The organism is Pseudomonas sp. CFII68 (genome assembly GCF_000416195.1).
GTDB classification, from domain to species: Bacteria; Pseudomonadota; Gammaproteobacteria; order Pseudomonadales; family Pseudomonadaceae; genus Aquipseudomonas; species Aquipseudomonas kilonensis.
The window spans coordinates 169,453-284,056 of record NZ_ATLN01000125.1 but is presented as its reverse complement, the minus strand read 5'-3'; the positions used below and the strand labels follow the sequence as shown (position 1 = coordinate 284,056).

General features: G+C 60.1%; 110 protein-coding genes and 1 tRNA gene (2 of these 111 running past the window's edge). 31 read left to right on the top strand and 80 right to left on the bottom strand.

The window, feature by feature from the left end; translation table 11 throughout:
• A protein-coding gene (zigA, locus tag CFII68_RS01325) for a zinc metallochaperone GTPase ZigA (protein ID WP_018613903.1) crosses the window boundary here: on the bottom strand, positions 1-544 show its beginning. It extends 665 nt beyond the left edge of the window; only the first 544 of its 1,209 coding nucleotides appear in the window; it begins with the start codon at positions 542-544; its stop codon lies off the left edge, out of view.
• Between the two features lie 144 nt (positions 545-688).
• Between zigA and CFII68_RS27290 the strand changes: the two genes are divergently transcribed.
• From CFII68_RS27290 to CFII68_RS01345, 5 genes are all read left to right on the top strand, one after another.
• Positions 689-1,081, top strand: a complete 393-nt coding sequence (locus tag CFII68_RS27290; protein ID WP_018613900.1) for a hypothetical protein — start codon at positions 689-691, stop codon at positions 1,079-1,081.
• A gap of 116 nt (positions 1,082-1,197) precedes the next feature.
• Complete coding sequence (gene folE2 / locus CFII68_RS01330) at positions 1,198-2,094, top strand: GTP cyclohydrolase FolE2 (RefSeq protein WP_018613899.1); 897 nt, start codon at positions 1,198-1,200, stop codon at positions 2,092-2,094.
• Entirely contained in the window at positions 2,091-2,759 is a 669-nt protein-coding gene (locus CFII68_RS01335) for a metal ABC transporter ATP-binding protein (RefSeq protein WP_018613897.1), read from the top strand. The genes folE2 and CFII68_RS01335 overlap by 4 nt, the downstream gene beginning before the upstream one ends.
• Positions 2,759-3,625 (top strand): metal ABC transporter permease, encoded by an 867-nt coding sequence (locus CFII68_RS01340; RefSeq protein WP_033062949.1) that lies wholly within the window; start codon positions 2,759-2,761, stop codon positions 3,623-3,625. The genes CFII68_RS01335 and CFII68_RS01340 overlap by 1 nt, the downstream gene beginning before the upstream one ends.
• Before the next feature lie 11 nt (positions 3,626-3,636).
• The gene (locus tag CFII68_RS01345) at positions 3,637-4,512 is read left to right on the top strand and encodes a metal ABC transporter substrate-binding protein (protein WP_018613893.1); all 876 of its coding nucleotides are present in this window, start codon (positions 3,637-3,639) and stop codon (positions 4,510-4,512) included.
• 88 nt (positions 4,513-4,600) lie between these two features.
• On the opposite strand, the gene CFII68_RS01350 is transcribed toward CFII68_RS01345, so the two are convergent.
• Positions 4,601-5,122: a DUF3617 domain-containing protein gene (locus CFII68_RS01350; RefSeq protein WP_018613891.1), complete on the bottom strand. Its 522-nt coding sequence runs from the start codon at positions 5,120-5,122 to the stop codon at positions 4,601-4,603.
• A 141-nt stretch (positions 5,123-5,263) separates the two neighbouring features.
• Here CFII68_RS01350 and cls point away from each other — a divergent pair, with 141 nt between their 5' ends.
• Entirely contained in the window at positions 5,264-6,703 is a 1,440-nt protein-coding gene (cls, locus tag CFII68_RS01355) for a cardiolipin synthase (protein ID WP_018613888.1), read from the top strand.
• Here cls and cfaB read toward each other — a convergent pair.
• From cfaB to CFII68_RS01380, 5 genes are all read right to left on the bottom strand, one after another.
• On the bottom strand, positions 6,700-7,887 hold the full coding sequence (gene cfaB, locus CFII68_RS01360; protein ID WP_018613886.1) for a C17 cyclopropane fatty acid synthase CfaB: 1,188 nt from the start codon (positions 7,885-7,887) through the stop codon (positions 6,700-6,702). The two genes, cls and cfaB, sit on opposite strands and share 4 nt — an antisense overlap.
• A 182-nt stretch (positions 7,888-8,069) precedes the next feature.
• A complete protein-coding gene (locus tag CFII68_RS01365; RefSeq protein WP_018613884.1) occupies positions 8,070-9,989 on the bottom strand; it encodes a heavy metal translocating P-type ATPase in 1,920 nt (639 codons plus the stop codon).
• A complete protein-coding gene (hflK, locus tag CFII68_RS01370) occupies positions 9,986-11,038 on the bottom strand; it encodes a protease modulator HflK (protein WP_018613882.1) in 1,053 nt (350 codons plus the stop codon). The genes CFII68_RS01365 and hflK overlap by 4 nt, the downstream gene beginning before the upstream one ends.
• Positions 11,035-12,075, bottom strand: a complete 1,041-nt coding sequence (gene hflC, locus CFII68_RS01375; protein WP_033062937.1) for a protease modulator HflC — start codon at positions 12,073-12,075, stop codon at positions 11,035-11,037. Before hflC ends, hflK begins: the two co-directional genes overlap by 4 nt.
• Positions 12,072-14,033: a protease modulator HflK gene (locus tag CFII68_RS01380; RefSeq protein WP_018613877.1), complete on the bottom strand. Its 1,962-nt coding sequence runs from the start codon at positions 14,031-14,033 to the stop codon at positions 12,072-12,074. Before CFII68_RS01380 ends, hflC begins: the two co-directional genes overlap by 4 nt.
• A gap of 221 nt (positions 14,034-14,254) precedes the next feature.
• Here CFII68_RS01380 and lpdA point away from each other — a divergent pair, with 221 nt between their 5' ends.
• Positions 14,255-15,655 carry a dihydrolipoyl dehydrogenase gene (lpdA, locus tag CFII68_RS01385; RefSeq protein WP_018613873.1) on the top strand — a complete coding sequence of 467 codons (1,401 nt, stop codon included), beginning with the start codon at positions 14,255-14,257 and terminating at the stop codon, positions 15,653-15,655.
• Positions 15,656-15,892: 237 nt separating this feature from the next.
• Here lpdA and CFII68_RS01390 read toward each other — a convergent pair whose 3' ends face one another.
• From CFII68_RS01390 to CFII68_RS01405, 4 genes are all read right to left on the bottom strand, one after another.
• Positions 15,893-18,043, bottom strand: a complete 2,151-nt coding sequence (locus CFII68_RS01390; protein WP_018613870.1) for a hypothetical protein — start codon at positions 18,041-18,043, stop codon at positions 15,893-15,895.
• Positions 18,030-19,223 (bottom strand): DUF3142 domain-containing protein, encoded by a 1,194-nt coding sequence (locus CFII68_RS01395; RefSeq protein WP_018613867.1) that lies wholly within the window; start codon positions 19,221-19,223, stop codon positions 18,030-18,032. The genes CFII68_RS01390 and CFII68_RS01395 overlap by 14 nt, the downstream gene beginning before the upstream one ends.
• 204 nt (positions 19,224-19,427) lie before the next feature.
• Positions 19,428-20,054 (bottom strand): glutathione S-transferase family protein, encoded by a 627-nt coding sequence (locus tag CFII68_RS01400; RefSeq protein WP_033062948.1) that lies wholly within the window; start codon positions 20,052-20,054, stop codon positions 19,428-19,430.
• Positions 20,055-20,179: 125 nt separating this feature from the next.
• Entirely contained in the window at positions 20,180-21,082 is a 903-nt protein-coding gene (locus CFII68_RS01405; protein ID WP_018613863.1) for a LysR family transcriptional regulator, read from the bottom strand.
• A 325-nt stretch (positions 21,083-21,407) separates the two neighbouring features.
• Here CFII68_RS01405 and CFII68_RS01410 point away from each other — a divergent pair, with 325 nt between their 5' ends.
• Positions 21,408-23,621: an LTA synthase family protein gene (locus CFII68_RS01410; RefSeq protein WP_018613862.1), complete on the top strand. Its 2,214-nt coding sequence runs from the start codon at positions 21,408-21,410 to the stop codon at positions 23,619-23,621.
• Positions 23,622-23,682: 61 nt separating this feature from the next.
• On the opposite strand, the gene CFII68_RS01415 is transcribed toward CFII68_RS01410, so the two are convergent.
• Positions 23,683-24,672 carry an aspartate-semialdehyde dehydrogenase gene (locus tag CFII68_RS01415; RefSeq protein ID WP_018613861.1) on the bottom strand — a complete coding sequence of 330 codons (990 nt, stop codon included), beginning with the start codon at positions 24,670-24,672 and terminating at the stop codon, positions 23,683-23,685.
• Positions 24,673-24,803: 131 nt separating this feature from the next.
• On the opposite strand from CFII68_RS01415, the gene ftrA reads away from it, so the two are divergent.
• Positions 24,804-25,790, top strand: a complete 987-nt coding sequence (gene ftrA / locus CFII68_RS01420) for a transcriptional regulator FtrA (RefSeq protein WP_033062936.1) — start codon at positions 24,804-24,806, stop codon at positions 25,788-25,790.
• Here the strand turns inward: ftrA and nudK are convergent.
• The 22 genes from nudK to rpmH form a co-directional block, all read right to left on the bottom strand.
• Entirely contained in the window at positions 25,787-26,383 is a 597-nt protein-coding gene (gene nudK / locus CFII68_RS01425) for a GDP-mannose pyrophosphatase NudK (protein WP_018613855.1), read from the bottom strand. The genes ftrA and nudK overlap by 4 nt on opposite strands.
• A gap of 93 nt (positions 26,384-26,476) precedes the next feature.
• Positions 26,477-28,309, bottom strand: a complete 1,833-nt coding sequence (gene glmS, locus CFII68_RS01430) for a glutamine--fructose-6-phosphate transaminase (isomerizing) (RefSeq protein WP_018613853.1) — start codon at positions 28,307-28,309, stop codon at positions 26,477-26,479.
• Between the two features lies 1 nt (position 28,310).
• The gene (locus CFII68_RS01435) at positions 28,311-29,087 is read right to left on the bottom strand and encodes a DeoR/GlpR family DNA-binding transcription regulator (RefSeq protein ID WP_018613851.1); all 777 of its coding nucleotides are present in this window, start codon (positions 29,085-29,087) and stop codon (positions 28,311-28,313) included.
• A 211-nt stretch (positions 29,088-29,298) separates the two neighbouring features.
• Positions 29,299-30,666 carry a bifunctional UDP-N-acetylglucosamine diphosphorylase/glucosamine-1-phosphate N-acetyltransferase GlmU gene (gene glmU / locus CFII68_RS01440; protein WP_018613849.1) on the bottom strand — a complete coding sequence of 456 codons (1,368 nt, stop codon included), beginning with the start codon at positions 30,664-30,666 and terminating at the stop codon, positions 29,299-29,301.
• A gap of 115 nt (positions 30,667-30,781) precedes the next feature.
• Positions 30,782-31,207, bottom strand: a complete 426-nt coding sequence (locus CFII68_RS01445; RefSeq protein WP_003207087.1) for a F0F1 ATP synthase subunit epsilon — start codon at positions 31,205-31,207, stop codon at positions 30,782-30,784.
• A gap of 45 nt (positions 31,208-31,252) precedes the next feature.
• Positions 31,253-32,629, bottom strand: coding sequence for a F0F1 ATP synthase subunit beta (atpD, locus tag CFII68_RS01450; RefSeq protein WP_003207089.1), 1,377 nt, complete (start codon positions 32,627-32,629; stop codon positions 31,253-31,255).
• Positions 32,630-32,656: 27 nt separating this feature from the next.
• Entirely contained in the window at positions 32,657-33,517 is an 861-nt protein-coding gene (gene atpG, locus CFII68_RS01455; protein WP_003207090.1) for a F0F1 ATP synthase subunit gamma, read from the bottom strand.
• Positions 33,518-33,567: 50 nt separating this feature from the next.
• A complete protein-coding gene (gene atpA / locus CFII68_RS01460; RefSeq protein ID WP_003207093.1) occupies positions 33,568-35,112 on the bottom strand; it encodes a F0F1 ATP synthase subunit alpha in 1,545 nt (514 codons plus the stop codon).
• A 21-nt stretch (positions 35,113-35,133) separates the two neighbouring features.
• Positions 35,134-35,670 carry a F0F1 ATP synthase subunit delta gene (locus CFII68_RS01465; RefSeq protein ID WP_003207094.1) on the bottom strand — a complete coding sequence of 179 codons (537 nt, stop codon included), beginning with the start codon at positions 35,668-35,670 and terminating at the stop codon, positions 35,134-35,136.
• 12 nt (positions 35,671-35,682) lie between these two features.
• On the bottom strand, positions 35,683-36,153 hold the full coding sequence (locus CFII68_RS01470; RefSeq protein WP_003187193.1) for a F0F1 ATP synthase subunit B: 471 nt from the start codon (positions 36,151-36,153) through the stop codon (positions 35,683-35,685).
• Between the two features lie 58 nt (positions 36,154-36,211).
• A complete protein-coding gene (gene atpE, locus CFII68_RS01475; protein ID WP_003097235.1) occupies positions 36,212-36,469 on the bottom strand; it encodes a F0F1 ATP synthase subunit C in 258 nt (85 codons plus the stop codon).
• A gap of 131 nt (positions 36,470-36,600) precedes the next feature.
• Positions 36,601-37,470: a F0F1 ATP synthase subunit A gene (gene atpB / locus CFII68_RS01480; protein ID WP_018613768.1), complete on the bottom strand. Its 870-nt coding sequence runs from the start codon at positions 37,468-37,470 to the stop codon at positions 36,601-36,603.
• Between the two features lie 16 nt (positions 37,471-37,486).
• Complete coding sequence (locus tag CFII68_RS01485; protein WP_014340990.1) at positions 37,487-37,894, bottom strand: F0F1 ATP synthase subunit I; 408 nt, start codon at positions 37,892-37,894, stop codon at positions 37,487-37,489.
• A gap of 148 nt (positions 37,895-38,042) precedes the next feature.
• Positions 38,043-38,915, bottom strand: coding sequence for a ParB/RepB/Spo0J family partition protein (locus CFII68_RS01490; RefSeq protein ID WP_003187197.1), 873 nt, complete (start codon positions 38,913-38,915; stop codon positions 38,043-38,045).
• 9 nt (positions 38,916-38,924) lie between these two features.
• Positions 38,925-39,722 carry a ParA family protein gene (locus tag CFII68_RS01495; protein WP_018613761.1) on the bottom strand — a complete coding sequence of 266 codons (798 nt, stop codon included), beginning with the start codon at positions 39,720-39,722 and terminating at the stop codon, positions 38,925-38,927.
• A gap of 18 nt (positions 39,723-39,740) precedes the next feature.
• Positions 39,741-40,376 carry a 16S rRNA (guanine(527)-N(7))-methyltransferase RsmG gene (gene rsmG, locus CFII68_RS01500; RefSeq protein ID WP_174599585.1) on the bottom strand — a complete coding sequence of 212 codons (636 nt, stop codon included), beginning with the start codon at positions 40,374-40,376 and terminating at the stop codon, positions 39,741-39,743.
• 5 nt (positions 40,377-40,381) lie between these two features.
• The gene (gene mnmG / locus CFII68_RS01505) at positions 40,382-42,280 is read right to left on the bottom strand and encodes a tRNA uridine-5-carboxymethylaminomethyl(34) synthesis enzyme MnmG (protein WP_018613756.1); all 1,899 of its coding nucleotides are present in this window, start codon (positions 42,278-42,280) and stop codon (positions 40,382-40,384) included.
• Between the two features lie 563 nt (positions 42,281-42,843).
• Positions 42,844-44,214 carry a tRNA uridine-5-carboxymethylaminomethyl(34) synthesis GTPase MnmE gene (gene mnmE / locus CFII68_RS01510; RefSeq protein WP_018613754.1) on the bottom strand — a complete coding sequence of 457 codons (1,371 nt, stop codon included), beginning with the start codon at positions 44,212-44,214 and terminating at the stop codon, positions 42,844-42,846.
• 79 nt (positions 44,215-44,293) lie between these two features.
• Positions 44,294-45,976, bottom strand: a complete 1,683-nt coding sequence (gene yidC, locus CFII68_RS01515; protein WP_018613752.1) for a membrane protein insertase YidC — start codon at positions 45,974-45,976, stop codon at positions 44,294-44,296.
• A gap of 2 nt (positions 45,977-45,978) precedes the next feature.
• The gene (gene yidD / locus CFII68_RS27285) at positions 45,979-46,224 is read right to left on the bottom strand and encodes a membrane protein insertion efficiency factor YidD (protein WP_010465488.1); all 246 of its coding nucleotides are present in this window, start codon (positions 46,222-46,224) and stop codon (positions 45,979-45,981) included.
• Complete coding sequence (rnpA, locus tag CFII68_RS01520; RefSeq protein WP_003207107.1) at positions 46,217-46,618, bottom strand: ribonuclease P protein component; 402 nt, start codon at positions 46,616-46,618, stop codon at positions 46,217-46,219. The genes yidD and rnpA overlap by 8 nt, the downstream gene beginning before the upstream one ends.
• A gap of 16 nt (positions 46,619-46,634) precedes the next feature.
• Complete coding sequence (gene rpmH, locus CFII68_RS27280; RefSeq protein ID WP_003213577.1) at positions 46,635-46,769, bottom strand: 50S ribosomal protein L34; 135 nt, start codon at positions 46,767-46,769, stop codon at positions 46,635-46,637.
• Positions 46,770-47,335: 566 nt separating this feature from the next.
• Between rpmH and dnaA the strand changes: the two genes are divergently transcribed.
• The 5 genes from dnaA to gabP all read left to right on the top strand — a co-directional run bounded on the left by dnaA (position 47,336) and on the right by gabP (position 55,260).
• On the top strand, positions 47,336-48,862 hold the full coding sequence (gene dnaA / locus CFII68_RS01525) for a chromosomal replication initiator protein DnaA (protein WP_018613727.1): 1,527 nt from the start codon (positions 47,336-47,338) through the stop codon (positions 48,860-48,862).
• A gap of 39 nt (positions 48,863-48,901) precedes the next feature.
• Positions 48,902-50,005, top strand: a complete 1,104-nt coding sequence (gene dnaN, locus CFII68_RS01530) for a DNA polymerase III subunit beta (protein WP_003196145.1) — start codon at positions 48,902-48,904, stop codon at positions 50,003-50,005.
• A gap of 32 nt (positions 50,006-50,037) precedes the next feature.
• Complete coding sequence (gene recF / locus CFII68_RS01535; protein WP_003196148.1) at positions 50,038-51,141, top strand: DNA replication/repair protein RecF; 1,104 nt, start codon at positions 50,038-50,040, stop codon at positions 51,139-51,141.
• Between the two features lie 5 nt (positions 51,142-51,146).
• Positions 51,147-53,564 carry a DNA topoisomerase (ATP-hydrolyzing) subunit B gene (gene gyrB, locus CFII68_RS01540; RefSeq protein ID WP_018613723.1) on the top strand — a complete coding sequence of 806 codons (2,418 nt, stop codon included), beginning with the start codon at positions 51,147-51,149 and terminating at the stop codon, positions 53,562-53,564.
• Between the two features lie 301 nt (positions 53,565-53,865).
• Positions 53,866-55,260, top strand: a complete 1,395-nt coding sequence (gene gabP / locus CFII68_RS01545) for a GABA permease (RefSeq protein ID WP_018613721.1) — start codon at positions 53,866-53,868, stop codon at positions 55,258-55,260.
• 52 nt (positions 55,261-55,312) lie between these two features.
• Here gabP and CFII68_RS01550 read toward each other — a convergent pair whose 3' ends face one another.
• Positions 55,313-56,047, bottom strand: a complete 735-nt coding sequence (locus CFII68_RS01550) for a response regulator transcription factor (RefSeq protein ID WP_018613718.1) — start codon at positions 56,045-56,047, stop codon at positions 55,313-55,315.
• A 223-nt stretch (positions 56,048-56,270) separates the two neighbouring features.
• Here CFII68_RS01550 and CFII68_RS01555 point away from each other — a divergent pair, with 223 nt between their 5' ends.
• Complete coding sequence (locus tag CFII68_RS01555; protein ID WP_018613716.1) at positions 56,271-57,788, top strand: PAS domain-containing sensor histidine kinase; 1,518 nt, start codon at positions 56,271-56,273, stop codon at positions 57,786-57,788.
• A 165-nt stretch (positions 57,789-57,953) separates the two neighbouring features.
• Here the strand turns inward: CFII68_RS01555 and CFII68_RS01560 are convergent, their stop codons facing one another.
• Together CFII68_RS01560 and CFII68_RS01565 are read right to left on the bottom strand one after the other, a co-directional pair.
• Entirely contained in the window at positions 57,954-58,205 is a 252-nt protein-coding gene (locus CFII68_RS01560) for a hypothetical protein (protein WP_233903657.1), read from the bottom strand.
• A gap of 90 nt (positions 58,206-58,295) precedes the next feature.
• Entirely contained in the window at positions 58,296-60,485 is a 2,190-nt protein-coding gene (locus tag CFII68_RS01565; RefSeq protein ID WP_018613711.1) for a response regulator, read from the bottom strand.
• A 296-nt stretch (positions 60,486-60,781) separates the two neighbouring features.
• On the opposite strand from CFII68_RS01565, the gene CFII68_RS01570 reads away from it, so the two are divergent.
• The 4 genes from CFII68_RS01570 (at position 60,782) to CFII68_RS01585 (ending at position 63,824) form a co-directional block, all read left to right on the top strand.
• Positions 60,782-61,060: a hypothetical protein gene (locus CFII68_RS01570; protein WP_018613708.1), complete on the top strand. Its 279-nt coding sequence runs from the start codon at positions 60,782-60,784 to the stop codon at positions 61,058-61,060.
• Positions 61,061-61,347: 287 nt separating this feature from the next.
• Positions 61,348-62,025 carry a phytanoyl-CoA dioxygenase family protein gene (locus CFII68_RS01575; protein ID WP_018613706.1) on the top strand — a complete coding sequence of 226 codons (678 nt, stop codon included), beginning with the start codon at positions 61,348-61,350 and terminating at the stop codon, positions 62,023-62,025.
• Between the two features lie 98 nt (positions 62,026-62,123).
• A complete protein-coding gene (locus tag CFII68_RS01580; protein ID WP_018613704.1) occupies positions 62,124-63,179 on the top strand; it encodes an alpha/beta fold hydrolase in 1,056 nt (351 codons plus the stop codon).
• Positions 63,180-63,254: 75 nt separating this feature from the next.
• Positions 63,255-63,824, top strand: coding sequence for a DJ-1/PfpI family protein (locus tag CFII68_RS01585; protein WP_018613702.1), 570 nt, complete (start codon positions 63,255-63,257; stop codon positions 63,822-63,824).
• 59 nt (positions 63,825-63,883) lie between these two features.
• Here CFII68_RS01585 and CFII68_RS01590 read toward each other — a convergent pair whose 3' ends face one another.
• Positions 63,884-64,411, bottom strand: a complete 528-nt coding sequence (locus CFII68_RS01590) for an Lrp/AsnC family transcriptional regulator (protein ID WP_018613700.1) — start codon at positions 64,409-64,411, stop codon at positions 63,884-63,886.
• Between the two features lie 131 nt (positions 64,412-64,542).
• Between CFII68_RS01590 and CFII68_RS01595 the strand changes: the two genes are divergently transcribed.
• The gene (locus tag CFII68_RS01595; RefSeq protein WP_018613699.1) at positions 64,543-66,003 is read left to right on the top strand and encodes a transporter-like membrane protein; all 1,461 of its coding nucleotides are present in this window, start codon (positions 64,543-64,545) and stop codon (positions 66,001-66,003) included.
• 119 nt (positions 66,004-66,122) lie between these two features.
• Positions 66,123-66,809 (top strand): hypothetical protein, encoded by a 687-nt coding sequence (locus CFII68_RS01600; protein ID WP_018613698.1) that lies wholly within the window; start codon positions 66,123-66,125, stop codon positions 66,807-66,809.
• Positions 66,810-66,930: 121 nt separating this feature from the next.
• Here CFII68_RS01600 and CFII68_RS01605 read toward each other — a convergent pair whose 3' ends face one another.
• Positions 66,931-67,791, bottom strand: coding sequence for a LysR family transcriptional regulator (locus CFII68_RS01605; RefSeq protein ID WP_018613697.1), 861 nt, complete (start codon positions 67,789-67,791; stop codon positions 66,931-66,933).
• A 184-nt stretch (positions 67,792-67,975) separates the two neighbouring features.
• Between CFII68_RS01605 and CFII68_RS01610 the strand changes: the two genes are divergently transcribed.
• Positions 67,976-69,502, top strand: coding sequence for an MFS transporter (locus CFII68_RS01610; protein ID WP_018613695.1), 1,527 nt, complete (start codon positions 67,976-67,978; stop codon positions 69,500-69,502).
• A gap of 8 nt (positions 69,503-69,510) precedes the next feature.
• Here the strand turns inward: CFII68_RS01610 and CFII68_RS01615 are convergent, their stop codons facing one another.
• On the bottom strand, positions 69,511-70,311 hold the full coding sequence (locus tag CFII68_RS01615) for a DeoR/GlpR family DNA-binding transcription regulator (RefSeq protein ID WP_256211759.1): 801 nt from the start codon (positions 70,309-70,311) through the stop codon (positions 69,511-69,513).
• 222 nt (positions 70,312-70,533) lie between these two features.
• Here CFII68_RS01615 and CFII68_RS01620 point away from each other — a divergent pair, with 222 nt between their 5' ends.
• Positions 70,534-71,814, top strand: coding sequence for a haloacid dehalogenase-like hydrolase (locus CFII68_RS01620; protein ID WP_018613692.1), 1,281 nt, complete (start codon positions 70,534-70,536; stop codon positions 71,812-71,814).
• Between the two features lie 132 nt (positions 71,815-71,946).
• On the opposite strand, the gene CFII68_RS01625 is transcribed toward CFII68_RS01620, so the two are convergent.
• From CFII68_RS01625 to CFII68_RS0126255, 9 genes are all read right to left on the bottom strand, one after another.
• On the bottom strand, positions 71,947-72,510 hold the full coding sequence (locus CFII68_RS01625; RefSeq protein ID WP_018613690.1) for an NADAR family protein: 564 nt from the start codon (positions 72,508-72,510) through the stop codon (positions 71,947-71,949).
• A 178-nt stretch (positions 72,511-72,688) separates the two neighbouring features.
• Positions 72,689-73,312, bottom strand: coding sequence for an SMI1/KNR4 family protein (locus tag CFII68_RS01630; RefSeq protein WP_018613688.1), 624 nt, complete (start codon positions 73,310-73,312; stop codon positions 72,689-72,691).
• An 89-nt stretch (positions 73,313-73,401) separates the two neighbouring features.
• The gene (locus tag CFII68_RS01635) at positions 73,402-74,016 is read right to left on the bottom strand and encodes an alpha/beta fold hydrolase (RefSeq protein ID WP_018613685.1); all 615 of its coding nucleotides are present in this window, start codon (positions 74,014-74,016) and stop codon (positions 73,402-73,404) included.
• 70 nt (positions 74,017-74,086) lie between these two features.
• Positions 74,087-74,902: a suppressor of fused domain protein gene (locus CFII68_RS01640; protein ID WP_018613684.1), complete on the bottom strand. Its 816-nt coding sequence runs from the start codon at positions 74,900-74,902 to the stop codon at positions 74,087-74,089.
• Entirely contained in the window at positions 74,899-75,996 is a 1,098-nt protein-coding gene (locus CFII68_RS01645; RefSeq protein ID WP_018613682.1) for a sterol desaturase family protein, read from the bottom strand. Before CFII68_RS01645 ends, CFII68_RS01640 begins: the two co-directional genes overlap by 4 nt.
• Positions 75,997-76,095: 99 nt before the next feature.
• The gene (locus CFII68_RS01650; RefSeq protein ID WP_018613680.1) at positions 76,096-76,587 is read right to left on the bottom strand and encodes a GNAT family N-acetyltransferase; all 492 of its coding nucleotides are present in this window, start codon (positions 76,585-76,587) and stop codon (positions 76,096-76,098) included.
• A 354-nt stretch (positions 76,588-76,941) separates the two neighbouring features.
• Positions 76,942-77,745 carry a diaminopimelate epimerase gene (gene dapF, locus CFII68_RS01655; RefSeq protein WP_018613679.1) on the bottom strand — a complete coding sequence of 268 codons (804 nt, stop codon included), beginning with the start codon at positions 77,743-77,745 and terminating at the stop codon, positions 76,942-76,944.
• Complete coding sequence (locus CFII68_RS01660; RefSeq protein WP_018613677.1) at positions 77,736-78,101, bottom strand: VOC family protein; 366 nt, start codon at positions 78,099-78,101, stop codon at positions 77,736-77,738. The genes dapF and CFII68_RS01660 overlap by 10 nt, the downstream gene beginning before the upstream one ends.
• Positions 78,102-78,118: 17 nt before the next feature.
• On the bottom strand, positions 78,119-78,928 hold the full coding sequence (locus CFII68_RS0126255) for a helix-turn-helix domain-containing protein (protein ID WP_033062947.1): 810 nt from the start codon (positions 78,926-78,928) through the stop codon (positions 78,119-78,121).
• A gap of 117 nt (positions 78,929-79,045) precedes the next feature.
• Here CFII68_RS0126255 and CFII68_RS01665 point away from each other — a divergent pair, with 117 nt between their 5' ends.
• Positions 79,046-79,387, top strand: coding sequence for a hypothetical protein (locus tag CFII68_RS01665; RefSeq protein WP_018613673.1), 342 nt, complete (start codon positions 79,046-79,048; stop codon positions 79,385-79,387).
• A 94-nt stretch (positions 79,388-79,481) separates the two neighbouring features.
• Here the strand turns inward: CFII68_RS01665 and CFII68_RS01670 are convergent, their stop codons facing one another.
• The 8 genes from CFII68_RS01670 to CFII68_RS01705 form a co-directional block, all read right to left on the bottom strand.
• Entirely contained in the window at positions 79,482-79,883 is a 402-nt protein-coding gene (locus CFII68_RS01670) for a PaaI family thioesterase (RefSeq protein WP_018613671.1), read from the bottom strand.
• Between the two features lie 94 nt (positions 79,884-79,977).
• Complete coding sequence (locus CFII68_RS01675) at positions 79,978-80,541, bottom strand: GNAT family N-acetyltransferase (RefSeq protein ID WP_018613669.1); 564 nt, start codon at positions 80,539-80,541, stop codon at positions 79,978-79,980.
• A 49-nt stretch (positions 80,542-80,590) separates the two neighbouring features.
• Complete coding sequence (locus CFII68_RS01680; RefSeq protein WP_018613667.1) at positions 80,591-81,172, bottom strand: hypothetical protein; 582 nt, start codon at positions 81,170-81,172, stop codon at positions 80,591-80,593.
• 244 nt (positions 81,173-81,416) lie between these two features.
• A complete protein-coding gene (locus CFII68_RS01685) occupies positions 81,417-81,905 on the bottom strand; it encodes a type II toxin-antitoxin system HigA family antitoxin (RefSeq protein WP_018613666.1) in 489 nt (162 codons plus the stop codon).
• A complete protein-coding gene (locus CFII68_RS01690; RefSeq protein WP_014339452.1) occupies positions 81,902-82,231 on the bottom strand; it encodes a type II toxin-antitoxin system HigB family toxin in 330 nt (109 codons plus the stop codon). Before CFII68_RS01690 ends, CFII68_RS01685 begins: the two co-directional genes overlap by 4 nt.
• 149 nt (positions 82,232-82,380) lie before the next feature.
• Positions 82,381-82,608 carry an integrase gene (locus CFII68_RS01695; protein ID WP_003204158.1) on the bottom strand — a complete coding sequence of 76 codons (228 nt, stop codon included), beginning with the start codon at positions 82,606-82,608 and terminating at the stop codon, positions 82,381-82,383.
• Positions 82,609-82,749: 141 nt separating this feature from the next.
• The gene (locus CFII68_RS01700) at positions 82,750-83,232 is read right to left on the bottom strand and encodes a nuclear transport factor 2 family protein (RefSeq protein WP_018613661.1); all 483 of its coding nucleotides are present in this window, start codon (positions 83,230-83,232) and stop codon (positions 82,750-82,752) included.
• A gap of 336 nt (positions 83,233-83,568) precedes the next feature.
• Positions 83,569-83,658: transfer RNA gene (locus tag CFII68_RS01705), tRNA-Ser, on the bottom strand.
• A gap of 308 nt (positions 83,659-83,966) precedes the next feature.
• Between CFII68_RS01705 and CFII68_RS01710 the strand changes: the two genes are divergently transcribed.
• The 3 genes from CFII68_RS01710 to CFII68_RS01720 all read left to right on the top strand — a co-directional run bounded on the left by CFII68_RS01710 (position 83,967) and on the right by CFII68_RS01720 (position 86,804).
• Complete coding sequence (locus CFII68_RS01710) at positions 83,967-84,656, top strand: crotonase/enoyl-CoA hydratase family protein (protein WP_018613658.1); 690 nt, start codon at positions 83,967-83,969, stop codon at positions 84,654-84,656.
• A 317-nt stretch (positions 84,657-84,973) separates the two neighbouring features.
• Entirely contained in the window at positions 84,974-85,696 is a 723-nt protein-coding gene (locus CFII68_RS01715; protein ID WP_018613656.1) for a 1-acylglycerol-3-phosphate O-acyltransferase, read from the top strand.
• 136 nt (positions 85,697-85,832) lie between these two features.
• Positions 85,833-86,804, top strand: coding sequence for a magnesium and cobalt transport protein CorA (locus tag CFII68_RS01720; RefSeq protein WP_018613654.1), 972 nt, complete (start codon positions 85,833-85,835; stop codon positions 86,802-86,804).
• A 200-nt stretch (positions 86,805-87,004) separates the two neighbouring features.
• Here the strand turns inward: CFII68_RS01720 and CFII68_RS01725 are convergent, their stop codons facing one another.
• The 3 genes from CFII68_RS01725 to CFII68_RS01735 form a co-directional block, all read right to left on the bottom strand.
• Positions 87,005-87,739, bottom strand: a complete 735-nt coding sequence (locus CFII68_RS01725; protein WP_018613652.1) for an amidotransferase — start codon at positions 87,737-87,739, stop codon at positions 87,005-87,007.
• Positions 87,740-87,828: 89 nt separating this feature from the next.
• Positions 87,829-89,973, bottom strand: coding sequence for a 3-hydroxyacyl-CoA dehydrogenase NAD-binding domain-containing protein (locus CFII68_RS01730; RefSeq protein WP_018613650.1), 2,145 nt, complete (start codon positions 89,971-89,973; stop codon positions 87,829-87,831).
• 26 nt (positions 89,974-89,999) lie between these two features.
• Positions 90,000-91,205 carry an acetyl-CoA C-acetyltransferase gene (locus tag CFII68_RS01735; RefSeq protein ID WP_018613648.1) on the bottom strand — a complete coding sequence of 402 codons (1,206 nt, stop codon included), beginning with the start codon at positions 91,203-91,205 and terminating at the stop codon, positions 90,000-90,002.
• 607 nt (positions 91,206-91,812) lie between these two features.
• Here CFII68_RS01735 and CFII68_RS01740 point away from each other — a divergent pair.
• Positions 91,813-92,625, top strand: a complete 813-nt coding sequence (locus CFII68_RS01740) for a cytochrome c (RefSeq protein WP_018613644.1) — start codon at positions 91,813-91,815, stop codon at positions 92,623-92,625.
• 130 nt (positions 92,626-92,755) lie between these two features.
• Here CFII68_RS01740 and CFII68_RS01745 read toward each other — a convergent pair whose 3' ends face one another.
• The 14 genes from CFII68_RS01745 to CFII68_RS01810 form a co-directional block, all read right to left on the bottom strand.
• Positions 92,756-93,559, bottom strand: coding sequence for a transglutaminase family protein (locus CFII68_RS01745; RefSeq protein WP_018613642.1), 804 nt, complete (start codon positions 93,557-93,559; stop codon positions 92,756-92,758).
• Complete coding sequence (locus tag CFII68_RS01750) at positions 93,556-94,506, bottom strand: alpha-E domain-containing protein (protein WP_003204175.1); 951 nt, start codon at positions 94,504-94,506, stop codon at positions 93,556-93,558. The genes CFII68_RS01745 and CFII68_RS01750 overlap by 4 nt, the downstream gene beginning before the upstream one ends.
• 9 nt (positions 94,507-94,515) lie before the next feature.
• Positions 94,516-95,925, bottom strand: a complete 1,410-nt coding sequence (locus CFII68_RS01755; RefSeq protein ID WP_018613640.1) for a circularly permuted type 2 ATP-grasp protein — start codon at positions 95,923-95,925, stop codon at positions 94,516-94,518.
• Between the two features lie 380 nt (positions 95,926-96,305).
• A complete protein-coding gene (locus CFII68_RS01760; RefSeq protein ID WP_003179463.1) occupies positions 96,306-96,647 on the bottom strand; it encodes a ribonuclease E inhibitor RraB in 342 nt (113 codons plus the stop codon).
• A gap of 201 nt (positions 96,648-96,848) precedes the next feature.
• Entirely contained in the window at positions 96,849-97,085 is a 237-nt protein-coding gene (locus tag CFII68_RS01765) for a hypothetical protein (RefSeq protein WP_018613636.1), read from the bottom strand.
• A gap of 141 nt (positions 97,086-97,226) precedes the next feature.
• Positions 97,227-97,835: an START domain-containing protein gene (locus tag CFII68_RS01770; RefSeq protein ID WP_018613634.1), complete on the bottom strand. Its 609-nt coding sequence runs from the start codon at positions 97,833-97,835 to the stop codon at positions 97,227-97,229.
• 54 nt (positions 97,836-97,889) lie between these two features.
• Positions 97,890-98,144: a zinc/iron-chelating domain-containing protein gene (locus tag CFII68_RS01775; protein ID WP_018613632.1), complete on the bottom strand. Its 255-nt coding sequence runs from the start codon at positions 98,142-98,144 to the stop codon at positions 97,890-97,892.
• 147 nt (positions 98,145-98,291) lie between these two features.
• The gene (locus CFII68_RS01780) at positions 98,292-98,768 is read right to left on the bottom strand and encodes a hypothetical protein (RefSeq protein ID WP_018613631.1); all 477 of its coding nucleotides are present in this window, start codon (positions 98,766-98,768) and stop codon (positions 98,292-98,294) included.
• Between the two features lie 85 nt (positions 98,769-98,853).
• The gene (locus tag CFII68_RS01785; protein WP_018613628.1) at positions 98,854-100,296 is read right to left on the bottom strand and encodes a PLP-dependent aminotransferase family protein; all 1,443 of its coding nucleotides are present in this window, start codon (positions 100,294-100,296) and stop codon (positions 98,854-98,856) included.
• 200 nt (positions 100,297-100,496) lie between these two features.
• Positions 100,497-101,306 carry an OmpA family protein gene (locus CFII68_RS01790; RefSeq protein WP_018613626.1) on the bottom strand — a complete coding sequence of 270 codons (810 nt, stop codon included), beginning with the start codon at positions 101,304-101,306 and terminating at the stop codon, positions 100,497-100,499.
• Complete coding sequence (locus CFII68_RS01795; protein WP_018613625.1) at positions 101,303-101,662, bottom strand: DUF4398 domain-containing protein; 360 nt, start codon at positions 101,660-101,662, stop codon at positions 101,303-101,305. The genes CFII68_RS01790 and CFII68_RS01795 overlap by 4 nt, the downstream gene beginning before the upstream one ends.
• A gap of 9 nt (positions 101,663-101,671) precedes the next feature.
• Complete coding sequence (locus CFII68_RS01800) at positions 101,672-102,496, bottom strand: ABC transporter substrate-binding protein (RefSeq protein WP_018613623.1); 825 nt, start codon at positions 102,494-102,496, stop codon at positions 101,672-101,674.
• 75 nt (positions 102,497-102,571) lie between these two features.
• Positions 102,572-103,501 carry an electron transfer flavoprotein subunit alpha/FixB family protein gene (locus CFII68_RS01805; RefSeq protein WP_014339476.1) on the bottom strand — a complete coding sequence of 310 codons (930 nt, stop codon included), beginning with the start codon at positions 103,499-103,501 and terminating at the stop codon, positions 102,572-102,574.
• A 2-nt stretch (positions 103,502-103,503) separates the two neighbouring features.
• Entirely contained in the window at positions 103,504-104,253 is a 750-nt protein-coding gene (locus tag CFII68_RS01810) for an electron transfer flavoprotein subunit beta/FixA family protein (RefSeq protein WP_014339477.1), read from the bottom strand.
• A 546-nt stretch (positions 104,254-104,799) separates the two neighbouring features.
• On the opposite strand from CFII68_RS01810, the gene CFII68_RS01815 reads away from it, so the two are divergent.
• The gene (locus tag CFII68_RS01815) at positions 104,800-106,464 is read left to right on the top strand and encodes an electron transfer flavoprotein-ubiquinone oxidoreductase (RefSeq protein WP_018613620.1); all 1,665 of its coding nucleotides are present in this window, start codon (positions 104,800-104,802) and stop codon (positions 106,462-106,464) included.
• 184 nt (positions 106,465-106,648) lie between these two features.
• Here the strand turns inward: CFII68_RS01815 and CFII68_RS01820 are convergent, their stop codons facing one another.
• Positions 106,649-107,539: an AraC family transcriptional regulator gene (locus CFII68_RS01820; protein WP_018613618.1), complete on the bottom strand. Its 891-nt coding sequence runs from the start codon at positions 107,537-107,539 to the stop codon at positions 106,649-106,651.
• 180 nt (positions 107,540-107,719) lie between these two features.
• On the opposite strand from CFII68_RS01820, the gene CFII68_RS01825 reads away from it, so the two are divergent.
• A complete protein-coding gene (locus CFII68_RS01825; protein ID WP_018613613.1) occupies positions 107,720-108,772 on the top strand; it encodes an NAD(P)-dependent alcohol dehydrogenase in 1,053 nt (350 codons plus the stop codon).
• Positions 108,773-108,778: 6 nt separating this feature from the next.
• Here the strand turns inward: CFII68_RS01825 and CFII68_RS01830 are convergent, their stop codons facing one another.
• The 5 genes from CFII68_RS01830 to CFII68_RS01850 form a co-directional block, all read right to left on the bottom strand.
• A complete protein-coding gene (locus tag CFII68_RS01830) occupies positions 108,779-109,582 on the bottom strand; it encodes an IclR family transcriptional regulator (protein ID WP_013693986.1) in 804 nt (267 codons plus the stop codon).
• A gap of 59 nt (positions 109,583-109,641) precedes the next feature.
• Complete coding sequence (locus tag CFII68_RS01835) at positions 109,642-110,952, bottom strand: MFS transporter (RefSeq protein ID WP_018613611.1); 1,311 nt, start codon at positions 110,950-110,952, stop codon at positions 109,642-109,644.
• A 227-nt stretch (positions 110,953-111,179) separates the two neighbouring features.
• A complete protein-coding gene (dgoD, locus tag CFII68_RS01840) occupies positions 111,180-112,328 on the bottom strand; it encodes a galactonate dehydratase (protein ID WP_018613609.1) in 1,149 nt (382 codons plus the stop codon).
• Between the two features lie 49 nt (positions 112,329-112,377).
• Complete coding sequence (locus CFII68_RS01845; protein ID WP_003204208.1) at positions 112,378-112,998, bottom strand: 2-dehydro-3-deoxy-6-phosphogalactonate aldolase; 621 nt, start codon at positions 112,996-112,998, stop codon at positions 112,378-112,380.
• A 19-nt stretch (positions 112,999-113,017) separates the two neighbouring features.
• Positions 113,018-113,998, bottom strand: coding sequence for a 2-dehydro-3-deoxygalactonokinase (locus CFII68_RS01850; protein ID WP_018613602.1), 981 nt, complete (start codon positions 113,996-113,998; stop codon positions 113,018-113,020).
• Positions 113,999-114,186: 188 nt separating this feature from the next.
• Here CFII68_RS01850 and CFII68_RS01855 point away from each other — a divergent pair, with 188 nt between their 5' ends.
• A protein-coding gene (locus tag CFII68_RS01855) for a glutathione S-transferase family protein (RefSeq protein WP_018613600.1) crosses the window boundary here: on the top strand, positions 114,187-114,604 show its 5' portion. 215 nt of this gene lie beyond the right edge of the window; only the first 418 of its 633 coding nucleotides appear in the window; the start codon lies at positions 114,187-114,189; its stop codon lies off the right edge, out of view.

Here is a 114,604-nt window from a genome sequence, read left to right as displayed (position 1 = left end):
TCAGAATCACGTCGGCAAACTCGATCTGTTCGATCAGCAGGTCGGTGATCGAGCGTTCATCGTCCTCACCCAGGGTTTCACCGCGGGACGCAAGGCTTTCAGCGGCCTGGTAATCCAACAGGAAATTCACCCCATCGACCACCGTCACCATAGTGTCGAGTCGCGCCACATCGGCCAGGCTTCGGCCTTCTTCATCACGAAACGTGAAGGTTTCTGCCACTGGCAGCGGTTCGGAAATACCCGTGGACTCGATCAGCAGGTAATCGAAACGCCCTTCCCTGGCGAGTTGCCCGACTTCTTCGAGCAGGTCCTCGCGCAACGTGCAGCAGATGCAGCCGTTGCTCATTTCCACCAGTTTCTCTTCGGAACGACTCAGGGTGACATCTCGCTGGACTTCGCTGCCATCGAGGTTGATTTCGCTCATATCGTTGACGATCACCGCAACCCGTAGATTGTCGCGATTACGCAAAACGTGGTTGAGCAGTGTGCTTTTACCGGCACCGAGGAATCCGGAAAGCACGGTTACGGGAAGACGATTGGGCATCAGGTATATCCTCATCGGGCGGCCGCTTCGACTACGGCTCGTTTCCAGGGTTTGGCTAGATTCAGGGGGCAAGGCGTTTATGTTATAGTATAACAACGCAATTCAACCAGCCCCCGCCATCCCGCATTGGCCTGAGATCACTCCATGCGCAATCATCTGAAATTCGTATTGGCGAGCCCGTTGTTGCTGTGGGTGTTAAGCGTTTCGGCCCAAACCTCACTCCTGGCGAACTGCACCCGCAGTGCAAATCTGCTGGCGTGCGTGGACATCCAGGGCAACGCCTACAGCGTCGCAACGGCGGGAAACACCATTTATTTACGAGGTTTTGAAGCGGCCAGTCGTCGTTATTGGGCGCAAACAAACAGCCGTTACGGTCAGCTCACCTTCTTTACCGGCTTGGCATCGGATGGAGAAAGTTGGGTCGGATACAGCCGGCGAGTGGGCTGGACGACCCTTAATCGTTTCTCGAGCTCCGGTGGTAGTGGGGGCGCATTTGTATGCGGGCGCATGAACGGCTGCCAGGATTCATCGCGCTGATGTTTCACGTGGAACGTGAACGTTTGGGGAGATGAAACTCCTTTCATGGAAAAGGTTTCTTTAAATCAGTTGTTATACTATAACATCTAATTTTGAACCTTCGATGGACCTTGACCATGAACGCGTTAACCCTGCCCGACATCGCTGCGCAGGCTTCACGTCAAACCCTGCCCCTCGATTGGGTGGGCATGTGTGGCATCGCAACACCGGTGTTGATCGACGGCCAGCGTCTCAGTGCAATGGCCGACGCAGGTGTCAGCCTTGATGACGGTGAGGCGCGCGGCATTCACATGTCACGCTTGTACCTGGCGCTGGAGTTGCTCGAAGAGACGACGCTCTCACCAGCGTTATTGCGCCGAATCCTCCAGCAATTTCTCGACAGCCACGAAGGCTTGTCCCACGCGGCATCGCTCAGTGTGCATACCGATCTGCTGCTCAAGCGTCCGGCACTCATCAGCCCGCTGATGGGTTGGAAACGCTACCCGGTGAGCATCGAAGCCCACTTGAAAAACGCAATGTTCCACGTGGAACTGAACATCCAGATTCCCTATTCATCCACCTGCCCTTGTTCGGCCGCACTTGCCCGGCAGTTGATCCAACAGCAATTTGTCGACGACTTCGCTAACCAGAAACTTGAGCACGCCGAGATCCTGGTCTGGCTAGGTTCATCGAACGGCATTGTTGCCACCCCTCATAGCCAGCGCAGTACGGCAACACTGACCCTACGCCTGAACCCCGATACCGACGATTTGCCACTGCAATCTTTCATCAACGAAGCCGAAGCGGCCCTCGGCACCGCTGTGCAGACCGCCGTCAAACGCGCCGATGAACAAGCATTTTCCCTGGCCAACGGACAAAACCTGATGTTCTGCGAAGACGCAGCACGGCGATTAAGCACGGCCCTGAGGCGGTTACCCGACATCGCTGCCCTGAATGTCCGCGTCGTCCACGCCGAAAGCCTGCACGCCCATGACGCCGTGGCGCAAAGCCGCTGGACCCGGGAGGCATCATGATCAACTGCCAAGCGCTGCGCTGGGGCGCCCCCGGACAACCCCTCACGCCGCCGCTCGCCATGCAGCGACCGACCGGCAGTCTCACCGCCATCATCGGTGCCAACGGCTCGGGCAAAAGCAGCCTGTTGAAAGTGCTCGCGGGGCTGCAACAACCGCTCTCCGGCAAAGTCACCTTGGATGTTCCACGCCGTGGCGGGGTTTCGTTCATGCCGCAGCAGCAACATCTGGATCGGCAGTTCCCCATCAGCTTGCAGGAGTTGGTGGCCGCCGGTTCCTGGGGCAATCGACACACGCCAGCCATGCGAAGACAGTTGCTGCAAACCGTACTGGACGATTGGGCGCTGAACGGCCTTGAGCATCGCCCGCTGATGGCGCTGTCGGGAGGCGAGTTGCAACGCGCCCTGCTCGCTCGCCTGAGTCTGGCCGAAGCGCCCTTGTTGTTACTCGACGAGCCCCACGCCGCCCTCGACGAACAAGGCCAGGCGCTACTATGGAAGCACATTCATCGTTGGCACGCGGCAGGCAGGACCCTCGTGGTGGTCTGTCATGATCTGGCAGCGGTCCGCCAACATGTCCCCCATACGCTGCTGATAAAAAATACCGGCTGCGTGCTGGGCCGCAGTATCGATTTGATCGCCCAACAACCCCATACGTGGGTGGCCTGATGCTTGCGGCCACTCATCTCTGGCAACCGTTTCAAGAGTTTGTCTTCATGCGTCGGGCCTTGCTTGGCGGCCTGGTGCTGGCGTGCAGCACGGCGCCGTTGGGCGTGTTCCTGATTCTTCGCCGCATGAGCCTGATTGGTGACGCCGTAGCGCACGGCATTCTGCCTGGCGCCGCCCTCGGCTTCTGGTTTGCCGGGCTGAGCCTGCCGGCCTTGACCGTTGGCGGCCTGGGCGCGGGCCTGAGCATGGCCGGGCTCGCCGCCTGGATTACCCGGCGTACCGGTCTAAGGGAAGACGCCAGCCTCGCGGCGATTTATCCCATTTCCCTGGCGGCCGGCGTATTGATCCTCGGCATGGCCGGTAAACGCCTGGACTTGCTACACCTGCTCTTCGGCTCAGCCTTGGCGGTGGACGGCCCGACGCTCAGCGGCATGCTCTGGGTGTCCGGTGCCAGCTTGTTGGCGATGGCATTGATTTACCGACCGTTGCTGCTCGATACCCTGGACCCACTGTTCCTGCAAACCGTCAGTCGTCTCGGCCCGTTGGCCCACGGCGTATTTCTGACCCTGGTGGTGTTGAACCTGGTGATCGGCTTCCAGGCCATCGGTGCGCTGATGGTGGTCGGCCTGATGATGTTGCCAGCCGCCGCGTCGCGATTCTGGAGCCGTCGCCTGCCGCTGCTGATGTTGATCGCGGCGCTGCTCGGCTGCCTCTCGGTCTGGCTTGGCCTGTTGTTGTCCTTCTATTACTCACTGCCCAGCGGGCCGTCCATCGTGCTGGTGGCAGGCGGGTTTTATCTGCTGTCGGTGGTATTCGGTCCGGTGCACGGCTTGCTGCGCCGCCCGCCTTTGCTCACATCCCAATGAGGTGTTTCCCGATGCGCGTTCTGCTCGTGCTAATCAGTCTGATGCTGTCCATGTCCCTGTCCGCCGCTGAAAAACTCCAGGTGGTGACCAGCTTCAGCATCCTCGCCGACATGACCCGACAGGTCGGCGGTGAGCATATCCACATCACCAACATGGTCGGGCCGGACGCCGATGCACACACCTACGAACCCACACCAGACGACGCCAAGGCATTGCTCAAGGCAAAACTGATCATCAAGAACGGACTGGGCTTCGAGCCATGGTTGGATCGTCTGGTGACCAGCACTGAAACCACTGCCCCGGTGATCAGCGCCAGCCGCGGCGTCATTCCGCGTTCACTGGATGAGGATGGCGAGACCATCCCCGACCCGCACGCCTGGCACAACCTGGCGAACGCCGAGCTGTATGTCAGCAACATCACCAAGGCATTGGAAGCGGCCGACCCGGCCAACAAGGCCGACTACGAACGCAACAGCCAGGCGTACTTGAAGAAAATCTATGCCCTGCTCGCCGAAGCCAAGGCCAAGCTCGGTGCATTGCCTGCCGGCAATCGCAAGATCGTGACCTCCCACGATGCATTCGGTTACCTGGGCCAGGCCTATGGCATCGAGTTCATGGCGCCCCAGGGTTTATCCACAGAGCGTGAACCGTCGGCGGCAGAAGTCGCGGCGCTGATTACCCAGATCCGTCAGGCGAAGGTCAAAGCGGTGTTCATGGAAAACATCAAGGACGCACGCCTGCTCAAGCAGATCGCCGACGAGAGCGGCGCGCACATCGGCGGCACGCTGTACTCCGATGCACTCGCGGCCAGCGGACCGGCCAGCACCTTCACGGGTCTTTTCGAATACAACCTCAATACGTTGTATGAGGCGCTGAGTCGGCCTTGATCAAGCACGGCAAGGCTTGCCCTGATCGAGCCGCATCGCGAGCAAGCTTTGCTCCCACAGGTTCACCAAGAAATTACCTAATTCCGATTCAAGCCCTCGGCTTGACCGTCCCGCACTCCTGCCCCAGCCACACCGCGCGCGTGTCGAGGCTGCCGTTCTGCTGGATGCCGGTGGCATTGAACGTGCCGTTGACCTTGGTGGTGAATTCACGATCGCTCTGGAACGTCGCGACGCCATTACCCTGGGCTTTCGGGCAACTGAAGCGAAACTTCCACTGATTGCCGGTACGCTCGGTGATCTGCTGCTTGCAACCCGATTGCGGATCTTGCAGCGGAATGTCATTGGTTTGCACCTGCGCCGGGGTCAGACAGACGCGAATGCCTTTACCGCCCATGGTGATGCCCTGCTTTTCCAGCATCGCCCGTTGCTCCGGGGTCATCTGGGTTTGCAACTGGCCGAGGATCAATTGCAGGTCCGGCAAGTTCTGGTTATCGACCTTCATGTTGCTGGTGGTCAGTTCCCACAAACCCGGCTGGAGCATCTGCGCCTGAGCCGCCATCGGAACCGCCAAGCCAATTGCCAAGGCCACACCCAGCAGACGAACATTCATTGCATAAACTCCAGAGGACAAGTGGCCGTTAGACGCCGCCCACAGGCTTCGGTTCAAGCCCGGGACGAGTGAATTAAATAGCGACATTCGCCATGGAACATGGTCTGTTAAGCATAGAAACTTCCGGAGCAAGGCTGCCCCATGGATTATTTCGGCCCGCATGTTTTCGGTTACCTGATCGCGCTGCTCCACACCCTGGGTTCCGTCGCCGCTGTCCACGCTGTATTGACGGTGCGCACGGCCCAAGGCTCGATTGCCTGGGCCCTGTCGCTGCTGTTCATTCCCTACCTGACGTTGATTCCTTACCTGGTTTTCGGGCGCAGCACCTTTGATGGCTACATCAAGGCGCGCCGACAAGCCAACGAAGAGATGCGCAAGGCGATCTCCGAGCTGAACTGGCGGCCGTGGGTTGAAGAGGCTTTGACCGCCCGTGCCTCCCAGGCCTACGACTCGCTACGGGCCATGCCCAAGCTGGGGCGCACACCGTGCCTGGCGAACAATCAGGTGCGTTTGCTCGTCAATGGGCAGGCCACGTTCGAGGCAATCTTCCAGGCCATCGATAACGCACGGCAGGCCGTGCTGATTCAATTTTTCATCATCCACGACGACCGCCTCGGCCTACGCCTGCAGACACTGCTTCTGAAAAAAGCCGCCGAAGGCGTGGCGGTGTATCTGCTTTACGACCGCATTGGCAGCCACTCCCTGCCCCACCGCTACGTCCAGGCGCTGCGCGACGGTGGTGTCCACGTGAAAGCCTTCGCCACCCGCAGCGGCTGGCTCAATCGGTTCCAGGTCAACTTTCGCAACCACCGCAAGATCGTGGCGGTGGATGGCGTTCTAGGCTTCGTTGGCGGGCACAACGTGGGCGATGAATACATGGGCGAAAAGCCGCCCCTGGCGCCGTGGCGCGACACCCATGTCGAAGTCTGCGGCCCGGTGGTGGGAAGTATGCAAGAGTCGTTTGCCGAGGACTGGTTCTGGGCGGCCCGTTCGCTGCCACCGCTGATCCTGCCAGACACCTACCCGGACGACGGTGTGCTCTGCCAGTTGCTGACCAGCGGCCCGGCCGATGCCTACGAAACCTGTTCGCTGTTTTTCGTCGAAGCTATCCATGCGGCCAGCGAGCGAGTCTGGATCACAACGCCTTACTTCATCCCTGACGAAGCGGTGTTCGCGGCCTTGCGCCTGGCGGTGCTGCGCGGGGTGGATGTGCGCATCCTGCTGCCCTCGCGGCCGGACCACAAGATCGTCTACGCCGCATCCAGCCTGTATGCGTTTGAAGCGGTGCGGGCCGGTGTGCGGATGTTCCGTTACGCGCCAGGCTTCCTGCATCAGAAAGTGGTGCTGATCGACCGGGAAATCAGCGCCATCGGCAGTGCGAACCTGGACAACCGTTCGTTCCGCCTGAATTTCGAAGTCATGCTGCTCACGGTGGATATCCCGTTCGCCACCGAGGTCGAGCAGATGCTTGAGCAGGACTTCGCCCGAGCCGTGGAAATCGACAAACAGGAAAGCCGGGAGACCCACCGCCTGCAGAAGATCGGCATGCGGATCGCCCGGCTTATTTCCCCGATTCTCTAAGGGGTGTAGATGTCGTCGCGGGTCCAGGGCAACTCATGGCTACCGTCGGCGTGGGCCTTCACCGCCAGGATCTGGTGCAGATTGATCCAGCCCTTGGCGAACGCGTAGGCACAGCCGGCCAGGTACAGACGCCAGATCCGCAACGCCTGTTCCGGCACTTCCTTCGCGGCGGCCTCGAGATTGTCCTCCAGGCGTTCACTCCAGTGATCGAGCGTGCGCGCGTAATGCAGGCGCAGGCTTTCCACGTCGACGATCTCCAGCCCAGCTTCGCTGATTTCGGCAGAGATCATCGACAGGTGCGGCAGCTCGCCGTTGGGGAATACATACTTCTCGATGAATTCACCGGCGCCACGACCGACCGGACGACCGTCGGTGTGCTTGGCGGTGATGCCATGGTTCATCACCAACCCGCCCTCACGCACCGCGCCGAACAGCGTCTTGCAGTACTGCTCGAGGTTGGCGTGGCCAACATGCTCGAACATGCCGACGCTGACCACTTTGTCGAAGCGACCGTCCTGGGGCAGGTCGCGGTAGTCCAGCAATTGCAAATCGACCAGATCCTCCAGGCCTTCTGCCTTGACCCGTTCCCGAGCCAGTGTCAGCTGCGCCTTGCTCAGGGTAATCCCGAAGACTTTGGCACCAAACTCGCGTGCAGCGTAACGGGCCAGGCCGCCCCACCCACATCCGACATCCAGCAGGTAGTCACCCGGCTGTAATCGCAGCTTGCGGCACAAGTGGCGGAATTTGGCTTGCTGGGCCTGTTCGAGGGTTTCACTGCCCGTCTCGAAATAGGCACAGGAATAGGCCATGTCACTGTCGAGCCACAGCTGATAGAACGCGTTGGAAAGATCGTAGTGATAGGAGATCGCCTGGGCGTCGGTTTCCTTGTCGTGGAGCGATCGCACCGGCAGGTTGTCGGCGTCGTCCTCAATCAATGCCTGGCTCCATTCATCGCAGACACGAATGACTTCGTGGATCGATCCTTCGAGTTCCAGCTTGCCTTCGACGAAGGCCGCTCCTAGCGCATTCAGGCTGGGATGGGTGAATTGCGCGACCATTTGTGGGTCCTTGACCACGATCGTGACACTGGGGTCGTCACCCAGTGAAAATTCATGGCCATCCCAGAGCCGCAGCCGAAGCGGTAGATGCAGATTCTGTAAGGCCGGTGGAAGTTGCGCGAGCATGAAGAATCCCCCATGTTTCAGACGTCTGAAAATGAGGGTAGACCATCATAGAAAAATAGCAGGCTATCGAATTTATAGCCTTTCTCTATCACCGTCCCAAATTCACTCCTTGTGCCGGGTAATGCCAGTATGGGTGCCCTCTCCAACAGAGACTGCAAGGGTGACGCACAGTTCGCCAAGGGTTATCCAACGGCTCCCTTCGCTTGGATTTTCAGGAGTGGCTCCTGGAACCGCAGCAATCGCCCTGCATTACCTAACACTAGCAGGGTACTGAGATTGTGCAGCAGCGCAGCGATCATCGCCCCCGCCGCGCCGAGCCAACCGAAGGCGGCAAAGGCGACGATGGCCAGCGTCCAGCCCAGGCCAATGATCACGTTGACCTGCAACGTGCGCCTGCATTGGCGGCTCAATCGGACGCAGGTGCCGAGGCGTCGCAGGTCGCTGCCGATCAGCACGATGTCTGCCGACGCCAGGGCGATATCTGCGCCGCCGGCGCCCATTGCAACGCCGACCACCCCGGCCTTGAGCGCCAGGGAGTCGTTGATGCCATCGCCCACCACCATGGGGCGGAACCCATGGTCGATTTCGGCCATGACCCGTTTGAGTTTGTCTTCAGGGAGGGCCTGGGCTTGCAGGTCGCCGATGCCGACATCCCGGGCCAGGGTCGTGGCCACGCTCTGGCGGTCGCCGGTCAACAGCAACTGACGTCCCAGGCCCAGCTCGCGCAGCTCGGCCATGGCAACCCGTGCCTCCGGCTTGACGCTGTCGGCCAGCAACAGCCAGGCGAGGAACTGCCCATCCAGGGCCAGACCGGCAATCGGGCCATCGTGCTCCGGGACCGCTGACGTTTGAATGCCCAGCTGTGCAAACAACTCCGGCCGCCCAAGCGCCGCTTCGCCCTGGGCGGTCATCGCGACCACCCCTAAGCCCTGGCGCTCATGGATGTCCGTCAGCGCCAGGCAGTCTTCCTGGTCCACCAACCCTGCCAACGCACGACTGACCGGATGACTGCTGGCCGAACCGAGGCTGGCCGCCAAAGGCAGTAGCAACGATGAGGGAGCATCCTGGGCATGTTCGATGGATTGCAGGCGCAGGACGCCGTAGGTCAGAGTACCGGTCTTATCGACAACCAACGACGTCAGGTCCGCCAGTTCTTCCAGGAAGGCCGAGCTGCGGATCAGGATCCCGTGGCGCGCCGCCACCGCGATCCCGGCAATGGCGGTGGCCGGCGCCGACAGCACCAACGCACAAGGGCAGGCGGCGACCAATACCGCCAGCATCGCCTGGGCATCGTTGGTCACGAACCAGGTCACCGCCGCCAGCAACAACACCAGTACCAGGTAACTGCCGGCGTAGCGTTCCAGCAAGCGAGTGATGGGTGGCTTGGAGCGTTCAGCGTTTTGCATCAGGGCGATGACCTTGCCCAAGGTGGACTCTTCGCCGGTACGGGTCACTTCCAGGCGCAACAGGCCATCCAGGTTGATCGCTCCACCAAAGACTTCAGTGCCGACCACAGCCTCCAACGGCACCGACTCACCCGTGATGGGCGCAGTGTCGAGGCTGGCTTGGCCGGACAACACCCGACCATCGGCCGGCACCCGGTCACCGGCGCGCACCTCAACGACATCGCCGGGCTGGAGCGTTGCATTGTCGACATCGATGATCGAACCGTCGGCCTGCACCTTGCGACCTTGGCTGCGGGTCAGTTGGCCAAGTGCATGGATCGCCTCCTGGGAACCGATGACGCTGCGCTCTTCCAGCACATGCCCGAAGATCATGATGATTGGCAACAACGCCGCCGTCAGCAGATCGCCGGTGGCCCAGGCACCGAGCATCGCCAGGGCGATGAGTTGGTCGGTAATCCCGTGCAGGCTTGGGTAACGCAAGCTGTACCAGGCCGACCGCATCACCGGCACTGCCACCAACAGCGAGGCGAACCCCAACAGCAGTTGGCTGACACCGCTCTGCTCCGGCGACCAACCGCGCCATACCAGGCCCAATGCGAGCAAGCCGAGGGCGAGCATCGCCAAGGTCAGTTGCCGGGCGGCGATGCGTTGTTCCGTCGAGGACAACATCGGTGCAACGCTGGTTTGGGCGGTCATTGTCCGGCTCCCTGGATGATCAGACGGGAATCGTCTTTCGGATCGACCGTGGTCACTGAACCGGCCTGGCGAAGGATGGCAGGCATGCGTTCGCGATACAGACGCAGCAGCATTTGCGGATCGCTGCCTTGGGTCTTCGCCAAGCCGAGCACCGTGGCCGTGTCGGCCGAAGCCTTGGCGAGTCGTTCGCTGGCCTGGGCATGGGCGACTTGCACGGCGCGGTCGGCATCTTGGCGAGCGGCCTGGGTGAGTTTTTCCGCTTCAGTCCGGGCGTTGGCCACGGCTTTATCGGCCTGCTGGCTGGCCGTCAGCACCGCGTTGAAGGCACTCACCGCCGGCCCCGGTAAACTCGATTGCACATCGACCCGCACCACTTCGATCCCCAACCCCTGCCCCGTCGCCGCCAAGTCAGCCAGGCGTCGGTTAAGCCCCTGGACCAGATCGCCACGCAAGCGTTCGCGACGCTCGGCCGCCTGGTTGTCGCTGCCCATCAGTTCGGGGCGAGCCACCAGAATGGTGTCCAGATCCCGGGCTGCGGTCAGGGCCACGGCACTGCGGGTCGCCAACCGGTCCAGGGCCGGTAGGACATGTTCACCTTGCAAGACGAAGGAATAAGGGTCGGTGACTTTGTAGAACACCCGCACATCCAGTTGCACCACGCCGGCATCACCGGTCAATAAATAACCAGAGCCGGCCAACGCATCGCTGACCGGGGTGGCGAAGCTGGCGACACGATCAGCCTGCAAGGCCGCATCCGAGCGCAGCAGATTTTCCACCCGCCGCTCAAGCACCCGATCCGCAGCGGGCAGCAAGACCACTTGTTCCACAGGACGAGGCCACGCCAACAAAAGGCCGGCATTCTGGATGCGATCCAAGGCGCCAAAGTGCAGCACCACCGCACGATTCTGCGGATCGATCTGCCGCACGTTGGAAAAGACCCAGGCCAACGCCGCCAACACCGTGACGGCGTAAAGCGCCAGAAACGCCAGGCGCCCGGCCTGGATCCACGGGCTGGATAACTCGTTTGTTCCACGTGGAACCAAACTCATGGTTGTGTTCCACCTTTGCCTTCCACGGAACCAGGGCCGTCCACCAGGACACGGAATGGCGCCGCATCGGTGCGCAAAATCAGCTTCGTGCCTGGGCTGACGATCGTGCCCAAGGTGTCCAGCGAACGGAGCAGGTTGTAGAGCTGCGGAGAGCCAGCGTATGCCCGGCCGTAGATCTCGGCTGCTTCTACCCGCGACTGCGCTTCGATATCCGCAGCTTTCACCGTGGCATCGGCTTGCAGGACTCGCGCATCACGTTCTGCGGCGGAGCGAATCTGCGCCGCTTCGCGCTTGCCGATGGCGGTGCGTTCGGTGGCGATGGTCTCACGCTCGGCGCGCATGCGATCCACCGTCGCCGTCAGCGTCACCGAGGGCAAGGTCAGGCGCTCAACGCCAACTTGCAACACGCGCACGCCATAAGTGGTGAGCAACTGTTGATCGATCTGCTGACGCAGCTGAGCTTCGAAATCGGCGATGCGCACTTGGCTGGCGTCGGTGTTGACCAGGTTCGCCAGGTCAAAACTGGCGGCCGTGGTTTCCAGCGCCGAGCCGACAAAGGTGCGGATCTGCCGTGCGGCTTCGTCCGGTTGGTTCTGCACCGCGCGCATGAAACGCTGCACGTTTTCCGGGTCACCCTGCACCTGCCAAGCCACGTAGGCCTGGACGATGATCCGCAGCCCATCACGGGTGCCGACATCCTGCAGACCGCTGGAGGTGGTGCGCAACCGCAGGTCCACCGGAATCGCCGCCTCGAACGGTGCCGGCCAGCGCCAACCCAAGCCAGGTTGCAGCAGCACCCGCGCCGGATTGCCGAAACGGGTGATGACCGTGGCCTCCCCCGAGCGCACTTGCACCAGGCTTGCGGCCGCAACGGCAAACGCCACCAGCAACACCGCCCAACCCATCCGCCGCCACGGGAACGGACCGGCTTGCTGCGGATCGCCATGATGGTGGTGATGATGCCCATGGTGATGACCGGCATGACCGTGATCGTGACCAGCGTGGTCGTGGTGATCGTGTGTAGAGGACTGGCTCAATGGGCAGCTCCTGGCGGGACAGGGTTACGCGGCGACGCAGGGTCTGCCGGCAGCGTGAAGGTACGCAAGTCGATGGTCGGCGCGTTGCCGCTGCCGCCCAGGCGATGGTCGAGAATCAGCAACCGGGCATTGGTGAGGCCCTGGCTGAGTTGGCCCAGGTAATGCTCCAGCACAAAAGCGTGCCCCGCCGTGGCGTAGGCTTTGCGGTCGGCATTGAAGCGCAGGTCGGCGGCCTGGGCGGTCGCGTTGATTTCCCGGGCGGTGGCCGTAGCCTGGTCATGGGCGACGCTGGCTTGCAATTGCGCCTGGTTGGTCTGTTCCGCCGCCGCGCCGCGCTCTCGAGCGATCAATGCCTGCGCGCCAATCTGCGCCGCCTGCACGCCGTGGTAGGCATTGGCCGCACCGGCCGGTGGATGAATCGCCTCCACAACCGTCGCCAGGATTTCCACACCGCTGTCGAGCGATTGCAAATCAGCCTGGACGGCGCGACCGATTTCGTCGGCGAGGCTGACACGGTCCGCGCCCAGCAAACCGTCCAGCGTGCGGGACGCAAACTCATGCACCAGGATGCGGCTGGCGGTGCTGCGGATCAGCGTCGGCACATCCGCGCTGTTGTAGGTCGCCGCCAACGCCGCAGCGTCGGTCAGGCCGATACGGTAGACAAAGCGCACGTCCATGTTGACGATCTGGAAGCTCTGCTGGTCGGCACGACGACTGGCAATGACCTGGGACTTGTCGTTCACATGGCTGGCGTCCCACAACCGATTGGCGATTGCCGGCGCCGGTCCCTCCGCCGGTTCAGCCTCGACCACGGCCCGACTCTCCGCGACGCTGGTCGCCAGTTCATGCACAACACCATTCTCGACGTTGAGCACCCTGCCCCACGGCCAAGGCAACGCGACATGCAAGCCCGGGCCGAACACCTCCACCGGTTTGCCAAAGCGCTCATAGATGCCACGTCCCTGCAGCGGCACTTCGTGCACGCCCGTCAACAACCAGCCCACCAGCACCACCAGCGCCAACACCGGCAAAAAAGCCCGGCGCATGTAGCTGAAGGCCCAGATCTGGCGCAGGTCGATACCAAAACGGTTGTGCAGTTCATGCTGCAGGGCCAGCAACGGTTGCGGCGGCCAGCGCAGCAGATCGGCGATGACACTGCGGCCCAGCAGCGTCGGTTCCAGGGCGTCCCGGCGCGGGATGAATAACGACAGCACCGCGCGCAGCAAAAACTCGGCCGCCACCACGCCCGGCAACAGCCCCATCAGCACGGCCAGGCGCATCGGCCAGATGGACGTTTCTGCGGCGAACAACAAGCACAAAGCGCCGAGCACCAGCACGATGATTGCCACCCGCGTCAGTTGCGCCAGCGGCGGCGCTTCCGGCCATTCCACCGGAGATTGCTGGGCCAATTGCCGCTCGAACACCAATAGCCCGAACGCCAACAACAACGACACCACCGCCCCCACACTGGCCGAGACACCGAGGGCGGCAGCCGGCAGTTGCAAATTCCAGGCTTGCTCCAGGCCCAGCAATACCAGCACTGACCACCCGACCAACCACAACGCAGGCGCACCGATCTGTTTCAGCAGGCCGACCCCGCGAGCGCCCATTCGCTCCAGCAGCCGCTCATACCAACCCAGGTTATCAACAGGCTCGTTTTCCGCAGGCAGGTTATCCACAGCTGGCAGCAGCGCCCTGCTACGCCATTGCGTGACCCACCAGGCCGATTGCAAACCCACCACCAGCACCAAGAGTCCCGCGCCTTGGCTGACCAGCAAAACCGGCCATAGCGACTGTGGCGAAAACACCCCGATAAAAAACGCCAGCACCAGGCCCAAACCCGCCACGCTTCCCAGGGCGAAAGCAATCTGCTTCAAACGGCGCCGCTGAAACGACGCGCGCTGAAAACGCGGCCATTCGGCCACCTGTGCCCCCTCGACATCAAGATCGACTTGCATACCACCCCAGCACTCGTGGCGATCAAAATCCGGGGCCGTGGCCAGGCGCCACCGACGCTCCGTTATATGCCGTTACCTTATAACGATTCCTGTGAAATTTCCGTTTTGAATTCTTCATGCCAAGGCCCACGCTGGCCGCTTGACTTAAGCCTTGACCGAAATCTCTGGAAACGCTCATATTACGAGCATAATTTTTTATCAGGCCAAGCGGGAGAACAGCAATGAGCAACTACGACGTGATCATTCTGGGCGGCGGCCCCGGCGGGTATAACGCGGCGATTCGGGCCGGGCAGTTGGGGTTGAAAGCCGCCTGTGTCGAAGGCCGAGCCACCCTGGGCGGCACCTGCCTGAATGTCGGCTGTATGCCCTCCAAGGCCTTGCTGCATGCCTCGGAGCTGTACGAAGCCGCCACGGGAACGGAATTCGCCAACCTGGGCATTGAAGTCAGCCCCACCCTCAACCTTGCGCAAATGATGAAGCAGAAGGACGAAAGCGTGGCTGGCCTGACCAAGGGCATCGAGTTTCTGTTTCGCAAGAACAAGGTCGACTGGATCAAAGGCTGGGGCCACATCGACGGGCCCGGCAAGGTGACCGTTACCGGCGACGATGGCGCCAGGACCGAACTCAGCGCCAAGGACATCGTCATCGCCACCGGCTCGGAACCCATGCCCCTGCCAGGCGTGACCATCGATAACCAACGCATCCTCGACTCCACCGGCGCCTTGTCCCTGAGTGAGGTGCCCCGGCATCTGGTGGTGATCGGCGCCGGCGTCATCGGCCTCGAACTGGGTTCGGTCTGGCGGCGCCTGGGGGCCCAGGTGACCGTGGTGGAATACCTCGATCGCATCTGCCCGGGGGTAGATGGCGAGGCCGGCAAGACCCTGCAACGGGCCCTGAGTAAACAGGGCATCCAGTTCAAGTTGAGTTCGAAGGTCACCGGAGCCATTCCCTCGGCCAACGGCGTGCAATTGCAGATCGAACCGGCGGCGGGCGGCGAGGCACAGACCCTGGACGCCGATTACGTGCTGGTCGCCATCGGTCGTCGGCCTTACACGCAAGGGTTGGGGCTGGAAAACGTCGGGCTGAGCACCGACAAACGCGGCATGCTCGCCAACCAGCATCACCGCACCGAAGCACCTGGCGTCTGGGTCATCGGTGATGTGACGTCCGGACCGATGCTGGCCCACAAGGCCGAAGACGAAGCCATGGTCTGCATCGAACAGATCGCCGGCAAGGCCGCCGAGGTCAACTATGCGCTGATTCCCAGCGTCATCTACACCCGTCCGGAACTGGCCAGCGTCGGCAAGACCGAGGAACAACTCAAGGCCGAAGGCCGTGCCTACAAGGTCGGCAAGTTCCCCTTCACCGCCAACAGCCGAGCCAAGATCAACCACGAGACCGAAGGGTTCGCCAAGGTCCTGGCCGATGAACGCACCGATGAGATCCTTGGTGTGCACCTGGTAGGCCCGAGCGTCAGTGAGATGATCGGTGAATACTGCGTGGCCATGGAGTTCAGCGCCTCAGCCGAGGACATCGCCCTGACCTGCCACCCACACCCTACCCGCTCGGAGGCGTTACGCCAGGCGGCGATGAATGTGGAGGGGATGGCGACGCAGATGTAGGAACAACGCAAAGCTGGAAGGAACACTGTTTGGTCCGGGGGCATGGTTAACCTGTGGCGAGGGGATTTATCCCCGTTGGGCTGCGCAGCAGCCCCCCAAAACCAGGCAACTCGGTATGCCAGGAAGATTGAGTTAACTGCTTTTGGGGCTGCTGCGCAGCCCAGCGGGGATAAATCCCCTCGCCACAAAGGCCACCATGACCTCGGTCCAAACAACTGTGTTCGGCTGGCCGTTAGCTTAGCTGGTCGACATCCGCGCCTTGCGCCGGCGCCGGCTGATCAGCCCCAACGCCACCGCTACCAGCAGCACGGCCCCGCTCACCTCCAGCCAAACCTTGTAAGGTCGCAACGTCGAACGAATCGGGTCCAAGGCCTGCGTCACATAGCGTTTGTTCGCCTTGCTGAAGTCGGGTTCCTGGCATTGATGACCGAAATCGCCGGCCCAATCCACATACGGACCGTCCTTCACATAGCGTTGATACAGCGCGCTTTGTTCCTCAAGGCTGGAGTTGTACCCCACCCCTTTGCACAGCACCGCCGCAAAGGCCTGGCTGGTATGCGGCAAATGATCCGCCGCCTGGCTCGCCAGCGCCGTGGCGACAAACCGATAGTGATAACGCACCTCAGGCTGCGCCGCGCTGGCCTGCTGGCGTTGCACTTCGCCTTCGGCCACCAGCGGCCCAACCTTCAGTTCAACCGGTTCCAGGCTGTAGTTGCCGCCCAGGCTGGCGTAATCCGGCGCCATCTCATAGCCGAGCAACTCCATGCCCCATTTGCGCGCCATCCAGGACGCATTGAAATAGGCCTCGGCCCGTCGGGTTGGCCACCATTTGGACTCCGCGTCCTGGCGCAATTGCCCATAGGCGCGAGCCTTGTTCTGCAGGTCCGCGTTATCGAAATAAGCCGGTGCCTCATCAAAGCGCCCTTCCCTCAGCAAGCGACGACCCAGCAGATTGCGCAGGCTCGCAGCCACCGGCAGCGGCACGTAGTTGTCCCGATCCTCCTGGCTCAACGCCGGTGGCGCCGGGACCTGGGCGTCGACGTACTGCTTGAGCTCATCCACCGTGAGCACACGCTCGGCGACGGCGGCAGCGTCGTACCAATAGTTGCTCTGGCCGCGATAGAGCTGATCGAAAGCTTGCAGGTAATCGCCGCGCTGCAGGGCCAGGATCGCGCTTTCACCTTCGACACGGCACTTGGGTTGCACCGACTCGTAGTTCCAATCCGGTGTGCGCCGGTTGCCCCAGGATTCATCGTTCGGAAAGGCCTGGGCGGCCTTGGCATAAGCCGCCGCCGCGGTCACTTTGTCGCCGTCGCGCAAGGCCAGCTTGGCACGCACCCACCAGGCCAGGCCGGTGTCGGCAGCCTTTTGCACAAAAGCCTGGGCGCTGGCGTAATCGCCGTGCTGGTAACTCACCGCCGCCAAACGGTCGGCGTCGTCCAGGTTGTCCCGGGCGCTGGCCTGCAACAGTTCGAACAGCCTTTTCTCGCCAGAGGGTTCTTCACCGTCCCACCAGCCGACGCGGCTGAGCAGGTAGGCGGTGACCAATCGCTGCACTGCCTTAGTCTTGAGCAGTTCGCTCAAGCGCGCATCCGGCTGGACGCTCAAATCACCGGCCAGTTGCAACAACGAGCTGTAGCCCACCGGGGAGCCTTGCAGGTTCTGGATCGCATACAGGCCGATGGCACTGTCCCAGTCGTCAGCGGTGTAGGCCACCCGGGCTTCTTCGCCAAGGCTGGCGATGCCCAGTTCCAGCGGATCGCTGAAGCCGGCAATGCTCAACTCGCGGGCCTGGCGAAACGCTGCTCGCGCCTGGTCCTGCAAAACCACAGGGTCGCCGCTGCCGGCCTCGGTGCTCACGGCGAACAAGGCCCGCCCCAGGGAGTACGCGGCCCAGGTGCTGCGCAACCGACGTTGGTCGGCCGGTAACGCCAGCAACTGCTGGAACGCGTCCACGGCACGCTGATGCTCGCCGACGTTAAAAGCCGCCGCGCCAATCGCATACAGGCGCAGTTCATCAGGCAGATTGGCCGCTTCGGTTGCCACCTGGTCGACATCGGTCAGGGCCCGCAGGCGCTCCACCACCGCTTGCTGCGGCGGGGTCAGGCCGATCTGCTCAGCCTTGTTGCGTTGTTCAACGTAGGAAGGCAGGTCGTCATAGCTGTAGTCCGGGTTACGCGTTGCCTCGGTGGCCGGCTTGAGCCCGGCAATCGCCTGGCCGAGGCGGCTGACCTCAAAGCGAAAGCTGCCTTCGGGCAATTCGGCCAGCGACTGGGCGCGGTTATCCAGCAGACGCATCGGGAAATCCGGCCCGCAGGCCAGCGCCGGGCCCAGCGGCAGGCAAAGGCTCAGGCACAGTAGGTGACGAGGCCACTTACGGGTAAACATTGAAACCTCCTTGGTCAATTTTCGTACAGCGCGCCCAGCCGATTGCCCGTTGGCTGCCAGCAGCCAAGCGGCCTTCCTGAATGCGGGTGAAGGTAAGCAGTCCGGGGGTTTGTTGCAACGTATAACCGGCCAGGGCATCGACGCCGTCACACGCGCCAACAGCCAGCGTCAGTCGCTGGGGCCAGGGGCTGTCGAGATTGCCCTGGTTAACCAGGCGGATATCGTACAAACCACCCTGCTCTCCCCACTGCAACGCCAGGCGACTGGCCAGGTTATCGCCCCGGGCGACGGCGCCGAGCGTGGTCAGGCTCCACGCCCTTCGGTCGCCGGCCAGCGGCAGGCGAAACCAGATCAGCCCCGCGAGATGTTGCGGCGGATCGGCACGCAAATCTGCCGCAAGCCCGGCCACTTGTTGCGGATCGGCCAGCAACTCCCGCCGCTCGCCACCGCGATCGATCGGCACTTCGCTTTCCACCACCGGAACGCCACTCTCCTGGGTCAGCAGCGCCACGCCGTACGCCGGCAGGGCCAGATAAAACGGCCGTGTGGTGACATCGCTCCAACGTTGCGCCCAGTGCCGGGCCTGTTTCGGATCGAACAAGCCCTGCCTGGGGTCGCTCACCGCGTGGACCTGCAGCACGCTGCTGTCCACCGTTTCCAACAAGCCAGGCAAGGCGGGGCTGTCGAGCCAGGCCGGTAGCGCGGTAATACTCAGCCGCACATTGGCCGGCAGGGCTTGCCGCAGTTGGCCGAGGAACTTTTCATAAGCCGGCAACCGTGCGTTGCCCGCATCGTGGTCGATTTCTACCCCCACCGGGGTCAGGCCTTGGGCTTGCCAATCGCCCAGCACCTGCTGGATCTGCGCGATCACCTCGTCCTGGTCCAAAGCCTTGAGCTGACCGTCCAGGCGAATCACAGCGATCAGCGGACGGCCGTCAGCCTTGAGCAAGAGCGGATTGATCCGCGCACGGCTCCAGCCCGCCCCGGGAAAAGCCTGCAACGCCAGCACCCGCAGCGTGGAAAAATCGCCCTGGCTTTCGCGCAGCGCCAGCGCGTGGGCCGGGGTCCATTGGCGTTGCCAGATATAGAGCTGCTGATCGAGGGCCGGGGCCGGGGATTGTTCGCAGCCCCCCAAAAACAACACGGCGAGGGCCAGGGAGAGCCGGAAAAGAAAAGTCATGGAGCCTCACCACCCATCAAAGCCCGGCAGATTACCGCCACTCGAGTCGAAGCGGAAATGGTGCAGAGTAGATTTGATCCTACTGTGGGAGCAAAGCTTGCTCGCGAAACAGACGCCTCGATCTCTGAAAGACCGCAGTGCCTTCATCGCGGGCAAGCCTTGCTCCCACAGTGAAGATAAATCCCCTCGCCACCGGGCTCCGTGTCAGGCGTGCTTTTGCAACCCGACAACCGTACGCGGCATGCCCACGAACCCGGGCAAGGCTTCGATCCGCGCCAGCCAGGCCCGTACATTGGCATAGTCGTCCAACGACACATTGCCTTCCGGTGCGTGGGCGATGTAGCTGTAGCCGGCGATGTCCGCAACGGTTGCAGCGTCACCCGCCAGATAAGCACGGCTGCTCAATTCCTGATCAATGACTTTCAGCACGTTGTGAGAACGGGCAATCACGTCCTCGGCGTTGTAGGCCGCACCAAACACCGTGATCAGCCGCGCCGTGGCCGGCCCCGCATGGATCGGCCCGGCCGCCGCCGACAGCCAGCGCTGCACCCGGGCGGCACCGATCGGATCGGTCGGCAGCCAGCGGCCCTTGCCGTATTTGTGCGCCAGGTACACCAGGATCGCGTTGGAGTCCGCCAGCACGACGCCGTCATCGTCAATGACCGGCACCTGGCCAAACGCATTGAGCGCCAGGAAGTCCGCCTGTTTGTGCGCGCCCTTGGCCAAGTCGACGAAGACTTCTTCGACAGGCAGCCCGAGCAACGAAAGCATCAGTTGAACGCGATGGGAATGGCCGGAAAGCGGGAAGTGATAGTGCTTGATAGGGTTCATGGTCGACTCCGCTGCAAGTGACGCCATCAGCACAACGGCGTCGATGGGGTCATCTTCCGCCCCAGGCAAAAACAAGAGAATCACCCAGAAATGCAATCCATTGTTTCAGCCAGAGAAACAATGCTTCAGCCGCTCAAGGCCGGATGTTCGCGCAATGCACTGACGATGAAATCGACAAAACTGCGGACCCGCGCCGGCGCATTGCGCCCGCCCTGATACACCACATGGATCGGCAGAGGCGGCAATTCGAAATCGGCCAGGACGATTTCCAATTCCCCGGCCGCCACGTTGCCTGCCACTTGGTAAGACAGGACACGCGTCATCCCCAGCCCCTGGCAGGCCGCCGTGATCGCGGCCTGGTTGGCCGTCACCACCAGCCGAGGCACGGGCCGGACGGCCAACGGTTGGCCTGAATCGATGAAGGTCCAGCTTTTGACCTGGCCAATGGCCGACGACGCCACCACAGGCATTCGCTCCAAGTCCTCCGGATGCCGGGGCCGCCCGTGGCGCGCGAAGAAATCCGGGGCGCCGCACACCACCCGCCGCACTTCACCGACACGCACAGCGTGCAGGTTGCTGTCCGGCAGCTCGCCAATGCGCAAGGCAACATCGATGCCCTCCTCCACCAGGCTGACCGTACGATCCAACAACAAGGCGTTGATGCTGACCTCGGGGAACCGGTGCAAGTAATCCACCAGCAGCGGCGTGACGAATAACTGACCGAACAGCACCGGTGCGGTAATCGTCAATTGCCCACGGGGCTGGACGTGGCTGCCGGCCGCCGAATCCTCGGCTTCCTGCAAATCGCTCAGGATCCGGCGACAGTCCTCGAGAAAGCGCTGGCCGGCTTCGCTCAGGTACACATTGCGGGTGGAGCGCACCAACAACGGCGTGCCGATGCGTTGCTCCAACGCTGCCACCGCCCGCGTGACGCTGGCCGCCGACAGCCCCAGGCGCCGCGCTGCTGCCGAAAACCCCGACTCCTGGGCCACGGCGAGGAAAACCTGCATTTCCTGGAACCTGTCCATCCATCCCCCGATGAGAAATCCTGATACAAGTTTTCTGCGCGTCTCAAAGCAGCGCTACGCGGCCATTGTAGAGGCCTGGGCCAGTGAACCACAGCGTAGCGCAGACAGACACCGGGACATTGGCTCGGCCAGGGGCGATTGCCCTTGGTACCATCCCTCTTCATGACAGTTTCATGACTTGAGAATGACCTGGACCTGGTGGGAGCGGGCTTGCTCGCGAAGGCGGTATTTCAGTTGACGAGGATGCTGACTGGCACAACGCCTTCGCGAGCAAGCCCGCTCCCACAGGGTTGCCTGGCTCGCACCCATCGAAAGGCCTGCTTTTGTGAACGTTCTTTATCGCGCTTCAACCCATCCGCGCGCCGCCCTCATCGCCCTGATTGGCTGCGTACTACTCGTCCCCATGGGCCTGCGTCTCGCCCTGGGCTGGTCCGACCCGCTGGGCTATCTCTCGGACCTGGGTATCGGCGGGTTGCTGATCGTGCTGCTCCATCACCGTTCCGGGTGGCTGGCGTTCCCGGTATTGCTGGCCTGGAGCACGTTGACGCTGGCCAGCATCGAGCTGGTCAGCGCGGTCGGGCGGATGCCCAATCCTTCGGACATTCTTTATCTGACCGACCCGCAGTTCGTTGAAAACTCCACCCGCGGCGGCTTTTCCCATCCATGGCTGGCGGCGATCCAGTTGGCCGCGCTGGCGTTCTGGCTGATGACCCAATGGACCAACCGCCCACGCCAAGCGCCACGCTTGCCTCGCCACGCCTGGGCCGTGCCCGTGTTGCTCCTGCTGAGCCACGGCGCGCTGCAAGCCTGGCGCCCCAGCGAGGCGGACCAATGGAACGTGTTCAACCTGCCTCACCAACTCGTCACGGCGGGTATCGCTGCCGGGCGGGACCAGGCCCGACAATGGCTCGACGGCGATGCCGTGGACCCCGCCCCGCCCATGACAGGGCTGACCCGCCTGGACCTCGATGGCAACAGACTGCTGGCCGAACCCGGGCGTGCGCGCAACGTCCTGGTCATCGCCCTGGAGGGCATTCCCGGCGCCTATGTGGGCGCCAACCGTCAGGCCTTGAAAAGCAGCTATCAGGAGAACCTGATGCCGCACCTCAGCGCCTGGGCCGAGCGCGGCATGAACACCCCCGATTACGTCCTGCACAGCCACCAGACCATCCGGGGCTTGTACGCGATGCTGTGTGGCGACTACGACAAGCTCGACAACGGCACGCCCAAAGGCGTCGAAATGCTCAACCAGAGCCAGCGTAACCAGGCCTGCCTGCCGGCCCAGTTGCGCCAGAACGGCTTTTCCACCCACTTCCTGCAGGGCGCGGGCCTGCGGTTCATGGCCAAGGACCGGATCATGCCGCACATCGGTTTCGACACAACCTTGGGCATGGAATGGTTCACTCGCTCCGCCTACCTGGAATTCCCTTGGGGCAAGGACGACAAGACCTTCTTCGAAGGCGCGCTGGACTACGTCGGGCAACTGCAAAAAGCGGACAAACCCTGGATGCTGACCCTGTTGACCGTGGGCACGCACCAGCCCTACTCGGCCCCAGATGACTACCTGCAACGCTACGACACCGCCAAGCAGGCGGCGGTGGGTTACCTGGACGACGCCCTGGAGAACTTCCTGGCGGGCCTGGAACGCCAGGGCATCCTGGACAACACCCTGGTGGTCATCACCTCGGACGAATCCCATGGCATCGACGACGTGCGGCTGGCCTCGTCCTGGGGGTTCAACCTGACGCTGGCGCCGGAACCGTTGCCCCGGATCAAGTCAGGCACCTACGGCCATGTCGACCTGACCGCCTCGATCCTCGATTACTTCGGCTTTACGGTGCCCACGTCGTTGTCTGGCCGCTCGATGTTCAGGGACTACCCGACGGGCCGGGAAATCATGTCGTTCACCAACGGCAAGCTGCGCTATCACGACGGCAAAGGCACGTTTACCGAGTGCGACTTCCTCCAGCATTGCCGTGACTACACCAGCGCAGGCTTCATCGCCGACCGTGCCACCTATGGCGGGCAATACAGCGGCCAGCGCGCCAGGCTGATCGGCGCCCGGGCCACGGCCCTGGACCAGACCCTGTTGCGCACGCCCTTGAACCAGCATTATCAGTTCGGCGGCGCGGATAAAATCCCGCTGCCGGCCCAGGTCATCGACGACTGGGCCGACAACCTGATCGGTGCCCAGTACCTGGAAATGCCCAAGGGTTCACAGACCCGCGTCAGCCTGACCATCCGCGCCGTCGAGGCAGACCATGCCGCCTACATTTCCCTCAAGGCCAAGGAATTAGAGCAGGATGTGCCGATGGACCTGCCGACAGACGTGGTGGTGACCCCCGACCAGCCGCTGGTGATGAACCTCCGTTTCGACAACCCACAGCAACGCAAGATGTTTTCCTTCCATCTGCTCGGTCATGGGGTCGGCGCCATCGAGATCAGCGACTTCAGCGTCGTGACCGAGCTGCCGGACCAGACCGACCAGCCGCAATACCTGGACGACATGCAGGAAGACAGCGAGGCCCAATCCAGCTAAACAAAAAACGCGCAGCCTTGAACACGGCGGCGCGTTTTTTATTGTTCGGGGCCGGGCTTGATCAATGCTTGATCAATTGCATGATTTCGAATGCGTTCAGTGCCGCCCCCCGCAGTAACTGGTCACCGCTGATGAACAGGTCCAACCCGTGCTTCCCATAGATCAGGTTGTAGCGAATCCGCCCGACTTCCACCGCATGCTTGTAGGTGGAGGTCATGGGCATCGGATAGGCGCCGTACTCGGGCTCATCCACCACTTCAACCCCCGGCGCCGCGCGCAACAACTCACGCACCTGCGCCAATGACTGGATGGTTTTTTTGAACCGCAGGCTCAGGCTCTCGGCATGGGAGCGCAGGGTCGGCACCCGCACCGCCGTGGTGCTGATAGCCAACGCCGGCTCATCCAAGACCTTGCGCAGCTCCCAGACCACTTTCATTTCTTCACGGGTGTAACCATTGGCTTCGAACGAATCGACCTGGGGAATCACGTTGAAAGCCAGGTTATGGGCGAAGTGCTCGCTGTCATCGCGGTCGCCATAATCACTGAAGGACTTGGCCTTCTCCCGCAGCTCCAGCATCGCTGGCTGCCCTGCACCACTGGCGGCCTGGTAAGTGGAAATGATCGCGCTCTCCAACCCGAAGGCCTGATGCAGCGGCCCCAGCACCATCAGCGCAATGGCCGAGGAGCAATTGGGGTTGGCGATCAGTTTTTCGCCCTTGTAACGCTGACCGTTGATGGGCGGCACCAGGAGCGGAATCGCCGGGTGATAACGGAAGGCCGAGGAGTTATCGATGACGTAGGCATTTTCAGCCAGACGCTCGCCGTACTCCAAGGCGAAGGCCCCGGAGACACACAGGAAGACGATATCGCACGCGGCGCATCCCTCGACCGAAAAGGCTTCGATCAGGTGCTCGACCTGCCCCACCTTCAAGCGCTTGCCCGCCGAACGGCCAGAGGCCATGCACACCACTTCATAATCGGTATTTTCAAGCAATTGCAGCATGGTCATGCCCACTGCACCGGTGCAGCCCACCACGGCGACTTTCTTCATTTCGCGTCCCTTTTCCACCTTTGCAAAGGCTCAACCGTCTTGGTTTTCCTGATTGCCTGCGATCGATTGTAGGGAGACAGGCCCGTCCGCTACAGTGCAGCGCAAGACAATAAACGGTGGATTTACGCCAAATGCATACGCATCCCGGAACCGTGGCAATCCTCGTTTATGAAGGCCTGTGTGTGTTCGAGTTTGGTATAGCCCTGGAGATCTTCGGCCTGCCCCGCCCTGAGCTGGATGTAGCGTGGTATGGCCATCAAATCGTTGCCGTCGATCCAGGACCGATGCATGCACTGGGAGGCCTTCGGATAGCCGTCGACGCGGGTCTCGAAGCACTGGATACCGCGCAAACCATCATCATCCCCGGCTGGCGCAGCCACCACGAACCGCCTCCCGAAGCGCTGTTACAAGCACTGCGCCGCGCCCACGCCCGCGGCGCTCGCTTACTGTCCATCTGCTCAGGCGTGTTTGCCCTGGCCGCCACCGGACTGCTCGACGGCAAGACCGCCACCACCCATTGGCAATTCTGCGCAGAACTGGCCGAGCGCTTCCCGCTGATCACGGTTGACCCAAATGTGCTGTATGTCGATTCCGGGCAATTGATCACCTCAGCCGGCAGCGCCGCCGGCATCGATGCCTGCCTGCACCTGATTGCCCGGGACTTCGGCACGCACATCGCCAACTCGGTGGCCCGTCGCCTGGTCATGGCGCCGCAACGGACCGGTGGCCAGGCCCAGTTCATCATCGCCCCCGTGAGCAAGTCACCACGCAACGAACTGACCCGCGTCCTGCAGTGGATGCGTGAAAACCTCGACCAGCCCCTAAGTGTCGGCGACATGGCTGCCCGCGTCGCCATGAGCGAGCGCACCTTCCTGCGCCGCTTCGTCGAAACCACCGGCCTGCCGCCCAAGACCTGGCTGCAACAGGAACGCTTGAACCGGGCACGGGCGCTGCTGGAAAGCACCGACCAGAGCACGGCCGGCATCGCCCAGGCCTGCGGCTATCGGTCGGTGGAGAGTTTCCGGGCCGCGTTCAGGAACGCTATCGGTTTGCCGCCCTCCGCCTATCGCGAAAGATTCGGCGGCGGTGAGGGTCGCCCAGAGGAGGCCTGGGGCTAATCCAGCAACCGATGCAGCTTGGCGTACTGCAACAGCATGATGGTCTTGCCGTCGCAAATCTCCCCGGCCTCGATCATGCCCAAGGCCTGGTCGAGGGACAGCTCCAGCACTTCGATCTCTTCGCCCTCGGCTTCCAGGCCGCCGCCTGCGTGCTGCTTGTCTTCATCGAAGTACTCGCCGACGAAAAAATGCACCCGTTCAGTCACCGAACCCGGGCTCATGAAGGCTTCGAACACCTTGCGCACGTCCTGGATGATATAGCCGGTTTCCTCCTGGGTTTCCTTGCGAATGCAGGTGTGCGGGTCGTCGTTGTCCAACAGGCCGGCGCAGGTTTCGATCAACAGGTCATCGTGCCCGTTGACGAAGGCCGGGAAGCGGAATTGTCGGGTCAACACCACGGTCTGCTTGGCTTTGCTGTACAGCAGGATGGTGGCGCCGTTGCCACGGTCGTAGGTCTCGCGCGTCAGCTCGCGCCATTGGCCATTGCGGCCGAGGTAGTCATAGGTGGTCTTGCGCAGCACGTACCAATCATCCGAGAGGACTTCGACGTGCTTGATGCGTACCCGATCCTTGATGCTGATTGCCTGTGTCATTTGCCCACTCCGTTAGGGACCAGTGGCCACAGGCACAACCATGGCCTGCCAGCCTGTCGAATTGAATCGGCAGGCTAGCAGAAGCGCCATGAATCACTCCACCGTCACAGACTTCGCCAAATTGCGCGGCTGGTCCACATCGGTACCCTTGAGCACAGCGACGTAGTACGACAGCAGCTGCAACGGGATGGTGTAGAGGATCGGCGACAGGATGTCGTGGATGTGCGGCATGTGCACCACGTGGGTGCCTTCGCCATTGGTCATGCCGGCCTTCTCGTCAGCAAAGACAATCAACTGGCCGCCACGGGCGCGCACTTCCTGCAGGTTGGACTTGAGCTTTTCCAGCAGCTCGTTGTTCGGCGCGACGGTGACCACCGGCATGTCGTTATCCACAAGCGCCAGCGGGCCGTGCTTGAGCTCGCCGGCCGGGTAGGCCTCGGCGTGGATGTAGGAGATTTCCTTGAGCTTCAAGGCCCCTTCCATCGCCACCGGGAATTGCGCGCCACGGCCCAGGAACAGGGTGTGGTTCTTCTCGGCGAACAGCTCGGCGATTTTTTCCACGGTGCCGTCCATGGCCAAGGCTTCGCCCAGGCGGGCCGGCAGGCGACGCAGTTCTTCCACCAGCTTGGCCTCGACGCCTTCACCCAGGGTGCCGCGCACCTGGCCCAGGGACAGCGTCAGCAACAGCAGCCCCACCAGCTGCGTGGTGAACGCCTTGGTCGACGCCACACCGATCTCGCGACCGGCCTGGGTCAGCAGGGTCAGGTCGGACTCGCGCACCAGCGAGCTGATGCCCACGTTGCAGATCGCCAGGCTGGCGAGGAAACCCAGTTCCTTGGCATTGCGCAGGGCGGCCAGGGTGTCGGCAGTTTCGCCGGACTGGGAAATGGTGACGAACAGTGAATCGGGTTGCACCACGACTTTGCGATAGCGGAACTCGCTGGCCACTTCGACCTGGCACGGAATACCCGCCAGCTCTTCCAGCCAGTAACGGGCGACCATGCCGGCGTGATAACTGGTGCCGCAGGCCACGATCTGCACGTTGCGGACCTTGGCGAACAATTCGGCCGCTTGTGGACCGAAGGCCTGGACCAGCACCTGTTCCTGACTCATGCGTCCTTCCAGGGTGCGCTGCACAACGGCCGGTTGCTCGTGGATTTCCTTGAGCATGTAATGGCGGAACTCGCCCTTGTCGGCGGCTTCGGCACCGTCGCGGTACTGAACGGTCTCGCGCTCCACGCTTTTGCCATTGAGGTCCCAGATCTGCACGCTGTCGCGACGAATCTCGGCGATATCGCCTTCTTCCAGGTACATGAAGCGATCAGTGACCTGACGCAGCGCCAGTTGATCGGACGCCAGGAAATTTTCCCCCAGGCCCAGGCCGATCACCAGCGGGCTGCCACTGCGGGCTGCTACCAGGCGATCCGGTTGTTTCGCGCTGATCACCGCCAAGCCGTAGGCCCCGTGCAGTTCCTTGACCGTTGCCTTGAGGGCCACGGTCAGGTCCGCCAGATCCTTGAGCTTGTGGGTGAGCAAATGGGCAATGACTTCGGTGTCGGTGTCGGAAGTGAACACATAGCCGAGCGCCTTCAGCTGTTCGCGCAACGCTTCATAGTTCTCGATGATGCCGTTGTGCACCACCGCCAGGTCGCCGGAGAAATGCGGATGGGCGTTACGCTCGCACGGCGCGCCATGGGTGGCCCAACGGGTATGGGCAATGCCCAGGCGACCGACCAGCGGTTCGGCGTCCAGCGCTCGTTCCAGTTCGCTGACCTTGCCTGGACGACGCATGCGCTCAAGCTTTTCGTCGTTGGTGAAAACCGCCACGCCAGCGCTGTCATAGCCGCGATATTCAAGACGCTTGAGGCCCTCAAGCAAGATGGCAGTGATGTTGCGTTCAGCTACGGCGCCGACAATTCCACACATGCTATTTCTCCTGGCTGACAGGCGCGCAGATCACGGTGATGCCGCGGGCCTGAATCTGATCGCGGGCCTCTACGGGCAGGCGATCATCGGTAATGAGGGTATGGACGCTGCTCCACGGCAGTTCCAGATTGGGGATCTTGCGGCCGATCTTGTCGGCCTCCACCATCACGATCACTTCCCGGGCAACCTCAGCCATCACACGGCTCAGGCCCAGCAGTTCGTTGAAGGTGGTGGTACCTCGAACCAGATCGAGGCCGTCGGCACCGATGAACAGCTGGTCGAAATCGTAGGAACGCAGAACCTGCTCGGCCACCTGGCCCTGGAACGACTCGGAATGAGGGTCCCAAGTGCCGCCGGTCATCAACAGCACCGGCTCGTGCTCCAGTTCACTCAAGGCATTGGCAACGTGCAGGGAATTGGTCATGACCACCAGGCCCGGCTGTTGGCCGAGTTGCGGAATCATGGCCGCCGTGGTGCTGCCGCTGTCGATGATGATGCGCGCGTGCTCGCGGATCCGCTTCACGGCGGCCCGGGCAATGGCCAGTTTGTACTTGGAGACGGCTTGCCCGTTATCGGCCACCAACTCCTGCGGCATCGGTACCGCGCCACCGTAGCGACGCAGCAGCAGGCCGTTGGTTTCCAGGGCGGCGAGGTCCTTGCGAATCGTAACTTCCGAGGTTTCGAAGCGCTTGGCCAGCTCATCCACACTGACCTCACCCTGCTCCTGGAGCAGGGCAAGGATGTTGTGACGGCGCTGTGGCGTGTTGCGTTTCGACATGGCGGCTTAAGTTTCGATTCGAAAGATAACGTAAGCAATCAAAACCTATTGAAGCGATATCGTCAAGGCGCCAGAAGAAAAATTCAGAAATCACGCAAATCGAATGTGGGAGCGGGCTTGCTCGCGAATGCGTTGAGTCAGCAACGAATTAATTGGCTGAACCACCGCTTTCGCGAGCAAGCCCGCTCCCACAAGGGGGATGTGGATAACTTCAGGATTTCTTGATTTTCTCCGGCCGCTTCCAGCCGTCGATGTTGCGTTGGCGGGCGCGTCCGACTGCCAATTGGCCTTTATCCACATTCTGGGTAAGGGTCGAACCGGCTGCCGTGGTCGCACCGCTGGAGATATCCACAGGTGCTACCAAGGAGTTGTTAGAGCCGATGAACACATCTTCGCCCAACACGGTTTTCCACTTGTTGGCGCCATCGTAGTTGCAGGTAATGGTCCCGGCGCCGATGTTGGTGCGGGCGCCGACTTCAGCGTCACCGAGGTAGGTCAGGTGCCCGGCCTTGGCGCCCTCGCCCAGATGAGCGTTTTTCAGTTCAACGAAGTTACCCACATGGGCACGGGCTTCCAGCACCGAACCCGGGCGCAGGCGGGCAAACGGGCCGGCGTCGCTGCCCTCCCCCATGATTGCACCGTCGAGATGGCTGTTGGCTTTGATCACCACGCCTTTGCGCAGGGTGCTGTCCTTGATCACGCAGTTCGGGCCGATGACCACGTCGTCTTCGATGACAACCTTGCCTTCGAGGATGACGTTGATGTCGATGACCACGTCGCGACCCACGCTGACGTCACCGCGCACGTCGAAACGGGCCGGATCGCGCAGGGTCACGCCTTGGGCCATCAGGCGGCGAGCGGCGCGCAATTGATAGTGGCGCTCCAGCTCGGCCAGTTGCCGGCGATCGTTGGCGCCCTGCACTTCCATGGCGTCCAGCGGCTGCTCGGTGGCGACCACCAACCCGTCGCTGACCGCCATGGCAATCACGTCGGTCAGGTAGTACTCGCCCTGGGCGTTGTTGTTCGACAGACGACTCATCCAGTCACCCAGGCGCTCGGCCGGCACGGCCAGAATCCCGGTGTTGCCTTCAGTGATCGCGCGCTGGGCTTCGTTGGCGTCCTTCTGCTCGACAATCGCCATCACCTGGCCGTCGGCGTTGCGCACAATGCGGCCGTAACCGGTGGGGTCATCCAGCTCGACGGTCAGCAAGCCCAACTGCTGTGGGGCAACGTGCTTGAGCAGGCGCTGCAAGGTCTCGACTTCGATCAGCGGCACATCGCCGTAAAGAATCAGCACCGTATCCGCCGTGATGAACGGCACGGCCTGGGCCACCGCATGGCCTGTGCCCAGTTGTTTGTCCTGCAGGACGAAATTCAGGTCATCGGCGGCCAGGCGTTCGCGCACCGCATCGGCACCGTGGCCGATCACCACGTGAATGCGCTGTGGATCAAGTTGCCGGGCGCTGTGGATAACATGGCCGAGCATGGAATTGCCGGCTACCGGGTGCAAGACCTTGGGCAGCGCCGAACGCATGCGGGTGCCTTGACCGGCCGCGAGGATAACGATTTCGAGAGACATGACTGGCTACCAATCCTGGGTGGTCAGCGGCTGCGACCAGATGATGAGTATCGGGAAAAGAAAAAAGGGTAGCCGAGGCTACCCTTTTTAATCAATCGCACAGAAAGCAGACGGCTTAGCCGCCGAACTTCTTGCGGATCTGCTGGACGGTGCGCAGCTGGGCTGCGGCCTCGGCCAGACGTGCAGCAGCAGAACCGTAATCGAACTCCGCGCCACGCTCGTGCAGGGCCTTCTCGGCAGCCTTGACGGCTTCCTGAGCGGAGGCTTCGTCCAGGTCGGCAGCACGTTGCACAGTGTCGGCAAGGACCTTGACCATGTTCGGCTGAACCTCGAGGAAACCACCGGAGATGTAATACACCTCGGCTTCCCCGCCCTGCTTGATCAAGCGGATCGGACCCGGTTTCAGATTAGTGATCAGCGGTGCGTGACCCAGAGCGATACCAAGATCACCCAGCTCACCATGCGCAATCACCATCTCGACCAGACCGGAGAAGATTTCCCCTTCCGCACTGACGATATCGCAATGGACTGTCATAGCCATCTGATTGCCTCAACCTAAATTAGCGCCCGTTGCCGGGCGCCGGGATTACAGTTTCTTGGCTTTCTCGATCGCTTCTTCGATGCCGCCGACCATGTAGAACGCTTGTTCTGGCAGGTGGTCGTAGTCACCGTTGAGGATGCCTTTGAAGCCAGCAATGGTGTCTTTCAGGGAAACGTATTTACCCGAGGCACCGGTGAAGACTTCAGCCACGAAGAACGGCTGCGACAAGAAGCGCTGGATCTTACGAGCGCGGGATACCAACTGCTTGTCGGCTTCCGACAGCTCGTCCATACCCAGGATCGCGATGATGTCCTTCAGCTCTTTGTAGCGCTGCAGCACGTACTGGACGCCGCGAGCGGTGTCGTAGTGCTCCTGGCCGATCACGTTCGGATCCAGCTGGCGCGAAGTCGAGTCCAGTGGGTCAACCGCTGGGTAGATACCCAGGGAAGCGATGTCACGGGACAGAACGACGGTGGCGTCCAAGTGGGCGAAGGTGGTCGCTGGCGACGGGTCGGTCAAGTCATCCGCAGGTACGTATACCGCTTGGATCGAAGTGATCGAACCTTCCTTGGTCGAAGTGATACGTTCTTGCAGAACGCCCATCTCTTCAGCCAGGGTCGGCTGGTAACCTACTGCCGAAGGCATACGGCCCAGCAGTGCGGATACTTCGGTACCGGCCAGGGTGTAACGGTAGATGTTGTCGACGAACAGCAGAACGTCGTTACCTTCGTCACGGAACTTCTCGGCCATGGTCAGGCCGGTCAGGGCTACGCGCAGACGGTTGCCCGGCGGCTCGTTCATCTGGCCATAGACCAGTGCCACTTTGTCCAGAACGTTGGAATCCTTCATCTCGTGGTAGAAGTCGTTACCCTCACGAGTACGCTCACCCACACCGGCGAACACGGAATAACCGCTGTGCTCGATGGCGATGTTACGGATCAGTTCCATCATGTTTACGGTCTTGCCTACACCGGCACCACCGAACAGACCGACTTTACCGCCCTTGGCGAACGGGCAAACCAGGTCGATAACCTTGATGCCGGTTTCCAGCAGGTCGTTGCCGCCTGCCTGTTCAGCGAAGGATGGCGCAGGACGGTGAATGCCCCAGCGCTCTTCGGTGTCGATCGGACCCGCTTCGTCGATCGGGTTACCCAGTACGTCCATGATCCGGCCCAGGGTCGCTTTACCGACCGGTACGGAGATGGCTGCGCCAGAGTCGATAACGTCCAGACCGCGCTTCAAGCCTTCGGTAGAACCCATCGCAATGGTACGAACGATGCCGTCGCCCAGCTGCTGCTGAACTTCCAGGGTAGTTTCCGCGCCTTGTACTTTCAGCGCGTTGTAGATGCTCGGTACGCTGTCGCGTGGAAATTCCACGTCGATAACGGCGCCGATGATTTGAACGATACGTCCGCTACTCATAGCTGGATCCTCTGAATATTTGAACCGTTAAACCGCGGCAGCGCCGCCGACGATTTCCGAGATCTCTTGGGTGATCGCAGCCTGACGCGCCTTGTTGTAGATCAGCTGCAAATCGCTGATCAAATCACCGGCGTTGTCGGTAGCGTTCTTCATCGCGATCATCCGCGCTGCTTGTTCAGCTGCGTTGTTCTCGACCACCGCCTGGTAGACCTGCGACTCCACGTAGCGGACCATCAAGCCGTCAAGCAGCTCCTTGGCATCCGGTTCGTAGAGATAGTCCCAGTGGTGCTTGAGTTCCTGTTCCGGGGTCGCCACCAGTGGGATCAATTGCTCCACGGTTGGCTGTTGCGTCATGGTGTTGATGAACTTGTTGGATACCACGGACAGGCGGTCAATCCGGCCTTCCAGGTAAGCATCCAGCATCACCTTGACGCTGCCGATCAGGTCATTGATCGACGGTTCTTCACCCAGGTGGCTGATAGCAGCGACGACGTTGCCGCCGAAGTTGCGGAAGAAAGCCGCACCCTTGCTACCAATCACGCACAGATCGATCTCGACGCCTTGTTCGCGGTTTACAGCCATGTCCTTGACCAGGGCCTTGAACAGGTTGGTGTTCAAGCCACCACACAGACCACGGTCACTGCTCACCACGACGTAACCGACGCGCTTGATAGCACGGTCGATCATGAACGGGTGGCGATATTCCGGGTTGGCGTTGGCCAGATGACCAATAACCTGGCGGATGCGCTCCGCATAAGGGCGGCTAGCAGCCATGCGCATTTGTGCCTTGCGCATTTTGCTGACCGCCACTTTTTCCATGGCGCTGGTAATTTTTTGCGTGCTTTTGATGCTCGCAATCTTACTGCGAATCTCTTTTGCGCCTGCCATGTAACACCTATCAGGTTAGCAAGCGGGAGCCTTGCGACTCCCGCTGCGGCTTACCAGGTTTGGGTGGCCTTGAACTTCTCGATACCGGCTTTCATGCCAGCGTCGATTTCGTCATTGAAGTCACCCTTCACGTTGATCTTGGCCAACAAATCGGCGTGATCGCGGTTGAAGTAAGCAATCAGCGCTTGTTCAAAGCTGCCGACCTTGGCGATTTCAACGTCAGTCAGGAACCCACGCTCAGCGGCATACAGCGACAGCGCCATGTCAGCGATCGACATTGGTGCGTATTGCTTCTGCTTCATCAGCTCGGTAACGCGCTGACCATGCTCAAGTTGCTTACGGGTCGCTTCGTCCAGGTCAGAAGCGAACTGGGCGAATGCCGCCAGTTCACGGTACTGGGCCAGGGCGGTACGGATACCACCGGACAGCTTCTTGATGATCTTGGTCTGAGCGGCACCACCCACACGGGATACCGAAACACCGGCGTTCACAGCAGGACGGATCCCGGAGTTGAACATGGCCGATTCCAGGAAGATCTGACCGTCGGTGATGGAAATCACGTTGGTCGGAACGAACGCGGAAACGTCGCCAGCCTGGGTTTCGATGATCGGCAGAGCGGTCAGGGAGCCGGTCTTGCCGGTCACTGCGCCGTTGGTGAACTTCTCTACGTACTCTTCCGAAACGCGGGATGCGCGCTCCAGCAGACGGGAGTGGAGATAGAACACGTCGCCTGGGTAGGCTTCACGGCCTGGTGGACGGCGCAGCAGCAGGGAGATCTGGCGGTAAGCCACTGCCTGCTTGGACAGATCGTCATAAACGATCAGCGCGTCTTCACCGCGGTCGCGGAAGTATTCGCCCATGGTGCAACCGGAGTACGGTGCCAGGAACTGCAGCGCAGGAGATTCCGATGCGCTGGCCGCCACGATGATCGTGTTGGCCAGGGCGCCGTTTTCTTCCAGCTTGCGAACCACGTTGGCGATGGTCGATTGCTTCTGACCGATGGCTACGTAGACGCAGAAAATGCCGCTGTTCTTCTGGTTGATGATCGCGTCGATCGCCAGAGCGGTCTTACCGATCTGACGGTCACCGATGATCAGCTCACGCTGGCCACGGCCGACAGGGATCATGGCATCGACAGCCTTGTAGCCAGTCTGTACAGGCTGGTCTACCGACTTACGCCAGATCACGCCAGGAGCAACTTTCTCGACCGCGTCGGTCTCGGTGTTGTTCAGCGGACCTTTGCCGTCAACAGGGTTACCCAGTGCGTCGACGACGCGACCCAGCAGTTCCTTACCAACCGGAACTTCGAGGATGCGGCCGGTGCACTTGGCGCTCATGCCTTCGGCCAGCGACTGGTAGGAACCCAGTACAACGGCACCTACGGAGTCTTGCTCCAGGTTGAGGGCCATACCGTAGACGCCGCCCGGAAACTCGATCATCTCGCCGTACATGACGTCGGCCAGACCGTGAATCCGCACGATACCGTCAGATACGCTGACGACAGTGCCTTCGTTACGGGCTTGGGAGGTCACATCGAGCTTGTCGATGCGGCCCTTGATAATTTCACTTATTTCGGAAGGATTGAGTTGCTGCATTGCTCTGCTGCCCCTTCAAACTCAAGATTTCAATGCTTCGGCAAGTTTCGCGATTTTGCCGCGAATCGAGCCATCGATAACCAGGTCGCCGGCGCGGATTACAACGCCCCCTATCAGGGACTTGTCTTCCTCGACTTGCAGGCGCACTTCCCGGTTGAGTCGTGCACTGAGAACCTTGGCGAGTTTGTCTTGCTGTTCTTGGTTCAATGCGAAAGCACTGGTCACTTCCACGTCTACCGACTTCTCTTGCTCGGCCTTGTACAGGTCGAAAAGAGTGGCGATCTCCGGCAAAAGCAGGAGACGGTCGTTTTCGGCAACGACGTGAATGAAATTCTGTGCCTTGGCATCGAACTTGTCGCCGCACACGTCAATGAACGTGGCGGCCTTTTCTGCGCTCGTCAGTCGCGGGGCCTTGAGCACGCGCTGCATGGTGTCGTCTTGCGACACCGCTGCAGCCAGGCCGAGCATGGCTGACCAATTGGCCAGTTGCTGGTGGGCCTGAGCGTGCTCGAAGGCCGCCTTAGCGTAAGGTCGGGCCAACGTGGTCAGTTCTGCCATGATCGCCCTCGCTTAGATTTCAGCAGCCAGTTGGTTAACCAGCTCTGCGTGCGCGTTTTGATCGATTGTGGCACCCAGGATCTTCGAAGCACCGCCAACGGCCAGGGCACCCACTTGGGCACGCAGCGCGTCTTTGACACTGTTGAGTTCCTGTTCGATCTCGGCTTGAGCCTGAGCCTTCACACGGTCAGCTTCGACGCGAGCCTGTTCACGGGCTTCGTCGACAATCTGGGTACCGCGTTTCTTGGCTTGCTCGATGATTTCAGCTGCCTGAGCTTTCGCTTCGCGCAGTTGCTGACCCACTTTCTCATGGGCCAACTCCAGGTCGCGAGCTGCACGGCTGGCAGCGTCCAGACCATCAGCGATCTTCTTTTGACGTTCGTGCAATGCCGCAATGACCGGAGGCCATACGAACTTCATGCAGAACAGTACAAAAATCAGGAACGCAACGGACTGGCCAATCAGGGTCGCATTAATGTTCACGCCAACACCTCGCAGTTACGTTGTCCATCACACCAATCTACTCGAGACATCCGAGTAATTAGCCAGCGATTTGACCAACGAACGGGTTCGCAAAGGTGAAGAACAGCGCGATACCAACACCGATCATGGTCACGGCGTCGAGCAGACCGGCCACGATGAACATTTTGACTTGCAGCATTGGAACCATTTCTGGCTGACGCGCTGCGCCTTCCAGGAACTTGCCGCCCAACAGGCCGAAACCAATTGCGGTACCCAGTGCGCCCAGGCCGATCAACAGTGCAACAGCGATAGCGGTTAGACCAACTACAGTTTCCATCTTTCCTCCCGACTTTTACGTCGTATGGTTTAGGTTTTTTAGATTAAAGCGGTAAAACAAATCGTTTCTCAGCCCGGTTCGGGCTCCTTCCCGTTTGACCGGGAAGGACATCAGACTAGTCGAGACTGGTCTTAATGGTTTTCTTCGTGCGCCATCGACAGGTAGACGATGGTCAGCATCATGAAGATGAACGCCTGCAGGGTGATGATCAGGATGTGGAACACAGCCCACGCCCATTGCAGGACTACACCCAGGCCGCTGAGCCACAGCAGGCCGCTGCCGAACATCACAGCGATCAGGATGAACACCAGTTCGCCGGCATACATGTTGCCGAACAGACGCAGTGCCAGAGAAATCGGCTTGGCGATCAGGGTCACGAATTCCAGCAGGAAGTTCACCGGGATCAGCAGGGCCTGAACGAGGATGTTCTTGCTGCCGAACGGGTGCAGGGTCAGTTCGCCGATGAAGCCGCCGATGCCCTTGACCTTGATGCTATAGAAAATGATCAGTGCGAAAACCGAGAGCGCCATGCCCAGGGTCGCGTTCGGGTCGGTGGTCGACACAGCGCGGAATGGGATGTGTGCATCACCGGAGATCAGGATGGCCAGCTGAGGAATCCAGTCGACCGGTACCAGGTCGACGGCGTTCATCAGGAACACCCAGACGAAGATGGTCAGTGCCAGCGGTGCGATCACCGGGCTACGGCCATGGAAGCTGTCTTTCACGCTGCCATCGACGAATTCGACCAGTACTTCAACGAAGTTCTGCAGTGCACCAGGCTGACCGGAGGTCGCCTTCTTCGCCGCCATGCGGAAAAGAAGAACGAAGATCAGGCCCAGTGCGACCGACCAGCCGAGGGTATCGACGTGGAAAGCCCAGAAGCCCATTTCCTTGGCTTCTGCTGCGGTGTGGGCAAAGCCCCAGCCGCCGTTGGGTAGCTGACCGAAGGTCAGGTTCTGCAAGTGGTGCTGGATATAGCCCGAAGCGGTTGTCTCTGCCATGGTTGCCTCAAACGCCCTAAGGTCTCGAAAGTCTTGTTCTCATTAGCAGGGGAGCGAACCAGCTAACCAGTTGGGTCAGCACGAAGACGCTGAATACAGCCAGCGGCGCCAGTGGCTTCACACCTGCGAACGTCAATGCAAACAGCACTGCCGTCAAAATCAGTTTCCCCGCCTCGCCGGCATAAAAAGACCGGACGATAGCCTGGGCTGCTCGGGCGCCGGAAAACCGAAAGGCCCTGTGAGCAAAGTAAATATTGGGAAGCAAGGCTATCAGGCCTCCGCAAAGCCCTGAGTATCCGGCGACGACTCCTTTCCATTGCCAGAGCGCCAATGTGGCGATCAGTACGACGGTGAATTGAGCCATCAAAACCGGGAAAACTGCCAGACGATGGAACGGCAAGCGGTTTGGCGTGCGGGTTTCCATCGCTTTTGCTCTCCAATAGTCGGCCGCCATAATTCAATAACTTGGCATAATTTGTGCCGACAAAATGCGCGCAGAGTATAGGGGCGGTTCTGCCCCTATTCAACTGCCAGGTAGTGATTTCCGACTGCGCGCTACAAGAGCAATTGTTTCAGCGAATGTGTGCAAGGACACCTTGCAGCTCATCAAGGGAGTTGTAACCAATCACCAATTGCCCCTTGCCCTTCTTTCCGTGGCGAATCTGCACCGCAGAGCCCAGGCGCTCGGCCAGGCGTTGTTCCAGGCGAGCGATATCCGGATCGGTTTTTGGGGCCTCGACGGGGGCCGGTTTGCCACTGAGCCACTGGCGAACCAGTGCCTCGGTTTGGCGCACGGTGAGGCCGCGTGCGACAACATGTCGCGCCCCTTCAACTTGTTGATTTTCCGGCAACCCGAGCAATGCCCGGGCATGACCCATTTCCAGGTCGCCGTGGGACAGCATGGTCTTGATGACTTCCGGCAACGCAATCAGGCGCAGCAGGTTGGCCACGGTCACGCGGGACTTGCCCACCGCCTCGGCAACTTGTTGCTGGGTCAGCTGGAATTCCTGCTGCAAGCGCTGCAGGGCCACCGCTTCCTCGATCGGGTTGAGGTCTTCACGCTGGATGTTTTCGATCAACGCCATGGCGATAGCCGTTTCATCCGGCACATCGCGAACCATTGCCGGGATGGTTTCCTGGCCGGCCTGCTGGCTGGCGCGCCAGCGACGTTCGCCGGCGATGATCTCGAAGCGTCCGTTGGCAATCGGCCGGACCACGATCGGCTGCATCACACCCTGGCTCTTGATCGACTGGGCCAGTTCTTCCAGCGCCTGCGGGTCCATGTCCCGGCGTGGCTGGTATTTGCCGCGCTGGATCAGGTCCAGGGGCAGATGCTGCAGCTCGCGCTGATCGGCCTGTACGGCCTGTTCTTCCAGCGAGCTGACCGTCGGACCGCTGAGCAGTGCATCCAGTCCACGTCCGAGACCTCGTTTCTTGACGGCCATGGGGTTTCCTTAAGTTGGCTGGGCTGCAGCGGTGCGTGGATTGCGACGCTGACGGCGAACCATCTCGCCCGCCAGGGCCAGGTAAGCCAGCGCACCACGGGATTGTTTGTCGTAGGCCAAGGCCGGCATGCCGTAGCTCGGCGCTTCGGCCAGACGGATGTTACGTGGGATGACCGTGTCGTAGAGCTGCTCGCCGAAATGCTCCTTGAGCTGGGCCGAGACATCGTTCATCAGGCTCAAGCGCGGGTCGTACATGGTCCGCAACAGGCCTTCGACCTTCAGGTTCGGGTTCAGCAGTTCGGCGATGCGCTTGATGTTATCCACAAGGTCGCTCAAGCCTTCCAATGCGAAGTATTCGCACTGCATGGGGATAATGACCCCATCGGCCGCCACCAGGGCGTTGAGGGTCAGCATCGACAGCGACGGCGGGCAGTCGATCAGGATGTAATCGTAGTTTTCCCGGATCGGCGCCAAGGCGCTGCGCAGGCGGCTTTCCTTCATCTGCATTTCCAGCAGCACCACTTCGGCCGCCGTCAGGTCACGGTTGGCCGGCAGCAGTTGATAACCGCCGTGTTCGGAAAAGTGCATGGCCTGGCCCAGATCGCATTCGCCGATCAGGACGTCGTAGATGGAGTTTTCCAGGCCATGCTTATCCACACCGCTACCCATGGTGGCGTTGCCCTGTGGATCGAGATCGATCAACAGCACCCGGCGCTTGGTCGCGACCAGGGATGCTGCGAGGTTGATACAGGTGGTGGTCTTGCCCACGCCACCCTTCTGGTTCGCTATCGCGAATACCTTAGCCATTCTTGCTTGTGTTCCCAATCATGCCGTGCGGCGCAGTATCAGCAGATGGCGTTGGCCTTGGCAACCGGGTACGGCCAAGGCGTGTTCGCTATCGAGGTGGAAGTCTGCCGGCAATGCTACCAGCTCATCGGCCGGATGAACGCCCTTCATTGCCAGCCAGCGCGTATCGGCGTCGCCCAGGTGGCGAGTCCAGTTGCTGAAGTTCTCCATGCTGCTGAACGCCCGGGAGATGATCCCGTTGAACGGCTCGGCAGGCTGGAACGCTTCGACGCGACTGTGGATAACTTGCAGGTTATCCAGTTTGAGTTCGAGTTTGACCTGGGTCAGGAAGCGGGTTTTCTTGCCGTTGCTGTCCAGACAGGTCACTTGCGAGTCGGGAAACAGGATCGCCAGCGGGATTCCTGGCATGCCGCCGCCGCTGCCGACATCCAGCCAACGACCGTTTTCGATGAAGGACATGACGCTGAGGCTGTCGAGCAAATGGCGCGAGACCATTTCATCCGGATCGCGCACGGCGGTCAGGTTGTAGGCCTTGTTCCATTTGATCAACAACGCCAGATAACCCAGCAATTGCGCGTGCTGGGCTTCGGTCAGGCTGACGCCGAGCTGACGGGCACCTGTGGATAACTCTTCAGCGTGTTGCGAGGTGACCATCGAACTCAAGCGCTTTGCTCCAACTGGCGGCCCGCGCCGCGTTTTTTCAAATGAATCATCAACAGCGAAATCGCTGCCGGCGTGACTCCGGGAATGCGCGAGGCCTGGCCCAGGGTTTCTGGACGGGTCGCACCGAGCTTGCTCTGGATTTCTTTCGACAACCCGGAAATACCGGTGTAATCGATATCCACAGGCAGCTTGGTGTCTTCGCTGGCACGCAGGCGGGCGATTTCATCCTGCTGACGGTCGATGTAACCGGCGTACTTGGTCTTGATCTCGACCTGTTCGGCCACTTGCGGATCTTCCGCGCCCTGGCCGGTCACTTCCACCAGCCCGACATAGTCGATTTCCGGACGGCTCAAGAGGTTCAGCAGATTGTATTCGTGGGTCAGCGGTGTGCCGAATTTCGCCGCAATGGCATCGCCTTGCTCGGTACCGGGACGAACCCAGGTGCTTTTCAGGCGCTGCTCTTCCAGCTCGATGCTCTCGCGCTTCTTGCAGAACGCGGCCCAACGCAGGTCGTCCACCAACCCGAGTTCGCGACCTTTCTCGGTCAAGCGCAGGTCGGCGTTGTCTTCACGCAGGATCAGGCGGTATTCGGCGCGGGAGGTGAACATCCGATACGGTTCCTGGGTACCCAGGGTAATCAGGTCATCCACCAGCACACCGATGTACGCCTCATCGCGACGCGGGCACCAGGCTTCTTTGCCCTTGGCGAGCAGTGCGGCGTTGGCTCCGGCGAGCAAACCCTGGGCACCCGCTTCTTCGTAGCCGGTGGTGCCGTTGATCTGCCCGGCGAAGAACAGACCGCCGATAGCTTTGGTTTCCAGGCTGTACTTCAAATCGCGCGGATCGAAGTAGTCGTACTCGATCGCATAACCCGGACGCACGATGTGCGCGTTCTCCATGCCACGGATCGATTGCACGATCTGCAATTGCACGTCGAACGGCAGACTTGTGGATATCCCGTTCGGATACAACTCATGAGTGGTCAAACCTTCGGGTTCGATGAACACCTGATGGCTTTCCTTGTCGGCAAAGCGATGGATCTTGTCTTCGATCGACGGGCAATAGCGCGGGCCGACACCTTCGATTTCACCGGCCGCGGAATACATCGGCGAACGATCGAGGTTCGCCGCGATGATTTCGTGGGTGCGGGCGTTGGTGTGGGTGATCCAGCAACTGACTTGCCGTGGATGCTGTTCCTTGTTGCCCATGAACGACATCACCGGGATCGGCGTATCGCCAGGCTGCTCGGTCATCACCGAGAAATCCACGGACTTGCCGTCGATGCGAGGTGGCGTACCGGTTTTCAGGCGCCCGACACGCAATGGCAACTCACGCAGACGGTGAGCCAGCGCAATCGACGGCGGATCACCGGCGCGGCCGCCGGAAAAATTCTGCAAACCGATGTGGATAAGTCCGCCGAGGAAGGTCCCGGTGGTCAACACCACGGAATCGGCGAAGAACCGCAGGCCCATTTGCGTGACGACACCGCGCACCTGGTCCTGCTCGACGATCAGGTCATCGGCCGCTTGTTGAAATATCCACAGGTTCGGCTGGTTTTCCAGGATTTCACGGACAGCGGCCTTGTACAGGACGCGGTCGGCCTGGGCGCGAGTAGCGCGTACGGCCGGGCCTTTGCGGCTGTTCAACACGCGAAACTGGATACCACCCTTGTCGGTGGCCATGGCCATCGCGCCGCCTAGGGCATCGATTTCCTTGACCAGGTGGCTTTTGCCGATGCCACCGATGGCAGGGTTGCAGCTCATGGCTCCGAGGGTTTCCACGTTATGCGTCAGCAACAGGGTTTTTGCCCCCATACGTGCTGATGCAAGTGCTGCCTCGGTACCGGCATGACCGCCGCCGATGACGATCACTTCAAAACGGGAAGGGAAATCCACCACGCACCTCGTGCCTGCTTTATTCAGGTAATTCGGAAATAGGTTTGAGTCTGGCCTGGGCGTTTTTCGAGCCAGGTCGGCAAGTATAGGGACTTCGCCCTTTCTAAAGAACCCTTTGCACAAAATTTAACCAGCTGTGGAGAACTCGCGGTTAAAAAAATAAAAAAGAAAGAAATTTATAAAATCTTTGTTTTTATGTTTATTCTTACTGAGCCATCCATCTGTGGATAACGTTCTATAGGCCTTTATTTTCAATGTGTACAGAGATTCAAAACCCTGTGGTCAGGTGGCAATGAGGGGCTTGGATAACCGGTGTAAGCCTGTGGATGAATGGGCCTGTTATCCACAGAGGCGGTTATCTTCAGTTTTGAAGGGGGTTTATCAACCGACCTCAATGGCAGTTATTCACAGGGCTTAATCCACAGAAAACCGCCGCGATGGACCGCCGCAGCGTCCACAGGCAAGCCGCCATGAAGGGCAATCAGTTTAAAAAAGAGAGGAAAAACCGGGTTTGCGTTGGACTCGAGAAGCTTCGAGGGCAAACCCGGCTAGAAAGGTGGGGGTTATTTACCGATGCAGAAGCTGGAAAAGATCCGCCCCAGCAAGTCATCGGAGCTGAAGGCGCCGGTAATTTCCCCTAGGGAATGTTGGGCCTGGCGCAGGTCTTCGGCCAACAACTCACCCGCCCCCGCCAAGGTCAGCTGCGCGCGACCGTGTTCCAGGGCGGCACTGGCATGGCGCAGGGCTTCAAGATGCCGCCGGCGGGCGCTGAAGCTGCTTTCCGACGTCTGCTCGTAGCCCATGCAGGCCTTGAGGTGCTCGCGCAGCAGTTCCAAGCCCTCACCCGCTGACTTCGCGCTCAGGCTGATGGTCACATGGCCGTCGTTGCTGACCTCAAGGACAATCGCTTCCCCGGTCAGGTCGGCCTTGTTGCGAATCAGCGTGACTTTCGCGGGATCCGGGCGGACCTCGAGGAATTCAGGCCACAAGGCAAATGGATCGTCCGCTTCCGGCGCGGTGGCATCGACCACCAGCAATACCCGGTCGGCTTCACCAATGGCCTTCAGAGCCCGTTCCACGCCGATTTTTTCCACCTGGTCATCGGTGTCGCGCAAACCTGCGGTGTCCACTACGTGCAGCGGCATGCCGTCGATGTGGATATGTTCACGCAGGATGTCCCGGGTGGTGCCGGCGATCTCGGTGACGATCGCCGCTTCGCGACCGGCCAGGGCATTCAACAAGCTGGACTTGCCGGCATTCGGCCGTCCGGCGATCACCACGGTCATCCCATCGCGCAGCAAGGCACCCTGCCCGGCTTCGCGCAGTACTGTGGATAACTCATCGCGCACTTTATCCAGCAGGCTCAGCACGTGGCCATCGGCAAGAAAATCGATTTCCTCTTCCGGGAAATCAATCGCGGCCTCGACATAAATCCGCAGGCCGATCAATTGCTCGGTGAGGTTATGCACACGTTGGGAAAACGCACCCTGCAAGGAACGCAATGCGTTGCGTGCCGCTTGTGCCGAACTGGCTTCGATCAAATCGGCAATCGCCTCGGCCTGGGCCAGGTCGAGCTTGTCGTTGAGGAAGGCCCGTTCACTGAACTCACCCGGCCTGGCCAGGCGACAGCCCAGTTCCAGGCAACGCTTGAGCAGTATGTCCAGCACGATGGGGCCGCCGTGTCCTTGCAGTTCCAGTACGTCTTCGCCGGTGAACGAATTCGGCCCCGGGAAATACAAGGCCAGCCCCTCGTCGAGCACCTGCTGGTCAGCACTGAAAAACGGGCCGTAATGAGCAAACCGCGGCTTGAGTTCGCGACCGCTGATAGCCTTGGCCGCAACACTGGCCAACGGGCCCGAAATACGGACGATGCCGACACCGCCGCGACCTTGGGCGGTGGCAATGGCGGCGATGGTTTCACGCGGAGCGCTCATAAACCGGTATCCAGACAAAAGTGGCAGATAGCAAAACGCCCCACTAGGGGGCGTTTTGTGTGGTTATCCACAGAGCAAGTTACGCCTCGGCTTTTTTCGCAGCCGCTTCGATCTTACGCGTGATGTACCACTGCTGAGTGATGGACAGCACGTTGTTCACAACCCAGTACAGCACAAGGCCAGCCGGGAACCACAGGAAGAAGAAGGTGAAGATGATTGGCATCATTTTCATGACCTTCGCCTGCATCGGATCCGGAGGCGTTGGGTTCAGCTGCTGCTGGATGAACATGGTCGCGCCCATGATGATCGGCAGGATGAAGAACGGATCCTTGATCGACAGGTCGGTAATCCACAGCATGAACGGTGCCTGACGCATCTCCACGCTTTCCAGCAGAACCCAGTACAGCGCCAGGAACACAGGCATCTGCACAAGAATCGGCAAGCATCCACCCAGCGGGTTGATCTTCTCTTTCTTGTACAGCTCCATCATGGCTTGGGACATTTTCTGCCGGTCATCGCCATGTTGTTCTTTCAGGGCAGCCAGTTTCGGCGCCACTGCGCGCATGCGCGCCATGGACTTGTAGCTGGCGGCCGACAACGGGAAGAAAATCCCCTTGATCAGCATGGTCAGGAAAATGATCGACCAGCCCCAGTTACCGACGATGCTGTGGATATGTTGCAGCAGCCAGAAGATCGGCTGGGCAATGAACCACAGGAAACCGTAGTCCACGGTCAGTTCCAGACCTGGGGACAACTCTTTCAAGACAGCCTGGCTTTTTGGACCGGCATACAGAATGGCGCTGGTCTCGACTTTTGCACCTGGCGCAGCGGTCAATGCCGGACCGGTGTAACCGACGATGTAGTTGCCTTTGCTGTCTTTACGCGTCTGGACGAGGTTGCTTTCGCCCTTCTGCGGGATCCAGGCTGTTACAAAATAGTGCTGCAGCCAGGCAACCCAGCCACCTTGGACGGTTTCCTTGACCTGGCCCTTGTCCATGTCCTTCATGGACACTTTCTTGTACGGCTCCGAACTTGTCCACAGGGCAGCGCCCAGGTAAGTCGCGGTGCCGGTGGCCGTGCTGGAAGAAGGATCGTCGCTGGCGTCACGCTTGAGTTGCGCGAACATCGCGCCGGACCAAGGCTGGGCGCTCTGGTTGTCGACCAGGTAGGAGACGGTTACGTCATACAGGCCACGTTTCAAGGTGAAACGCTTGATGTAGTTGACGCCATCCTTGCTGAACTTCAAGTCAACGACCAGTTGGTCCTGACCGTCAGCCAGTTGATAAGTCTTCTTCTCGGCGGAATAGACCGGGCGACCGGCCGGGCTCGAATCCGGGCCGTTGGTACCGATCAGGCCACTTTGGGCCAGATAGGTGCGCTCGTTACCGTTGTCGAACAACTGGAACGGGATTTCCGGATGATCCTGGCGACGCGGGTACAGCGGCAGCTTCAGCTGGGCGACGTCACCACCCTGTGGATCGATTGCCAGCTCGAGCACGTCTGTCTTGATCTGGATGAGATCTTTGCTTACGACCACGGGGGCTTCGGCGGGAGCGCTGGTATCGCTTGCCGCGCGTGGGATGTCGTCATTGCTGGCAGCGTTGTTGCCAACTGGGACATCCGGCAGGCTCGGTGCGGTATTGCTGGCTGCAACATTCTGAGTCGGCAGGGCAGCCTGGCCATAGTCCTGGTTCCATTTAAGGACCATGACGTAGGACACGATTGCCAGGGCGACGATCAGGATCGTGCGTTTGATATCCATGATTACTCGGCCATCGAAGAAGAACGGGAGGTAGGGATAGGCGGAACCGGGTCATAGCCGCCGGGATTCCACGGATGACAGCGACCTAAACGACGAAAGGTCAGCCAGCCACCGCGCAGTAGGCCATGATTTTCTATGGCTTCGTACGCGTAGCAGGAACAACTGGGGTAGAAACGACAGTGACTGGCCATCAAAGGACTAATGGCATAGCGGTAAAACTGGATCGGAACGAGTGCCAGTTTACGCATCGGGACTGTCTACCCCTACAGTTTCGGTGTTGACTGCTGGTACTGGCTTGTTGCGGGCCAGACGCTTCCAGAGCTTGCCGAAATGCTGAATCAATTCGGGGTTTTCTACGTCACCCAAACCTTTGCGCGCGACGATAACAATGTCCCATCCAACCAGTGAATCCTGGTTAAGGCGAAACGATTCGCGCATCAGACGTTTGAGGCGATTGCGCTGAACGGAGAGCTTGACGCTCTTTTTCCCGATGACCAGCCCTAGTCGGGGGTGATCGAGATCGTTGCTGCGCGCAAGGAGCAGGAGATTTTTCCCCGGAACCTTGCCGGTAGGGGAGTCAAAGACTGCCTTGAAATGCCGGGGGGTAAGCAGACGCTTTTCCCGACTGAAGTCCTGACTCACCTCCAGTGCCGGATTATCAAACTGCCAGACGCGCACGACCTTTGGCGCGACGACGCGACAGGACGGCACGACCGTTCTTGGTAGCCATGCGAGCACGGAAACCGTGGGTACGAGCGCGTTTGATAGTGCTTGGTTGGAAAGTACGTTTCATGTCGTGTTACCTGGTTCGTCCACAACGGGCCGGAATGGCCCCCGTTTTAAGAGACCGGGGATTCTAGAGAAAGCAAGCCTCTAGGTCAATTTCCAACCAGCGTTTCCTTTAAATAGATATCCGGGCGCTTCGGCGGATTCATCACCCAGCCCTAGATATAGAAATAAAGAAGGGAATTATTTAAAGCTTTTCTGTAAAGCTTATAAAAGCAAGGCAGCCACCTTGCTGTGGATAACCATGCTAAGGCCTTGTAATCCGCCATGTACAGAGAATGACAACTACACGGGAAAGCAGTGGTCAGCCTGTGCTGCGCTGTCGGATAAGCTGTGCGTGGAATGCCCTGTTATCCACAGGGCGGTTACCCACAGACTTTCGCCCCCACTTGTGCAACGACCTCAGGCCCGGTTATCCACAGAGCTTATCCACTGACCGCCTGTCGTCTTTCTCGCGGTTAACGCATTGATAAATCATGGGCGATCAGCAAGCTGCATGTGGATAAGTGGCCGTCTGCTCGCTACAATGGCCGCTTGTTTTTGCCTCACCGGCTTTCAACTTAGGGGATATCCGTGTCAGTGGAACTTTGGCAGCAGTGCGTAGAGCTTTTGCGCGATGAGCTGCCTGCCCAACAATTCAACACTTGGATCCGTCCACTACAGGTCGAAGCCGAAGGCGACGAGTTGCGTGTCTATGCACCGAACCGTTTCGTTCTCGACTGGGTCAACGAAAAGTACCTGGGCCGGGTCATGGAACTGCTCGACGAGCATGGCAATGGCATGGCGCCTGCGTTGTCCTTATTAATAGGCAGCAAGCGCAGCTCGGCACCGCGCGCCGCACCCAACGCGCCGCTGGCCGCCGCAGCGTCACAGGCCCAGCAGACTGCAACGGCACCGGTTAACAACCATGCTGCCCCGGCACCCGCGCCTGCCCCGAGCAAACGCAACGCACAAAAGGTCGCCGAGGTCAGCGAAGAGCCCTCCCGGGACAGCTTCGACCCGATGGCCGGTGCCAGCTCCCAGCAGGCGCCGGTGCGTGCCGAACAGCGCACCATCCAGGTCGAAGGTGCGCTCAAGCACACCAGCTACCTGAACCGGACCTTCACCTTCGAGAATTTCGTCGAAGGTAAATCCAACCAACTGGCCCGCGCGGCGGCCTGGCAGGTTGCGGATAACCCCAAGCATGGCTACAACCCACTCTTCCTTTATGGCGGCGTCGGCTTGGGTAAGACCCACTTGATGCATGCGGTGGGCAACCATCTATTAAAGAAGAACCCGAATGCCAAGGTCGTGTACCTGCATTCCGAGCGTTTCGTGGCCGACATGGTCAAGGCGCTGCAACTGAACGCGATCAACGAGTTCAAGCGTTTCTACCGTTCGGTGGACGCCTTGCTGATCGACGACATTCAGTTCTTCGCCCGTAAGGAACGATCCCAGGAAGAGTTTTTCCACACCTTCAACGCATTGCTTGAAGGCGGGCAGCAGGTCATTCTCACCAGTGACCGCTACCCGAAAGAAATCGAAGGCCTTGAAGAACGCCTCAAATCGCGTTTCGGCTGGGGCCTGACGGTGGCCGTCGAGCCGCCGGAGCTGGAAACCCGCGTCGCGATCCTGATGAAGAAAGCCGACCAGGCCAAGGTCGAGCTGCCTCACGACGCCGCGTTCTTCATCGCCCAGCGCATCCGCTCCAACGTGCGTGAGCTCGAAGGTGCCCTCAAGCGGGTGATCGCTCACTCGCACTTCATGGGCCGCGACATCACCATCGAGTTGATTCGCGAATCCTTGAAGGACCTACTGGCGCTCCAGGACAAATTGGTTTCTGTGGATAACATTCAGCGAACGGTTGCGGAATACTACAAAATCAAGATTTCCGACCTGCTGTCCAAACGCCGTTCGCGTTCGGTAGCACGTCCGCGTCAGGTGGCCATGGCCCTGTCCAAGGAACTGACCAACCACAGCCTGCCGGAAATCGGCGATGTGTTTGGCGGACGCGACCACACCACGGTGTTGCACGCCTGCCGCAAGATCAACGAACTTAAGGAATCCGACGCGGACATCCGCGAGGACTACAAGAACCTGCTGCGTACACTGACCACTTGATGACCACCAGCGCAGCTTATTAAGGCAAGGGACTAGACCATGCATTTCACCATTCAACGCGAAGCCCTGTTGAAACCCCTGCAACTGGTCGCAGGCGTCGTCGAACGCCGCCAGACCTTGCCGGTACTTTCCAACGTGCTGCTGGTTGTCGAAGGCCAGCAACTGTCGCTGACCGGTACCGACCTGGAAGTCGAGCTGGTCGGTCGTGTGCAACTTGAAGAACCGGCCGATCCGGGTTCCATCACCGTGCCGGCGCGCAAGCTGATGGACATCTGCAAGAGCCTGCCCAACGACGCGCTGATCGACATCAAGGTCGATGAGCAGAAGCTCGTGGTCAAGGCCGGTCGCAGCCGTTTCACCTTGTCCACGCTGCCAGCCAACGATTTCCCGACCGTTGAAGAAGGCCCGGGTTCGCTGACCTGCAGCCTGGACCAGAGCAAATTGCGTCGCCTGATCGAACGCACCAGCTTCGCCATGGCCCAGCAGGACGTGCGGTATTACCTCAACGGCATGCTCCTGGAAGTGTCTGCCGGCGTCATCCGCGCCGTCGCCACCGACGGGCATCGCCTGGCTATGTGCTCGATGCAGGCGGATATCGGTCAGCCGGATCGCCATCAGGTGATCGTGCCGCGCAAAGGTATCCTGGAACTGGCCCGCCTGCTGACCGAGCCGGACGGCAACGTCAGCATCGTACTGGGCCAGCATCACATCCGCGCCACCACCGGCGAGTTCACCTTCACGTCGAAGCTGGTGGACGGCAAGTTCCCTGACTACGAACGCGTGCTGCCAAAAGGTGGCGACAAGCTGGTCCTGGGCGATCGCCAGGCGCTGCGCGAAGCTTTCAGCCGTACCGCGATCCTGTCCAACGAGAAGTACCGTGGCATCCGCCTGCAACTGGCCAATGGTCAGCTGAAGATCCAGGCGAACAACCCGGAGCAAGAAGAAGCGGAAGAAGAAGTAGGCGTTGAGTACAACGGCGGCTCCCTGGAAATCGGCTTCAACGTCAGCTACCTGCTCGACGTGCTGGGCGTGATGACCACCGAGCAAGTACGTCTGATCCTGTCTGACTCCAACAGCAGTGCGCTGGTGCAAGAGTCCGACAACGACGATTCGGCTTACGTTGTCATGCCGATGCGTCTGTAATCATGCCCATGCCCATGCCCAGCAGAAGCTAGATGTCCTTAAGTCGCGTCTCGGTCACCGCGGTGCGCAATCTGCACCCGGTGACCTTCTCCCCTTCCCCCCGCATCAATATCCTTTACGGCGCCAACGGCAGCGGCAAAACCAGCGTCCTGGAAGCCGTGCACCTGCTCGGGCTTGCCCGTTCGTTTCGCAGCACCCGCCTGTTACCGGTCATCCAGTACGATCAACTGGCGTGCACGGTGTTCGGCCAGGTGGAACTGGCTGAAGGCGGCCATAGCGCCCTGGGGATCTCGCGGGACCGGCAAGGCGAGTTCCAGATCCGCATCGATGGGCAGAACGCCCGCAGCGCGGCACAGCTGGCGGAGATCCTGCCGTTGCAGTTGATCAACCCGGACAGCTTCCGTCTGCTGGAGGGCGCACCGAAGATTCGCCGGCAATTTCTCGACTGGGGCGTGTTCCACGTGGAACCGCGCTTCATGACGACTTGGCAACGCCTGCAGAAGGCGCTGCGCCAGCGAAACTCTTGGCTGCGACATGGTACACTTGACGCCGTTTCGCAAGCGGTTTGGGACAGGGAACTGTGCCAGGCCAGCGCTGAAATCGATGAATACCGCCGCGCTTACATCAAAGCCTTGAAACCGGTCTTCGAGCAGACCTTGAGCGAACTGGTTGAGCTTGAGGGCCTGACGCTCAGCTATTACCGAGGCTGGGACAAGGACCGGGAACTGAGCACCGTGTTGGCTGGCTCGCTGCAGCGGGACCAGCAGATGGGCCATACCCAGGCCGGGCCACAACGCGCTGACTTGCGCCTCAGATTGGGCGCACATAACGCCGCGGACATCTTGTCCCGGGGGCAGCAGAAGTTGGTGGTGTGTGCCTTGCGTATCGCCCAGGGGCATCTGGTCAGCCAGGCCCGCCGCGGTCAGTGTATTTATCTGGTGGATGACTTGCCGTCCGAGCTGGACGAAGCCCACCGTCGCGCGCTGTGCCGCTTGCTGGAAGACTTACGCTGCCAGGTGTTTATCACCTGTGTAGACCACGAATTATTGAGGGAAGGCTGGCAGACGGAAACGCCAGTCGCTCTGTTCCACGTGGAACAGGGCCGTATCACCCAGACCCACGACCATCGGGAGTGAAGGCATTGAGCGAAGAAAATACGTACGACTCAACGAGCATTAAAGTGCTGAAAGGCCTGGATGCCGTACGCAAACGTCCCGGTATGTACATTGGTGACACCGACGATGGTAGCGGCCTGCACCACATGGTGTTCGAGGTGGTCGACAACTCCATCGACGAAGCCCTCGCCGGCCATTGCGACGACATCAGCATCATCATCCACCCGGATGAGTCCATCACCGTTCGCGACAACGGCCGTGGCATCCCGGTAGACGTGCATAAAGAGGAAGGCGTTTCCGCCGCTGAGGTCATCATGACCGTCCTCCACGCAGGCGGTAAGTTCGACGACAACTCCTACAAGGTCTCCGGCGGTCTGCACGGCGTAGGTGTATCGGTAGTGAACGCGCTGTCCGAACAACTGGTCCTGACCGTTCGCCGCAGCGGCAAGATCTGGGAACAGACCTACATCCACGGTGTGCCCCAGGCACCGATGGCGATCGTTGGCGACAGCGAAAGCACCGGCACCCAGATTCACTTCAAGGCCTCGAGCGAAACCTTCAAGAATATCCACTTCAGCTGGGACATCCTGGCCAAGCGGATTCGTGAACTGTCCTTCCTCAACTCCGGTGTCGGCATCGTCCTCAAGGACGAGCGCAGCGGCAAGGAAGAGCTGTTCAAGTACGAAGGCGGCCTGCGTGCGTTCGTTGAGTACCTGAACACCAACAAGACCCCGGTCAACCAGGTGTTCCACTTCAACGTCCAGCGTGAAGACGGCATCGGCGTGGAAATCGCCCTGCAGTGGAACGACAGCTTCAACGAGAACCTGTTGTGCTTCACCAACAACATCCCGCAGCGCGACGGCGGTACTCACCTGGTGGGCTTCCGTTCGGCGCTGACCCGCAACCTGAACACCTACATCGAACAGGAAGGCCTGGCGAAGAAGCATAAAGTCGCCACCACCGGTGACGATGCCCGTGAAGGCCTGACCGCGATCATCTCGGTGAAGGTGCCGGATCCGAAGTTCAGCTCCCAGACCAAGGACAAGTTGGTGTCTTCCGAAGTGAAGACCGCGGTTGAACAGGAAATGGGCAAGTACTTCTCCGACTTCCTGCTGGAAAACCCGAACGAAGCCAAGCTGGTGGTCGGCAAGATGATCGACGCCGCTCGTGCCCGTGAGGCTGCGCGCAAGGCCCGTGAGATGACCCGCCGCAAAGGCGCGCTGGACATCGCCGGCCTGCCGGGCAAACTGGCTGACTGCCAGGAAAAGGACCCTGCCCTGTCCGAGCTGTACCTGGTGGAAGGTGACTCTGCTGGCGGTTCCGCCAAGCAGGGCCGCAACCGCCGTACCCAGGCCATCCTGCCGCTCAAGGGCAAGATCCTCAACGTCGAGAAGGCGCGCTTCGACAAGATGATTTCCTCCCAGGAAGTCGGCACCTTGATCACGGCGTTGGGCTGCGGTATTGGCCGCGAAGAGTACAACATCGACAAGCTGCGCTATCACAACATCATCATCATGACCGATGCTGACGTCGACGGTTCGCACATCCGTACCCTGCTGCTGACGTTCTTCTTCCGTCAGTTGCCGGAGCTGATCGAGCGCGGCTATATCTACATCGCCCAGCCGCCGCTGTACAAGGTCAAGAAAGGCAAGCAAGAGCAATACATCAAAGACGACGACGCCATGGAAGAGTACATGACGCAGTCGGCCCTGGAAGACGCGAGCCTGCACCTGAACGAAGATGCCCCAGGCATTTCCGGTGAAGCCCTTGAGCGCCTGGTCAACGACTTCCGCCTGGTGATGAAGACCCTCAAGCGCCTGTCGCGCCTGTACCCACAGGAACTGACCGAGCACTTCATCTACCTGCCAGCCGTGAGCCTGGAGCAACTGTCCGATCACGCAGCGATGCAGGATTGGCTGGCCCAGTACGAAGTACGCCTGCGCACTGTCGAGAAATCCGGCCTGGTCTACAAAGCCAGCCTGCGTGAAGACCGTGAACGTAACGTCTGGTTGCCGGAGGTCGAACTGATCTCCCACGGCCTGTCGAACTATGTCACCTTCAACCGCGACTTCTTCGGCAGCAACGACTACAAGACCGTCGTATCCCTGGGCGCGCAACTGAGCACGCTGCTGGACGACGGTGCCTACATCCAACGTGGCGAACGCAAGAAAGCCGTGACCGAGTTCAAGGAAGCCCTTGAATGGCTGATGGCCGAAAGCACCAAGCGCCACACCATCCAGCGATACAAAGGTCTGGGTGAGATGAACCCGGATCAGCTGTGGGAAACCACCATGGACCCAAGTTCGCGGCGGATGCTGAAAGTCACCATCGAAGACGCCATTGGCGCGGACCAGATCTTCAACACCCTGATGGGTGATGCGGTCGAGCCTCGTCGTGACTTCATCGAGAGCAATGCGTTGGCGGTATCCAACCTGGATTTCTGATCCCTTCAGCGGCACCGCTCCAAAAAAGCCAACGCTTATGCGTTGGCTTTTTTTTACGCTTTAAAAACGTGCACCCTTTTTCAGGCCTGTGGGTAAAAACGGGGGTAACTCGGTAACACCTTGGCACAAAGCCTTCACGCTCAATGGGTTAGGTACGAGGTGAGAGCCCCGGATAACGGGGCCTCAGATTTTCTGGCGCAGAACTTGCGTATTAAATAAATTACACATCGTTTCTTTAAATTGACAGGGGAGCGGTGGGTACGAGGTGACACGAATAAATCCAATACCAAGGGTAGTCTCAATGAGCGGTACGCAAACTTCCAATCATCTGGAGCAAGGGCTCAAACCCCGGCATGTGACGATGCTATCCATCGCCGGCGTCATCGGCGCTGGCCTTTTCGTTGGCTCCGGCCACGCTATCGCCGCGGCCGGTCCAGCCGTGCTGCTGGCTTACGCTGCCGCGGGTGCCCTGGTGGTGCTGGTGATGCGGATGCTGGGCGAAATGGCGGTGGCGTCGCCGGACACTGGCTCCTTCTCGACGTATGCTGATCGTGCGATTGGGCATTGGGCCGGTTTCACCATCGGCTGGCTCTACTGGTGGTTCTGGGTTCTGGTGATTCCGCTGGAGGCCAACGCCGCCGCGACGATCCTGCATGCCTGGTTTCCGAACGTGGCGATCTGGGCCTTCACCTTGGTCATCACCCTGCTGCTGACGGTCACCAACCTGTTCAGCGTGAAGAATTACGGGGAATTTGAATTCTGGTTCGCCCTGGTCAAGGTGGTGGCGATCATCGGCTTCATTGGCCTGGGTGTGATGGCGATCTTCGGCGTGCTGCCCACCAGCCAGGTCAGCGGTGTTTCACACCTGTTCGACACCCAGGGCTTCCTGCCCAACGGTATGGGCGCGGTGTTGGGGGCAATCCTGACCACCATGTTTTCGTTCATGGGCACCGAGATCGTGACCATCGCGGCGGCCGAATCGAAGAACCCTGGCCAGCAGATTTCCAAGGCGACCAACTCGGTCATTTGGCGGATTGGCTTGTTCTATCTTGTCTCCATCTTCATCGTTGTCGCCCTGGTGCCGTGGAACGATCCGCTCCTGGCCAGCGTCGGTTCCTACCAGACGGTGCTGGAGCGCATGGGCATCCCCAATGCCAAACTGATCGTCGATATCGTCGTCCTGGTAGCGGTCACGAGCTGCCTGAACTCGGCGCTGTATACGGCTTCACGGATGATGTTCTCGTTGGGCAAGCGTGGTGATGCGCCGGCCGTTTCCCAGCGCACCAACAAGAGCGGTACACCTTACTGGGCGGTGATGCTGTCGACCGGTGCGGCCTTTTTGGCGGTATTCGCCAACTACGTGGCGCCGGCTGCGGTGTTTGATTTCCTGCTGGCCAGCTCCGGCGCCATTGCATTGCTGGTGTATCTGGTCATCGCGGTTTCGCAGCTGCGCATGCGCAAGCAACGCATGGCGCGTGGTGAAAAAGTCGCCTTCAGCATGTGGCTGTTCCCCGGCCTGACCTACGCGGTGATTGTCTTCATCGTCGGGGCCTTGACCATCATGCTGTTCCAGGAAGCCCATCGTGTAGAGATCCTGGCGACGGGGCTGCTGAGTGTTTTGGTGGTGGTGTCCGGATTGCTGATACAGCGCCGCCGGATCGCAAAGGCAGGAAGCCTGGTACAGACGATCGGCTGATATCCATTGTGGCGAGGGGATAAATCCCCTCGCCACGGATGTAATCAAATACCTAACTCGCGACAGACGCCTCACTTCCCGCCGCCACATTCTCCAACCGATACCCATACCCATAAATCGTCAGTAATTGCCAACCCCGATCCGCCGTCAGCCCGAGCTTGTTGCGCAGGCGATAGATGTGGGTATCGAGCGGGCGGGACGAGGTCATTTCCTCGTGGGTCCAGAAGCGTTCGTAGAAATACTCCCGAGACAGTGGTCGGCCCAGGTTGGCGAACAGGCACCGGGCCAGGCGGTATTCTCGCTCGGTCAGGCTGATGGGTATGCCGGCGCGGGTAATGGTCAGCTCGGCGTCGTCGAACGCCAGGTCGTTGAACACCAGCACGTCGCTGGCGGGCGCGCGTTGCAGGTTGTGACGGCGCAGCACAGCGGTGACCCGGGCCTTGAGCTCGTTGGGCCGAAAGGGTTTGCTCACATAGTCGTCGGCACCGGCGTTGAGGGCCTGGACGATGTCGTGCTCGCCGTCGCGGCTGGTCAGCATGATGGCGGCCGGTGGCGAATCCATGTGCTCGCGGGTCCAGCGCAGCAATGAAAGCCCGCTGATGTCCGGCAGTTGCCAGTCGAGGATCAACAGGTCGAAGGTTTCCCGGCGCAGTTGCCGCAACAAGTCCTCGCCTCGCTCAAAGCTGTGCAGGGTCCAGGCTTGCTCGCCCCTGCCGGGGATTTGTTGCAGGGTCTGTTCTACCCGGCGCAGCTCGGCCGGTTCATCGTCCAGTATGGCGACACGCATGGAATGCGATTCCTTGATCTCGAGAGTAACGGACATCTTCAGGTGGCAAAGAAACGCAGCCGCTGGCTGATTCGTTGTCATTGACCTGTCGCTGGCTGCGACAATACCGGCTCGCGGCACAGAGGGAAAGGCAGCAGCTCGTCACCCATCGAGTCCCGTTATAGTCATGGGCTTTGCAAGCCCGTAAAGAAATCCCCAGTCCTTGAGGTTGGCCAGGAGGCCTATGAGTAACCAGCGTCGCCGTGAAAGTCGTGAGCCAACCCAGGTCCAGCAGTTGTTTCGTCAGTTGGTGCGGGAGTGGTTGTGGATAAGTTTGTTGCTGTTGCCGCTGACGGCCTTGCTGTCATTGAGCAGCCAATCGACGGGTAACCATCCAGGCGCTGTGTTGTTGTCGGTGTGTCTGGTGGCCTGTGTATTGGGCCTGTTGCTGTTGCGCCCGCGCCTGGCCCTGTGGACAACAGTGGGCGGCATGAGCCTGGCCCTGTTGATCAGTGCCGTGCTGGGCGCGCGAGGCTGGTGGTGGTCGCCCATGGCAAGTGTGCTGGGCATCATGTTCGGCTACCTGATCTGGAATTGGCGGCGCCTGAGCGTGGTGCTGGCCTATTTCGGCTGGGAGCTGGCCCGCCTGGACGCGGAACCCAAGGTCTTCCCGGAACGTCGCCGCGCCTCCTACACCGGCAGCGACCGCTTGCAGGGCCAGATCATGGCCCTGGAACAAGCCATGAGTCGCACCCGCGACACCCGGCGCTTCATTGCCGACGGCCTGGAATACCTGCCGGTGGCGACCATGATCAGTGATCCCCAGGGCAAACTGTTGCTTGGCAATCGCAAGGCGCGCGAACTGTTCGGCCATGGCCTGGCGGGCGGCGACGTGCTGGAGCATCTCGGGCAATTGGGTTATCCAGGGTTGGAGCATGGGGCGCATCATCGGTTATCCACATTGCCCTTGGTGGAGTTTCGCGACATTCGCGAGCGCAGCTTGCGTCTGGAACGGGCGGCGTTATTGCCGGTTGATGGCGATGCGCCGATTGGCTGGTTGTTGAGCCTCACGGACCTGAGTGCCGAACGTGAGGCTGAAGAACAGCGCAGCGTCATGCTGCGTTTCCTCTCCCATGATTTGCGCGCCCCGCACTCGGCGATCCTTGCATTGCTCGATGTGCAGCGGCATCAGGTCGGTGGGGATAATCCGCTGTTCGACCAGATCGAGCGCCAGGTACGTCGCGCCCTGGACCTGACCGAGGGCTTCGTGCAATTGGCCAAGGCCGAATCCGAGGCGTATCAATTCCAGCCGACGCTGTTCGCCATGCTGGTGCTGGATGTGCTCGACCAGGCGCTGCCCATCGCCCAGGCAAAACGCATCCAGTTGATTCATGAAATAGAGGATGAAGGGGCGATGCTGAGGGCGGATCAACCGTTGCTGACCCGTGCCCTGTTCAATCTGCTGGAAAACGCCATCAAGTACAGTGCGCCCGACGCCTGCATTTCGCTGCAGGTTCATTGCACCCCGGGCTGGTTGATCTGCAATGTCGCCGACCAGGGCAAAGGCATCAGCGCCGAAGAACTACCCGACCTGTTCAGTCAGTACCGACGGTTTTCCTCGGCTCACGGGGTCGATGGAATTGGCTTGGGGCTGTCGATGGTCAAGGCCGTGGTTGACCATCACGAGGGGAAAATCGAGTGCCGTAGCGTGGTGGGTAAAGGCACGACGTTCAGCCTGCGTTTCCCGTTATTGGAAGATTGAAAAGATCGCAGCCTTAGGCTGTAGGAGCTGCCGAAGGCTGCGATCTTTTGATCTTTCGCTTGAGACTCAATTTGTCTGGGGAAAGATCGCAGCCTCGTTGCACTCGACAGCTCCTACACAGCTCCTACACAACCCGGCGGGACAATCTCTGGCCATGATCCGCCGTCACTTTCTGACCGGGACCCTGGGCAAGAACTTGGCCTTCTCCCCTCGCTGTACTTTGGCCACCTTCGTCCTGATGGACTTGATCGGCTCGTCACCGAAGTCCGCATGATAGGCCGACTGGCCGCACTGCAACCCTTCATTGATCGGATACGCGGCAGTGTTCTCCTCGCTGTACGGTGCTCCCATTGCCTTTCCCCTTTCATCGAGGCCCATACCGGCAACAACCGGTTGCCTGACAATATCGACCTTCACGACAATGAGACTAGTCGGTCATCAACAGACTGTTGATTCAACAACGCCCTTGGCCGACGAATGGAACTCACTGTTTCAAAAAGGAAACACTCATTCAGCCCCCAGTATCGCCCGGTTTAGAACCCGGGAAACCTGATCGGCCGAATAGGGTTTTGACAAGAATTCAAAGCCCTCATGGCCGCTGTGGGCCAACTCTTCGCTGTAACCAGAGGTCAGCACCACCGGCAAATCCGGGCGCCGCTGACGCAGTTCCCTGGCCAGGGCAATGCCGCTGATGCCGGGCATCACCACGTCAGAAAATATCGCGTCGAATGCCATCGCATCCGGGCCGACCATTTCCAGCGCTTCTTCGGCGTTGGTCGCCCAGGCGGTTTCGTAGCCCAGGTCCTGGAGGATCTGGTTGGCAAAACGCCCCACCTCCAGGTTGTCTTCCACGATCAACACCCGACGCTTGCCCTTTTCCGGCAGCAGATGCGGGTGTTCTTCCGGGACAGGCTCGTGGTTTTTCTCGGGCGCCACCTCCGGCAGGTACAAGGTGAACACCGTGCCCTCGCCCACCACGGTCGAAACATCGACGTTGCCACCGGACTGCTTGGCAAAGCCAAACACCTGGGACAAGCCCAGCCCCGTGCCCTTGCCCACTTCCTTGGTGGTGAAGAAGGGTTCGAAGATGTGCTCGAGCACTGGCGAGTCAATACCGGTACCGGTGTCCGCCAGGGTAATGGCAGCAAAGGATTGCCCGGCCCCGGCATGACCACGGATCGGCGGCATGCCACCGCCGCAACTGAGCCGAAGCCACAGCGTGCCCTGGCCATTCATGGCATCCCGGGCATTGAGGGCCATGTTGATCAGCGCGGTCTCGAACTGGCTCAGATCCGCCCGGATGTAACAGGGCCGATCGCACAACTCGACGTGGACCTGGATCCGCGCCCCGGTGACGGTTTGCAGCATGTCCCCCAGGCTCTGCACTTGCTTGCCCACATCGATGACTTGCGGCTTCAACGGCTGGCGCCGGGCAAACGCGAGCAACTGGCTGGTCAACTTGGAGGCGCGCTCAACGGTTTCGGACACCGCCGTCATGTAGCGCTGCCGACGCTCCTCGGACAGGCTGGGCATGCGCAGGAAGTCGACCGAAGAGCGAATGATGGTCAGCAGGTTGTTGAAGTCATGGGCCACGCCGCCGGTGAGCTGGCCGATGGCTTCGAGCTTTTGCGATTGGCGCAGCGCCGCTTCGGTCTGTTTCAAACGCGTGGTGCGCTCCTCGACCCGTTCTTCCAGCGTCGCGTTCAATTCGGCCAGGGCCGCCAGGCCTTCACGCACGGCAGCGTCGGCACGGGCGCGCTCGATGTGGGCCCAGGATCGCTCGGTGACCTCCATCAGCAGCGCCAGGTCGTAGGATGACCAGACCCGCGGCGTTTTATCGTGGATCGCCATCAACGCGGTCAATCGCCCACCCTTGATCAACGGCACGCAGATGGTGGCCGCGATGCCAATGGCCTGGAACGTCGCCGCCTCCTCCGGCGCCAGTTCCTTGAGGTTATCGTTGATCACCAGCGGCTTGCCGGCCCGCAGGTTGGCGACGGCCAGCCGACCGAAATCAGCCAGCCGATAATGCCCAAGGATATGTGGCGAACCTAGCCTGGCCCAATCGCCGCGAATGGTGAAGCCGTCCTCGTCCTCATCCATGTCCGCGTAGGCACAGTTGGACAGGTTCAGGTGCGCCGCCAGGATCCGCGTGGTGGCTGCCATGATGCTCTGCGGGTCGGAGGCGTTCGCCACGGCATTGCCGATAGCATCGAGCACCGCCAGTCGCTGGGTCATGAACACCGTGGACGTGGTCTCGGTGACCGTATCCAGCATGCCCACCACCTTGCCGAACTGGTCACGGATGGGACTGTAGCAGAACGTGAAATAAGCCTGCTCAGGACCGCCGCCGCGCTCGATGACCAGGGGGAAGTTCTCTATATAAGTCGCTTGCCCATCGAAGGCGCCCTGCACGATCGGCCCGATATCGCTCCAGACCTCCTGCCACACCTCATCGAACGGCCGCCCCAGCGCCTCGGGCTTGCTGCCGAGTATCTGCAGGAACGCGTCGTTGTACAGCGTGATCAGGTTCGGCCCCCATACGATGGCCTGGGGAAAATGCGAGGCGAGGCTCAGCGCCACGGTGGTCTTCAATACATCAGGCCAGTGGGCAAGCGGCCCGAGCGGCGTGTCCTCCCAAGGATGGCGGCGAACCCGCTCAGCCATTTCTCCATAGCTCTGGAGCCAATCTGTCATTGCGTTCGATCCTTCTGAGCCGCCAATACCAACGAGGGGGAAAAGCTTGTGACCCCAAGCAGGACCGTATTATCCCGTGTGGGGTGGGAATGCGCGATGGGATTGTGGGATGCGTCGGGGGGCAAATGGGGGATGAAAGGCGAAAATGGGGGGTGGGGCTACAGAAAGGTCCTACATATCGTTGGGAATTGGCCTGCCTATCCATCTATTGCGTCGTTTTTGTGGGGGCGTCTATAGTTTTGCCGTCGCCCAGATGGCGACCCGCAGTGGGCAAAACTATCCAGTGGAGCTTACTTATGAACCGATACATGGGCCTTACCAGCAACGCCGACGACCAACCCCTCTACGTCGATACCACCGCCCCGCTACACATCCTGCTCGACTCAGCCGCCTACCGAATCCGCGCCGCCACCCAATTCCTGGAAAACTTGGCGATGCGTGATGAACAGACGATCGACCCCGCGACCTTGCAAGATCTGGCGCAGCTTTGCTGCATCCCACTGCGTGATGGGTGCGACGTGATAGATGTGATTGCACGACGATTGGATGCTGCACCGGCAAGTTCCACGTTATAAGCCCGACGCTGTGGCGAAAGCGTGAACTAATCAAACCCCATCACCTGCAAACACTGAACCTGTGGCGAGGGGATTTATCCCCGTTGGGCTGCGCAGCAGCCCCAAAAAAAGCGCGACCTACCTGGCACACTACGGTGGCTGAGTTCAGGGCTGCTTCGCAGCCCAACGGGGATAAATCCCCTCGCCACGGGTCCATCGTTTTTCTTGCGGGAGTAGCATTACGGTAGTCCCACTTCTGGTTTGCATACTAGCCTTCCAAATGCCCGCACAAGGACGTGGAGAAACCCATGCCTGACCGCAAACAACTCCACCAAGACGGCTACGCCCTGCTCCGTCAAGCCATCCCGACCGAGTGGCTGGCCGACCTTCGTGCCGTGTTCGATGCGGGCGTGAAACCGTCGGACCAATGGCCAGTGCCTCGCGGCATGGACTGGCGCTATTCGATGTTGGACGATGATTCGAAGATTCAGGCCGTATGTCGTCTACCCCAGCTACTGTCGGTGGCAGGTGAGTTGATCGGCGAGCGATTCTTCCTCTCCCAAGTGGAAGGCCGCGAGCCCCTTGCCGGAGGCGGCCACCAACAACTGCACCGCGACTTGTCAGCCAAACGGCCAGGCGACATCGCCATCGCCCTGGCGTTTTTCGACGATTACGGCCCCGAGAACGGCGCGACACGGATCGTCCCCGGCAGCCATCGACCTGAGCCGGGCGCCCCACTCTTCGACTTCAATGACGAGTCACGCGCCGTACAGCTTTCAGGCTCTGCCGGTGACATCCTGGTGTTCGATGTCGATCTGGTGCACGCGGGCAGCCTGAACGTGATCGGCGCACGCCGTCGTTCCATTCTGATCAGCTATTTCTCGGAGTCGCTCTACGCGTCACACCTGGAAACCGTGGCGCTGCGCAATATTCGTATGGACACCCGCGACCGATTCGCCCCTTCGGAGTTTGCTTTCGGGGGCTAGGTTTTTGGTCGATAAAATTGTGCGCAGCGGTTCGAATCTGAGCTTTAATGCCCGTGCTTATCGACAACCCCATTCGTCTAATCAAGGAAGAAACGACATTGAAAACAGCTTTCGGCGCCCTGTTGTTGGCCTGCCTGACGACCACCGCATTTGCTGACGAAAACCCCGTCGGTTTCCAAACTTCCACCCTGCCGGATCCGCACAATGGCCGCGCACTGGAGATGGTCGTTTGGTACCCCAGCGCAACGACCGAAACCCCACAACTGATCGCCGATAACGCGGTGTTTGTCGGCGCCGCTGCCGTGCGTAACGCGCCGCCCGCTGCCGGCGAACATCCATTGGTGGTGCTCTCCCACGGCTACCGGGGCAACTGGAGCAACCAGATCTGGCTGGCCAGTTCGTTGGCCCAGAAGGGTTACATCGTCGCCGCCATCAACCACCCCGGCAGCACCACCCATGACCGCAGCCCGCAAGCAGCGGCGCAGTTATGGCAGCGGCCCGTTGACCTGCGCCGAGCCATCGATGCAGTCACAACCCGACCTGAAAAATTTGGCCGGGTCGCCAATGGCCGAATTGCAGCCGTGGGCCATTCACTCGGCGGCTGGACCGCCCTGGAAATCGCCGGCGCTCGCTTCGACCCAGAGCGCTTCGCCCAAGACTGCAAAGCCCATTCGCAGTTAGGCAGTTGCACCGTCTACGAACAGATGAACCCCGCCAGCACCGCTGAATCAAAGGCCGAACTGGCCGCCGATTGGCGCGATAAACGCGTCACGGCGGTGGTGACATTGGACCTGGGCCTTTCACGGGGCATGACCGATAAAAGCTTGGCCGCGCTGCCTGTCCCCGCCCTGGTGATCTCGGCTGGCGTACCGTCGCGAGAGCTTCCCGCCGAGTTGGAGTCTGCCAACCTGGCCAAGCGCCTGCCCTCGACGACAAGCCGCTATGTCGAGATCAAAGACGCAAGCCATTTCAGCTTCATGTCGATGTGCAAACCTGGTGCGCAGAAGATCCTCGAAGAGCACGTGCCGGGGGATGGCATTATTTGCCGAGATGGAGATGGCAGTCGTGCTCGCGGGGTGATTCAGCAGCAAGTTGCATCGCTGATAGCGGAGTTTCTGGCGCAATCACCTGCAGACAAAAAAGGCAGTTTGTAACCGATGGTACTGACTCGCTGCGGCTTAACGAAAATGCCGTGGTAGGCATTTGGCATTCATGGAGGATTCTGACTGATGGCACGCGTGGGTTTGATACTGACACCCGGTTTTGCGGACTGGGAATATGCTTTCATCGCTGGAACTGCGTCCCCTTTTTACGGGATCGACGTCAGGTTTTTCGCGCCTGCTGCGGGGCAGTTCCGCTCACAGGGTGGATTGGCCGTAACGGTTGATAGCGGTTTGCAAGAATGCCTGGAGTGGAAACCGGACGTTGTCGTCGTCATTGGTGGAATGGTCTGGGAACGTGCAGAGGCACCCGATATTGGCGATTTCCTTCAGGCGAGTCGATCACGTGGAGCGACAATTGCCGGTATCTGCGGAGGAACGCTGGCACTGGCCAGGGCCGGGCTTCTCGACACGGTTCCTCATACCTCGAACAGCGCCGACTTCTTGCAAAAGAATGCCGTGGGTTATGAAGGCAATGAGTTTTATCGAAGCAGCCCAGTAGCTGTGGTTGCGGACCGCATCATCACTGCTCCAGGCCCTGCCCCCGTGAGCTTCACCTGCGCAGTGTTCGAAGGTGCCGGGTTATCTTCAGAGATCATTGCTCAGTTCAGGTCGATGTTGGCAGCGGAACATGGGTAAGCGCTTCGCCCTACATGAGCGTCTGTCAAAGTCACGTGCCCGACCCGGCCGGATTTGTTTTATGGAAGTAAAAGCAAATCCCCCTTCTCCATCCCTTTTCCCACAGGCGCGCTCGGCACATTAAGTCCGACTTTCACACGGTCCAGCGCCACGATTGTCTTGAACCAGGTCACGTTGGAATTTTCGGCAAACAATCGCCGCGCCAACGCCTGGTATTCGTTCATGCTGGCAACGGTTAATACCAGGACGAAATCCACTTCGCCGGTGACGTAGTAGCACTGCTGAACTTCGGGCACCGCGAAGTGTGCCTTCATCGCCTCCAGTGCCTCGATGCTGGTGCGCTCTGCCATCACTTCCACAATGATCGTGATCGGCCGTCCTACGGCGGTGGGATCCACGATGGCTACGTTGCCCGTGATGACGCCCCCCGCTTCCATCCGCTTGATGCGGCGCTGAACGGCGGCCGTGGAAAGATTGACCTGCTCGGCCATGAGGCGCAGCGGCATGGTGTTGTCGCGCTGGACGAGGTCCAGGATGGCACGGTCGAATTTGTCCAACGATTCAAGTGCTGCGTCGTTTTTGGCCATGGTAAACCCGTGAGAAATTTTCTCGAAAACTAACAGAAAACCGCACCCCTTTATCTAGCCAAGAGAAATATTATCTTGCCAGCAGTCTGCGTACGCAGCCTTAGTCGCAACACACACAGGATATTATTGGCATGCTCGCACTGTTCCATCTTTCCCCAGTCCTGTTGGTTACAGCCATGCTCGTCGGGCTGCGCCGGCCACCCATGCACGCCGCCATTGCAGGCACTGCATTAGTCTTGGTGCTCTGGCTCGCCGGCGCTGCCGACGCGTGGCGCCTGGGCAGTATGGTGGCCGCCGCCCAAGATACGGCCGTGCTGTTTGCAAGTACGGCTTTCGTGATCGTTCCAGGCCTGGTCTTCGTGATTTTTATCGAGCGCATGGGCGTGAACCTGGCGCTTAGCCAATGGGTGCGGTCGCTGGGGCTTGGACGCGGCGATCAAGTCGTGTTTATCGTTCTTGGACTGGCACCGTTGCTCGAAGCGATGACCGGCTTCGGCGTGTCGTTGATCGCCACGGTGCCCCTGCTGCTCAGTCTCTTCGAACGTCGGGTCGCGCTACGAATAGCACTGACCGGCATGGCAATCATGCCCTGGGGAACGCTGGGCCTGGCATCGGTCATTGGTGCTTCGTTGGTTCACCTGGACGCCCCCGCGCTGGCATCGACCTCGGCACTGACCAGCGCACCGGTTTTTTTGGCCCTCAGTGCAATCGCGCTATTTCTTGCAGGCGTTCGTGACTCGCGGGAATGGAGGGCGTTGGGCGCTTTCTGGCTGCTGTTTGTAAGCGTGCTTTACAGTGCCAGTCGCTGGCTGGGCCCCGAAGTGGCCGGCGTGGCCGCGGGCCTGGTGACGGCCGCAGCGGTACTCTCTGCTGGGCTGTGGCGCCTGCACCGCAACGACAGCGAGCGCGGTACGGTGCAATGGCCGCGTCAGGCATGGCCGTATCTGGTACTGATTGTCTGCATTGTCGCGTTGAAGATGGTGTGGGCGATCACCTCTTGGCAGGATCACTGGGTTGTACAGGGCGCCCAGGTCACCTGGAAGCCACTCGCCTCACCCGGCCTGGCACTGGTTCTGGTGCTGATCGGGCTAGGGTTTCACACACGCCACACCCAACACCAGACAGCACTCGACGTCAGCATGCCTGCTGCGTTGGTGGCGCGGGCGAAGCGGCCACTGTTGACCATTTTCTTCTTCCTCGCGATGTCGCAGATGATGGTGAAGGCCGGCTTCCTCGCGGGTCTGATGCAACTGCTGGCGGGCCTGTCGCCCGCCGCCGCGACGTCGCTGGTGGCCCTGTTTGGCGCGCTGTCAGGCTACATGACCGGATCGAATGTTGGCGGCAACGCGATCTTCATGCCGGCCATCGCGATATTGCCCGAATCCTCTCGCCTGTTGCTGGCTGCCGTCCAGAACAGCTCGGCAGGGCATGCTGCGCTGGGCTCGCTGTCGGTTGTCATGCTGATCCTGGGACTTGCCAAGACCCAGGCCAAGGAGGAAGGCGAACTGGTAAGGTTTGGCTTCACGCTGGTCTGTCTCAATACCGCGTTAGTCGCGTTGGGCGCGGCGTTGCTGAGTGGATGGTTTGAATAGCGGGGTATTGGCAGATGGGCGCCCCAATGAGCAACGTGCGACTTAGCGACTGCAATGACCACCATGAGTCGGGTTGCAGCCCTTCTTCACTTTTTCTTTTTTGAAGCGCAGGAGAAACGATGACGGGTTCGCCAGCAGAGAACGGTCAATTCCCGGCCAGCCCACAGGGCGACCTAGACGCAGCTGACGTCACGGGTTTCGACGCCTGGGCTCGCGTCTGGGCGGAGCTTGGCGTCGGATGCGCGTCACGAGAAACGTACGAAAAACTCATTCGACACTACTGCGAGCCGCACCGCGCCTACCACAACCTCCAGCACCTGAAGGAATGCCTTCAAGCGCGCCGATTCGTCAACGCGGCCTGCCAGGCTCCCGCAGAAGTCGACCTCGCGCTGTGGTTCCATGACGTGATCTACGACCCCCTTCGCAGCGACAACGAGCTGCGCAGTGCGCAATGGTTGGACGACGTGGCACGTGATAGCGGCCTGGGCGATGAAACACGACGCAGGCTTTACGATCTGGTGATGGTGACGCGACACGACGGCGCGCCGGCGTCGGCAGACGAAGCGGTGTTGGTGGACACAGACCTGGCGATCCTTGGAGCGTCGTTCGAACGGTTCGAGGAATACGACCAACAAATTCGCCGCGAGTACCAATTTGTACCTCTGCCTGTGTACCGCCAAAAGCGGCGCCAGGTCCTGGAGGGATTCCTGGCGCGCGGGCGGATCTATACGACCGCAGCGTACTTCGACGCATTCGAGCAGCAGGCACGCGCAAATCTTGCACGCGCCATCGGCCGTCTCGACTGAGGACTGGATTCAAGCGGCGAAGGGATAACTTACTCCCCTGACTGCACTCGCTTCATGGCTTCGAGAAGCGGGCCCTCAAAGTACTCGCCCCCCATCTCGTTCCTGCTCTTTTCAGCGTGTTCTAGATCGATGGTGACTCAGACATCTCCACCAGCAGTTGCCCAAATGCATTGGCCGCTGGGGTCTTTCCTGTGACACTCCATATCAGTCTGAAATCAGCCTCCAGCAGCGGCGGCAGGCCATGTTGACCGTCAATCACCACCATGCCGGGCTCTAGATCTCCTAGCGGTAGAGCGGTGACGGCAAGCCCCGCCAATACCGCCGCCCGCAGTCCTTGTTGACTTGGAGAGGTAAAGGCGACCCGCCAATCCACGGTGGAACGCTCCAATGCTTCTACGGCCACCTGGCGGTGCACGCAGGGCGCTGGTGCGAACGCCAGCGGCAAAGGGCAATCGCCGGTAAAGTCGAAACTCTGCGCCGCGGCCCAGACAAACCGGGTTTCGCGCAGCACGGTACCGCCAACCTGACTGCCCGGCAATGCCATGACCACGGCCAGATCGAGCCCATCGGCCTCGACCAGCGCGCGCAGGTCGAGGTAAGTGCCGACGGTTACATCAAGACGTACGGCGGGAAATTGTCTGGCGAACCGAGTCAGTAACGGCGGCAGGCCATCGCCGATAAAATTTTCTGGCACACCGAAGCGCACGGCCCCGGATACCGATGACGCTTCGAAACGCCGGGAGAGGGCGTCTTGCGCTCTGAGGACGTGTTCGGCATGGCGCAGAAAATCTTCGCCATCTTCTGTCAGCATCAAACGTCGGGTGGTGCGCACCAGTAGCGCGGTACCGGCCTGTTCTTCCAAACGCCGGATCTGATGACTGATCGCTGACTGGCTCAAATGCAACCGCTCTGCGGCACGAGTGAAACTACCGGTCTCCTTGATCGCGACAAAAGCACGCAACAGAGCTGGGTCGAAGTCCATTTAGTCCACTCATGATGAATATTAATGAAACTTACGAAATTAAATCATTTCTGTCATTTTTTAATTGCTTCCAGAATGCCGCCGGTCACTTGGAGTTATGCCTGGTGACGCTGGTGAGGCGACCGCACCAACGCCCCTCAGGGCGGTCTTGCCAGTGCCCATCAACTTGATCTGGAAGATCACGATGCAGTTCTCTTCTTCGCGAAAAGATGTTTTCACCATAGCCGCCGTTTGCCTGGCCGCGCTGATGTTCGGCCTGGAAATCTCGAGCGTGCCGGCAATCCTGCCCGCTCTTGAATCGGTTCTGCGCAGCGATTTCAAAGATATGCAGTGGATCATGAATGCCTACACCATCGCCTGCACCACGGTGCTGATGGCCACCGGCACACTGGCGGATCGGTATGGGCGCAAGCGAGTGTTTGTCATTAGCCTGGTGCTTTTCGGCATGACCTCTCTGGCCTGTGGATGGGCTCAAAGCGCCAGCGTGTTGATCGCCAGCCGATTCCTGCAAGGTATGTCCGGTGGTGCCATGCTGATCTGTCAGGTGGCAGTGCTGTCTCACCGATTCCAGTCGGGAGCTGCGCGCGGCAAAGCGTTCAGTGCCTGGGGGATCGTCTTCGGCATTGGCTTGGGGTTCGGTCCGATTATCGGCGCAGGTATTGTGGCGTTGTCGAGTTGGGAATGGGTGTTCCTGGTGCATGCGCCCATTGCTGTGCTCGCGCTGGTGCTGGTGATCGCTGGTGTCGATGAATCACGGGATCCGCAGCGTCGCAGGCTGGATGTGTTGGGCATTATTTCGCTGTCGCTGGCAGTGTTGGGCCTTTCCTGGTTCATCACTCAGGGAGCGGGGACGGGTTTCTCCAGCGGTTCGGCCATCGCCAGCCTGGTTGTGGCAATGGTCAGCTTCATCGTCTTTGTCGTCGCGCAGCGACGCTATGCCGATCCCATGTTCGACTTCTCGGTATTGCGTATCCGTCGCTTCTCGGGTGCCTTGCTAGGGTCGGCGGGCATGAACTTCAGCTTCTGGCCATTCATGATCTACCTGCCTCTGTACTTTCAAAACAGCCTGGGCTACGCCAGTGTCGGCACCGGTCTGGCACTGCTGGCCTATACGCTGCCGACGCTGGTTATCCCCCCGTTAGGCGAACGGCTGGCGCTGCGCTATCGACCTGACGTGGTGATTCCCGCAGGCTTGTTCACCATCGGTCTGGGGTTCCTGCTGATGAAATGGGGTAGCAGTGTCACGCATGCCAGCTGGCTGACAATGCTTCCAGGCTGCCTGATCGCCGGGATCGGACTGGGGCTGACCAACACGCCTGTGACCAATACCACCACCGGATCGGTGCCCAGTGAGCGTGCAGGCATGGCATCGGGCATCGATATCAGCGCTCGTATGATCAGTCTTGCAATCAATATCGCGCTGATGGGATTCATCCTGGTGGAAGGCATTCTGTCTTCCCTGCGCAACCAGTTATCTGGCTCGCCCGATGAGGTGCAACTGAGGTTGCTGGCGGAGAGTATTTCAGCTGGCAACTCTACCGTGTTGGCGCAGGCTGGCCAGGGGACTACGATCCCGGTCGATGTCGCCAACGCAGCTTTGGCCCATGGGTTTGGCTGGGTGATGCTGTATGGCGGTATTGCCGCGTGGGTGCTGGTGGCGGCGAGTTGCCTGGTCTTTCGTTCGGGCAAAGCCGTTCATACTCAGCAGTGACTGTAATCCTACACCAGGACAATACGTTTCAGCTTGGCGTTCAGTGCGGCGAACGCCGCTTCGGTACTGGCCTTGTGGTTGGTGATGAGCACGTCGATGCGTTCTGGCGGGCAGAAAGCGACGCGGCTCTCCACGCCAATCTTGCTGTAATCGGCGAGGATGACTACGCCTTCGGCATTGTCGGCCATGGCGCGCGCCACTTCGGCTTCGCGGTGGTCGTAGTTGCTGGCACCGCGCTGGGCGTCGATGCCGACCGGCGACAACAGCGCCAGGTCGGCCCGATAGCGGGCAATTTCCGCCACCGTGGTGCTGCCGACCGTCGCCGGCGCACGATCGTCGAGTGAACCGCCCAGTACGAGCACCTCGTTGTGCCGACCGCCCGACGCGGCGGGGTTGCGCAGTTGCAGTGCCACGTTGAACGAGTTGGTGATCACGGTCAGCCCTCCCAGCTTGGCTAACTCTTCGGCAAGGATGACGGTGGTGGTGCCTGCGTCGATGAACACTGTCTGCCCATGTGACAGCAGACTGACCGCGGCGCGCGCGAGGTCACGCTTGAACTTGACGTTGCTTTGCGCCCGCTCGGCGATGGGCGCTTCGTCCTCAACGCGGATGGCGCCGCCGTGTATCCGCTTCAACTCTCCCTGTTCTTCCAGAGCGACCAGGTCGCGCCGCACTGTCTCGCGAGAAACATTCAGGTCCGTGACGATGCGGTCGGTGGTGACGCGCTGCAAGGTCGATAGCAGTGCGCGGATCCGCTGGTAACGCTCTTCTTGCCACATACCGTGTGTCCCTGCTGTTCGAGCACGCATTGTGGAGGGGCGTCAGTCGCTGTCAAGTTTGGCGCGGCCCCAGGATCATTGAGCTGACACGGTCTGCGCGGCACATTTGTGCAATGTTGAGGCAATATTGTTTTTTTGTGTATTTGGAGCTAGCCTCGTGGCCGGACGGGCTTTTCCCCTCGTCCGTATTTCGAAACACGCTTTCGCCATCGCCTCGGTTGCAACCTCTCGTCTAGAAGTAGGAGCTATGCCATGCAGCGTCGCCAGTTTCTGAACACCCTCGCCACCGTTTCCATCGTCTCTCCGCTGTTGTTGTCATCCCGCATAACGCAAGCCGCCACGCCTGCGACCACACCGAGTGCACTGGACCCAGCGCGCTGGTCGCCGCTTAACCAAAAGCGTCTGCAAGCAGTGATCGATCAGCACGGCGTCAAAAGCGCGTCCTACCGTCCTGACCAGCGCCCATACGCGGTGTTCGACTGGGACAACACCTGCATCATGAACGACTGTGAAGAAGCGCTGCTGGTCTACCAGATCAATCATTTGCAGTACAAGCTGACACCTGATGAGTTCGCTGCTGTGGTGCGTCAGGACGTGCCGAACGGCGCGTTCATGAAGGACTACACCACGGTGGACGGCAAGCCGGTCAAGATGGAAGACATCGCCAGCGATGTGGAAGCGGATTACCGCTGGTTGCACGCCAACTACAAGGGGCTCGCTGGCGACAAGAGCCTGGAGGAGATCCAGACCAGCGAGCAGCACAAGGATTTTCTCGCCAAGCTCTACTTCATGTACGACGCGATCTGCGAAAGTTACCCGGTGGAGATCGGCTACAAGTGGATTCTGTATTTCTACAAGAACATGACCACGGCTGAGTTGCAGGCGATGGCCGAGGCTTCCAACAACTACGCCATCGGCGACGCGCTGCGCAAGGTCAAGTACGAGAGTTCGCGCACATTACCGGGCCGGGCCGGGGTGGTGGCCGCTACCCACTTCCATGGCATTCGTATCCATGAGGAGATTCGTGGCCTGATGCACACGCTGCGCGCCAACGGCATCGACGTCTATATCAGCACCGCCTCGATCGACGATGTGGTACGCGTGTTCGCGGGCAATCCTCATTACGGATACGGCGTGCCGCCTGAGAACGTGATCGGCCTGCGCATGGCGATGGAAGACGGCAAGTACACCACTCGTTATCAGCCAGGCTGGCATTTCAATTACGGTCCGGGCAAGACCGTCGGCATCAAGAACGTGCTGGTTAAACAGAAAGGCTATGGCCCGGTGTTGGTGGCTGGCGACAGCGATGGCGATGCCTGGATGCTGCGCGACTTCAACGATACGGCGGTGGGGGTGATCGTCAACCGCATGAAGAAGGGCGAGATCGGCGCCGACAGCCAGCAGGCCGCGACCCAACTGGGTAAGCCGGACGCCCGCTTCGTCCTGCAGGGGCGCGACGAGCACACCGGCCTGATGATTCCAGACGAGAAATCGCTCAAATACGGTAAAGACGAGCTTAAGCTGCTGGCTTGACGGCACTGGCTCGCGGGTGGCCGGCGGCCATCCGCGAGCAGCAGTGCAACTCGCCTTGTATCTGCGGGAATGATGATTCTGCGTCGGAAAATCGCTTCCACTGCCGGCCCGAGAGAGTCTGTAAGCAGGACACTACCTTGGGGCTGGCACACTCGTCCCGTCTCGCACCTGCATCAGCGCAAACCCCAGCAGATTCAAGCCTTTCCACAGATTCGGATTGTTCGCATCCGCGTTGTCCTGTGCGAGCCCTATACCCCAGATGTTATCAACCGGGCTGGCTTCGACAATAACGCTCGAACCGGTTTGTAGAAGGTATTCGTTCAACTGCGGATTCTGAGAGAACTTGGCCTGGTTCGCTCGAACGACGATGTCGTATCGGTGTTGCAGCCAAACCTTATCATTGAAGCCGCGCACGTTGCGGCCAAGTGCTTTGGCGGCATTAGGAGTAGGAGCGTGGAGCACCTGCGCACGATTTTCCTGATCGTCGAACAAGGCCGCTTTCTCGGCCATCATGAAGTGTTCGGCTGTCGGGTAATGTTGCCCCTCGACAATGAACCCGGCCTCGAACCATTGGCTGAAGCACGAAGCCGTAACGGCAATTTTGCTGCGCTGGTGCCCCCAGAAAAACGTAAACGTCAGATGTTCTCCAGAGTTGAAACGGGCGCACAGTTCTTTCACATGTTCAGAGTCGTTCAATGAGATGTCCTTGCTGACTGAAGATCGAAGTTACAGCTACTGTGCTGACCAAGGCCGCTTCGTGTCTATAGCGCCCACTTGCATCGCTCATAGCTTACGAAATGGTGGCGACGGCTTGGGAAGTAGAGGTAAACAGCCTCCAGGGGACAAGACCGGAATTCATCCACCCAATCAGCCTTCAAATCAACCGATCCACAACCCTCGCATTCCACAATTCCCGATACCGCTCCCGCCACCCCGGACTTCCCTTATCCAACCACTCCAACGTCGCCTCAATACTCTCAGGGCTGATCATGAAGTGATTGATATGCTCCTCGATCCGCTCTTGCGATAAATGCAGCGAATCCAGATAGCCATTGAAAGAATCCGCCAACACCACGTACTCATCGCCCTGCTGACGGCGACCGGTCCAGGCAGGCAAGCCCGCGACCATCGCCGCCACGTCCTGGCGCCCTTCCCGCAGGTCCAGCAGCAAGATGCTCGCGCCGCCGTCGCGACCGATCGGCAGTAATCCCGTTGCGGGGAAGCCGGGCTGGGCCCGCAGTTGCTCCAGTTCGAAGGGGTTGGATTCATACTCTTTGTCCGGGTCCAGCCCGTACAGCGAAAAACTAAGCAGTTCCTCGTCGCCATTGGCCAGGGTCGCCAGCACATCGTATTCCACGTAGGCGCCGTTGCAGGTCTTGAGGAATTGGCGATAGTCGTCCGGCAAGCGGGCATCCAGGCTGGCTTCCAGTTGCGTGATGGCACGCTCGGCGGCGCCTTCACGGGTGTCTTCGAGGATGAGTCCGCGGTAGTCAGTCATTGATGTCTCGAAAAGGTATTGGGTCCTGAAGGTTTTGAAACACGCCGCGCCGCACAATCAGTCCGACACGTCGATAACAAGTGCTCCGCTCACGCGCTGGCCAGATGTCTCTCGATCTGCCTCGCCGCCTCATCTGCGTGAGTAAAGCCCAGGCTGTGATCGGCTCCAGGGAAAACGTGCAGTTCAGCGCGGGGCAACAGTTGGGCAAGGTACTGGCCGACGCGAACGGGGCTGATCGGATCAGCGTCGCCCCAGAGCAGCAGGACCGGCATGCGCAGCGCGACCAGGCGGGACGTGAGGTCGGTGCGGTCGTCGAGAAACCAACTCGGCAGCGTCGAGTTGGCCGCCGCAAAATCCGGGCGCCAGTCCTGCGCGCCCAGCGCCGACATGTCCACCCCGCCCGAGGTGACAGTCAGCACGAGGTGGGTGATCAGCTCAGGGCGTTCAAGTGCTGCGAGCACAGCGACGATACCGCCCATGGATTGCGCCACCAGCGCTGTGGGTCGGTCGATCTCGGCCTGCACACGCGCCACCAGGTCACTCATGCCGGTCACGTCAGGCACGGGCGGCGTGTCTCCAAAACCGGGCCAGCCTATGTGTACTTGCTGCGCCGGGTGGGCCAAGCGCTCGGCGACCGGATGCCAGAACTGGGTGTTGCCTGAGGCGCCGGGCAGGAAGATGAGTTTGGCGGGGGATGCGGTCACGGGTTCGTCCTTGAAGATGGGATTGAAAGAGTCAGCAGGAGGCCGCCAGGTTCGATGACCGGCTCCAGCCTCACACCACACTCGCCCGATGCAGGCTGCTCATATGCCCAACACCCGCCACCTGCAAACGACTCACCAGATCCTCCCGCGCCGCTCGCCCTCCCGAACGCACGTATTCCAGCTCCGCCGCCGTAATCAATACCACCGGCACCAATCTGACCGGAGACAAGGGCATGTCATCCAGTTGGGTAGGAAAATCCGGTGTCGGCGCGCCGAGCAGAACGCCGGTGGAGTCGTCATCGGTCACGAAGAGTTTGGGCAGTTGATCGCTCATGTGATGCGATTGGCTGAGCCCGGGCAGTTCAAGGGATAGCGTCCCGTATTGGTCGAGTTGGTGGGTGATGCCGCCAGCGTCGGCCACGGTTTTGGCGACGTGCTCCAGCAGCTCGAAGGCCCAGCTGCCTTTGAAAGGATCGACCTCCCCCACGGGGCCATAGGCGTGCTCGGGGATATCCGCGGTTTCGACGAACAATTCCATCTCGAAGCCGTTGCCCATGCCTTCCGCATCATCGAATGGATCGGACAGGCCTTCAGTGGCGAGAATGATCGTGTCGCCACGGCGAACCACACGGTAGGCCTGGCGGGTCGAAGGCCAGTACGGGCCGCCGGAAAAGGTCGGGCTGATCAGATAGGCCAGGACATCCCGCTCGACCGTGCCGACAGCGCTCCAATGACGATCCAGGCACGCTGCGCCGGCTTCCCGGACGGCCAGATTGGCGGCTTCAGCCTCGGTCAGGTCGCCAAGCTCGTGGGATTGCGGCGCGGGCTGGTCGTCTTGGGTTTCAGGAGTTTTCGATGAACCGAAGAGCTTCTTGAAGAAATTCATGGGCGTTCCTTGCTGGTTTTTCGCTGAGCCTCACCTGTGTCAGCTCTCGCTGATCCGATGGCAGGCGTTGGGCGCATTGTGGCGTGTTGGCGTTGATATGAAAACGCGGGCAGGTACTTGCGGGCAGTTTCGACGAAAGGCGTGACAATCAGGCTATACACCGTCAGGTAACGCTGGTGGTCCTGTTCTCCGGTGCCGAAACGCAAGTGCTCGGGCTGCGAGCGGGTGACATAGAGCGTGCCGAACATCCAGTCCCACAGCGACAGGTTGACGCCAAAATTGCGGTTGAAATGACGCGGTGCATCGCTGTGGTGGATCTGGTGCTGAGCCGGACTGTTCAGCACATGTTCCAGCACCGGGCCAAAGGACAGCCAGACATGGGTGTGACGCAAGTTGGCCGCCAGGCTATTGAAGATGAACACCAGGTACGTCACGCCGAACAACGTGTAGCGGCTGATCTCACCGCCACAGACATACCAGAAGCCACCTGCGAAGAGGCCCAGGCAGGCGGTGGTGCCAAGCCTCTCGACAATCTTCTCCACAAAATGCACCCGACTCGCGGTGGCCGGCACCAGCACCGGCGCCGAGTGATGCACCTTGTGAAACGCCCAGAGCCAGCGCGAATGAAACGCCCGGTGCGCCCAGTAGTGGACGAAGTCCTTCACCAGGAACACCCCTAGCCCATAGAGCAAGGCGAGCGAAAGATTCTCCCCCAGACGCGGACGCGCGCCCCAGAGGTTGCTGAAAAAAGCCAGGTAATCCCCGGAGCGCAGAATGTACGGATCGACCAGATGAACAATGGGCAACACCAAGGCAATCTTGAGAATCGCCCGGACGAAGTAGTAGCGATAGTCCAGCAGTGCCGAGCGATGCAGATGCACCTGGCTGCCGCCTATGAATTGCCAGAACGAACGAGCGTCAGTCAGGCCGCGGTGTTTTCTGTAGCGGAACAAGCCATAGGCGACGCTGTAGGAAGCGCAGAGAAACAGGATCCCGAGGCGGCCGTTCAGGTTGAAAATGCCGAGGAACTGCTGGGTGACGGGTGCGATTACCCATGCGCTCAGGTGTTGATAGACAAGGGAAAACGCATCCACGAAAGGCCGGTCTCTGTCGAAGGAACGGCATTGTAAATCAGTCGCGTTGGGCTGGGCTTGGGTTTTCAGGCATTTCTGGGGGTGGCCGCTCAAAAAAATCTAGAGGCGGCCCGATCTAACACGACGCATATGGATGAGTGCGGTTCTCCGATTATCTGGAGAAACTCGCTCTTCTATAGCAAAGGGCAAAAAGCCCAGCTTTGGATAAAGCAGCAAGCCTGCCGTATTTTCATTGAAACACGATACCTGCACTTCAGTGGCGTCATAGCGGTCGAACGCCAGGGCCGTCATCGTTTCCACGAGAAAACTGGCAACGCCTTTACCTCGAGCCTCTTGGGCAACGATGACATTGCCGATACAGCAAACCCCGCCTTTTTCGGCCCGATAGAAGTTAGCAAAACCAACGACACGGTTCCCAGCCTCGATGACCGTCGAATCGAATCGTCGAGCGATAGCTTCAGACAAAAGCTGAGCTTCAGTCAGAGGGTATTGAGCTTTCGGGAACATATAGAACAGTTCCCGAGCGTCCTGCGCAAAGCTACAGAGGGTCTTGATGTCATCAGCCATCACTGGCCTGCTTTGCAATTGCATTGGGCGTCCTTGAGATCTATGCACTTGGTGCGCGAAAAGTGATCAGGCTCGCTGGCCGTGGCTCAGGATCATCGAGAAATGATGCAAATCTCCATAGTCCTGTGGCGAGGGAGCAAGCTCCCTCGCCACAGAGTGTGTATCTATTCAAACCATGTTGTAACTTGCTGCCGCCTTCGCGAGCAAGCTCGCTCCCACAGGAGATTGGCGGTGGGTACCCGTTCTGTGAAGCGCAGCCTGAACGCGTTAAAAGCTGCTGCGAGCTAAGAGAAATCCGTAAACTGACTCAAATGAAGATTTTCTTGACGCACTGAATGTCCTGCAGATCCCTGCTCCAGGATTGAAACACCTACCGACTCAGCCTTGACTCATCGTCCCCGAAAAACTCGCCTCCACCGGCCCGATAAGAAAGACCGCGCCCACGCCATCCCATTGAACCGTCACGCTTCCACCATCACATTCAACCTCGACGGTGCTGTCCAACAAACCACGACGAATCCCATTAACAACCGCGCCACACGAGCAAGAACCTGAACCCAGAGCAATACCCGCACAGCGTTCCCAGATGCGCAACCGAATATGCGTGCGATCAATGACCTGAACGAAATGAACGTTGGTCTTGAGCGGAAATAACGCGTTGGTTTCAATAGCCGGGGCAATCGTCGCGATATCAACGGTTGCCAGATCATCGACAAAATAGGTGCAGTGCGGATTTCCCATGCTGCACGCGGCTGGACTGCCGGCCAGTGGCAAGGCGGCGGTGTCCAGTTCTTGCGCCAAAGGAATGTCCGACCAGCCAAAAAGCGGCATTCCCATATCGACGGAAATGTCGCCGGTCGGAGTACGTTCGCACGTGAGCAGACCACGGTTAGTGCGCAGGGCTACCGAAGCAACATTTGCTTCGCGCATCAGCATATCCGCCGCACCCCGCGTCGCGCTGCCGCAAACATCCAGCGCGGAGCCATCGGCGTTCCAGAACATCACGCGCGCATCGGCATCGTCGCAATCGAGCAACACCGCGAGTTGGTTGAAGCCCACACCCCGGTTCCGATCCCCCATTCGCTGGGCCATGGCACTCGTCACCGGGTTGGCCGAATTTCGCGAATCGACAATAACGAAGTCATCGCCATTGGCATGCATCTTTTGAAAGTTCAGCTGCATGCAAACGCCCTGCTGGAGATGGAAATGGAATTACCGTCGGGGTCTTTGGCGTTGGAGAAAGAGTAACCATCCGCCCTGTGCGTAGCGCCAAACCTCAGGCCTTGGGCCAGGCACTTGGCCTTGAAACCCTCAACATCCTGGAGATCAAAGACAAGCTTTACGGTGACTTGCCCTGTTTTAACGGCCTTCCCTGCCGGGTGAACCATCAGGATCGCGCCACCGTTTGCAGGGCTCAATTCGGTGACGCGGTCATCGACTTTTCTTTCACTGGTAAAACTGAAATGACGCTCATAAAAATCGCAGGTCGCTTGAACGTCCCGGACATACAACATGATTCGATTGAGTGACGGTTGCATGTGTTCTTCCTTGATCATTATTGGTGTTGCGCCTGCTCATATGCCTTAGTCATCACCTCCCAGGTCTTCGCGTCGGCAGGAATCAGATGCTCGATACGCAATGAGCTCATCGTGATGTCGAGCGGCATGCCGAAGGTGGTGAACGTTGACATGAACTTCAGCTCCCCATGGGGAGACTCGACTCGCGTCAGCAACAGCGGAGGCAGCTCGTTAATCAGCGCCGCAGAGCTGTATGGGGCCGGCAGGCTCTTCAGAATCTCAGCCAACGCGGGATTACTCAAGGCTTCCCGAGAGGCCCGTTGCCAGGCCACTAATCTTATTTCCTCGGCGTTACTCAAATGATCGCCCAAGCCACCGGGTTGCAGCAGTGTCACCAAGAGGTTGAGCCCATCGGCTGCATCCCTGGCAAGACCCACCAGATCGAACAGAACACCTGCGCTGGTGTTGGCTGCAAGGATGTCCCATTGGGCACCCAGAACAATCGCCGGAGCGGGGTTATTGGCGTGAAGTACATGATTAATGGCATCACGTACCACTTCCATTGACGAAGACGTGAGCGGCGTCGTTTCGTAGCGAGGGGCATAGCCACTGGCGATGAAGATGTCGTTGCATCGCTCCAAAGGTACATCCAGGGCAGTCAATAAGTTATGCAGAGTGCCGGGGCTTGGCTTGGCGCGCCCCGTCTCGATGCAACTAAGATGACGCTGAGAGATCCCCGTGATCAGTGCACAGTCCAACTGACTCAGTCCGGCCTGTTGGCGCAAGTGACGCAGTTGCGCACCGGCTGAGGTTGGTGGCGTTGTTCGAGAAAAAGGTCGACTGGTCATCCGTTGACTCTGGCATTGCGGGGGAGCGGCGTCGATGACCTCTGAGGTCATTGAAACCATGACGGTCAAATCACTAGCCTACCTCCACTGATCAATGAACTTGTCCAAGGAGGCAACGTGAAGAAACCTTACATCGCACTTGTCACGCTGTTGTTTTTTTCCGTGTACACGGCGAGTACTTTGTTTCTCGCCGAGCAATCGCTCCTGGCGTTCGGCCTCGGGCTCATGTCCCGCCCAGACACCGCGCAGGTAGTCATTGATCTCTATTTGCTCGCTTGCATGGCGTGCATCTGGATGTACCGGGACACACGTTCGAAAGGCAGGTCGCTCATGTCATTGCTGCCCTACATCCTGATCACGGTGATATTTGTATCAATCGGTCCACTGTTGTACATCGTCGTTAACGGATTTGGACGTCAATCGCCGGTGACAGGTACTCATGATTACCCACCGTCTTAAGCAACGCACCGCAGAGGACGATTACAGCTCAAGGCCAATCAACGAGTACCGCTTTCGGATCTCCCTGACGCATCTGGGCCAGTTCAGCATCCCCCTAGCTGAGCACCAGAAAAGATGCACTGGCTCGAACCACGCGCTCCTCGCCAGCGCTGATATAGGTATTGGCAAACACCAATCGACTACCGGTTTTTTGAATATCTACGGCAGCCTCCAACCAATCGCCGATCTTAGCGGAGCCAGCGAAATCAGTCGTCATCGTGGTCGTCACGAGCTTAAGAGGCGGATCTTTCGAGTACGCAGCGCTGTAGCCCAGCGCGATATCAGCCAGCGCCATGAACAATCCTCCGTGAGCGAGTCCACGCGCATTGGTGTGTTTCTCCTCCACCCGAATCCCAACGGTAAAACCTTCGGAGTTTTCCCGATAATAAAAGGGACCGAGTAAGTCAAGAAAAGGGCTGCTACGAAATAACGGCCTGAAACCCTGTGGAATATCCATCTCACATTCCTTTACCCGTTAACCCGACAGATAGATCCTGGCGACGACCGTGGTGAATTGTCGTTCACAGGCGACTTGACCCATTTGACTCTGCTCAATTCGATTCCAACGCGGCCTTTTTCCCAAGCCAATTCCCACGCGTCATTTCCCAGATTTCCTTAAGCAACGACCCACAGACAAACTCCCCTTCCTGCGTCCCGATCAGGCGCATGCCTTCATGCTCCGAAACTTTGCGCGAAGCCTCGTTGCCCACCGCCTTGGGCACTTGCATGACAGGGCGCCCCAGCGCTTCAAACCAATAGGTATTGATCACTTCACAAGCCTCGCGCATGTAGCCCTTTCCCTGCCATTGCGGTGTCAGCCAGAAACCCCGGTTGTTGCCGGGCTGGTCGTACAAGCTGATGCTGCCGATGCTCTGTGTCGGCTCTTCGGCAATACGGATCATCCAGTGCCACTCGCGTCCGGCTGCAATAGCCGGGAGTGCATGATCGCGCACGTACGTCAGCGCGCCGTCATCCGGGTAAGGCCAGGGCACGCGGCTGTCCAGGTAACGGACCACTTCCCAATGGGGAAATAGCTGTTGGATCGCCGGTGCATCCGTCAGCTCAAGGGGTGTGAGGATGAGGCGACGGGTTTGGAACGTGGGGATGGGGCTCATGATGAAACTCCTTTTTCAACGTTATGGCGTCCTTGGAAAACCCTCCGCGCTAAAAGTTATCCGTCGCCCTGCACAGTTTGCTGTCCTTCAAGAATGAACGGGGAAGTTGCGTCGTTGCCGCGGGCAGTTGCTTGAGCGTCACCCCACACTCATAACGCCCCGCAGCGTCCAGTTGGTAATCCTCCCCTGCCTTAGGGACAAAACTGAACATGTTGTAGCATTGAGCACCGATGTAATGAAAAGCAATGGGCTGCCCGGCAGGCACCAGCAACTCAGTCATCACCGTGGAGGATGAGTGTTTGTCGTCATCTGGCATGCCCAGGCTTTCGCCGTTGCGATTGGCGTAGCCATCGCGGTACGCCACCATGACGCCCGCGCCCGGCAGGCGGAAGTCCACGCAATCGGACTTGGGTACGGCCCTGACCATGCCATCGCTGATCACCCGCAAGCGCGCGGTCTCGCCACCGTCAGGCGTTGAGTAAGGGGTGGAGAAAGAACGGACATCCGACAGCGCTCCGCAGCCGGTGAGCAGGGTCAGTAAAGTGAAGTTCCAGGCATGTCGCAGGACGCGGGACGTCGTGCGCGGGTTAATGTCAGTTTGGGCGTTGAGGGGGCGTGGCGATTGGCTCACGATGATGCTCCATGCGGGTCAGATATCCAGGGCCAACGACGGTCGAGAGGAACGCGATGTCAGCGCGAGATTTTATAGAGGGTTCGGGGATTGACTGCAATGGCCGATGTATCGGGGCGCGTGTCATCCTGAACTTCCGTGAATCGACAACCAACCCCGCCCCTTGATCAGCAGATGATTGCCCTACCCCTTATCCGGCTCTTTGGCTGTCTTTCTGCGGCCGTTCGAAGTTACTACTTTGTATTCATTCGATATGAGCCGTCACCTTTGCTGAGGCCGCGGTCAAGAAAGCACTCGGCTCCATCGCAAACCGCTCCGCCAGCGCATACGCCATCTTGTGGCTGATAGGTCTATCGCCATTGAGCACTTTGGACACCGCCGTTTTATCACCGATTTCAGGGAGGTCTGAACCGGTGAGCCCGAGCGTCTCCATCAGGTCCTTGATCAATTGCACAGGCGTGCAGGTCGCCTCAAAAGCGGCATTCGATTCGCGAAACTGTTCGGAGTCGCGCTGGTAGGCCAGGATTTCGTCCTCGAGTTCAACGAGAATTTTCTCCTCGGTTTTGCTCAGTTCGCGTCCGTCGGTGAGCGCATCGAGCAGGTCGGTCGCACGCTCATAGTCGGCAGGGGTCTTGATGCCATGCACAAACTCACCGCGCAGGCGATCCAGTACCGCATGTAGCTCGCCAAGCGTTGCGATCACGGTTTGAAAGTCATTCCGGGCTGCGCTCATCGTCTTACCCCCTTGTTTCTTGCATACCAACTGTTGGCAACGTCGTAATCGGCATGCGTGTAGATGTGTTTGACGCAGAACTTCTGCCGGGTGTAGTTGACGCCACCTATCACTCTGAGATTATTGCCGCCTACGTCGATCACCACCCAGTTCATTGCGGCTCTGGGCTTGAACAAAACACCGTGCGTACCGAACAGCTTTTGCAGGTCCGCGAACGCTTTGGGGCGTGCCATCCTCAAAATGCGCAGGCATCGATCAAGCCCGGCCTTGTCGTTCGGGTACAAAATCGCAGCGTCGTCAAAACGTGATGGCGTGAGTATATCCATGGGCTTCCTTGTCTTTGAGCCGACGGTACTCTGGTTGTGTTTTTTCACAACTACGATTTATTGGCGGCAGCGGGACTCATACGGTGACAATTATTATGTTCGGCAGAGCGTTTGTACGACGGGCCCGGCTAGCTAGCCAATCGACACAGTCACCGTAGAATCAACACCGCCGCCACCGCAATCACGGCCACCACACCAAAGACCATCCGCGCGATCCAGGGCGCGGTGAGCCAGACGCCGGTCACCCCGGCAATCTGCCCCACGTTCTTTTCGGTCAGGCGGAAACTCGGCTCCCGGAAAGGATTGCCGCAATGTGGGCAGGCGTAGGCCTTGTCGGAAATTCGGGAAGCGCATTCAGGGCAATCGATCAGACTCATTGTGCGACCTCAGGGAGAGACGAACTTGGGGTACTGACAAAGACCACGCATTTCCGGTTTTTGTTCTGAATCGAGTCAACCTTTTGAAGAGCACGCTACGCAAAAGCGAACTGCTTCACAGCCAACAAGATAGCCCAGCCACTACTGTGGGGGTTTTACGCGCCGCATAAGATCGTTCAACACGTAGGTGTCCAGGAAGGCTGTGACTTCAATGATCTGACCATTCTTGAAGGTCATGTGCCACAGGTAGGTGTTGTTGTAGGGTTTGTGATCAAGCGCCGTGGCGGTTCCGTTCCACAGAACAACCACGACATCATTCTGAGCAACGATGCTCTGCACCGTGGGGACAATCGGTGTTGCCAGTCGCGCAGTAATCGGCCGCACAACTTGGGCCAGTTCAGCCTTGCTGTTATAGACACCGGAAACAGGACTCGTCCCGGCCACGGTCCATTTCGCATTGGGCGCCAGCAGATCGAACACCGTGCCTTTGCCCTGCTGCCAGAGAGTGAACGCCTGGCGGACCAGCGTCGCATTCGCGTGCTGGGTGTTTTCCGAAGCCCAGACGTTGTTCGTAAAAAATATTAAAGACAGTGCAAGCGCCTGGACGCGCCAAGTGAAATTCATCCATCTGGTCATGATGTTCTCTCACAGCAATGCAGTTGATAAGACGCTCTTCCAGGAGGACCTTAACGGCATGTGCCCAGAAACCTTTGCCCGATACTGCTGCGAGGTTGTCGAATGCTGTTTGGTAATCAGGCCACTGTGGGAGCGAGCTCGCGATAGCGGTGGATCAGTCACTTTGATGTTGGATGTATGGCCGTCATCGCGAGCACGCTCGCTCCCACAGGGGGGCGGTGCTTATTCCTGGATACTCCACGTGCCTTGTGTATTTTTCAGACGGCAGAAACCACAAAACCCCTGGTTCTCTTGGAAAACCAGGGGTTTTGTGTGTATCGAATGTGGCGGTGAAGGAGAGATTCGAACTCTCGATACAGTTTCCTGTATACACACTTTCCAGGCGTGCTCCTTAAGCCACTCGGACACTTCACCGTATCTCGGCAAACTGTTCAGTCTGTCGAGGCGCGCTAATGTAGTCGAAAGCTTTTCCGATGGCAAAGGTTTTTTTCAGAATTTTCATGCGGTTAAGCTTGGTCGGGCATTTCAAACGCACTTAGGCATGGCAAACCGGCCAATCTTCGGGACTATGCAGGCGCTGCTCTATAGATGAAGGCGAAGCGGGATGGGCGGGACAGGCTGTTTGCGGGGCTTGGAGCTGACCGGTGAGTCAGTCACGGCGCTTTACCTGGCCTGCGGCGGTGAGTAACGTCTGCGTCACTTCTCTTACAAGGAATAGCGTCATGAGCGACTTGATTGCCTACCATCTCGAAGACGGTATCGCGACCCTGACCTTGAACAACGGCAAGGTCAATGCCATCTCGCCGGATGTGATTGCCGCGTTCAATGCTGCGCTGGACCAGGCGACGGCGGATCGGGCGGTGGTGATCATTACCGGGCAACCGGGGATTTTGTCGGGTGGTTACGATCTGAAGGTGATGACCGCCGGTCCCAAGGAAGCGGTGGGCCTGGTCACGGCCGGCTCGACCCTGGCCCGTCGCTTGTTGTCGCACCCCTTCCCTGTCGTTGTCGCTTGCCCGGGGCATGCGGTGGCCAAGGGTGCGTTCCTGCTGCTCTCGGCGGACTATCGCATCGGGGTGGAAGGGCCGTTCAGCATCGGCCTGAACGAAGTGCAGATCGGCATGACCATGCACCACGCCGGTATCGAGCTGGCTCGTGATCGCCTGCGCAAGTCGGCGTTCCATCGCTCGGTAATCAATGCCGAGATGTTTAACCCACAGGGCGCTGTGGATGCGGGCTTCCTCGACAAGGTGGTGTCGGCCGAAGAACTGCAGGGCGCGGCCCTGGAAGCGGCGCGTCAGTTGAAGAAGATCAACATGTCCGCCCACAAGAACACCAAGCTGAAAGTGCGCAAAGCCCTGCTGGAAACGCTGGACAGTGCGATTCTGCTGGATCAGGAGCATATGGGCTGAGGCTTGTAGGAGCTGTCGAGCGGAGCGAGGCTGCGATCTTTTGATCCTTCGCTCCGGACTCAATTGGTAATGGAAAGATCGCAGCCTCGCTCCGCTCGTCAGCTCCTACGGGCCCAGAGAGCGCTAGCCCTCACCTGGAGTCGGGCTTTTTCCTACGCGCGTCGCTTAAAAGTCCGCAACCGCTCTACACCGCTTCTGTCACGCCATGTGGAAACATGCGCTTAAACATCGTCCATTTCCTACCTCTATAGGGGCAATTGCCGAAAACAGTGCACATCCGTACACTGCGCCACCTTTTGTCCCGATGGGGCCTGTAGATGCTGTTTGTACTGCGTATGTTGTTGATGGGCCTGCATTTTGTATTGGCTGGCGTGCTCGGGGTGATTCTGGGCCTGTGTCGGCCGTTCAACCCGGACAACAGCCGTTTATGCGCACGATTTTACGCATTGCCGGCGATGTGCATTTTGCGCCTGCGGGTCCGGACGCAAGTCGACACGCTGGTGAATAAGCCCAACGGCTGCGTCATCATCGCCAACCACCAATCCAACTATGACCTGTTCATGTTCGGCAACGTGGTGCCGCGCCGTACCGTGTGCATCGGCAAGAAGAGCCTGAAATGGGTGCCGCTGTTCGGGCAATTGTTCTGGCTGGCGGGCAACGTGTTGATCGACCGCGGCAATGCGATCAAGGCGCGACAGTCGATGCTGACCACCACCCATACCTTGCAGCACGAGGACACCTCGATCTGGGTTTTCCCGGAGGGCACGCGCAATCTGGGTGAGGACCTGCTGCCGTTCAAGAAAGGCGCATTCCAGATGGCAATAGCCGCCGGAGTGCCGATTGTTCCGGTGTGCGTGAGCAGCTACATCAAGCACATGCGCCTCAATCGCTGGCGCAGCGGTGACATCCTCATACGCTCGTTGCCGGCGATTCCTACAGCCGGATTGAGTATGGATGACATGCCCCGGCTCATTGCCCAATGCCGTGAGCAGATGCGCGAGTGCATCGCGACAATGGACCGGCAGCTGCAAACCGCCTGAATGGAAAACCCGCCCCCTCGGCGGGTTTTCTTTTACCGCCGAACTCCGTAGATTTTGCTGACTCTCAAGCTACAGGGCGCGTTAAGCTGGACGCTGCCTGCCACTGCCATTTCCAAATAAGAAGTGAACCACCATTATGGGTAGAGTCGTTGCTGCTGCGGTCTACAGCGCCGGTAAGAAAGTCACCAATATCACCCTCGACGAAGGCAGCGCCTGGGCTGCCAAACCTGGTCATTTTGTGTGGATCGGTCTCGAAGAGCCCAGCGCCCTGGAGCTGACCAACCTGCAGCGTCAATTCAACCTGCACGAATTGGCGATCGAAGACGCCATGGAAAAACACAGCCGTCCCAAGCTGGAGACCTTTGGCGATGCGCTGTTTATCGTCACGTATTCGCCGATACGCAAGGACGGCAAGCTGCTGTTCATCGAAACCCATATCTTCGCCGGCAAGGGCTACATCATCACGGCTCGCAACGGCCACTCAGCGTCCTACGCCCACGTCCGGCAGCGCTGTGAGGCGCGTCCGCTTTTGCTGAAACACGGGGAAGATTTCGTCCTCTACGCCATCCTTGATTTCGTGATTGAAAACTACCAGCCCATGGGGGAAGCCATTCACGCCGAAATCGATGAGCTGGAGCGCAGCGTCATGTGCAGCTCCCTGAACGAGCGGGATATCCAGAACCTGCACAGTTTGCGTCGCGACGTGTTGCGCCTGCGTCGCTATGCGGCGCCGATGGTGGAGATCAGTGAAGAGTTGCAGCGACTCGACTTCCCCTTCATCGACAAGAACATGGGCCCGTATTTCCGCGATGTGCAGATTCATGTCACGCGGCAAATGGAAGACCTGGCCACCCTGGCCGACATCGCCAGCCAGACCATCGAAGTCGGCGTGCTGCTCGAAGCGTCGCGCCAGAGCGTGGTGCAGCGCAAGTTCGCGGCTTGGGCGGCGATCCTGGCGTTTCCCACGGCCGTGGCCGGGATCTATGGGATGAACTTCCAGGTGATGCCGGAGTTGAGTTGGCAATACGGGTATTTTGCGGTGCTGGGGGTTATTACGGTGGGATGCTCGTCGTTGTGGTTGAGCTTCAAGCGATCGGGGTGGTTGTAGGCGAACAGTGGGATTTGTGTGGGATTTATCGCGAGCAGGCTCGCTCCCACAGGGGATTTGCGTCGTACACAGATCCAGTGTGGGAGCGGGCTTGCTCCGGGCGGCGTTCCGACGAAGACGACGGCACATCCAACATCAACGCCAGCTGATCCACCGCGATCGCGAGCAAGCTCGCTCCCACATTAGAGATGTGGTGATCTTTAGCCTTGGCTGGTTTCGACCTGCGGCTTGTGGGCGACAAAACGCATCATCCACTCCGCCACCGTGGTGCCGTGGTGCTCGTGGGCAAGGCTCGCCACACCCTGGCTATAGATCTGCTCGCCGAGGTGCTGCTGGCGAATCTCCAGCAAGGCCCGGGAATAATCGTGGATGAACTCTGGGTGACCCTGGAAGCACAGCACCTGGTCGTTGATGTGGTAGGCGGCGAATGGGCAGAAATCGCTGGAGGCGATGACGGTCGCACTTTCGGGCAGTTCGGTGACCTGGTCTTGATGGCTGATCAGCAAGGTCAATTCTTCCATCACCGGGCTCATCCAAGGCGCCTTGGCGGCGAGTTTGTAGCGATGGGTGCCGACGCCCCAGCCTTGGGTGGCGCGTTCAGTCTTACCGCCCAGCAACAACGCCAACAGCTGGTGGCCAAAGCACACACCGAGCAATTTATCGCCGCGCTGATAGCGCTCCAGCAGGTAGGTCTTGAGGGTTTGAATCCAAGGGTCGGTGCCGAAGGAATCAGCCTTGCTGCCGGTCACCAGATAAGCGTCGAATGCCTCGTCATCGCCGGGGTAATGCCCCTCCATCACGTTGTACACGACGAATTCGGCCGCGATGGGCTGCTGCGAAAACAGGCGCTGGAACATCTGCCCGTAACCCTGATATTGGTCGACCAGTTCCGGACGCAGGATATCGGTTTCCAGAATGCAGATGCGTAGCGACATAAAAAATACCTGACACGATGATGGGAATATTGCACACCTCAGAGCCTGCCCTGAAACACCGTCCCAAGGCAAGCCCCTTCCCGGGTCTGTCAGAACAGTTCGTGGCGGGCGGCCTTCTCCAACAACAAGGCCGGCGGTGAGAAGCGCTCGCCATATTGCTCGGCCAGATACTGGGCGCGACCAATAAAGTCTTGCAGGCCGTATTGGTTGATGAACTGCAGCGCACCACCGGTCCAGGCGGCGAAGCCAATACCGAAGATCGAGCCGACGTTGGCGTCGGCCGTCGAAGTCAGCACCCCCTCCTCCACGCAGCGCACGGTTTCCAGGGTCTGGATGAACAGCAGGCGATCACGGATATCCTGCGGGGAAATCTGCCCGTCGGCTTCCTCGAAGCGGCTTTTGAGCGCCGGCCACAGATACTTTTGCCCATCGGCCGGGTATTCATAGAAACCGGCACCGGCGGCCTTGCCCGGTCGCTTGTATTCGTTGAGCAACAAGTCAATCACGGCGAACGCCGGGTGCTCACTCGGCGCTTTCCCTTCTGCGCGCAGGTCCTTGGCGGTTTGCGCGCGGATATGGCTCATCAGGCTGAGGGAAACTTCGTCAGCGATCGCCAGAGGCCCGACCGGCATGCCGGCCTTGCGCGCTTCGGTCTCGATCATCGGCGCACTCACGCCCTCGCCGAGCATGGCGATGCCCTCGTTGGTAAAAGTGCCGAATACACGCGACGTAAAGAAGCCGCGACTGTCGTTGACCACAATCGGCGTCTTGCTGATCTGCTGGACAAAATCGAACCCCCGGGCCAGGGTCGCGTCACTGGTGCGCGCGCCCTTGATGATCTCCACCAAAGGCATTTTCTCCACCGGGCTGAAGAAGTGCAGGCCGATGAACTTCGTCGGGTCTGGCACAGCCATGGCCAGGCCGGTGATGGGCAAGGTCGAGGTGTTGGAAGCGATCACCGCATCATCGCCCACCACCGCCTGGGCGGCGGCCGACACTCTGGCTTTCAGGGCGCGATCTTCAAACACCGCTTCGATGATCAGGTCGCAGCCGGCCAGGTCGGCGTTGCTGTCGGTCGTGTGAATCCGCGCCAGCGTGGCTTCGCGCTGCTCGGCGGTGAGTTGGCCCCGGGCGATCTTTTTATCCAGCAACGCCGCCGAACGGGCCTTGCCCTTCTCGGCCGCCGCCAGATCGACATCCTTGAGTACCACTGCGATGCCGGCCACGGCGCTGACATAGGCGATACCCGCCCCCATCATGCCCGCGCCGAGCACGCCGACTTTTTTCGTCAGATAAGGCGCAAAACCCTGTGGGCGAGAACCACCGGCCTTGATCTCGTTGAGCTGGAACCAGAAGGTACCCATCAGGTTCTTCGCCACCTGGCCGGTGGTCAGTTCGGTGAAGTAACGGGTTTCGATCAGGTGCGCGGTGTCGAAATCTACCTGGGCGCCCTCCACCGCTGCGCAGAGGATTTTCTCCGGTGCTGGCAGGCAACCCTGGGTCTTGTTGCGCAGGATCGAAGGGGCGATAGCCAGCATTTGCGCAACTTTCGGGTCAGACGGCGTGCCGCCCGGCAGTCGATAGTCCTTTGCATCCCAGGGTTGGATGACGCTGGGGTTGGCAAGAATCCAGGCCCGGGATTTGGCCAGCAGTTCGTCACGATCCTTCGCCAGCTCATCGATCAAACCGGCCTGCAGCGCTTGTTGCGCATTGACCTTCTTGCCCTCGAGCAGATACGGCAAGGCCTTTTCCAAACCGAGCAGGCGCACCATCCGCACCACCCCGCCACCGCCCGGCAACAGGCCAAGCGTGACCTCCGGCAAGCCGAGCTGCACCGACGACAGGTCCAGGGCCACGCGATGATGGCAGGCCAGACAGATTTCCCAACCACCGCCGAGGGCCGCGCCATTGATGGCCGCCACCACGGGTTTGCCCAAGGTCTCCAAGGCTCGCAGTTGCGCTTTAAGCCGCAGGACCATGTCGTAGAAAGCCTTGGCCTCGGGCTTGCCGACCTTGATCAATTCGTTGAGGTCACCGCCGGCGAAGAAGGTGTGCTTGGCCGAGGTGATGATCACACCGGCAATCGAGTCCTTTTCAGCCTGCAAACGGGCGACGCAGGCGGCCATGGCCTCACGGTACACCGCGTTCATGGTATTGGCGCTCTGGCCCGGCATGTCCAGGGTCAGGACGACGATCCGGTCCTGGCCAGTTTCGTAACGAATGGCATCGGTCATGAAAAAGTGTTCCTTGAAGTCGGGGCTCAGAGGCGTTCAATGACGGTGGCAATGCCCATACCGCCGCCGACACAGAGGGTCGCCAGGCCATAACGCAGGCGACGCACCTCCAATTCGTCGAGCAACGTGCCGAGAATCGCGCACCCCGTGGCGCCCAAGGGATGCCCCATGGCGATGGAGCCACCGTTGACGTTGACCTTGGCCGGGTCGATGGCCATGTCCTTGATGAACTTGAGCACCACCGAGGCGAAGGCCTCGTTGACTTCGAACAGGTCGATGTCCTCCACCCGCAACCCGGCCTTGGCCAGGGCCTTGCGGGTAGCCGGCGCCGGGCCGGTGAGCATGATGGTCGGGTCGGTACTGGTGACTGCGGTGGCGACGATCCGCGCCCGGGGTTGCAGGCCCATGGCGCGCCCCTTGGCTTCGGAACCGATCAACATCAGTGCCGCACCGTCGACGATGCCGGAACTGTTGCCCGGCGTGTGCACGTGATGGATTCGTTCGACATGGCTGTAGACACGCAGCGCCGTACCATCGAAGCCCATCTGGCCCATGGCTTCGAAACTCGGCTTGAGCCTGCCCAGGCCTTCGAGCGTGGAGTCGGCGCGGATGAATTCGTCGTGGTCCAGCAGCACGATGCCATTCTGGTCCCGCACGGCGACCAGGGATTTATTGAACGAACCGTCAGCCCGGGCACGCGCCGCTTTTTGCTGGGAATGCAGGGCATAGCCGTCGACATCCTCACGGCTAAAGCCTTCCAGCGTGGCGATCAGGTCGGCGCCGATGCCCTGGGGAACGAAGTGGCCGTGCAGGTTGGATTGCGGGTCCAACGCCCACGCACCGCCATCGCTGCCCATGGGCACCCGGGACATGGATTCGACGCCGCCGGCCACCACCAGGTCTTCGAAGCCGGAACGCACTTTCATGGCCGCCAGGTTCACCGCCTCCAGGCCCGAGGCGCAAAACCGATTGAGTTGCACACCGGCCACGCTGACATCCCAATTGGCCACCAGCGCAGCGGTCTTGGCGATATCGGCCCCCTGTTCACCCACCGGGGTCACGCAACCGAGCACGATGTCATCGACTTGGCTGGTGTCCAGATCCATACGCTGTTGCAAGACGCTGAGCAGGCCACCCATCAGATTTACCGGCTTGACGCTGTGCAAGGCACCATCGGCCTTGCCCTTGCCACGGGGCGTGCGTAATGCGTCGAAAATCAAAGCTTGGGTCATGACGTCCTCGAAACCACGGGGTAATGCGATGCCTTCAACCATAAGCCCAGCGGCGCCGGATTCAATGACCACAGCGCTCAATGGCGTTGACGGCCACGCTCAGACGAACGGTAGCGAGCTATCGGGTTAACCGATTCAGGAGGGCAAGCTGTCTAGCAAAAGGGCCGGCAGGAAGGTGGCAATAGGCCTCATGCCTTTTTTAGAGCAGCCTGTACCAAGCTGATATGAATTGGATCTAAGCCAAGGCCGCCGCGGCCCCTAATGTAATCCTTGTACAAGAAAGTCGTCGGGTTTTGCCGAGGCGCTTGTCGGACAGGAAGTGCAACGCCAGCCGCCATGGATATGCAGGCTGGCTTTTAGGAAATAACAATAAAGGCGGGTCAGCCATGTTCAAACATTCGAAAGTTCGCCAAGCCGGACTCATTCTCTTTGCCACGACGCTGCTGTTGATTTTGCCGAATATCACCAAGGTGATTGGCTGAATCCTGCGCGAGGGCATCTGCATCATTCATTAGTTGTGTCGCCAAAAAATGTGACGGGTTCTCTGTTCGAGCCGCGATGGCTGTGCCAACCTTTGCGGCCCCCCTCGACATGGAAGGCGATCGACTTGAAAGCTCTTATTGTGTTCGGGGTGTTGCTGCTCAGCACGCCCCTTTACGCCGCGCAACTGGTGCTGGAGTTGGGCGCGGATACGCGCACCTGGCAAACCGAAGAACTGCTCAAGCGCCCGGACGCTCAAACGGTCCAGATCGCTGATGACGTTTCCTACAAGAAACCGATGAGCTATCGAGCCGTGCCGCTGACGGCACTATTGACGGGCGTCCAAGCGGAGGACCACCTGCAAGCCGTTGCCCTGGACGGCTTCGCTGCCGAAATGCCTGCGGCGCCGTTACTCAACAAAAGTGGGGCCCGGGCCTGGCTGGCGATTGAGGACCCGGCCAAGCCCTGGCCATCACTGGGGGAAGGCAAGCACAGTGCCGGGCCTTTCTACCTGGTCTGGACCGATCCGCAGGCTGGCCATATAAGCCCGGAGCAATGGCCCTACGCGGTGGCGACCATCAAGCGCCTGTCGGCCGTGGCCGAACGCTTCCCCGCCCTGCTGCCGGCGCCCAACCTGGCCAAGGACGACCCGATCAATAAAGGTTTCGAGCTGTTCCAGAAAAACTGCCTGGCGTGTCATCGGCTCAATGGCGCAGGCGACGCGCAGTTCGGCCCTGACCTGAACATTCCCTTCAACCCGACCGAATACTTCTCCGGGGATTTCCTCAAGCGCTACATTCGCGACCCGCAAGCGCTGCGTCGCTGGCCCCAGGGCAAGATGCCCGGGTTCTCGGCTGCGGTACTGCCGGATTCGGAGCTGGATTTGCTGGTGGGTTATTTGAAGCATATGGCGGGACGCAAGCAGCCATTGGCCCCGTGAGATTGCTTTTTTTGTGGCGAGGGAGCTTGCTCCCGCTGGGCTGCGCAGCAGCCCCTTAATAAAGCTTGCGAGCGCTTCGCACTCGAGCGGGAGCAAGCTCCCTCGCCACAAAAGCTCGCTCACCAAGCGGTTATTGTTGTTGCACCGTGATCACTGGCGCCGGTGGCACGACCAGCTTGGCATGCATCTGCTCGCAACCACCGCCACGCCGCATGCCACGCACCGGGCAGGCGTCCAGGTAATCCAGGCCCACGGCCAGCTTCAGGTGGCGCTCCGGACGGGCCAATTGGTTGGTCACGTCGAAACTGTACCAGGCGTCGTCAAGCCAGGCTTCTGCCCAGGCATGGCTTGCCAGGTGTTCGCTCGCTTCGCTGAACAGGTACCCCGACACATACCGCGCCGGCACTCCCAGGCTGCGGGCGCAGGCCAGGAAGGCGTGGGTGTGATCCTGGCACACCCCGCTACGACCGGCAAAAGCCTGGGCCGCACTGGTCTCCACTTCAGTGGTGCCAGGGGTGTAGATCATGTGCTGGTTCAGCCCGTGCATCAGGTCGATCAGCGCCGTGCGATCGCGACGCTGCTGGCACTGCTGCGCAGCGAAGGCTCGAAGGGCCTCGTCCGCCTCGGTCAGCCGGGTGAAGCGCAGGAACGGCAGCGCTGACTGGCTCTCGTGCTCGGCTTCACGCGACGGATCGATATCCACCTGTCCGCGGGCGCCGATGATGACCGTTTCGTGGGGTTCGTCCAGGGTCAGTACATGAAGGATGTTGCCGAACGGATCCAGCTGCGCCCGCACCGGCCGTGGCAGATCCAATTGCCAGCTCAGCACATGCTGGCGTTCGCTGTCGTGGGGCGTCAGGCGCAGGTACTGGATGCTGGCGCGCACCTGATCTTCATAGTGGTAGGCCGTTTCGTGGCTGATCGAGAGTCTCATATGACCTCCAGGTAGGAACTGTGAATGGCATTGCCCAGTTCACGGACCAGTGGGATGAATTCGGTGAGCCAGGCATGCAGGCCCCCGTCGAGGATTTCGTTGATGCCGGTGTAGCGCAGGCGTGCGTCCATTTCCGCCGCCAGCCGTTGTGCCTGCCGGCCGTTGGTGCCCGGCAGGCTCGCGAGGATCTGGTTGATTTCTTCGGTACAGGCGCGCAGCGAACGCGGTACGTCGGCGCGCAACAGCAGCAACTCGGCCACATGGCGAGCGCCCGGGGCGTCACGGTAGATCTCGGTGTAGGCCTCAAAGGACGACAAGGCCCGCAACAAGGCGCTCCATTGGTAATACGCGTGGGCCGTGCCATCGCTGACCGTGTCGGCCTGGTCGCCGGCCATTTCGTAACGGGCGTCGAGCAAGCGCAGGGTGTTGTCGGCCCTTTCGATGAAGGTCCCCAAGCGAATGAAGCGGAATGCGTCGTTGCGCATGATGGTGCCGTAGGTTGCGCCACGAAACAGGTGGGATCGCTCCTTGATCCACTCACAGAAACGGCTCATGCCGTAGCGATTCAAGCCTTGCTCGGCGATCCCGCGAATTTCCAGCCAGGTGGCGTTGATGTTCTCCCACATGTCGGCGGTGATTCGCCCACGTACCGCGTGGGCACTGGCTCGCGCGGCGCCGAGGCAACTGTAGATGCTGGCCGGGTTGGCCGCTTCCAGGGCAAAGAAATGCAGCAGGCGCTCGGCGTGCAGCTCGCCGTGTCGCTCCCGGTAGTCATCCAGCGTGCCTGTGATCAGCAATGGCATGGCCAGCTCGTGCAGGCCGTCGCCACGCCCGTCCTGGGGCATCAGCGACAATGAATAACTGACATCGAGCATCCGTGCGAGGTTTTCCGCACGCTCCAGGTAGCGCGACATCCAGTACAGGTCCGAGGCGGTTCTACTCAGCATGGCAGCTCCTCAATCCTCGACCACCCAAGTGTCCTTGGTCCCACCGCCCTGGGATGAATTCACCACCAGGGAGCCTTCGCGCAGCGCCACCCGTGTCAGCCCGCCAGGCACCACGCGGGTCTCGCGGCCGGACAGCACAAACGGCCGCAAATCGATGTGGCGCGGGGCGATGCCGTTTTCGACAAAGGTCGGGCAGGTCGAGAGCGACAGCGTCGGCTGGGCGATGTAGGCGTGCGGCTTGGCCTTGATCCGCTCGCGAAAGGCATCGATCTGCGCTGTCGTCGCGGCCGGCCCCACCAGCATTCCATAACCGCCGGAGCCCTGGGTTTCCTTGACCACCAGATCGGGAAGATTCGCCAGCACGTGGGAAAGCTCGGCGGGATTACGGCATTGCCATGTAGGAACGTTCTTCAGGATCGGCTCTTCGTCCAGGTAAAAACGGATCATGTCGGTGACGAACGGGTACACCGATTTGTCGTCCGCCACGCCCGTGCCGATGGCATTGGCCAGCACCACGTTGCCGGAACGGTATGACGACAACAGGCCCGGTACGCCGAGCATCGAATCCGGGTTGAAGGCCAGTGGATCGAGGAACGCGTCGTCGAGGCGACGGTAGATCACATCCACGGCTTTCGGGCCGTCGGTGGTGCGCATGAACACTTTGTCATCGCGTACGAACAGGTCGGCGCCCTCCACCAACTCCACGCCCATCTCCCGGGCCAGGAACGCGTGCTCGAAGAACGCGCTGTTGAAACGCCCCGGCGTGAGCACCACGACACTGGGATCGTCCAGCGGGCTGGAGCTTTTCAGGGTGTCGAGCAGCAGGTTCGGATAATGGTCGATGGGGGCGATGCGCTGGGCGGCGAACAATTCGGGGAACAGGCGCATCATCATCTTGCGGTCTTCGAGCATGTAGCTGACGCCGCTGGGCGTACGAAGATTGTCTTCGAGCACGTAGTACGTGCCGTCACCGTCGCGCACCAGATCGACACCACAAAGGTGGGCATAGATGTCACGGTGCAGGTCCAGCCCCTGCATCGCCAGTTGGTATTGCTCGTTGGCCAGCACCTGCTCGGCGGGAATGATGCCGGCGCGGATGATCCGTTGTTCGTGGTAGAGGTCGGCCAGGAACATATTCAGCGCCTTGACCCGCTGGATGCAGCCACGTTCGACCACCCGCCATTCACTGGCCGGGATGCTGCGCGGGATCGTGTCGAAAGGGATCAGGCGCTCGGTCCCCTGCTCGTCGCCGTAGAGCGTGAACGTAATGCCAGCACGATGAAACAACAGGTCGGCTTCGCGCCTGCGTTGCGCCAGCAGCTCGTCAGGCGTTTCAGCCAGCCAGCGGGCAAACGCCTGGTAATGCGGACGGACCTGGCCGTTGGCATCGTACATTTCATCAAAACCGCTGCGGATCATGCCGTACTCCTTGTCACCCTGGCAGCAAGGCTTCGCAAGCCCCGTGCCATCGGCATAAACGCTTTATGATCAACGGGTTGGATTCTCCTCTGACAGGCCGTGCACTTTTCTAGTGCAGCAAATACCCCCACCCCGCTGCCCCCCGCTTCATTGCGACGCAGGGGCGTCGCTCTGCTGAGCATAGCCCTGGAAAAACGACGCGGCTTGATCTGGATACAGTTAGGTACAAAACCTGGCGGTTGTGGTGTTGGCGGGGGACATGCTCACCTATTCGGCGTCCGCCACAAATCCCACAGTAATGTTCAATGTTCGGGTAGTTCACAGACATGAAAACGGCCGACACAAAGGTCAGCCGTTGCTGTGGTTGCGGTGAGTAACTGTCAGGCCTGCAGGCGCCGGATCTCTTGCTTGACGCCCCAGCCCTCGATAACACCACCCAAGGGTTCGACGACTGCCTCAAAGTCTTGCTCGAAGTCTCCTATGTCATCGTAAGTGGCGTACATCACCCGGCTCAGTTCCAATGACCAAGCCCCGTCGTCCCGTGCACTGATCTGCGCGTTCAGCGACTCTCCCCGAAAATGACCTGCCGCCCTGCGCGCCCGCTCCTCGTCCGGGAAAATGGCGTAGAACTCAATGGGATGGAATCGGGAAAAATCGAAACCGCCTTCTTTCATGCGGCGCAATACGCTGGTGCTGATGTCTTCTTGATAGGCTGTGCTCATGAAACGTCCTCCTGAAACCAATGGATAGACTTTCCGTCTTCCCGTGCGTGAAGCCCTCAGGCTGCAAGCGGTACGGCATCAAATGGCCGTCGGGACACAAGCATGTAGCTGACAAGACCGGACCTTGGCGATCCTTTCGCTGATCTCAATTGCAGAGTAGCCGTAAGTGGTGGCCACTGCCAAGCGAGACCAGGCAACGTTTCATGAAATCGGTTTAATGCTGAGGATTTCAATGCTGTGCTGGGACTTGAGGTTCTTGACGGTGGGATCTTCAGTGCGACCTTCCAGGTCGTTGAGGTCCAGTAGGTCGGAAACGGGCAGCATTTTTTTACGAATCAGTTGTGCAGCCTGCTCCATCGTAGGCTCCTGCTCGTAGTCGAACTGCTCGGCGATGGCTTCGCCATGATCATCCACGAAAGTGATTTCCCACTTTTGCATCAGTGTCTCCTTGATCAATTCAGGGCCTGGCTTACCTCTATCTCGACATTGAGGGCCGGACAATCGTTCCACTGGGCGGGCGGACGGCACACATGAAAAGACCGCCTCTGGGGCGGTCTCTTGCTGTAAAGCCGTGGCCGATCAGTTTTCGGCGCGTTCCTTCAGGGCTTTCAAGGTGTTGAACGGCGCATCCACCACGAACTTGTTCGCCAGCCAGGACGGCACGTCACCACCCGGTTCGGTGTGGACCTGATAAACGACTTCGATCTGGCCCGCGCCTTTTGGCGTGAACGTCCAGAAACCGTCGACCTGGGTTACTCGCACAAAACCTTGCTCGTCAGGCGCGTATTTCGGCACCCCCTTGAGCCTGCGGGTCAGGCTGCCATCGGCGCCCTCCTCGGTGGTGACTTCCAGCACCGAGTCCCGGGGCGTGACCGGCCATGGTGTGTTGAATTGAGTATAGGTCCAGCTCTTGTCGCCTTCGTGCTTGAGCAGCTTCTGGCTCTTGCATTCATGAATCCATGCGCAAGCGCCGGGAACGTCTTCCTGCAGGGCCCGCAGCTTGGCCATGGTGGTTTTCATCACCGTCACGCCACGGTAGGCCTTGTATTTGGAGCCCGTCACCTCACTGAGGGAAACCTTGATACCGTCCTTCTCCTTGGCAACCTGCCAGTCCTCTGCCTGAGCGGTGGCCGTTGCCAGCAATACGGTCAACCCACACAACACAGCCATACGATGCAGCGAACCCATAGTTCTTTTCCTTATTGTCCAAGTTCGTTCAGTTAGGATCCATTCATGGAATCATTACGCTGCCGTGACTTGCTCCCACCAACCGATCAGCCGGATGGCCTCTTCACTGCTGCTGCCGCACACCTCGATGTCGGCGTCGAACGCCGAGCACACTGCCGGACGTTCCGGCTGGCCGAAGATCCGGCACAGGTTATCGACTGACAATTGCACGCAACGTTCTCCCGCCGGTTTGCCTTGAGGCATGCCAGGGATCGATGAGCTGATGGAAGGGGCGATGCAACAGGCGCCACAGCCTTCACGGCATTTCATGACGGCGACATCCTCACGACAGTAATGGTTAGTAACAGAACACAGAGTACCGGCTAAAACACTCGTTTTAAATTACCGTCTGCGTGTTTTTTTGCCCATGGCGGGATGACCGAATGGTCAACGACGAACTGCAGGCCTGTCGAAGGTTTATTGCTTGAATTCGAAGTCCAGCGCCGCGCCTTCCACCTCATTGCGCTCCTGGTTGCGCAGTGGCAGCTGCATTTCATTGCTCAACAAACGGCCATTGAGCTGAAACGGCCCGGGTTTCTCGCCGAACATCGACGGCAAGAGCGGCTCACGCTTGGACTGCACCACCTTACCCGGTGGTTGCAGTTCCTCGACCATCTCACGAGGCAGGCTCAGATCGAGCTTGGCCGGCGGCAATGGGGTCTTGGCGACCTCGCGGGCGGATTTGCTCTTGGAAGCGATGGGCGCGCGCTTTTTCTTCGCGGGAGCTGCCTTTTTAGTGGAAGGCTTCTTGGTCACTGCCGTTTTTTTCGGCGTATCTTTCGTGGCACTGGCGGCCGGTTTTTCCTGCGCTGGAGTTGCCGCGACGACGCCTCCCATGTGGAAGGCGCTCAACAGGCCGATCAAAACCCAGGCAGCAGGAACAATGGCTTTCATAGACACAACGGCACTGACGACAGGGACCCCCATGCTCGCCTGATAATGAGGCGCTGACAAGCACATCGAGCTAAGCCACTGGCGCCTAAAGAAATCCGTTGGCCGTCTCTTGGCACAATTGAGTGGCCAACATCCCCAGTGTCATCAAGGCCCGCTCCGCCTCACGGTTCCAGGGAGTGCCGCAGTTCAAGCGAATGCAGTGGTTGAACTGCTCGGTGTTACTGAAAATCAGCCCTGGCGCGATGCTGATGCCTTGTTGCAACGCCCGCACATGCAACTCCTGGGTATTGACCCGCCCCGGCAGGCTGACCCACAGGATGAAGCCTCCAGTGGGACGACTCATCTGCGTGCCTTCGGGGAAGTACTGCTGCACCGCCAGTTGAAAGGCGCTGAGGTTCTTGCGGTACTCCTGGCGGATATAGCGCAAGTGCCGGTCATAGCCGCCGTTTTCCAGGTACGCGGCGATGCCCATCTGCGTGACGCTGCACGCGGAGTGGGTGCTGAAGGTCTGGAGTCGCTGGATTTCCTGCTGGAATTTACCCGCGATCATCCAGCCGATGCGCACGCCCGGCGACAACGTCTTGGAAAAACTCGAACAGTAGATGACCCGGTCCAGCCGGTCGTAGGCCTTGAGGGCCTTGGTGCGCCCCTGTTCGAACATCAACTCGCCATAGATATCGTCCTCGACGATCTGGATGTCGAAGTCCGAAGCCAGGCGCAGCAATTGCTTTTGCCGCTCTTCAGGCATGGTGCCGCCCAAAGGATTGCTCAGGCGCGTGGTCAGCACCAACGCCTTGATCGACCATTGGTTGGCCGCCAACTGCAAGGCCTCCAGGCTCATGCCGGTGACCGGGTCGCTGGGAATTTCGATGACCTTGAGGCCCAACAGATCCGCCAGTTGCAGCAAGCCGTAATAGGTCGGCGACTCGGCGGCGATCAAGTCCCCCGGCCGCGTCAGCACCCGCAAGGACATTTGCAGTGCGTCGACGCACCCGTGGGTGATCACCACCTCGGAAGGGTCTACCACGACGCCTGCATCGCGCATGCGAATCGCCACTTGACGGCGCAATGGCTCGAAGCCCGGGCTGAACATGTAGCTGAACGCCCGCGGGCTGTGGAAACGCGTGACCTTGGCCAATTGCTGATGCAGGGCCCGAACCGGCAGATAGTCGACGCTCGGCACCGCCGCGCCCAGGGGAAACACCCCTTCGCGGCGCGACTCGACCAATACTTGCTGGATGATGCTGCTGCGCGTCACCAGCCCCGGACGCTCGACCCGGGCAATGTCCGGCGTCGGTGCCGTCAGGGCCGGCGTCTGGTGCACGTAGTAGCCCGACTGCGGCCGCGCGCGGATCAGCCCCTGGTCTTCAAGGTTGGCGTAGGCCTGCAGCACCGTGGCATGGCTGACGTTGAGCTGCGAGCTCATCTTGCGCACCGACGGCACGCGCTCACCAGGCTGATACACACCGCGCCGGATGTCTTCAGCCAGCTGTTGAGCAATACGTTGATAGAGCAGAAGGTTGGTCATGACGCAGCACTCGATTTCACGGGCATTTTATTCTTGTCGGAAACGATACCGGAACAGTTTAGAAGTGTACTGGGACAGTTGCCAGATTACTCGACAGTACAGTGGAGTGACAGCTCTAACTGTACTCATCGTGCATCGATTGCAGGGCCAAAAAAACCCGGCGCCTTTTACAGGGGCCGGGTTTTCCAGTGACGCAGCCCTCAGCGGGCGGCGCCGAGCTGGCCTTTTTCGTCGGAGAACACAATTTCAACGCGACGGTTCTGTGCCCGGCCACGCTCGGAAGCGTTGACGTCCACAGGGTATCCATCACCGTAACCTTCGACCTGGATACGCTTTTCGTCGATCCCCAGGTCCACCAGCACATCCGCTACCGCTTGCGCGCGGTCACGAGACAGCTTGAGGTTTTCCTGCTTGCCGCCGGTGCTGTCGGTGTACCCCTCGATACGCACCACGCGCTTGGGGTTGAGCTGCAAGAACTGCACGATCTTGAGCACGACCCGGTTGGCCGAGTTCTTCAGTTCCGCTTCGCCGGTGTCGAACAGCACGTCACCGAGGGTCATCACCAAGCCGCGATCGGTTTGTGTGGTCGCCATTGCCATGATCTGTTCTTCGAGCCATTTGCCCTGCTGCTGCACACTCAACAACTTGGATTCACGCAGGGCCAATTGCAGGCGCTGGCGCTCCAGTTCGAGCTTCGCCGCGCGCTCTTCGTTGAGCACCTGGTTGCTGTGCTCCCGGGCGATGGCACTGTAGCGCTGGCTCAGGTAGGCGTAATGCTGCACATCTTCGCCGCTGCCCCAGTAGCTGGATAACCGATCGGCACGGGCCAGGGACTCACCCGCGCGGATCACGTCCCGGGGGGCGGCACGCAGGACGTTGGCGTCCTCCTTGACCTTCTGAAAGTCGGTGCTGGCCTGCTCGAGCGCCGCTTCGCTGCGCTGGCCGGCGCAGCCATACAAGCTGGCCAGGCCGGCGAGGACCAGACCGCCCAATACGTGGGAGTGCTTCATTGTGCATCCTCCCGCAACTGTTTGCGCAAGCGCTTGATGCGGGTGTCGAGCACGTTCAGTTGCTCCTGGCTCTTGAGGGTCAGCACGTTCGCTTCGGCCAGGCGGGCGTCGAGTTCGGCCTGTTCGGCCCGCATGCGCGCCTTCTTGTAGGATTCGTCGGCCATGTTGGATTTGGCGCGGGCGAACTTTTCTTCAGCCAGTTTCAATTCGGGCACTTCGTCGGCAGTGGCGCCAACGGCCCGGGCTTGGTTCAGTGCCTGTTCGGTCAGGCGGATCTGTTCATTCGGCGCCGGATCGGCTGCGCAGCCCGCCAGAGCCAGAACGGCCAGGGCAGCGAAAAGAGGTCGAATAGTCACTAATGTTCCCTACTGTTTTGGGGCACTGACAGGTAGCTGCAACTGTGTTCTCCAGCGCTCGAGATTGCGCTGCAACACAGCCTCCGTCAGACCGGACGCGGCCAATTCTGTCATCTTTTGCGCCAGCTGTCCGCGTAACCATGGGTCATTGCAGGCGGAGTTATGAGAGATCGCGAGAAACAACCCCGGCTTGTCCACCGGTTGCGGTGCGGCTTGCAGGTCGTTGGCCATTCCCAGTGTCTGCGCCATTGCCAGGCCCGAGTAGCGCCCCGCCAGGACATATTCCACCTCGCCCAGCAGCAATTTCTGAAAGGCCTGGGTCAGGTTGGGTGTGCGCACCAGGGACAATTGCTGCTCGGCAAAGACGCCGAATCCCTGGGTCATTGAGGCCTTTTCCGACAAGGCCCCGGGATGACCGTGAAGGTCCCCGGGCTGGTTGATGACCAGCGTCGAGTCCTTGCGGGTCCAGACCAGGTAATCGTTTTCGAGCAAGGGCGGATGAACGTAGTCCAGCACTTCCAGCCCGGTGACGGTCAGCGGAGCGTCGGTGAGCAGGTCCATGCGGCCACTGCGCACTTCGTCCAACGCCTGGGCGCGCTTGCCGGCATACAGCAGTTCGATCTTGATCCCCAGTTCTTGCGCGACGTGCGCCAACAGGTCGGCACCGGCGCCAATCAAGTGCTTGGGGTCCTGAGGGTCTTGCCAGAGATAGGGCGGTGCATCCGGGCTGCCGGTGGCGATCAGCCGTTCACATTTGCCGGCGGCGACAGACAGGCCCGGCACGAGCGCCAACGTCCACAGCAACGACCAGCCAGCCAAACGGCGCAGATCCATGGCAATACGCTCCTCTGATGCGGAAATAAAAAGCCCGGCCAAAGGGCCGGGCTCTTTATAAGTGAAGACGCCGGATTAGACCAGCTTCTCCAGCTCAGGGATGGCTTCGAACAAGTCCGCGACCAGGCCATAGTCGGCCACCTGGAAGATCGGCGCTTCTTCGTCCTTGTTGATCGCAACGATCACTTTGGAGTCTTTCATGCCCGCCAGGTGCTGGATCGCGCCGGAGATACCGACGGCGATGTACAGCTGTGGCGCAACGATCTTGCCGGTCTGGCCGACCTGCATGTCGTTGGGTACGAAACCGGCGTCGACCGCAGCGCGGGAAGCACCGACGGCAGCGCCGAGCTTGTCGGCCAGGGCGTACAGGTGCTTGAAGTTGTCACCGTTCTGCATGCCACGCCCGCCCGAAACGACGATCTTGGCAGCGGTCAGTTCCGGACGATCGGACTTGGCCAGTTCTTCGCCGACGAAGCTGGAAATGCCGGCGTCGTGGGCAGCACCTACCGCTTCAACGGCAGCCGAGCCACCTTCGGCGGCAACCGGGTCGAAACCGGTGGCGCGAACGGTGATGACCTTGACCGCAGCGTTCGATTGCACGGTGGCAATGGCGTTGCCCGCGTAGATCGGACGCTTGAAGGTGTCGGCGCTTTCTACCGAGATGATTTCGGAGATCTGGTCGACGTCCAGTGCAGCGGCCACGCGCGGCAGGATGTTTTTGCCGTTGGAGGTGGCGGCAGCCAGGATGTGGCTGTAGCCCTTGCCCAGCTCGGCGACGAGCGGAGCAACGTTTTCCGGCAACTGATGCGCGTAGGCGGCGTTGTCGGCCGACAGTACTTTTGCCACGCCAGCGATTTTCGCAGCGGCTTCGGCCACGGCGCCAGCGCCCTGCCCGGCCACCAGGACGTGGACATCACCACCGATTTTGGCAGCGGCAGCAACGGTGTTCAGCGTGGCCGGAGCCAGCGCCTTGTTATCGTGTTCGGCGATTACGAGGATAGTCATGATCAGATCACCTTCGCTTCGTTTTTCAGTTTCTCGACCAGTTCAGCCACCGACTTGACCTTGATGCCCGCGCTGCGTGCAGCCGGCGCTTCGACCTTGAGGGTCTTGTTGGTGGAGGCGGTGGAAACGCCCAAAGCGTCAGGCGTCAGCACTTCAAGCGGCTTCTTCTTGGCTTTCATGATGTTTGGCAGCGACGCATAGCGCGGCTCGTTCAAACGCAGGTCGGTAGTGACGATGGCCGGCAGTTTCAGGGAAACGGTCTGCGCGCCGCCGTCGATCTCGCGGGTCACGGCAACGCTGTCACCGGACACTTCGACCTTGGACGCGAAGGTGCCCTGACCGTAGCCGCTCAATGCCGCGAGCATCTGGCCGGTCTGGTTGTTGTCGCTGTCGATGGCTTGTTTGCCGAGGATCACCAGCGATGGCTGTTCCTTGTCGACAACGGCCTTGAGCAGCTTGGCCACGGCCAGCGAGGTCAGGTCTTCGGCGGATTCGACGAGGATGGCGCGATCGGCACCCAGTGCCAGCGCGGTGCGCAGTTGTTCCTGGGCGGTGGTCGGGCCGATGGAGACGACGACGATCTCAGTCGCCACGCCTTTTTCTTTCAGGCGTACGGCTTCTTCTACGGCGATTTCGCAGAAAGGGTTCATCGACATCTTGACGTTGGCGAGGTCGACGCCGGAGTTGTCCGCCTTGACGCGAACCTTGACGTTATAGTCGACCACTCGTTTGACAGCTACAAGAACCTTCATGGATTCCTCGTTACTCTCCGGTGAAAAAAAGTCGCCTAGGCGAACCTGGCGGTTGATGCTCATGGGCGCAAGGGCACCTCTAAAAACGCCGGCATGAACCACACATGACCCAGCTCACGGGAGTGAAGACCATTCGTCAGTGATGACCGATGAGTCATTCATTATCGCGGCGTGTAAACTGCGCGTCTGAACCACGCAATGCGTCACTTTGTGCTGCCTTCGCCCTGTCTTTAGAGGTGCTCTTGAAACCAACAGTCAGCCTACGGCGAGCGCAAAACCGCCCGTATCTTGACCGGAACGCCTATTCCGGTCAATACGGCAAAATGGTCAGTCATAAGCCGTACGTCAGTGATTTATCTGGGCTGCGGCAATTTCAAACAAACGTTTGTATTGGACCCTGAGAGTGGTGTAGATATAATGCGCCGCTTAAGAGAGACACGCGTTTCATCCATTGCCGCTTTCGTCGCTTTTCGCGAAGGAAACAACGGATGCAACGCCAAACCTCCAATTAGAAAAAACTGTGAGCCTTGAGTAGGAGATAGCCCTGTGGAACGCGAATACATGGAATTCGACGTGGTCATCGTCGGTGCCGGCCCCGCTGGCCTGTCTGCCGCTTGCCGACTGAAACAGAAGGCCGCCGAAGCCGGTAAGGAAATCAGCGTCTGCGTGGTCGAAAAAGGCTCCGAGGTCGGTGCGCACATCCTCTCCGGTGCGGTGTTCGAGCCCCGCGCCCTGAACGAACTGTTCCCGGACTGGAAAGAACTCGGCGCCCCGTTGAACACGCCCGTGGTGCGCGATGACATTTATGTCCTGAGAAGCGCCGAGGCCGCGAGCAAAATCCCTGACTTCTTTGTGCCCAAGACCATGCACAACGAAGGCAACTATATTATTTCCCTGGGCAACTTGTGCCGCTGGCTGGCCCAGCAGGCCGAGAACCTGGGCGTGGAAATCTACCCGGGTTTCGCCGCCCAGGAAGCGCTGTTCGACGAGAACGGCGTGGTGCGCGGGATCATCACCGGCGACCTGGGTGTCGACCGCGAAGGCAATCCGAAGGAAGGCCTCTACACCCCTGGCATGGAACTGCGTGGCAAGTACACGCTGTTTGCCGAAGGCTGCCGTGGCCACATCGGCAAGCAACTAATCAAGCGCTTCAACCTGGACAGCGAGGCCGACGCCCAGCACTACGGTATCGGCCTGAAGGAAATCTGGGAAATCGACCCAGCCAAGCATCAACCCGGCCTGGTGGTGCACACCGCCGGCTGGCCGCTGGATATCATGGGCACCGAGAACACCGGCGGCTCCTTCCTCTATCACCTGGAAAACAACCAGGTGGTGGTCGGCCTGATCGTCGATCTTTCCTACAGCAATAGCTTCCTGTCGCCGTTCGACGAATTCCAGCGCCTCAAGCATCACCCGGTGCTCAAGCAGTACCTGGAAGGTGGCAAGCGTATTAGCTATGGCGCCCGTGCATTGGCCAAGGGTGGTATCAATTCGCTGCCGAAAATGGTCTTCAAGGGTGGCGCATTGATCGGCTGCGATCTGGGCACCATGAACGTTGCCAAGATCAAGGGCAGCCACACCGCGATGAAGTCCGGCATGCTCGCCGCCGAATCGGTGGCTGAAGCGTTGCTGTCCGGCGGCGAAGGCGGTGATGAACTGACCAGCTACGTCGACCGCTTCAAAGCCAGCTGGCTCTATGAAGAACTGTTCGCCAGCCGCAACTTCGGCCCAGCGATGCACAAGTTCGGCCCGATCATCGGTGCCGGCTTCAACTGGTTCGACCAGAACATCCTTGGCGGCAAAATGCCGTTCACCCTGCACGACACCAAGCCCGACTACGCCTGCCTCAAGCTGGCAGCCGATTGCAAGAAAATCGACTACCCGAAACCGGACGGCAAGATCAGCTTCGACAAACTCAGCTCGGTGTTCATCTCCGGTACCAACCACGAGGAAGAACAGCCCTGCCACCTGAAGCTGACCGACCCGAGCATCCCGATCAGCAAGAACCTGCCACTGTACGACGAACCGGCACAGCGCTACTGCCCGGCCGGCGTGTACGAAGTGGTGACCAAGGAAGACGGTGAGAAGCGCTTCCAGATCAACGCCCAGAACTGCGTGCACTGCAAGACCTGTGACATCAAGGACCCTTCGCAGAACATCACCTGGGTATCGCCGGAAGGCGCTGGCGGACCGACTTACCCGAACATGTAAGCCGTTGCGCTGAACATCAAGGCTCCCGTAATGGGGGCCTTTTTGTTGCCTCCGATTCAAGCAACACAACAGTCCAAATGTGGGAGCGAGCTTGCTCGCGAAAGCGGTGTGTCAGTCGACAAAAATACCGGCAGATATGCCGCTTTCGCGAGCAAGCCCGCTCCCACAAGGGATTTTCAAAGACTCAGGCAGCGCGCTCTTCCCCGGGGTTGCGTTCGAAGTAGCGCTTGTACTCCCGACTGAACTGCGACGAGCTCTGATACCCCACCTGGTGCGCGACCTGGGCCACGCCCATGCCCTCGGTGAGCAGCAGTCGCTGGGCCTTGAGCAGGCGCAAGCGCTTGAGGTACTGCACGGGCGACAGCAACGTGCTGCGCTTGAAATGCTCATGGAAGGTCGAGGCGCTCATGTTCGCGCAACCGGCCAAGGTCTCGACGTTCAGCGGCTCAGTGAAGTGCGCATGCAAATGGCTCAGGGCCGCGGCAATCCGGGCGAATTGGCCTTGCTGCTCCACCAGCGCCCGCAGCACATCGGCCTGGGGCCCGCGCAACGCGACGAACAGCAACTCCCGCAGCCGCGCCTGGCCCATGACCTGGCATTCCAGTGGGTCGTGCAAGCAACGCAACAAGCGTTCGACGCACCCACGCATGGCGTCATCGAGCACGGCGCAGGTCATCGACTCCGGCGTCTGCGGCGCCAGGTTCCGTCCCGGCACCAGCCCCATGGCCAGTACCAACTCCCCCAGCATCGCCCGATCGATCGCAACGGAAACCCCAAGCAGCGGAGCATTGGGCATGGCGTAGGTTTCGCATTCGAAGGGCACCGGCAAGGCCTGGATCAGATAATTCCCGGCGCCATATTCCAGCGTGCGAGGTCCCAGGTACGCCAATTTACTGCCCTGGGCGATGATCACCAGGCTCGGCTCGTAGAGCTGCGGGCCACGGGCGACGTCCTGGCTGGCCCGAAGCGCATGTACGCCGGGCAGTGGCGTCGGGACGAAGCCGTCGCGGGTCGCCAGGGGTTCTATCAATGAAACCAGCGTAGCGTTGGCATCGAGATGGCGGGTCAACAACATGGGCGAAAACTTCACGAAAAATGGGATGAAACCATCATCGCAGGTCTGGCGTCACATAGGATCAGATCCTGGCCAAGACCGGAGGATTAGGCATGACAGGCGGAGGAATCGCCATCGCCGCCGGCCGCCAGGACTCCCAGAATGGAACCCCTCACCGTTCACTGCTTAGCGAGGTCCATCATGTACACAGCCATCGGATATGCCGCCCAGTCGGCCACCACTCCCCTCGCCCCCATGAAGTTCGAGCGTCGCAGCCCGCGAGCCGACGACGTGGCGATCGACATTCTCTACTGCGGCGTCTGCCATTCCGACATCCACCAGGCCCGCAATGAATGGGGCATCGCCGTTTACCCGCTGATGCCCGGCCATGAAATCATCGGCAAAGTCACCGCCGTCGGTGCGAATGTCACCCGCTATAAAGCAGGCGATTTGGTCGGTGTGGGCTGCATGGTTGACTCTTGCCGCGAGTGCGAAGCTTGCCGCGCTGACCTGGAGCAATACTGCCTGGAAGGCATGACTCAGACCTACGCCAGCCCGGACCGCGTGAGTGGCGGCCACACCATGGGCGGTTACTCCAACAGCATCGTGGTCAGCGAACACTTTGTGCTGCGCATTCCGGCAGCACTCGACCCGGCCAGCGCCGCACCACTTCTCTGCGCTGGCATCACCACCTACTCGCCCCTCAAGCACTATGGCGTGAAGGCTGGCGACAAGGTTGGCGTGCTGGGCATGGGCGGCCTGGGCCACATGGGCATCAAGTTCGCCAAGGCCATGGGCGCAGAAGTCACGTTGTTCACCCGCTCGGCGAGCAAGGCCGAAGAAGCCCGTCGCCAGGGCGCGGACCATGTGATCGTGTCCACCGACGCCGAACAGATGGCCGCCGCAGCGGGACGATTCCACTTCCTGCTGGACACCATTCCGGTGCAGCACGACCTCAATCCCTACCTCGACACGCTGCGTTTCGACGGCGTGCACATCATCGTGGGTCTGGTCGAGCCGATCGATCCGCCGGTACACGCGGCAAAACTGATCATGGGTCGTCGTGTCCTCGCCGGCTCGCTGATCGGCGGTGTCGCAGAAACCCAAGAGGTGCTGGACTTCTGCGCCGAACACCACATCAGCTGCGACATTGAAATGCTCGACATCCGCCAGATCAACGAGGCCTACAGCCGCATGATCGCCGGGGATGTGAAGTACCGCTTCGTCATCGACATGGCCACGCTCAAGGCCTGACGTTCGTCAAACCTTGGCGCCCAACTCCGCCGACAGCCGGGCTGTGACCCCTTTGACCAGGGGAATCAGCTCGGCCATTTTTTCCAGCGGCATGTACGGCACGGTGCTGGCGATGCTGATACCGGCAACAATGCGCTTACCGGCGTCACGGATCGGCGCCGCCACACAGCGAATCGACGGTTCGTTGTCTTCCAGGTCGAAGGCATAGCCTCCCGCCACATACTCCACCATCCGTTGCTGGAACTGTTCCCAGGATTGCTCCTGATGCTGGGGCCAGAACTGATTCTTCCCACCCGCTGGCAGGCTGATTTCATACAGCCGCTTCCATTGTTCCTGCGAGTCATCGAGCATCAGCGCCTTGCCGATCCCGGTGCGCGCCAACGGCATGCGATGGCCTACGCGCGAGCGCATTTCCGGGCCGTTGCGCCCTGGATTCTTCAGCAGGTACAAGACTTCGTCACCTTCACGAATCGCCAAGTGCACGGTGTCCCCGGTGAGCGCCGACAGCTCGTCCAGGTAAGGCCCCGCCAGGCTCACCAGTGGCAACTCTTCCCGGGCCTGAAAGCCCAACTCAATCAATTTCGGCCCCAGCAGGTAGCCCACTTGCGGCACCACGCGCAGGTAACGTTCATCCACCAGGCAACTGGCCAGGCGATGGGTGGTGCTGCGGGTGGTGCCGATCAGCCGAGCGATTTCCTTCAAGTCACGGGCGCCGCTGGCGACCGCCTGGACCACACCCAAGCCACGCAACAATGTCTGCGTGCCTGTGGGCGCGGCGTCCTTGGTGATTTTTGGATCGTCTTGCTGCATAGCCGGCCTTCAACAGTGAGCGGGGAACGGGCGGCATTATGGTCGCCCGCCCCGTCGGACTACAACTCGATGCGCTCGACCTTCCCGACCAGCAGGATGTAGGACAGCGCGCCAGCCAGTGCCAGGACAGAGATATAGGTGATGGCCGGGGCAAACGAATCGCCGCTGGCGAGGAAGCCAATGACGATCGGCGTGGCGATGGCCGCCAGGTTGCCGATGAAGTTGAACACCCCTCCGGTCAACCCGAGCAGTCGCGCCGGCGCCAGTGTGGAGACCAGCGACCAGGTGATCGACGCCAGGCCATTGCCGAAGAACGCCAAGGCCAGGAAGGCGATCACCAGCGGCGTCGACTCGACGAAGTTGGCGCCGATGATCGAGGTCGAGATCAGCAACCCGCCAATGATCGGCAGCTTGCGCGCAAACCCCACGGTGGCGCCGCGGCGGATCAGCCAGTCGGAGAAAAACCCGGAACACAGCACGCCGACAAACGCCGCGAGAAACGGCAACGACGCCAGCAGGCCGGACTTGATGAAGTCCATGCCGCGATATTTCACCAGGTAGGTCGGGAACCACGTCAGGAAAAACCACAGCGTGGAATTGAGGCAGAACTGCCCCAGGTAAATGCCCCACAACTTGCGTTGCGTCAGGACGATGCCCAGGTCGGTCCAGCTGAATTTCGCCTTGCCCTTGGCGGTATCGGCCTGGATATCCACCAGCCCACCGCCTTCGCGGATCAGTTCGATTTCAGCGGCGTTGGCGCCTTTGAAATCCCGTGGCTCGCGATACACCGCGTACCAGATCGCCGCCCAGAGAATGCCCACCGCGCCCGTGGCGACAAACACCATGTGCCAACCGAAGGCGTGTTGCAGCCAGGCCAATACCGGGGTCAGGAAGGCCAGCCCGACAAACTGCCCGGAGGTATAGAAACCGATGGCCGTGGCCCGCTCGCGCTCAGGAAACCAGGTGGTGACCACGCGGCTGTTGATCGGATAAGCCGGCGCTTCCAGGGCACCGACCGCCATGCGCAGCACGAACAGCGCGATGAAACTGGCGGCAAAACCCAGCATTACCGTGGCCACCGACCACAACAGCAACGCCACGCTATACAGAATGCGCGGCGGCACCCGATCCACCAGCCAGCCACCGGGGATCTGCATGGCGGCGTAGGTCCAGCCGAACGCCGAGAAAATCAGCCCGACGTGGATCGGATCGATGCCCAGGTCGCTGGTCAATGCGGGGGCGGCGATCGAGAGGTTGCTGCGGTCCAGGTAATTGATCACCACGGTGATGAACAGCAGGACCATGATGAAAAAACGCTTGCGGCTGGGCGTCACCAACGACGCCTGCGCGCTCAGGGTGTGCGCTTGCATGTGAGGTGCCTCTTTTTATATTTGTCGAATACGGCAAGGATTGAGCAAGACCCTGTGGGAGCAAGACCTGTGGGAGCAAGGCTTGCCCGCGATGCAGACGATGCGTTTTCCAGTCAAACCGCGTCATCGTTCATCGCGGGCAAGCCTTGCTCCCACAGAACCCCTTACTCCCACAGGGCCTTGCTCCCACAAGATTCTTTTGCTCCTGCGCAGTGATCAGCCGCAAATCACCACTCGGCAAAACTGCCATCGGCATGCCGCCAGATCGGGTTGCGCCAGCGGTGGCCGATGGCCGCGCGTTCGATGACGTATTCCTCGTTGATCTCAATACCCAGGCCCGGACCGTTGGGGATTTTCACGAAGCCCTTGTCGTAGTCGAACACCTGCGGATCCTTGATGTAATCCAGCAGGTCGTTGCTCTCGTTGTAGTGGATACCCAGGCTCTGTTCCTGGATGAACGCGTTGTAGCAGACCGCGTCCAGTTGCAGGCACGCCGCCAGGGCGATCGGGCCCAGCGGGCAGTGCAATGCCAGCGCCACGTCGTAGGCCTCGGCCATGTTGGCGATCTTGCGGGTTTCGGTGATGCCACCGGCGTGGGACGCATCCGGCTGGATGATGTCCACGTAGCCTTCGCTGAGTACACGCTTGAAGTCCCAACGCGAGAACAAGCGCTCGCCCAGGGCAATCGGGGTGCTGGTCAGCGGTGCCAGTTCCTTGAGGGCTTCGTAGTTTTCACTGAGCACCGGCTCTTCGATGAACATCAGCTTGTAGGGGTCGAGTTCCTTCATCAGTACCTTGGCCATCGGCTTGTGCACCCGGCCATGGAAGTCCACGCCAATGCCGACGTTCGGCCCCACCGCATCGCGCACCGCCGCGACGTTGGCCAGGGCCAGGTCGACTTTTTCATAGGTGTCGAGAAACTGCAGCTCTTCAGTGCCGTTCATCTTCACCGCCGTGAAGCCCCGCGCCACGGCTTCTTTCGCCGCGCGAGCGGTATCGGCCGGCCGGTCGCCGCCGATCCACGAATACACACGGATCTTGTCGCGCACCTGGCCGCCCAGCAGGTCGCTGACCGACACGCCCAGGGCCTTGCCCTTGATGTCCCACAACGCCTGGTCGATACCGGCCAGGGCGCTCATGTGAATGGCCCCGCCGCGGTAGAAGCCGCCACGATAGAGCACCGTCCAGATGTCTTCGATGTTGCGTGGGTCTTTGCCGATCAGGTAGTCGGACAATTCCTCGACAGCCGCCGCCACCGTGTGGGCACGGCCTTCGACCACGGGCTCGCCCCAACCGGTCACGCCCTCGTCGGTCTCGACCTTGAGGAAGCACCAGCGCGGCGGAACGATAAACGTGGTCAGCTTGGTGATTTTCATCTTGTTGTCTCTCTTGTCAGATGCAGCGCACGGGGCGCTGGAAAAGTCTTCAGTTCAAGGCGTTCCATGCGGCCACGTAGGCCTTGGCCCGCACCGCCACTTCATCCGCTGTCAGGCCCGGCTTGAACAGCCCGGAACCGAGGCCGAAACCCTTGACGCCGGCTTCGACGAACACCGCCATGTTGTCCGGCGTAATCCCGCCCACCGGCACCAACACAGTCCCGGCCGGCAGTACCGCAAGCCAGGCCTTGACCACCGCCGGGCCCATTTGCTCGGCGGGGAACATCTTCAGTACATGGGCCCCTTCAGCCAGCGCGGCAAAGGCTTCGGTGGGCGTGGCGACGCCTGGCGACAGGTACAAGCCCGCCGCTTTCGCCGCGCGCAGCACCTTCGGATCGCTGTGGGGCATGACGATCACTTGGCCGCCAGCGGCTTTCACCTGCTCGACCTGCTCCGGCGTGAGCACGGTACCGGCACCGATCAGGCAATCGGCGGGCAAGGTACTGCGCAGGATGCGGATGCTTTCATACGGCTCGGGGGAATTGAGCGGCACTTCGATGACGCGAAATCCGGCGCTGTACAGGACTTCGCCGATGGCTGCCGCCTCTTCGGGACGCAGACCACGCAGGATCGCGATCAGCCCGTTGTGCGCCAGTGCTTGTGTGAGCATGTCAGACCTCCAGTCAGGTTCAGGGGGCGGTGGAATCGAGCAACCCGGCCGCTACGGCCAGTTGCCACAAACCGCGTTCGGTGGCCTGTTCGGCCAGGACCACCCGGGAGAAGCCGCAGGCGTCGAGGGCCCGTTGATAACGGACACAGAGTTGGGAGTTGCCGATCAGCACCACCGTCGGCAGATGGAGGCTGTCGCGTCGCCGACGCTGCACCTCGGCCAGCGCCGTCAGCTCATGGCCGATCAGCAGGCCCGAGAGGTAATCGGCCTGGGCGCTGGCCTCCAGTTCACCGGTCAAGCCCAGGCTGCGAGCGCTGAACACCGTGGACAACGGACCGATCTGGCCGTCCACCGACAACGCCACCTGTACGCCACGATCAAAGGCCACGCCATCGAAGGTCGTACTCCGTTGCTGGGTGCGACCGAGAATGCTGTGGTCACTGAGCACGGCGAAGATCTCGCCGGTCATGAAGGTGTCGAAATGCACGATGCAGCCATCGGCCACTTCCACCCATTTCGAATGACTGCCGGGCAAGCCGATCAGCACCGCTTCGTCCGGCAGGCTGTGCAAGGCACCGAGCACTTGGGTCTCTTCGCCGCGCATGACATTGGGCAAACGGGAACGCTGGATCACGCCGGGCACGATGTGCACATCGACACCGCGAAGGCTGCGAACGGTTTGTAGGGAATGTCCGAGATTGGCGACGTTGGCGGGTGTGTCGCAGTAAGGCGCTTCGCGCCAGCCCTGAGCGCTGCCGACCATGCCGCAGGCAATCACAGGCAAGCCCGGCTGTGCATCGAGCCAGTCGCCGCAGGCCTCGTCGAAGGCCAGTTCGAAACCGTCGATGCACACCCGGCCGGCCACGGTTCGCGGCCCGGAAGGCAACTGCATGATCCCCGATGACAGCGAGCGCTGCTCGAGCACCTCGCCATCGGCTGCGAGTTTGTAAGCCCGTAATGAGGTGGTCCCCCAATCGAGCGCGATCAATTGCGCCTGCATCCGCTTCACCTGTTCTGTTTTTTGGCAGTGAGTGGAACGGACTATAAACCTGGGCGTGACAAAATCTCAATATATAAATATCACTCCCATATATTGGGACTGCATAGATCAACCACAAAGCCAATCGCCATCCGTCCAAGACCCTGCTACGTTTCTGAACGGACGCCAAACAACTCAGGGAAAAAGTGATGGGACAACAGCTGAAAATCCTCGGCCGCACTTCCTCGATCAATGTCAGGAAAGTGTTGTGGACCTGCCAGGAACTGGAAATCGCCTACGAGCGCGAAGACTGGGGCATTGGTTTTTCTTCGACCCAAGACCCGGATTTCCTGGCCTTGAATCCCAATGCCCAGGTGCCGGTGATCATTGATGAGAACGGTGTGCTCTGGGAGTCGAACACCATTTGCCGCTATCTGGTGGGCAAACATGGGCGCAACGATCTGCTGCCTGTCGAGCCTGCCACCCGGGCGCGCATTGAACAGTGGATGGACTGGCAAGCCACAGAGCTCAACCCGTCATGGGGCTACGCATTCCACGCCCTGGTACGCAAGAATCCGGACTTCCAGGACCCACAGCGCATCGCCGCCGGCGTCAAAGGCTGGAACG

Bases quoted from the DNA above. Each gene is read 5' to 3' on its own strand.
- dnaN (WP_003196145.1), top strand. From the start codon at position 48,902: ATGCATTTCACCATTCAACGCGAAGCCCTGTTGAAACCCCTGCAACTG.
- CFII68_RS01600 (WP_018613698.1), top strand. From the start codon at position 66,123: ATGACGGGTTCGCCAGCAGAGAACGGTCAATTCCCGGCCAGCCCACAG.
- atpA (WP_003207093.1), bottom strand. From the start codon at position 35,112: ATGCAGCAACTCAATCCTTCCGAAATAAGTGAAATTATCAAGGGCCGC.
- CFII68_RS01550 (WP_018613718.1), bottom strand. From the start codon at position 56,047: ATGCGTGTCGCCATACTGGACGATGAACCGGCCGAGCTGCGCCGGGTA.
- CFII68_RS01585 (WP_018613702.1), top strand. From the start codon at position 63,255: ATGGCACGCGTGGGTTTGATACTGACACCCGGTTTTGCGGACTGGGAA.
- CFII68_RS01735 (WP_018613648.1), bottom strand. From the start codon at position 91,205: ATGACCCAAGCTTTGATTTTCGACGCATTACGCACGCCCCGTGGCAAG.
- CFII68_RS01335 (WP_018613897.1), top strand. From the start codon at position 2,091: ATGATCAACTGCCAAGCGCTGCGCTGGGGCGCCCCCGGACAACCCCTC.
- CFII68_RS01555 (WP_018613716.1), top strand. From the start codon at position 56,271: ATGAGTAACCAGCGTCGCCGTGAAAGTCGTGAGCCAACCCAGGTCCAG.
- CFII68_RS01650 (WP_018613680.1), bottom strand. From the start codon at position 76,587: ATGCAATTGCAAAGCAGGCCAGTGATGGCTGATGACATCAAGACCCTC.
- yidD (WP_010465488.1), bottom strand. From the start codon at position 46,224: ATGCGTAAACTGGCACTCGTTCCGATCCAGTTTTACCGCTATGCCATT.
- CFII68_RS01720 (WP_018613654.1), top strand. From the start codon at position 85,833: ATGGGTAGAGTCGTTGCTGCTGCGGTCTACAGCGCCGGTAAGAAAGTC.
- CFII68_RS0126255 (WP_033062947.1), bottom strand. From the start codon at position 78,928: ATGACCAGTCGACCTTTTTCTCGAACAACGCCACCAACCTCAGCCGGT.
- CFII68_RS01345 (WP_018613893.1), top strand. From the start codon at position 3,637: ATGCGCGTTCTGCTCGTGCTAATCAGTCTGATGCTGTCCATGTCCCTG.
- CFII68_RS01775 (WP_018613632.1), bottom strand. From the start codon at position 98,144: ATGAAATGCCGTGAAGGCTGTGGCGCCTGTTGCATCGCCCCTTCCATC.
- CFII68_RS01485 (WP_014340990.1), bottom strand. From the start codon at position 37,894: ATGGAAACCCGCACGCCAAACCGCTTGCCGTTCCATCGTCTGGCAGTT.
- CFII68_RS01695 (WP_003204158.1), bottom strand. From the start codon at position 82,608: ATGAGTCTGATCGATTGCCCTGAATGCGCTTCCCGAATTTCCGACAAG.
- CFII68_RS01380 (WP_018613877.1), bottom strand. From the start codon at position 14,033: ATGCAAGTCGATCTTGATGTCGAGGGGGCACAGGTGGCCGAATGGCCG.
- CFII68_RS01435 (WP_018613851.1), bottom strand. From the start codon at position 29,087: ATGTCGAAACGCAACACGCCACAGCGCCGTCACAACATCCTTGCCCTG.
- dgoD (WP_018613609.1), bottom strand. From the start codon at position 112,328: ATGAAAATCACCAAGCTGACCACGTTTATCGTTCCGCCGCGCTGGTGC.
- recF (WP_003196148.1), top strand. From the start codon at position 50,038: ATGTCCTTAAGTCGCGTCTCGGTCACCGCGGTGCGCAATCTGCACCCG.
- CFII68_RS01595 (WP_018613699.1), top strand. From the start codon at position 64,543: ATGCTCGCACTGTTCCATCTTTCCCCAGTCCTGTTGGTTACAGCCATG.
- CFII68_RS01390 (WP_018613870.1), bottom strand. From the start codon at position 18,043: ATGTTTACCCGTAAGTGGCCTCGTCACCTACTGTGCCTGAGCCTTTGC.
- CFII68_RS01405 (WP_018613863.1), bottom strand. From the start codon at position 21,082: ATGGACAGGTTCCAGGAAATGCAGGTTTTCCTCGCCGTGGCCCAGGAG.
- lpdA (WP_018613873.1), top strand. From the start codon at position 14,255: ATGAGCAACTACGACGTGATCATTCTGGGCGGCGGCCCCGGCGGGTAT.
- CFII68_RS01350 (WP_018613891.1), bottom strand. From the start codon at position 5,122: ATGAATGTTCGTCTGCTGGGTGTGGCCTTGGCAATTGGCTTGGCGGTT.
- CFII68_RS27290 (WP_018613900.1), top strand. From the start codon at position 689: ATGCGCAATCATCTGAAATTCGTATTGGCGAGCCCGTTGTTGCTGTGG.
- CFII68_RS01605 (WP_018613697.1), bottom strand. From the start codon at position 67,791: ATGGACTTCGACCCAGCTCTGTTGCGTGCTTTTGTCGCGATCAAGGAG.
- CFII68_RS01770 (WP_018613634.1), bottom strand. From the start codon at position 97,835: ATGGGTTCGCTGCATCGTATGGCTGTGTTGTGTGGGTTGACCGTATTG.
- CFII68_RS01690 (WP_014339452.1), bottom strand. From the start codon at position 82,231: ATGGATATACTCACGCCATCACGTTTTGACGACGCTGCGATTTTGTAC.
- CFII68_RS01725 (WP_018613652.1), bottom strand. From the start codon at position 87,739: ATGTCGCTACGCATCTGCATTCTGGAAACCGATATCCTGCGTCCGGAA.
- glmU (WP_018613849.1), bottom strand. From the start codon at position 30,666: ATGTCTCTCGAAATCGTTATCCTCGCGGCCGGTCAAGGCACCCGCATG.
- CFII68_RS01675 (WP_018613669.1), bottom strand. From the start codon at position 80,541: ATGAGCCCCATCCCCACGTTCCAAACCCGTCGCCTCATCCTCACACCC.
- CFII68_RS01365 (WP_018613884.1), bottom strand. From the start codon at position 9,989: ATGACCGCCCAAACCAGCGTTGCACCGATGTTGTCCTCGACGGAACAA.
- CFII68_RS01810 (WP_014339477.1), bottom strand. From the start codon at position 104,253: ATGAAGGTTCTTGTAGCTGTCAAACGAGTGGTCGACTATAACGTCAAG.
- rpmH (WP_003213577.1), bottom strand. From the start codon at position 46,769: ATGAAACGTACTTTCCAACCAAGCACTATCAAACGCGCTCGTACCCAC.
- CFII68_RS01395 (WP_018613867.1), bottom strand. From the start codon at position 19,223: ATGACTTTTCTTTTCCGGCTCTCCCTGGCCCTCGCCGTGTTGTTTTTG.
- glmS (WP_018613853.1), bottom strand. From the start codon at position 28,309: ATGTGTGGAATTGTCGGCGCCGTAGCTGAACGCAACATCACTGCCATC.
- CFII68_RS01765 (WP_018613636.1), bottom strand. From the start codon at position 97,085: ATGCAAAAGTGGGAAATCACTTTCGTGGATGATCATGGCGAAGCCATC.
- CFII68_RS01400 (WP_033062948.1), bottom strand. From the start codon at position 20,054: ATGAACCCTATCAAGCACTATCACTTCCCGCTTTCCGGCCATTCCCAT.
- CFII68_RS01760 (WP_003179463.1), bottom strand. From the start codon at position 96,647: ATGAGCACAGCCTATCAAGAAGACATCAGCACCAGCGTATTGCGCCGC.
- cls (WP_018613888.1), top strand. From the start codon at position 5,264: ATGGATTATTTCGGCCCGCATGTTTTCGGTTACCTGATCGCGCTGCTC.
- CFII68_RS01610 (WP_018613695.1), top strand. From the start codon at position 67,976: ATGCAGTTCTCTTCTTCGCGAAAAGATGTTTTCACCATAGCCGCCGTT.
- CFII68_RS01745 (WP_018613642.1), bottom strand. From the start codon at position 93,559: ATGAGACTCTCGATCAGCCACGAAACGGCCTACCACTATGAAGATCAG.
- CFII68_RS01685 (WP_018613666.1), bottom strand. From the start codon at position 81,905: ATGAGCGCAGCCCGGAATGACTTTCAAACCGTGATCGCAACGCTTGGC.
- CFII68_RS01565 (WP_018613711.1), bottom strand. From the start codon at position 60,485: ATGACAGATTGGCTCCAGAGCTATGGAGAAATGGCTGAGCGGGTTCGC.
- cfaB (WP_018613886.1), bottom strand. From the start codon at position 7,887: ATGCTCGCGCAACTTCCACCGGCCTTACAGAATCTGCATCTACCGCTT.
- dapF (WP_018613679.1), bottom strand. From the start codon at position 77,745: ATGCAGCTGAACTTTCAAAAGATGCATGCCAATGGCGATGACTTCGTT.
- CFII68_RS01490 (WP_003187197.1), bottom strand. From the start codon at position 38,915: ATGGCCGTCAAGAAACGAGGTCTCGGACGTGGACTGGATGCACTGCTC.
- yidC (WP_018613752.1), bottom strand. From the start codon at position 45,976: ATGGATATCAAACGCACGATCCTGATCGTCGCCCTGGCAATCGTGTCC.
- CFII68_RS01825 (WP_018613613.1), top strand. From the start codon at position 107,720: ATGTACACAGCCATCGGATATGCCGCCCAGTCGGCCACCACTCCCCTC.
- atpD (WP_003207089.1), bottom strand. From the start codon at position 32,629: ATGAGTAGCGGACGTATCGTTCAAATCATCGGCGCCGTTATCGACGTG.
- CFII68_RS01790 (WP_018613626.1), bottom strand. From the start codon at position 101,306: ATGAAGCACTCCCACGTATTGGGCGGTCTGGTCCTCGCCGGCCTGGCC.
- CFII68_RS01715 (WP_018613656.1), top strand. From the start codon at position 84,974: ATGCTGTTTGTACTGCGTATGTTGTTGATGGGCCTGCATTTTGTATTG.
- gabP (WP_018613721.1), top strand. From the start codon at position 53,866: ATGAGCGGTACGCAAACTTCCAATCATCTGGAGCAAGGGCTCAAACCC.
- CFII68_RS01755 (WP_018613640.1), bottom strand. From the start codon at position 95,925: ATGATCCGCAGCGGTTTTGATGAAATGTACGATGCCAACGGCCAGGTC.
- CFII68_RS01835 (WP_018613611.1), bottom strand. From the start codon at position 110,952: ATGCAAGCGCACACCCTGAGCGCGCAGGCGTCGTTGGTGACGCCCAGC.
- CFII68_RS01845 (WP_003204208.1), bottom strand. From the start codon at position 112,998: ATGCTCACACAAGCACTGGCGCACAACGGGCTGATCGCGATCCTGCGT.
- mnmE (WP_018613754.1), bottom strand. From the start codon at position 44,214: ATGAGCGCTCCGCGTGAAACCATCGCCGCCATTGCCACCGCCCAAGGT.
- folE2 (WP_018613899.1), top strand. From the start codon at position 1,198: ATGAACGCGTTAACCCTGCCCGACATCGCTGCGCAGGCTTCACGTCAA.
- atpE (WP_003097235.1), bottom strand. From the start codon at position 36,469: ATGGAAACTGTAGTTGGTCTAACCGCTATCGCTGTTGCACTGTTGATC.
- CFII68_RS01660 (WP_018613677.1), bottom strand. From the start codon at position 78,101: ATGCAACCGTCACTCAATCGAATCATGTTGTATGTCCGGGACGTTCAA.
- CFII68_RS01620 (WP_018613692.1), top strand. From the start codon at position 70,534: ATGCAGCGTCGCCAGTTTCTGAACACCCTCGCCACCGTTTCCATCGTC.
- CFII68_RS01495 (WP_018613761.1), bottom strand. From the start codon at position 39,722: ATGGCTAAGGTATTCGCGATAGCGAACCAGAAGGGTGGCGTGGGCAAG.
- CFII68_RS01785 (WP_018613628.1), bottom strand. From the start codon at position 100,296: ATGACCAACCTTCTGCTCTATCAACGTATTGCTCAACAGCTGGCTGAA.
- CFII68_RS01800 (WP_018613623.1), bottom strand. From the start codon at position 102,496: ATGGATCTGCGCCGTTTGGCTGGCTGGTCGTTGCTGTGGACGTTGGCG.
- atpG (WP_003207090.1), bottom strand. From the start codon at position 33,517: ATGGCAGGCGCAAAAGAGATTCGCAGTAAGATTGCGAGCATCAAAAGC.
- CFII68_RS01670 (WP_018613671.1), bottom strand. From the start codon at position 79,883: ATGGATATTCCACAGGGTTTCAGGCCGTTATTTCGTAGCAGCCCTTTT.
- CFII68_RS01805 (WP_014339476.1), bottom strand. From the start codon at position 103,501: ATGACTATCCTCGTAATCGCCGAACACGATAACAAGGCGCTGGCTCCG.
- CFII68_RS01780 (WP_018613631.1), bottom strand. From the start codon at position 98,768: ATGAAAGCCATTGTTCCTGCTGCCTGGGTTTTGATCGGCCTGTTGAGC.
- CFII68_RS01630 (WP_018613688.1), bottom strand. From the start codon at position 73,312: ATGACTGACTACCGCGGACTCATCCTCGAAGACACCCGTGAAGGCGCC.
- CFII68_RS01340 (WP_033062949.1), top strand. From the start codon at position 2,759: ATGCTTGCGGCCACTCATCTCTGGCAACCGTTTCAAGAGTTTGTCTTC.
- CFII68_RS01710 (WP_018613658.1), top strand. From the start codon at position 83,967: ATGAGCGACTTGATTGCCTACCATCTCGAAGACGGTATCGCGACCCTG.
- hflK (WP_018613882.1), bottom strand. From the start codon at position 11,038: ATGAGTTTGGTTCCACGTGGAACAAACGAGTTATCCAGCCCGTGGATC.
- CFII68_RS01700 (WP_018613661.1), bottom strand. From the start codon at position 83,232: ATGAATTTCACTTGGCGCGTCCAGGCGCTTGCACTGTCTTTAATATTT.
- CFII68_RS01590 (WP_018613700.1), bottom strand. From the start codon at position 64,411: ATGGCCAAAAACGACGCAGCACTTGAATCGTTGGACAAATTCGACCGT.
- CFII68_RS01570 (WP_018613708.1), top strand. From the start codon at position 60,782: ATGAACCGATACATGGGCCTTACCAGCAACGCCGACGACCAACCCCTC.
- CFII68_RS01445 (WP_003207087.1), bottom strand. From the start codon at position 31,207: ATGGCTATGACAGTCCATTGCGATATCGTCAGTGCGGAAGGGGAAATC.
- CFII68_RS01575 (WP_018613706.1), top strand. From the start codon at position 61,348: ATGCCTGACCGCAAACAACTCCACCAAGACGGCTACGCCCTGCTCCGT.
- atpB (WP_018613768.1), bottom strand. From the start codon at position 37,470: ATGGCAGAGACAACCGCTTCGGGCTATATCCAGCACCACTTGCAGAAC.
- CFII68_RS01820 (WP_018613618.1), bottom strand. From the start codon at position 107,539: ATGTTGTTGACCCGCCATCTCGATGCCAACGCTACGCTGGTTTCATTG.
- CFII68_RS01850 (WP_018613602.1), bottom strand. From the start codon at position 113,998: ATGCAGGCGCAATTGATCGCGCTCGATTGGGGGACCACCTCATTACGG.
- CFII68_RS01415 (WP_018613861.1), bottom strand. From the start codon at position 24,672: ATGAAGAAAGTCGCCGTGGTGGGCTGCACCGGTGCAGTGGGCATGACC.
- CFII68_RS01730 (WP_018613650.1), bottom strand. From the start codon at position 89,973: ATGACCGATGCCATTCGTTACGAAACTGGCCAGGACCGGATCGTCGTC.
- CFII68_RS01640 (WP_018613684.1), bottom strand. From the start codon at position 74,902: ATGAATTTCTTCAAGAAGCTCTTCGGTTCATCGAAAACTCCTGAAACC.
- CFII68_RS01615 (WP_256211759.1), bottom strand. From the start codon at position 70,311: ATGCGTGCTCGAACAGCAGGGACACACGGTATGTGGCAAGAAGAGCGT.
- rsmG (WP_174599585.1), bottom strand. From the start codon at position 40,376: ATGGTCACCTCGCAACACGCTGAAGAGTTATCCACAGGTGCCCGTCAG.
- ftrA (WP_033062936.1), top strand. From the start codon at position 24,804: ATGCATACGCATCCCGGAACCGTGGCAATCCTCGTTTATGAAGGCCTG.
- CFII68_RS01830 (WP_013693986.1), bottom strand. From the start codon at position 109,582: ATGCAGCAAGACGATCCAAAAATCACCAAGGACGCCGCGCCCACAGGC.
- CFII68_RS01465 (WP_003207094.1), bottom strand. From the start codon at position 35,670: ATGGCAGAACTGACCACGTTGGCCCGACCTTACGCTAAGGCGGCCTTC.
- CFII68_RS01750 (WP_003204175.1), bottom strand. From the start codon at position 94,506: ATGCTGAGTAGAACCGCCTCGGACCTGTACTGGATGTCGCGCTACCTG.
- nudK (WP_018613855.1), bottom strand. From the start codon at position 26,383: ATGACACAGGCAATCAGCATCAAGGATCGGGTACGCATCAAGCACGTC.